The sequence below is a fragment of the Candidatus Symbiopectobacterium endolongispinus genome (genome assembly GCF_018777385.1).
Taxonomy (GTDB): Bacteria; Pseudomonadota; Gammaproteobacteria; order Enterobacterales; family Enterobacteriaceae; genus Symbiopectobacterium; species Symbiopectobacterium endolongispinus.
Genome location: NZ_JAFJYB010000002.1, coordinates 860,495 through 963,568, shown reverse-complemented (window position 1 = coordinate 963,568; position 103,074 = coordinate 860,495). Strand labels below are relative to the sequence as shown.

The 103,074-nt window shown below is 52.0% G+C and carries 80 protein-coding genes and 26 pseudogenes (1 of these 106 running past the window's edge); 38 read left to right on the top strand and 68 right to left on the bottom strand.

The features are described from left to right. Nucleotides 1–169 precede the first annotated feature (169 nt). The 5 genes and pseudogenes from JZM30_RS11430 to gap all read left to right on the top strand — a co-directional run bounded on the left by JZM30_RS11430 (nucleotide 170) and on the right by gap (nucleotide 4,965). Nucleotides 170–592, top strand: coding sequence for a DJ-1/PfpI family protein (locus JZM30_RS11430; protein WP_286673572.1), 423 nt, complete (start codon nucleotides 170–172; stop codon nucleotides 590–592). A gap of 280 nt (nucleotides 593–872) precedes the next feature. Beyond that, a pseudogene (galE, locus tag JZM30_RS11425) lies at nucleotides 873–1,893 on the top strand (UDP-glucose 4-epimerase GalE). Between the two features lie 10 nt (nucleotides 1,894–1,903). Beyond that, a pseudogene (galT, locus tag JZM30_RS11420) lies at nucleotides 1,904–2,748 on the top strand (galactose-1-phosphate uridylyltransferase). Further along, a pseudogene (locus tag JZM30_RS11415) lies at nucleotides 2,745–3,887 on the top strand (galactokinase family protein). Before galT ends, JZM30_RS11415 begins: the two co-directional pseudogenes overlap by 4 nt. A gap of 78 nt (nucleotides 3,888–3,965) precedes the next feature. Continuing rightward, nucleotides 3,966–4,965 (top strand): annotated as a pseudogene (gene gap, locus JZM30_RS11410) (type I glyceraldehyde-3-phosphate dehydrogenase). A gap of 34 nt (nucleotides 4,966–4,999) precedes the next feature. Here gap and JZM30_RS11405 read toward each other — a convergent pair. After that, nucleotides 5,000–5,302: a hypothetical protein gene (locus tag JZM30_RS11405; RefSeq protein WP_252318769.1), complete on the bottom strand. Its 303-nt coding sequence runs from the start codon at nucleotides 5,300–5,302 to the stop codon at nucleotides 5,000–5,002. Between the two features lie 131 nt (nucleotides 5,303–5,433). On the opposite strand from JZM30_RS11405, the gene JZM30_RS11400 reads away from it, so the two are divergent. The 4 genes from JZM30_RS11400 (at nucleotide 5,434) to blc (ending at nucleotide 8,072) form a co-directional block, all read left to right on the top strand. Then, the gene (locus JZM30_RS11400) at nucleotides 5,434–6,144 is read left to right on the top strand and encodes a response regulator transcription factor (protein WP_252318768.1); all 711 of its coding nucleotides are present in this window, start codon (nucleotides 5,434–5,436) and stop codon (nucleotides 6,142–6,144) included. Nucleotides 6,145–6,398: 254 nt separating this feature from the next. Beyond that, nucleotides 6,399–7,151: a histidine kinase dimerization/phospho-acceptor domain-containing protein gene (locus JZM30_RS11395; RefSeq protein WP_252318767.1), complete on the top strand. Its 753-nt coding sequence runs from the start codon at nucleotides 6,399–6,401 to the stop codon at nucleotides 7,149–7,151. Further along, nucleotides 7,069–7,371, top strand: coding sequence for an ATP-binding protein (locus JZM30_RS11390; RefSeq protein ID WP_252318766.1), 303 nt, complete (start codon nucleotides 7,069–7,071; stop codon nucleotides 7,369–7,371). The genes JZM30_RS11395 and JZM30_RS11390 overlap by 83 nt, the downstream gene beginning before the upstream one ends. 164 nt (nucleotides 7,372–7,535) lie before the next feature. After that, the gene (gene blc / locus JZM30_RS11385; RefSeq protein ID WP_252318765.1) at nucleotides 7,536–8,072 is read left to right on the top strand and encodes an outer membrane lipoprotein Blc; all 537 of its coding nucleotides are present in this window, start codon (nucleotides 7,536–7,538) and stop codon (nucleotides 8,070–8,072) included. Nucleotides 8,073–8,169: 97 nt separating this feature from the next. On the opposite strand, the pseudogene JZM30_RS11380 reads toward blc, so the two are convergent. The 3 genes and pseudogenes from JZM30_RS11380 to JZM30_RS11370 all read right to left on the bottom strand — a co-directional run bounded on the left by JZM30_RS11380 (nucleotide 8,170) and on the right by JZM30_RS11370 (nucleotide 11,622). Next, nucleotides 8,170–10,058, bottom strand: a pseudogene (locus tag JZM30_RS11380) (methyl-accepting chemotaxis protein). A 234-nt stretch (nucleotides 10,059–10,292) separates the two neighbouring features. Then, nucleotides 10,293–10,736: an acetyltransferase gene (locus JZM30_RS11375; RefSeq protein WP_252318764.1), complete on the bottom strand. Its 444-nt coding sequence runs from the start codon at nucleotides 10,734–10,736 to the stop codon at nucleotides 10,293–10,295. A gap of 95 nt (nucleotides 10,737–10,831) precedes the next feature. Then, a pseudogene (locus tag JZM30_RS11370) lies at nucleotides 10,832–11,622 on the bottom strand (MipA/OmpV family protein). Between the two features lie 109 nt (nucleotides 11,623–11,731). Between JZM30_RS11370 and JZM30_RS11365 the strand changes: the two are divergent. The 6 genes and pseudogenes from JZM30_RS11365 to JZM30_RS11340 all read left to right on the top strand — a co-directional run. Beyond that, nucleotides 11,732–12,441 (top strand): annotated as a pseudogene (locus tag JZM30_RS11365) (response regulator). A 12-nt stretch (nucleotides 12,442–12,453) separates the two neighbouring features. Beyond that, a pseudogene (locus JZM30_RS11360) lies at nucleotides 12,454–13,619 on the top strand (sensor histidine kinase). 99 nt (nucleotides 13,620–13,718) lie between these two features. Further along, nucleotides 13,719–14,387: an efflux RND transporter periplasmic adaptor subunit gene (locus tag JZM30_RS11355; protein WP_252318763.1), complete on the top strand. Its 669-nt coding sequence runs from the start codon at nucleotides 13,719–13,721 to the stop codon at nucleotides 14,385–14,387. A gap of 36 nt (nucleotides 14,388–14,423) precedes the next feature. Then, a complete protein-coding gene (locus JZM30_RS11350; protein WP_286673532.1) occupies nucleotides 14,424–14,855 on the top strand; it encodes an efflux RND transporter periplasmic adaptor subunit in 432 nt (143 codons plus the stop codon). Nucleotides 14,856–14,928: 73 nt separating this feature from the next. Next, nucleotides 14,929–17,502 (top strand): annotated as a pseudogene (locus JZM30_RS11345) (efflux RND transporter permease subunit). A 177-nt stretch (nucleotides 17,503–17,679) separates the two neighbouring features. Next, a pseudogene (locus JZM30_RS11340) lies at nucleotides 17,680–18,222 on the top strand (aminotransferase class I/II-fold pyridoxal phosphate-dependent enzyme); the annotation flags it as partial. On the opposite strand, the gene JZM30_RS11335 reads toward JZM30_RS11340, so the two are convergent. Further along, nucleotides 18,131–18,937: an MFS transporter gene (locus tag JZM30_RS11335; protein WP_252318761.1), complete on the bottom strand. Its 807-nt coding sequence runs from the start codon at nucleotides 18,935–18,937 to the stop codon at nucleotides 18,131–18,133. The pseudogene JZM30_RS11340 and the gene JZM30_RS11335 sit on opposite strands and share 92 nt — an antisense overlap. 24 nt (nucleotides 18,938–18,961) lie before the next feature. After that, the gene (locus JZM30_RS11330) at nucleotides 18,962–19,528 is read right to left on the bottom strand and encodes an MFS transporter (RefSeq protein WP_252318760.1); all 567 of its coding nucleotides are present in this window, start codon (nucleotides 19,526–19,528) and stop codon (nucleotides 18,962–18,964) included. Between the two features lie 208 nt (nucleotides 19,529–19,736). Here JZM30_RS11330 and JZM30_RS11325 point away from each other — a divergent pair, with 208 nt between their 5' ends. The 6 genes and pseudogenes from JZM30_RS11325 (at nucleotide 19,737) to JZM30_RS11305 (ending at nucleotide 22,627) form a co-directional block, all read left to right on the top strand. After that, nucleotides 19,737–20,426: a hypothetical protein gene (locus JZM30_RS11325; RefSeq protein WP_252318759.1), complete on the top strand. Its 690-nt coding sequence runs from the start codon at nucleotides 19,737–19,739 to the stop codon at nucleotides 20,424–20,426. Nucleotides 20,427–20,434: 8 nt separating this feature from the next. Beyond that, nucleotides 20,435–20,641 (top strand): hypothetical protein, encoded by a 207-nt coding sequence (locus tag JZM30_RS11320; RefSeq protein ID WP_252318758.1) that lies wholly within the window; start codon nucleotides 20,435–20,437, stop codon nucleotides 20,639–20,641. Between the two features lie 12 nt (nucleotides 20,642–20,653). Further along, nucleotides 20,654–20,812 (top strand): annotated as a pseudogene (locus JZM30_RS24330) (helix-turn-helix domain-containing protein); the annotation flags it as partial. 28 nt (nucleotides 20,813–20,840) lie between these two features. Next, on the top strand, nucleotides 20,841–21,239 hold the full coding sequence (locus tag JZM30_RS11315) for a glutathione S-transferase family protein (protein ID WP_252318757.1): 399 nt from the start codon (nucleotides 20,841–20,843) through the stop codon (nucleotides 21,237–21,239). Next, a complete protein-coding gene (locus tag JZM30_RS11310) occupies nucleotides 21,214–21,753 on the top strand; it encodes a glutathione S-transferase family protein (RefSeq protein WP_252318756.1) in 540 nt (179 codons plus the stop codon). The genes JZM30_RS11315 and JZM30_RS11310 overlap by 26 nt, the downstream gene beginning before the upstream one ends. 109 nt (nucleotides 21,754–21,862) lie before the next feature. Beyond that, on the top strand, nucleotides 21,863–22,627 hold the full coding sequence (locus JZM30_RS11305) for an HNH endonuclease (RefSeq protein WP_252318755.1): 765 nt from the start codon (nucleotides 21,863–21,865) through the stop codon (nucleotides 22,625–22,627). Nucleotides 22,628–22,680: 53 nt separating this feature from the next. Here JZM30_RS11305 and JZM30_RS11300 read toward each other — a convergent pair. The 13 genes and pseudogenes from JZM30_RS11300 to JZM30_RS11240 all read right to left on the bottom strand — a co-directional run bounded on the left by JZM30_RS11300 (nucleotide 22,681) and on the right by JZM30_RS11240 (nucleotide 33,770). Then, nucleotides 22,681–23,429 (bottom strand): annotated as a pseudogene (locus tag JZM30_RS11300) (amino acid ABC transporter ATP-binding protein). A gap of 94 nt (nucleotides 23,430–23,523) precedes the next feature. Next, nucleotides 23,524–24,159, bottom strand: coding sequence for an amino acid ABC transporter permease (locus JZM30_RS11295; RefSeq protein ID WP_252318754.1), 636 nt, complete (start codon nucleotides 24,157–24,159; stop codon nucleotides 23,524–23,526). Nucleotides 24,160–24,176: 17 nt separating this feature from the next. After that, on the bottom strand, nucleotides 24,177–24,875 hold the full coding sequence (locus JZM30_RS11290) for a transporter substrate-binding domain-containing protein (RefSeq protein WP_252318753.1): 699 nt from the start codon (nucleotides 24,873–24,875) through the stop codon (nucleotides 24,177–24,179). A gap of 122 nt (nucleotides 24,876–24,997) precedes the next feature. Further along, nucleotides 24,998–25,963, bottom strand: coding sequence for a glutathione S-transferase family protein (locus JZM30_RS11285; protein ID WP_252318752.1), 966 nt, complete (start codon nucleotides 25,961–25,963; stop codon nucleotides 24,998–25,000). A gap of 186 nt (nucleotides 25,964–26,149) precedes the next feature. Continuing rightward, complete coding sequence (locus tag JZM30_RS11280) at nucleotides 26,150–27,238, bottom strand: autotransporter outer membrane beta-barrel domain-containing protein (protein ID WP_252318751.1); 1,089 nt, start codon at nucleotides 27,236–27,238, stop codon at nucleotides 26,150–26,152. 81 nt (nucleotides 27,239–27,319) lie between these two features. Next, nucleotides 27,320–27,754: pseudogene (locus JZM30_RS11275) on the bottom strand (M28 family peptidase); the annotation flags it as partial. An 81-nt stretch (nucleotides 27,755–27,835) separates the two neighbouring features. Continuing rightward, complete coding sequence (locus JZM30_RS11270) at nucleotides 27,836–28,105, bottom strand: hypothetical protein (protein ID WP_252318750.1); 270 nt, start codon at nucleotides 28,103–28,105, stop codon at nucleotides 27,836–27,838. Nucleotides 28,106–28,225: 120 nt separating this feature from the next. Continuing rightward, a complete protein-coding gene (locus JZM30_RS11265; RefSeq protein ID WP_252318749.1) occupies nucleotides 28,226–30,058 on the bottom strand; it encodes a bifunctional diguanylate cyclase/phosphodiesterase in 1,833 nt (610 codons plus the stop codon). 115 nt (nucleotides 30,059–30,173) lie between these two features. After that, a complete protein-coding gene (locus JZM30_RS11260) occupies nucleotides 30,174–30,869 on the bottom strand; it encodes a PAS domain-containing protein (protein WP_252318748.1) in 696 nt (231 codons plus the stop codon). A 186-nt stretch (nucleotides 30,870–31,055) separates the two neighbouring features. After that, complete coding sequence (locus JZM30_RS11255; RefSeq protein WP_252318747.1) at nucleotides 31,056–31,193, bottom strand: hypothetical protein; 138 nt, start codon at nucleotides 31,191–31,193, stop codon at nucleotides 31,056–31,058. Nucleotides 31,194–31,264: 71 nt separating this feature from the next. After that, the gene (locus JZM30_RS11250; protein WP_252318746.1) at nucleotides 31,265–31,798 is read right to left on the bottom strand and encodes a ClbS/DfsB family four-helix bundle protein; all 534 of its coding nucleotides are present in this window, start codon (nucleotides 31,796–31,798) and stop codon (nucleotides 31,265–31,267) included. A gap of 84 nt (nucleotides 31,799–31,882) precedes the next feature. Next, on the bottom strand, nucleotides 31,883–32,569 hold the full coding sequence (locus JZM30_RS11245) for an HAD hydrolase-like protein (RefSeq protein ID WP_252318745.1): 687 nt from the start codon (nucleotides 32,567–32,569) through the stop codon (nucleotides 31,883–31,885). Beyond that, nucleotides 32,562–33,770: a multidrug effflux MFS transporter gene (locus JZM30_RS11240; protein WP_252318744.1), complete on the bottom strand. Its 1,209-nt coding sequence runs from the start codon at nucleotides 33,768–33,770 to the stop codon at nucleotides 32,562–32,564. The genes JZM30_RS11245 and JZM30_RS11240 overlap by 8 nt, the downstream gene beginning before the upstream one ends. 289 nt (nucleotides 33,771–34,059) lie before the next feature. Between JZM30_RS11240 and JZM30_RS11235 the strand changes: the two are divergent. Continuing rightward, nucleotides 34,060–42,373: pseudogene (locus JZM30_RS11235) on the top strand (GH36-type glycosyl hydrolase domain-containing protein). A 53-nt stretch (nucleotides 42,374–42,426) separates the two neighbouring features. Here JZM30_RS11235 and JZM30_RS11230 read toward each other — a convergent pair. From JZM30_RS11230 to JZM30_RS11080, 31 genes and pseudogenes are all read right to left on the bottom strand, one after another. Further along, a pseudogene (locus tag JZM30_RS11230) lies at nucleotides 42,427–43,286 on the bottom strand (ABC transporter permease). Further along, nucleotides 43,283–44,257 carry an ABC transporter permease gene (locus JZM30_RS11225; protein ID WP_252318743.1) on the bottom strand — a complete coding sequence of 325 codons (975 nt, stop codon included), beginning with the start codon at nucleotides 44,255–44,257 and terminating at the stop codon, nucleotides 43,283–43,285. Before JZM30_RS11225 ends, JZM30_RS11230 begins: the two are co-directional and overlap by 4 nt. Next, nucleotides 44,250–45,743: a sugar ABC transporter ATP-binding protein gene (locus JZM30_RS11220; RefSeq protein WP_252318742.1), complete on the bottom strand. Its 1,494-nt coding sequence runs from the start codon at nucleotides 45,741–45,743 to the stop codon at nucleotides 44,250–44,252. The genes JZM30_RS11225 and JZM30_RS11220 overlap by 8 nt, the downstream gene beginning before the upstream one ends. A 54-nt stretch (nucleotides 45,744–45,797) precedes the next feature. Then, nucleotides 45,798–46,781 (bottom strand): annotated as a pseudogene (locus JZM30_RS11215) (autoinducer 2 ABC transporter substrate-binding protein). 347 nt (nucleotides 46,782–47,128) lie between these two features. Further along, complete coding sequence (locus JZM30_RS11210; protein ID WP_252318741.1) at nucleotides 47,129–48,148, bottom strand: hypothetical protein; 1,020 nt, start codon at nucleotides 48,146–48,148, stop codon at nucleotides 47,129–47,131. A 225-nt stretch (nucleotides 48,149–48,373) separates the two neighbouring features. Next, on the bottom strand, nucleotides 48,374–48,763 hold the full coding sequence (locus JZM30_RS11205) for a cytochrome P450 (RefSeq protein WP_252318740.1): 390 nt from the start codon (nucleotides 48,761–48,763) through the stop codon (nucleotides 48,374–48,376). A 9-nt stretch (nucleotides 48,764–48,772) separates the two neighbouring features. After that, nucleotides 48,773–49,009: a hypothetical protein gene (locus JZM30_RS11200; protein WP_252318739.1), complete on the bottom strand. Its 237-nt coding sequence runs from the start codon at nucleotides 49,007–49,009 to the stop codon at nucleotides 48,773–48,775. Next, on the bottom strand, nucleotides 48,960–49,703 hold the full coding sequence (locus JZM30_RS11195; protein ID WP_252318738.1) for a cytochrome P450 family protein: 744 nt from the start codon (nucleotides 49,701–49,703) through the stop codon (nucleotides 48,960–48,962). Before JZM30_RS11195 ends, JZM30_RS11200 begins: the two co-directional genes overlap by 50 nt. Nucleotides 49,704–49,710: 7 nt before the next feature. Then, a complete protein-coding gene (locus JZM30_RS11190) occupies nucleotides 49,711–50,052 on the bottom strand; it encodes an ATP-binding cassette domain-containing protein (RefSeq protein WP_252318737.1) in 342 nt (113 codons plus the stop codon). Continuing rightward, nucleotides 50,039–50,872, bottom strand: coding sequence for an ATP-binding cassette domain-containing protein (locus tag JZM30_RS11185; RefSeq protein WP_252318736.1), 834 nt, complete (start codon nucleotides 50,870–50,872; stop codon nucleotides 50,039–50,041). The genes JZM30_RS11190 and JZM30_RS11185 overlap by 14 nt, the downstream gene beginning before the upstream one ends. Before the next feature lie 46 nt (nucleotides 50,873–50,918). Then, the gene (locus JZM30_RS11180) at nucleotides 50,919–51,449 is read right to left on the bottom strand and encodes a hypothetical protein (RefSeq protein ID WP_252318735.1); all 531 of its coding nucleotides are present in this window, start codon (nucleotides 51,447–51,449) and stop codon (nucleotides 50,919–50,921) included. Continuing rightward, nucleotides 51,440–51,991 (bottom strand): ATP-binding cassette domain-containing protein, encoded by a 552-nt coding sequence (locus JZM30_RS11175; protein ID WP_252318734.1) that lies wholly within the window; start codon nucleotides 51,989–51,991, stop codon nucleotides 51,440–51,442. The genes JZM30_RS11180 and JZM30_RS11175 overlap by 10 nt, the downstream gene beginning before the upstream one ends. Before the next feature lies 1 nt (nucleotide 51,992). Continuing rightward, on the bottom strand, nucleotides 51,993–53,108 hold the full coding sequence (locus JZM30_RS11170; protein WP_252318733.1) for an ABC transporter transmembrane domain-containing protein: 1,116 nt from the start codon (nucleotides 53,106–53,108) through the stop codon (nucleotides 51,993–51,995). Next, nucleotides 53,108–54,283: an ATP-binding cassette domain-containing protein gene (locus JZM30_RS11165; RefSeq protein ID WP_252318732.1), complete on the bottom strand. Its 1,176-nt coding sequence runs from the start codon at nucleotides 54,281–54,283 to the stop codon at nucleotides 53,108–53,110. The genes JZM30_RS11170 and JZM30_RS11165 overlap by 1 nt, the downstream gene beginning before the upstream one ends. After that, a complete protein-coding gene (locus tag JZM30_RS11160; protein WP_252318731.1) occupies nucleotides 54,226–54,450 on the bottom strand; it encodes a hypothetical protein in 225 nt (74 codons plus the stop codon). The genes JZM30_RS11165 and JZM30_RS11160 overlap by 58 nt, the downstream gene beginning before the upstream one ends. A 125-nt stretch (nucleotides 54,451–54,575) precedes the next feature. Beyond that, entirely contained in the window at nucleotides 54,576–55,199 is a 624-nt protein-coding gene (locus JZM30_RS11155) for an ABC transporter permease (RefSeq protein WP_252318730.1), read from the bottom strand. Then, the gene (locus tag JZM30_RS11150; RefSeq protein ID WP_252318729.1) at nucleotides 55,196–56,140 is read right to left on the bottom strand and encodes an ABC transporter permease; all 945 of its coding nucleotides are present in this window, start codon (nucleotides 56,138–56,140) and stop codon (nucleotides 55,196–55,198) included. Before JZM30_RS11150 ends, JZM30_RS11155 begins: the two co-directional genes overlap by 4 nt. Beyond that, nucleotides 56,130–56,360 carry a hypothetical protein gene (locus JZM30_RS11145; RefSeq protein WP_252318728.1) on the bottom strand — a complete coding sequence of 77 codons (231 nt, stop codon included), beginning with the start codon at nucleotides 56,358–56,360 and terminating at the stop codon, nucleotides 56,130–56,132. Before JZM30_RS11145 ends, JZM30_RS11150 begins: the two co-directional genes overlap by 11 nt. Before the next feature lie 218 nt (nucleotides 56,361–56,578). Beyond that, the gene (locus tag JZM30_RS11140) at nucleotides 56,579–57,667 is read right to left on the bottom strand and encodes an ABC transporter substrate-binding protein (protein ID WP_252318727.1); all 1,089 of its coding nucleotides are present in this window, start codon (nucleotides 57,665–57,667) and stop codon (nucleotides 56,579–56,581) included. A 54-nt stretch (nucleotides 57,668–57,721) separates the two neighbouring features. Then, entirely contained in the window at nucleotides 57,722–59,944 is a 2,223-nt protein-coding gene (locus JZM30_RS11135) for a TonB-dependent receptor (RefSeq protein WP_252318726.1), read from the bottom strand. 132 nt (nucleotides 59,945–60,076) lie between these two features. Then, the gene (locus tag JZM30_RS11130; protein WP_252318725.1) at nucleotides 60,077–61,030 is read right to left on the bottom strand and encodes a helix-turn-helix transcriptional regulator; all 954 of its coding nucleotides are present in this window, start codon (nucleotides 61,028–61,030) and stop codon (nucleotides 60,077–60,079) included. Then, nucleotides 61,000–62,409: a salicylate synthase gene (locus JZM30_RS11125; RefSeq protein WP_286673569.1), complete on the bottom strand. Its 1,410-nt coding sequence runs from the start codon at nucleotides 62,407–62,409 to the stop codon at nucleotides 61,000–61,002. Before JZM30_RS11125 ends, JZM30_RS11130 begins: the two co-directional genes overlap by 31 nt. Further along, nucleotides 62,409–62,702, bottom strand: a complete 294-nt coding sequence (locus JZM30_RS23930; RefSeq protein WP_291830835.1) for an AMP-binding enzyme — start codon at nucleotides 62,700–62,702, stop codon at nucleotides 62,409–62,411. Before JZM30_RS23930 ends, JZM30_RS11125 begins: the two co-directional genes overlap by 1 nt. A 150-nt stretch (nucleotides 62,703–62,852) precedes the next feature. Beyond that, nucleotides 62,853–64,073, bottom strand: a pseudogene (locus tag JZM30_RS11115) (AMP-binding protein); the annotation flags it as partial. Next, a complete protein-coding gene (locus JZM30_RS11110; protein WP_252318724.1) occupies nucleotides 64,066–64,770 on the bottom strand; it encodes a class I SAM-dependent methyltransferase in 705 nt (234 codons plus the stop codon). The pseudogene JZM30_RS11115 and the gene JZM30_RS11110, both read right to left, overlap by 8 nt. A 120-nt stretch (nucleotides 64,771–64,890) precedes the next feature. Further along, nucleotides 64,891–65,535, bottom strand: coding sequence for a thioesterase II family protein (locus JZM30_RS11105; RefSeq protein WP_252318723.1), 645 nt, complete (start codon nucleotides 65,533–65,535; stop codon nucleotides 64,891–64,893). After that, nucleotides 65,532–66,029: a hypothetical protein gene (locus JZM30_RS11100; protein ID WP_368858838.1), complete on the bottom strand. Its 498-nt coding sequence runs from the start codon at nucleotides 66,027–66,029 to the stop codon at nucleotides 65,532–65,534. The genes JZM30_RS11105 and JZM30_RS11100 overlap by 4 nt, the downstream gene beginning before the upstream one ends. A gap of 33 nt (nucleotides 66,030–66,062) precedes the next feature. Further along, entirely contained in the window at nucleotides 66,063–66,587 is a 525-nt protein-coding gene (locus JZM30_RS11095; protein WP_252318721.1) for a Gfo/Idh/MocA family oxidoreductase, read from the bottom strand. After that, nucleotides 66,584–67,180, bottom strand: a complete 597-nt coding sequence (locus JZM30_RS11090; protein ID WP_252318720.1) for a hypothetical protein — start codon at nucleotides 67,178–67,180, stop codon at nucleotides 66,584–66,586. The genes JZM30_RS11095 and JZM30_RS11090 overlap by 4 nt, the downstream gene beginning before the upstream one ends. Before the next feature lie 21 nt (nucleotides 67,181–67,201). Next, nucleotides 67,202–67,708 (bottom strand): saccharopine dehydrogenase NADP-binding domain-containing protein, encoded by a 507-nt coding sequence (locus JZM30_RS11085; RefSeq protein ID WP_252318719.1) that lies wholly within the window; start codon nucleotides 67,706–67,708, stop codon nucleotides 67,202–67,204. A gap of 239 nt (nucleotides 67,709–67,947) precedes the next feature. Further along, a pseudogene (locus JZM30_RS11080) lies at nucleotides 67,948–68,979 on the bottom strand (Gfo/Idh/MocA family protein); the annotation flags it as partial. Nucleotides 68,980–69,152: 173 nt separating this feature from the next. Between JZM30_RS11080 and JZM30_RS11075 the strand changes: the two are divergent. After that, nucleotides 69,153–69,314, top strand: a complete 162-nt coding sequence (locus JZM30_RS11075; RefSeq protein ID WP_252318718.1) for a hypothetical protein — start codon at nucleotides 69,153–69,155, stop codon at nucleotides 69,312–69,314. Nucleotides 69,315–69,351: 37 nt separating this feature from the next. Here the strand turns inward: JZM30_RS11075 and JZM30_RS11070 are convergent, their stop codons facing one another. From JZM30_RS11070 to JZM30_RS11025, 11 genes and pseudogenes are all read right to left on the bottom strand, one after another. Further along, nucleotides 69,352–70,137: a hypothetical protein gene (locus tag JZM30_RS11070; RefSeq protein WP_252318717.1), complete on the bottom strand. Its 786-nt coding sequence runs from the start codon at nucleotides 70,135–70,137 to the stop codon at nucleotides 69,352–69,354. Between the two features lie 198 nt (nucleotides 70,138–70,335). Next, nucleotides 70,336–70,687 (bottom strand): annotated as a pseudogene (locus JZM30_RS11065) (IS3 family transposase); the annotation flags it as partial. 3 nt (nucleotides 70,688–70,690) lie between these two features. After that, a complete protein-coding gene (locus JZM30_RS23605) occupies nucleotides 70,691–70,819 on the bottom strand; it encodes a hypothetical protein (protein ID WP_286673530.1) in 129 nt (42 codons plus the stop codon). Between the two features lie 520 nt (nucleotides 70,820–71,339). Next, nucleotides 71,340–71,663, bottom strand: a complete 324-nt coding sequence (locus tag JZM30_RS11060; RefSeq protein ID WP_252318837.1) for a polymorphic toxin type 25 domain-containing protein — start codon at nucleotides 71,661–71,663, stop codon at nucleotides 71,340–71,342. Between the two features lie 53 nt (nucleotides 71,664–71,716). Beyond that, nucleotides 71,717–72,364, bottom strand: a complete 648-nt coding sequence (locus tag JZM30_RS11055; RefSeq protein WP_252318716.1) for a hypothetical protein — start codon at nucleotides 72,362–72,364, stop codon at nucleotides 71,717–71,719. Nucleotides 72,365–72,406: 42 nt separating this feature from the next. Next, nucleotides 72,407–72,598: a hypothetical protein gene (locus tag JZM30_RS11050; protein ID WP_252318715.1), complete on the bottom strand. Its 192-nt coding sequence runs from the start codon at nucleotides 72,596–72,598 to the stop codon at nucleotides 72,407–72,409. Between the two features lie 71 nt (nucleotides 72,599–72,669). After that, nucleotides 72,670–72,852, bottom strand: coding sequence for a hemagglutinin repeat-containing protein (locus tag JZM30_RS11045; RefSeq protein WP_252318836.1), 183 nt, complete (start codon nucleotides 72,850–72,852; stop codon nucleotides 72,670–72,672). Between the two features lie 19 nt (nucleotides 72,853–72,871). Next, nucleotides 72,872–75,889, bottom strand: coding sequence for a hemagglutinin repeat-containing protein (locus tag JZM30_RS11040; protein ID WP_252318714.1), 3,018 nt, complete (start codon nucleotides 75,887–75,889; stop codon nucleotides 72,872–72,874). A 166-nt stretch (nucleotides 75,890–76,055) separates the two neighbouring features. Next, nucleotides 76,056–77,069, bottom strand: coding sequence for a hypothetical protein (locus JZM30_RS11035; RefSeq protein WP_252318713.1), 1,014 nt, complete (start codon nucleotides 77,067–77,069; stop codon nucleotides 76,056–76,058). Between the two features lie 842 nt (nucleotides 77,070–77,911). Further along, nucleotides 77,912–79,327: pseudogene (locus JZM30_RS11030) on the bottom strand (molybdopterin-dependent oxidoreductase); the annotation flags it as partial. Between the two features lie 517 nt (nucleotides 79,328–79,844). Beyond that, nucleotides 79,845–81,233: pseudogene (locus JZM30_RS11025) on the bottom strand (NarK family nitrate/nitrite MFS transporter). A 415-nt stretch (nucleotides 81,234–81,648) separates the two neighbouring features. Here JZM30_RS11025 and narX point away from each other — a divergent pair. Continuing rightward, nucleotides 81,649–83,307: pseudogene (gene narX / locus JZM30_RS11020) on the top strand (nitrate/nitrite two-component system sensor histidine kinase NarX). Further along, nucleotides 83,297–83,689, top strand: a pseudogene (locus tag JZM30_RS11015) (response regulator); the annotation flags it as partial. The pseudogenes narX and JZM30_RS11015, both read left to right, overlap by 11 nt. A 508-nt stretch (nucleotides 83,690–84,197) precedes the next feature. Here JZM30_RS11015 and JZM30_RS11010 read toward each other — a convergent pair. Further along, nucleotides 84,198–84,404 (bottom strand): DNA polymerase III subunit theta, encoded by a 207-nt coding sequence (locus JZM30_RS11010; RefSeq protein WP_252318712.1) that lies wholly within the window; start codon nucleotides 84,402–84,404, stop codon nucleotides 84,198–84,200. Nucleotides 84,405–84,619: 215 nt separating this feature from the next. Between JZM30_RS11010 and JZM30_RS11005 the strand changes: the two genes are divergently transcribed. After that, entirely contained in the window at nucleotides 84,620–84,838 is a 219-nt protein-coding gene (locus JZM30_RS11005; RefSeq protein WP_252318835.1) for a KTSC domain-containing protein, read from the top strand. A gap of 121 nt (nucleotides 84,839–84,959) precedes the next feature. Here the strand turns inward: JZM30_RS11005 and JZM30_RS11000 are convergent, their stop codons facing one another. Then, nucleotides 84,960–85,763 (bottom strand): gluconate 5-dehydrogenase, encoded by an 804-nt coding sequence (locus tag JZM30_RS11000; RefSeq protein ID WP_252318711.1) that lies wholly within the window; start codon nucleotides 85,761–85,763, stop codon nucleotides 84,960–84,962. A 602-nt stretch (nucleotides 85,764–86,365) separates the two neighbouring features. On the opposite strand from JZM30_RS11000, the pseudogene lpxP reads away from it, so the two are divergent. Beyond that, a pseudogene (gene lpxP, locus JZM30_RS10995) lies at nucleotides 86,366–87,281 on the top strand (kdo(2)-lipid IV(A) palmitoleoyltransferase). A 265-nt stretch (nucleotides 87,282–87,546) separates the two neighbouring features. On the opposite strand, the gene JZM30_RS10990 reads toward lpxP, so the two are convergent. Next, complete coding sequence (locus JZM30_RS10990; RefSeq protein ID WP_252318710.1) at nucleotides 87,547–88,656, bottom strand: SDR family oxidoreductase; 1,110 nt, start codon at nucleotides 88,654–88,656, stop codon at nucleotides 87,547–87,549. A 454-nt stretch (nucleotides 88,657–89,110) separates the two neighbouring features. Between JZM30_RS10990 and JZM30_RS10985 the strand changes: the two genes are divergently transcribed. Next, complete coding sequence (locus JZM30_RS10985) at nucleotides 89,111–89,449, top strand: hypothetical protein (protein WP_252318709.1); 339 nt, start codon at nucleotides 89,111–89,113, stop codon at nucleotides 89,447–89,449. A 1,023-nt stretch (nucleotides 89,450–90,472) separates the two neighbouring features. Here JZM30_RS10985 and JZM30_RS10980 read toward each other — a convergent pair. Further along, nucleotides 90,473–90,841: a hypothetical protein gene (locus JZM30_RS10980; protein ID WP_252318708.1), complete on the bottom strand. Its 369-nt coding sequence runs from the start codon at nucleotides 90,839–90,841 to the stop codon at nucleotides 90,473–90,475. Nucleotides 90,842–92,037: 1,196 nt separating this feature from the next. On the opposite strand from JZM30_RS10980, the gene JZM30_RS10975 reads away from it, so the two are divergent. The 3 genes from JZM30_RS10975 (at nucleotide 92,038) to JZM30_RS10965 (ending at nucleotide 93,874) form a co-directional block, all read left to right on the top strand. Then, entirely contained in the window at nucleotides 92,038–92,511 is a 474-nt protein-coding gene (locus tag JZM30_RS10975) for a DUF3472 domain-containing protein (protein ID WP_252318707.1), read from the top strand. Beyond that, entirely contained in the window at nucleotides 92,474–93,064 is a 591-nt protein-coding gene (locus JZM30_RS10970; protein WP_252318706.1) for a hypothetical protein, read from the top strand. The genes JZM30_RS10975 and JZM30_RS10970 overlap by 38 nt, the downstream gene beginning before the upstream one ends. A gap of 321 nt (nucleotides 93,065–93,385) precedes the next feature. Next, nucleotides 93,386–93,874, top strand: coding sequence for a hypothetical protein (locus JZM30_RS10965; RefSeq protein WP_252318705.1), 489 nt, complete (start codon nucleotides 93,386–93,388; stop codon nucleotides 93,872–93,874). 297 nt (nucleotides 93,875–94,171) lie between these two features. On the opposite strand, the gene JZM30_RS10960 is transcribed toward JZM30_RS10965, so the two are convergent. From JZM30_RS10960 to icd, 3 genes are all read right to left on the bottom strand, one after another. Further along, nucleotides 94,172–94,516, bottom strand: a complete 345-nt coding sequence (locus JZM30_RS10960) for a hypothetical protein (protein WP_252318703.1) — start codon at nucleotides 94,514–94,516, stop codon at nucleotides 94,172–94,174. Between the two features lie 151 nt (nucleotides 94,517–94,667). Continuing rightward, nucleotides 94,668–95,054, bottom strand: a complete 387-nt coding sequence (locus JZM30_RS10955) for a hypothetical protein (protein ID WP_252318702.1) — start codon at nucleotides 95,052–95,054, stop codon at nucleotides 94,668–94,670. Nucleotides 95,055–95,794: 740 nt separating this feature from the next. After that, on the bottom strand, nucleotides 95,795–97,048 hold the full coding sequence (gene icd / locus JZM30_RS10950) for an NADP-dependent isocitrate dehydrogenase (RefSeq protein WP_252318701.1): 1,254 nt from the start codon (nucleotides 97,046–97,048) through the stop codon (nucleotides 95,795–95,797). Nucleotides 97,049–97,179: 131 nt separating this feature from the next. On the opposite strand from icd, the pseudogene rluE reads away from it, so the two are divergent. From rluE to phoQ, 7 genes and pseudogenes are all read left to right on the top strand, one after another. Beyond that, a pseudogene (gene rluE, locus JZM30_RS10945) lies at nucleotides 97,180–97,800 on the top strand (23S rRNA pseudouridine(2457) synthase RluE). Next, nucleotides 97,793–98,260 (top strand): annotated as a pseudogene (locus tag JZM30_RS10940) (NUDIX hydrolase). The pseudogenes rluE and JZM30_RS10940 overlap by 8 nt, the downstream one beginning before the upstream one ends. Before the next feature lie 106 nt (nucleotides 98,261–98,366). After that, on the top strand, nucleotides 98,367–99,473 hold the full coding sequence (mnmA, locus tag JZM30_RS10935; RefSeq protein ID WP_252318834.1) for a tRNA 2-thiouridine(34) synthase MnmA: 1,107 nt from the start codon (nucleotides 98,367–98,369) through the stop codon (nucleotides 99,471–99,473). Nucleotides 99,474–99,476: 3 nt separating this feature from the next. Further along, nucleotides 99,477–100,103: a high frequency lysogenization protein HflD gene (gene hflD / locus JZM30_RS10930; protein ID WP_252318700.1), complete on the top strand. Its 627-nt coding sequence runs from the start codon at nucleotides 99,477–99,479 to the stop codon at nucleotides 100,101–100,103. A gap of 148 nt (nucleotides 100,104–100,251) precedes the next feature. Further along, entirely contained in the window at nucleotides 100,252–101,622 is a 1,371-nt protein-coding gene (gene purB, locus JZM30_RS10925) for an adenylosuccinate lyase (RefSeq protein WP_252318699.1), read from the top strand. 219 nt (nucleotides 101,623–101,841) lie between these two features. Next, nucleotides 101,842–102,522: a two-component system response regulator PhoP gene (gene phoP / locus JZM30_RS10920; protein WP_252318698.1), complete on the top strand. Its 681-nt coding sequence runs from the start codon at nucleotides 101,842–101,844 to the stop codon at nucleotides 102,520–102,522. A 2-nt stretch (nucleotides 102,523–102,524) separates the two neighbouring features. Then, nucleotides 102,525–103,074, top strand: partial view of a two-component system sensor histidine kinase PhoQ gene (phoQ, locus tag JZM30_RS10915; protein ID WP_252318697.1) — the start only. Its footprint extends 908 nt past the window's final position; 550 of the gene's 1,458 nt are visible here — the first part of the coding sequence; the start codon lies at nucleotides 102,525–102,527; its stop codon lies beyond the right edge, outside the window.

The window sequence follows — 103,074 nt, the reverse complement described above, 5'->3', positions numbered from 1 at the left end:
TTCTTAACGTACAATAATTTTCGATATCCAAACTGACCCCTTGATTGCCGATGGATTTGAAGACGCAGAAGCCGTGATTATATATGACATTTTACGCAGACTGCATATCGATGTGACGCTCGTTTCCTGAGCGGCCTCAGGGCGATTAACCACCAAAAGCTATTTTTTACTGTCAGTACACGCAGATGATTATATTGACAATCTCGCTCTTGCACACTATGACGCGGTAATTATTCCTGGAGGTCCGGATTCTACGATGCGTATGGCAATAGACCCCCAGTTTATCGATTTTATTCGACGACATGATGAGTGGGGTGAATGGGTCTGTGCGCTCTGCTCTGCCCCGGCACGTGTGTTGGGCAATAATCATCTGCTGCGTAATCGCCGCTATACGTGCTCTGGAGAGTTGTGGATGCAGTGTCCAGAGGGAACATATACCGGCGCGAATGTGGTTATTGATGGCAATCTGATTACTGGAAAAGGATTGGGTGTAGCGTTTGAATTCGCCTTCGCCGTCGCCGAAAAGCTCTTGAAGACTCCCGAACCCGGCCGGAATCAAGCAAATCATATTTATTTCAGCCATCCCGTGTAAGTCGCCATGTCTGCCAAGCAGGCTTAGGGTGTTAATCCCGGTAACCGCATTATGCTCCGTTGGGAAAGGTCAGTGGTACCGTCGATCTTTACCATTCTGTTCGCGCGCGACATTCCGCTGACAACACCTATTAATTAACTCTATTTACAATAAGTTATATTGATATCGAAATGCTAAAAACTAAAAATGTAAACGATTACATAAATTAACATCAGATCATGGTTTCTGTACAGCGCGAGTGATAACCTCACTCCGATATAACTGGCATTAGGGGGAGTATATGCGTGTACTGGTGACGGGTGGTACCGGTTATATTGGCAGCCATACCTGTGTACAACTGCTGCAACAGGGGCATGATGTCGTCATTCTCGACAACTTGTGTAACGGTAAGCCCGGCGTCGTGCCGGTTATTGAACGTTTGGCGGGAAAATCCGTGCAGTTCATTCATGGCGATCTCCGTGATGAAGCGCTGCTGGTCAGTACCCTGCGTTCACACGCTATTGAAAGGTGATCCATTTCGCTGGGCTAAAAGCAGTCGGCGAATCAGTCGCCAAACCATTGGACTATTACGATAACAATGTGCATGGCACGCTGTGCTTGGCTAGCGCCATGCAGACTACCAACATCAATAATCTTATCTTCAGTTCTTCTGCCACGGTGTACGGCGACCAGCCAAACATTCCCTATGAGGAAAGTTTCCCCACCGGTACGCCACAAAGCCCGTATGGCAAAAGCAAGCTAATGGTTGAACATATTCTCACTGACCTGCAAAAGGCGCAGCCCGCGTGGAGCATCTCATTGTTGCGTTATTCAACCCCGTAGGCGCACACCCCTCTGGTGATATGGGTGAAGATCCTCAGGGCATTCCGAATAACCTGATGCCCTACATTGCACAGGTGGCCGTAGGTCGTCGTCCTTCACTGGCCATTTTTGGCCATGACTACCACACGCCTGACGGCACCGGTGTACGCGATTACATTCATGTGATGGATCTCGCTGATGGTCACATTGCAGCGATGGAACAGCTGGCGGGAAAAGCGGGTATTCACCTCTATAACCTTGGCGCAGGCATCGGCAGCAGCGTTCTTGACGTCGTCAATGCGTTCAGCAAGGCTTGCGGTAAATCGGTTAACTATCATTTTGCCCCACGCCGCGATGGTGACTTGTCCGCCTACTGGGCCGACGCCAGTAAAGCCGATCGCGAACTGAACTGGCGCGCCACGCGTTCGCTCGAAGACATGGCGCAAGACACATGGCGCTGGCAGTCCCGCCATCCGCAGGCTTCACCCACTAAGGAGTGACCATGATGCAATTTATCCGGTCGATCATCCCCATCGCCGTTACAACCCGCTAACGGGGTAGTGGGTTCTGGTTTCTCCGCACCGGGCAAAACGCCCTTGGCAAGGCGCACAGAAAGCTCCAGCAAAACATGTTTTTCGCCGGATCACAGTAAAACGCTGCCGGAACTGAGCGTGTCCGCTTTAGAAAGGGTGGTAAAAACCTGGCAGGCGCAAACCGCAGAGCTGGGCCAAACCTACCCCTGGGTGCAGGTTTTTGAAAACAAAGGGGCGGCGATGGGTTGTTCAAATCCGCATCCGCATGGACAAGTGTGGGCCAACAGTTCCCTGCCGAATGAAGCCGAAAACGAAGACCGCCGGCAACAAGCCTATTTCAGCGAGTACGGTTCGCCCTTGCTGGTGGACTATGCCGCACGCGAACGCGAAGACGGTAGTCGGACGGTGGTGGAAACGGCGCACTGGTTGGCGGTCGTCCCTTATTGGGCGGCGTGGCCGTTTGAAACGCTGTTGTTGCCGAAAACACACGTACAGCGCATTACCACATTGACCGACGCACAATGCGTGGATTTAGTACTGGCGTTAAAACGGCTAACCAGCCGCTACGACAATCTTTTCCAGTGCTCATTCCCCTATTCCATGGGCTGGCACGGTGCGCCGTTCAACCAACTGGATAGTCCCCACTGGCAGTTACACGCCCATTTTTACCCGCCGCTGCTGCGTTCCGCCTCCATGCATAAGTTTATGGTTGGCTACGAAATGCTCGCTGAAACACAACGTGACCTCACGCCAGAGCAAGTGGCCGAACGTCTTCGTGCGGTAAGCGACATCCATTTTCGCGAATCCGGAGTATCAACATGAGTCTGAAAGAAAAAACGCTGTCCCTGTTTGCTAAAACCTTTGGCTACCATACCACACTGACCATACAGGCACCCGGGCGCGTCAACCTTATTGGTGAACATACCGATTACAACGATGGGTTTGTGCTACCCTGCGCCATTGATTATCAGACAGCGATCAGTGGTGCTCCGCGCTCGGATCGCATCGTGCGCGTCATTGCTGCGGATTATGATAATCAGCAGGATTCTTTCTCGCTGGACGCACCTATCGTGCCACATGCTACTTGGCAATGGTCAAACTATGTGCGAGGTGTGATAAAGCATCTGCAAACGCGCAACGCGCATTTTAACGGCGCCGATCTCGTTATCAGTGGCAACGTTCCTCAAGGCGCGGGGTTGAGTTCATCGGCATCGTTGGAAGTGGCCGTCGGCACCGTCTTCCAGCAGGAAGGCATTGCCGTGGTGGATTGGCTGCGCCTTGCCGCCCCGCATGCGCGCCGTGTTGCATCGATTTGTGGCGGTGCGATGTTGCTTGCTCAGAGCGGCTTGTTGAATGGAAGGCGGGCGACCACACACTGGAAACTGCTGGAAACCATGCAGGCAACCTTCCCTGAGGTAAAGGTCGAAGCCGGTCCGCTGTATATACAGGATGGCCCTATCTGGACCTCTGGCGGTGTTAGCTCTGGTTTTGATCTGACGCTGGCGCTGGTTGAGGAAGATTACGGCTTCAGTCTTGCCCGCGATATCGCGCAGGATTTGGTGATGTATCTGCATCGCCCTGGCAGTCAATTACAGTTTAGCCGTTACAACTTGCGCCAAACCGGCAATGCAGGCCCGATCGGCGATTTGCAGATGTGGATACTCGATAATATTACTGCCGATATCTACGTCGAAGCATTGGCAGAAAAAGTCGCTATGAGCCCTCGTAATTTTACCCGCGTATTTACCCGTGAAACCGGCGTTTCCACGGCGCGCTATGTGTCATAAGCGCGCCTTGCCGCCGCACGACAACATCTGGAACAAACCACCGATACGCTGGATCGCATTGCCACCAATACGGGGTTTGGTAGCAGCATTAACCTACGCCGTATTTTTGAAAAACAGCTGCAATTAACCCCCAGGGAATATCGCCAGCGCTTCCATTGTCGCAAAATGGCGTAATGTGATCCTTTTTTGTCATTTACGCCAAAATCCCTATGACCTACAGTCACTCCAGAGACAACCACTAAGGAGTTCATCATGGTCAAGGTCGGTATCAATGGTTTCGGCAGAATCGGGCGCAACGTACTGCGTGCTGCGTTGGGCAACCCAGACATCCAAATCGTGGCAATCAACGATTTGACGGACAGTAAAACGCTGGCCCACCTTCTAAAATATGACTCTCTGCTGGGCACACTCTCGGCCCTCGTTGAATCATCCCATGGGCGACTTAGCGTTAATGGTAACCCAATCACCGTATTCAGCGAGCGCGATCCTGCGCGCATTCCTTGGCGTGATGCTGAGGTAAATATCGTGATCGAAGCGACGGGGTTTTTCACCGAACGCGAAAAAGCTGCTGTGCATATTAATAGCGGCGGAGCCAAGCGCGTCATCATCTCTGCGCCGGGCAAGAATGACGATTTGACGGTGGTCATGGGCGTGAACCATGGTTTATACGATCCGCAAAAGCACTATGTCGTCAGCTAATGGGAGTTGCACCACCAACGGTCTGGCACCAGCTGCACAGGTTCTGCACCAACATTTTGGTATTAAACATGGCTTGATGAATACCACTCACGCCTACACCAACAGCCAGGCGGAAAAGGATCTGCGTGGCGCGCGCGCCGCCGCGTTATCGATTGTGCCCTACTCCAGTGGGGCGGCTAAAGCGCTAGGGAAAGTGATCCCTGAACTGGATGGACGGCTGACCGGCTATTCCCTGCGCGTACCGGTTCCTGTGGTATCAATCGTCGATCTCACGGTAACTCTTGAGCGCGAGGTAACCGTAGAGGAAGTCAACGATGCGTTTCGTGAAGCAGCCGCTTCCGGCCCGTTACAGGGTATTCTCGGCTATAGCGACGAACCGTTGGTCTCGAGCGATTACCATGGCGATCCGCGTTCGTCCATTATTGACGGGCTCTCGACGCTGGTTATCGGTGGCAATATGGTCAAAATCCTCGCCTGGTACGACAATGAATGGAGGTTTTCAAACCGCCTTGTCGATTTAGCGCTGATGATAAGTCAACGCGAACCCGCATAAATGCAGTTACTGAACACCCGGTTAAACTGGGTGTTCAGCGCCTCGTAAACATCACCACGCCCAGTGGTACAAATCGGCAATACTGCTCTCGTCTGGGCACCTGCGATTGCATTTGAGGACGTTTGGTATCCTCATTCACTGCGCTCAATAGTCGTGATGTGGTGCGTTTCAAACCGTGTTTCACATAGCCGATAATATTGCGCATAATGGTAAAAGGTCGTATTGGCTCCTTGGCTTGCAGGCTGTTGACCCCCACGTTGGACTCTGGCGTTTGCCACTGCGCAACAAATCCAATAGAGGTGAAGAGCAGCCCGACTACCCAGGTCAACGATAGCAAATTGAATCGCTTGGATATCGGACAGTTATACACGCGCAATTCCCCATCAATGAAAGGTCTGTGCAGTATCAAAAAGCGTGTGTCAGGAAGTTGTTAAGATGCCGTTTATCTTTTAAGGATGCCGATGACCCATGACGCGCCTGCTTATCATTGAATACAACCATGAGTTGGTGGCCAATCTGTACGACTTTTTCGAGCCACTGGGTTATGTGCTGGACGATGCACGTGACGGTGTCACAGGTCTGCATATGGCTACGCAGCATGATTATGACGCCATTTTGTTAGATCTAATGCTGCCGCGATTGGATGGTATGACACTATGCAGCAAACTCCGGGGAGAATTTCAGAATCCCGTGCCGGTGCTGATGCTGACAGCACGCGATCCCGTAGAAGACCGCGTGCAGGGCTTGGCGCTGGGTGCCGACGATTACCTGGTCAAGCCCTTTTCGCTCAAGGAACTCGACGCTCGTATCAAGGCATTAGTGCGCCGCGCCCAAGGCCGACAGGTGCAAGGGATGCTGGCATGGGAAGACCTGCTGGTAGACACCCGCTCACCGCAGGCATGGCGGCAAGGTCATACTATCAACCTGACACCCACCACACACAAATTGCTACTGTGTCTGGTCCGCGCTGCGCCTGGCGTGGTTAAAAAACAGCAGATGGGATACCTGCTGTGGGGCGACGAACCGCCTGAAAGTGGTGCGTTGCGCACACACATTCATGACCTGCGCCAGAGAATTGACAAAAACTTCACATCTGCTCTGATAGAAACGGTGCATGGCGTCGGCTTACGTCTCCATACGCCCGGGGAGGTCGCGCCGGAATTATCACACAACGAGTAGACCCAGCATCATGAAATCCCTTTACCAGCAAATGACGCTCAGGACACGCATTACGATTTCATTTGTATTGCTGATGGTAGCCGTCATGGGGTTTGTGGTTATCGCGGAGCAACTTGATTACGATGAAGTGAGATCGTATGTCATCGCAAAAAGCCTGCATGACGAGGTGCCTCAGTTGGAAAGAGCTATTGTCAAAGGCATTTCTCCAACACTGCCTGAAGGCAGCCAGTTTTACGATCCACAGACCGTACCCGATGCTCTGCGACATTACGCCCCCAGGTTACCATCGCCTGGAAAAATCCGATCATTGGTATATGCTGGTATTTACGCTCAACGATCAAGACTACTACCTGTTACAGGATGGCAAGTACTACAGGTTTCTGGAATACCTGATTGACGGCTTTGCACCGTTGGTGATTCTGTTGTGTATTCTGTGCGCGTTCTGGATTGGAAGATTAACATCGGCGCGCGTTACCGCGCCCATTACTCGCCTGGCCGACGTGGTACAACGCAAACAGAAGCCTTTGCCATTTCAGGATGCGAGTGACGAAATTGGCGTGCTGGCGCGCGCGTTTGCACAGCACAGTGAGGAACTGGGGCAGTTTCTGCACCGTGAGCGATGCTTTGTCAGCGATACCAGCCATGAATTGCGCACTCCACTGGCTATCATAGGTGGTGCGGCGGAAACCATCGTGCACCAATTGCCTGCCGACAGCCACTTGATACCCAGCGCCGAACGCATCGTACGCACCACACAGGAAATGCAACGCCAACTGACCTGCCTGCTGCTCTCACGCGATCCGCACACGTTGGCTCGCGCCGACGTACAGCTGCGTCCGTTGATCGAGGAATGTATTACACGCTGCCAACCCTGGCTGGTAAAAAAACCGGTGACGCTGATTCTGGAGGCACCGCAAACGCCCCATGTACATACCCAACGCAGAACTGGCGCGCAGTATTATCTGGAACCTGCTGCGCAATGCCTGCCAGTATACGGAGCAAGGTGAAGTGCGGATTACGCTGCATGACACAACGCTGATCGTTTCCGACACCGGCCCAGGCCTGCCGCTCAGCATCGATCCGCAGCAATTTCAGCGTTTTTTGCACAGTGCTCAGCAACGTGGCGAAGGACTTGGTTTATCCATGGAGCATCTGGGCTGGCACATGCAGGTCGATAGCACAGAAAAAGGCTGTCGCTTTACGCTGGAAATGCCTCGTCCAGAATGATGCATTTCCCCACGGCAAAAAATTATTTTCAGATCAGTGATTTTAATGTCGAAATACCACTGCATTCTCCTCTTTTTTCCTGCATGGATAAGCGGCGTACACAGTAAAAACAGCATATCCGCTCTATACTTGCTCACTCCCTCAAAAATACGCAAGGAGTACGCATGAAAATTTGGCCAATCCTTACTGGTATCGCACTGTCACTGGCGCTGGTCGCCTGCCAGTCGCCCTCGCCCCCCAAAGGCGTAAATCCTGTTGCCGATTTTGACGCTGAACGTTATCTGGGGAAATGGTATGAAATAGCGCGTTTGGAAAACCGTTTTGAGCGAGGTCTGGAACAGGTGACGGCAACCTATGGAAAGCGCAGTGACGGGGGACTGATCGTGCTGAATCAAGGCTATGATCCGCTAAAGAAACAGTGGAAATCGAGTGAAGGTAAAGCCTATTTCACCGGTAAAACCACAACAGCGGCGCTCAAGGTTTCCTTCTTTGGTCCTTTCTATGGGGGTTATAACGTGATCGCGCTGGATGACGATTACCAGTACGCCTTGGTCAGTGGACCAAACCGCGATTATTTATGGCTACTGTCGCGCACACCAGAGCTCCCGGCTGAGGTAAAACAGCGCTATTTGTCTATAGCGAAAACCCTCGGCTTTGCGGTGGATAATCTGGTTTGGGTCAACCAGCAGCCACGCGGGTAGCACGATCGGTAGTGCATCAGCGAGGAGCAAGGGAACCACTCTTGTGACGTTGTCACCAGTATCAATGTGGTTCCCTCTCGTCCTGATTGGTTAGCAGTTACAAGGTAAAGCGCGACACCACCTGTTCCAATTGAACGGATTGATCTTCCATGGACTGCTCCGCTGCCGCAACCTGCTCGACCAATGCTGCATTTTGCTGCGTGGTGTTGTCCAACTGGTTGATTGCAACGTTGATTTGATCGATACCTTTACTTTGCTCTTCGTTAGCTGAACTGATCTCAGCGATAACACCGGTCACGCTGTTCACGCCGCTCATCAACTCTTCCATGGTTGAACCGGCCTGTCGCACCAAATTACTGCCCTGTTCAATATTGGTGACCGACTCTTCGATCAGCGCTTTAATTTCCTGCGCAGAGGTTGCACTCCGTTGCGCCAGTGAACGCACTTCTCCCGCTACCACGGCGAAACCACGTCCGTGCTCACCCGCACGCGCCGCCTCGACTGCGGCATTCAGCGCCAAAATATTGGTCTGGAAGGCGATGCCATCGAATGCGCTAATGATCTCGACAATCTTGTTGGATGACGCGTTTATCTTGGTCATGGTGGAGACCACGTCATTCACCACTGATGCGCCTTTGTGCGCGATACCGGACGCATATTCCGCGAGTTTACTGGCGTGACGCGCGTTGTCGGCCGTACCGTCCCCGCCAACTCTTCCACGGACGCTGCGGTTTCGATAATCGATGAAGATTGTTCCTCGGTACGCGAAGAGAGATCGGCGTTACCACTGGCAATCTGACGCGACGCCGAGGACATAGCCAGCGCGCTTTGCCCCACCAGTTGCATCAGCTCTTGCAGATAGGCTATGAAATCATTAAAGCTCTGCACTACCGCATTAAATTCAGGATTTTTACTGGTTGGCAGCCGTTGCGTTAAATCCGCACCTCCGCTAGAGAGCGCCTGAATATTATGCTGTAACAGTCTTAAATTTTTCATAAAAATACGGAAGAAACTGACCAGAACAATCAGCAACAGAAAGCACAGTGCCCCCTGTACTACGGTGAGTTTTGTCAGCATGTTGCTGGTGTGGCGTGACAAATGGCTGGAGGGGATATCCACAACCAAATACCACGGGCTGCCGGCAATCGGCTGAACCAGCAGTGTATGCTCTCCATCAGCCCCATCGTATGTTCCATCGATAGCCGAGTTACCGGCACGCGATAACAACGCCTGCAACGGTGACGCCGCCGGGGTCTTCAGATCCTTAAGATTGGGCAACGCCGCGCTGCCATACTCCGGTTGACCGTTGCCAACCACTTTCCCATCCGCTTCCACAATCAGTACGTTACCTTCAACGGCAGTACTCATTTCATTTGCGAGCTTGTTGAAGAAGCCTAAAGTGACATCGATGGTAGCAAAGCCCCAGGGTTTGCCGTCGCGGGTTATCGCCATGGCACAGTTGGTACGCGGTTGGGGGCTGGCGGCATCTTGATAGGCTTTGGCCCATGCGCACTGACCCTGGGCCATACTCATCTCCTCTTTATACCAGGGTTGCTCCCAATATTTTTCTGAATCAGGCTGGTTCCATACAGTATTGACGTGAAGTTGACCTGCCGTATCGCGCGCAAAAAAAGTGCTGAAGCGATCGCGCGCCGCATCACGCACGCCCGGTAATGGCCAAATCCCGCCGCCAAACACGTTCAAATCATTGTACTGGTTAACCAGATTGGGGAGCAGCGTATCTATCTGCCCGCTGCTTAATACACTGACCAGTTCAGTGATGGTTTTCTGTTGCGCTTGCACCCGATTCATCTGTTCCGTGATCGCTCGCGCCTGGCGATCAACAGTAAGGCGGATTAGATTGCTTTCATTTTCAATCAACTGGGGAGAAACAAATTGGCGAATAACAACAAACGTGAGAATGAGTAATAGTCCAAAAAAGCCGATAAGAAATAGGCTGAAGCGCGCCTGCGTGGTTTTTAAAATGCCATTTTTGTACATGCTAGACGTCCATATATTTATAAGGGATACGTTATTTTTAACGACGTCAGCAGGGATTTCTTTAGCAGGACAGCAGCGATTTTCAACGCTGGTCACAGAAAAGGAATGGTCAATGTAAGATACTGATATTGTTAATTATTGCTTTTCCAGGCAATTCCTGAACCGTCATCTCTATCGACACCCCATAGCTCTCTCGTGGTAGCAAAACGAGAGACTGAATCAGGACGGCGGCAGATACCGCAAATGCAACAACGGATAAGCTCGCCCTTGCCCATCGAGGGCAGAGAGCCCGGTACGCACAAAACCCAGGCGTTGATAAAACGCCAGCGCCTGGACATTTTGTTCATTCACATCGGTGGTCAGTTGCGGATAGCGCGCCAACGCAGCGCCGATCAGCGTACGGCCAATGCCTTTGCCATGGTGATCGGCATCTACAAAAAGCGCTTCCAAATGGCCCTGATGTAAATACATAAAACCGACGATGTTACCACTCGGCTCCACAGCCAGGGTAAGCGTCACCTGAGGAAAAAAGGTGCGCAACTCAGTCTCAATCGCCGCGCGATCTTCTGGCGCAACAAAAAGGTGAGTCGCCTCTACCGCGCTACGCCAGATAGCCATAATGCGTGAAAAATCATCTGCGGTTGACGGGCGGAGCTGAAGCATACATAACCTTATAATGACTGGCTGAAATTCTTATCTTACAACAAGATTATCCTTGCCGGGTGTGAGTTCTGCCCACCGCAAATAGATTGGCGCTGTCAAAAGGTATAATTCACTGCCATGATACCGCTGGTCTGATTACGGCGATAAACCAGTGGGCTTTCTGCCGCCCGGTCACCGAGCCAAGTGTAACCCACGCTCAGTGACGTTCCCCAGTGCGGCGTAAACTGATGTCACCATGTCAGACTGCTCTCCACACCGTAAAATCCTCCTTGCGCATAGAAGCGGGAATAGCCAGCGCGCGCTTTGCTCACGGTTAACCCCGTAAAAACGGTTCATATAACGTGCATCACCAAACAGTGCAGCACTTTGCACCACAAGCGTGTCACGGCTGCTTTGAAAAGGGATCACCGTCAGCGCGGTGCGATATTGTCCGCCTTGTGAATCGCTGAGTGGCAGCGTCGCGGCACCTTCCAACTGCAACCACGGCGTTAACGCCCATCCTACCGTCAGCGTGGTGTTAACGCTGGGATCAATTTTCCCCATGCCTTTCAGTTTGTCAGAACCTTCACGCCAGCCGCTGTTTCGATCGCTACGACCGGGATTGACACCCAGACTATGCTCAACATAAAGCCCTGCATCGTTTTGCAAGTGATACCCAATCCCTCTAAACGTGTCAAAAAAACAGCGCGTCATACTGCGCCTGAATCACCGGTCTTAATTGCAGGCTTCCCTGGTCGGCTCCGCTGTAGCGCGGCGAGCATTGCCCACCAACGCCAAGCGTGAGGCTTTTGGCACTGCTGTTCTCGCTTCCATCAGCCCTGACGCTTTGTGCTATGCCGCCTATCAGGATGCAAAGCGTGGGTACGACTATTTTTCTGGTTTTCATCTTGCCACCTCACGAGTAAATTGTTTTTGCGCTACCGCGCTCACGGTTCTGGTCGGTGACTGGATTATGGATAGGCAATATCAACAAACCGTCAGGGATTTATGAAGAAATGGTCAAGGTGACACATGCAGACAAACATATTCTGATCATCGAGGATGACGCAGATGCGGCCAACGTGCTGGAAGCCTATCTACGGCGGGAAAACTATGAGGTCACGCTGGCCAGCGATGGTCCTTCCGGGCTGGCGCTTGCGCTACGCCTAAAACCCGATTTGATTTTGCTTGATGTGATGCTTCCGGGCATGACGGGCACGGAGATCCTCGCGGCAGTTCGGCACAAGAACGATACGCCCATTATCATGGTCACTGCCATTGGCGATATGCCCGACAAAATTGGCGCACTGCGTTACGGAGCCGATGATTATGTGGTCAAGCCCTACATTCCAGGGGAAGTTGTCGCCCGCGTGCAGGCCGTGTTGCGCCGCAGTCAGTCTCAGATTGTGCCCCATGAGTTGTTGCGTTGGGATAAACTTGAAGTCGATACGCTTTCGCGCACGGCTAGTGTAATTCGGGTTGATGCGCCCCCTTATTATCTTGAGTTGACCCCAACCGAATTTTCATTGCTCGCGACAGTAATGCGCGCCCTCATTAGACCGTTTTCCCGACAATATTTGCTCGAAAGTGTCTGCCTGAAAGTGATGCCTTGGAACGCGTGGTAGACACGCATATGTATAACCTGCGCAAGAAGTTGGAAAATGCAGGCATCAGCGAGGTGTTAATCAATGTCCGTGGTGTCGGTTACCGCTTTCGTCAACCATGAATGTTGTCAACTATGAATAACACAAACCGCTACTCTCTCTGGCGTTGGATTTGCCTGCGCATTCTTACTCTGGCTATCGGCACAGTGGTGATCATCGTGCTCTGCATGTGGTTACGCTTTGAAATCCATAATTACTGGGTCATGCACCATATGCCTACGGCATTGCGCGAAGAGTTCGAAGCGCTGCGCCAGCACCCACACACCAACCCTGCACGTTTTCACGAGATCATCGATGCCTGGTGGGGCATTGAATGCGCCGATCCCTCGGTAGCCTCCCCCGACTGGATTATGGTCGGCGTGCTGGTGGTAGTGATGATCCCGTTCATCGTGCTCACGGGCCTGCGCAGCGCTCGCCCCCTTTACCCTTCAGTTCGATCATTTGAGGGCCTCAGCACAGGCAATCACTCAGGGCACATTCACTACGCAGGCGACGCTTGTCAGCCAAGCCTGCGCTTTGCGCAGGATTTTAATAGCATGACGCAGCAGTTGGCCCGCTATGAACGTGAACTACACACGTCTCACGTTGCCATGACCCATGAATTACGTTCGCCACTCACCGCCGCCATTGGACGGCTTCAGGGCATGCTTGATGGCGTATTCACGCCCGAACCACAACAGCTAGCGATGGTGATGAAACAGTTGCAACATCTCAACCGACTGATTGACGATCTCCACCTGATTTCTCTTGCAGACGCCGACAGGCTGGTACTGGATCGCCGTGAGCACAATCTGGCTGACTTGATGCGCGAACGCGCTGCTTGGCTCAAGCCGCAGTCGGAAGCAGCGGGCATGCTGATCACCGTGCAGGCTGATACGCCTTGTCCTTATGTTGGTGATGCCTTTCGGCTTGGACAGACATTCACCGTACTGATGGAGAATGCGTTGCGCTATGCCAGTGAAGGTAAACGTTGAATATCTCTCTTACCGCCACAGAATGTGGATATCAGATAGCGTTTCGTGATTTTGGACCGGGCGTAACACCCGATTTTATCACTGACATGTTCGAGCGATTCACCCGTGCTGACTCGTCACGCGCTCGCCATTCTGGTGGAAGCGGCCTGGGTCTTTCTATTGCGCGCGCCATCTGCAAGGCCCACGGTGGCACTATTACCGCCAATCTGCCTGCGGGAAAGGGATTACTGTTTCAGATTCAGCTACCGTTTTCCCCACATAAATAGCCAAAAAACGGCGACCCTTGATAAATCCTTGACAGAACATTCAATAAATCTCGACAGGCACAGGGTGTAATGGCTTTCTCTTGAACAGGGAATAACGCCATGTGTGACACCTTTTCAACCTGTGCCCGCCACGGGTTACATCATTTTTTACCCCATCTGCCAGACATCAAGGGTGTGCTGATCCTGGCCGTATTACTGCCCGCATTTCTTATCAGGTGTGATGACCATGGAGAGGCAAAAGACAGCGTACCGCGCGCGGTACGCTATACCACCGTTCCATCACCCACCGCGACCGTTGCGCGCGTGTGGATTGGTGAAATACGCGCTCACGATGAAACCACGCTCGGGTTCCAACTTGAAGGGCGGATCCTCAGTCGACAGGCAGAAATAGGTGACAGCGTCACTAAAGGTCAGATTCCGGCGACTCTGGACAGCAACATCAATCTCAATCAACGCAACAGCGCCCAGGCTGAGGTTGAGAGCGGCCGAGCCGCCGAGCAAGTCGCTGCCGCCAACCTGCGGCGCATGCAGACATTAATGCCTTCTGGGGCCATTGCCAGGGTTGAATTGGAGAATGCCACGGCAAATTGGCAAGCGGCGCAATCCCACAGAAAAAGCGCTGAGGCTACGCTCAAAAACGCGCGAGAAAACCTGGCATGGACCCAACTCACTGCACCGTGCGCTGGCGTTATCACCGTCGTCAGCGCTTCCGCGGGGCAGATAGTGAGCGCAGGGCAAGCGGTATTTACCCTCGCTGCAGGCCATTAGCGCGATGCGGTATTCGATGTCACCGATCCTCAGGCAATGGCCGGGTACGGTGAATCCCTATTCACTGTCTCACAGCTGAGCACACCCGCGCTCACCACACCGGGGATATTGCGTGATATCAGCCCTCAGGCCGATCCGCAAACGCGTACCTGGCGCGTACGCATCCTGCTGGAAAAACAGCCGGTTGCTATGACACTGGGGGCAACGGTACGAGCAGAGATGCCTCAGGTGGCACAGGCGATGATGTCCCTTCCCGCTTCCGCACTGACCCGCTCTAATGACAAGGCTGCCATTTTTATTGTTACCCCACAAAACCAACTACAACTGCGCCCCATTACCCTGGGGGGTTACACCACTACGTCTATTTTTGTCACACAGGGCATTGAGCCGGGTGAAAACGTGGTGACGGCTGGCGTGAGTAAGTTACGGGCTGGTGAAACCGTGGTCCTTGGGGAGAAGCAGCAATGAATCCGGCACGAAAAAAACGAGGTTCAATCTCTCTGATTGGGCACTTAACCATCAGCAAACGGCGACGTTTTTTATGCTGATAATTATTGCCGCCGGTGTCTTTAGCTATGAAAAACTACCGCGCAATGAAGATCCCGCCTTCACCATCAAAACCACCGTTATCACAGCGCAGTGGCCCGGTGCGACACTGACGGATACCGTCAATCTGGTTACCGATACGCTGGAGAAAAAGCTGCAAGAAATCCCAGGTCTGGATTATATCAAGAGTGAAACGCGTGCCGGACAGTCATTTATCTACGTCAACCTGCGCGATGATACACCGCCAGCAAAAGTGCCTGATATCTGGTATCAGGTGCGCAAAAAAATGCAGGATATCGCCCCCACACTGCCACAAGGCGTTTCGGGCCCCAGCGTTAATGATTAATTTGATAACACCTTTGGCACAATCTACGGTTTTTACCGCGGAAGGCTTTACTCCCCGTGAATTGCGCGATCGGGTTGAGGACGTGTAACGTTCACTGATGAATCTGCCCGATGTCGGCAAAATCACCCTGATAGGCGAACAGGAAGAACAGATCGTTATTGCCTTTTCACCACAAAAACTGGCCGGTATGGGGCTGGATGTGCAACAGGTGATGGCAGCCCTAAGCGAGCAGAACAAGGTTGTCCCTGCAGGAACACTGCGCACAGATCGGGATAATATCGCACTGCGCGTCAGTGGCGCATTTCGTTCAGAAGAGAGTCTGCGGGATATTACGCTTAACATCGGCGGACGTTACCTTCCCCTTACCTATATCGCCACCCTCAGCCGCCAGCCTGTTGAACCTCCGGCACTGGCATTTCGGGTTAATGGACAACCAGCGATCGGTCTGGCGATTGCGATGGCCCCCACGGGCAACATGCTGCGCTTTGGCCAGGCTATTGCACAGCGGATGACGGCCATTCAGTCGCAGTTGCCCTATGGTATCGAATTAACCCAGGTTGCTAATCAATCCGCAGTGGTCGAACAAGCGGTTCACGGCTTCATCAAGGTGCTGATCGAGGCAATAGCGATCGTGCTGGCCGTTTCGTTTGTTTCCTTGGGATTACGCGCGGGTCTGGTCGTAGCGGCTGCCATACCGCTGGTGCTGGCGATGACCTTTACCGGTATGATGCTGACGGATATTGGCCTGCAACGCATCTCGCTGGGCGCACTGATCATTGCGCTCTGGTTACTGGTCGATGACGCGATGATCACCGTGGAAGCGATGGTGTCGCGCCTGGAAGCCGGTGACAATCTGCGACGTGCGGCGACCTATGCCTTTGAGACAACCGCATTTCCAATGTTGACCGGCACGCTGGTGATGATCGCCGGTTTTATTCCGGTAGGTTTTGCCGCGTCGAGTGCCGGAGAGTACTGTTTTTCCCTGTTTGCGGTCGTGCTGATGGCATTACTTAGTTCATGAATTGTTGCCATTCTGTTCTTGCCATTGACAGGCATCTGGCTTTTACCGCGCCGTCTGCCAGCCCATTCCCACGCTCAGGGCACATTTATGCGCGCTTATCACCGCTTGCTGCTGCGCGTATTGCGTCATCGCTGGAAAACCGTTGCTTTAGCGATAGCATTCTTGGCACTCTCCATGCTGGGTGCCACCTTTTTGCAAGGCGAGTTTTTCCCTACCTCAGATCGCCCAGAATTGCTCGTAAGCCTGACACTACCGGCCAATGCATCGCAAACCGAAACTGCACGTCAAACCCAGCGGCTTGAACAGGCACTGGTCAGGAACCCCAATGTCGTTCGTCCGTCAAGCTACGTTGGCGGTGGTGCCATCCGTTTCTATTTACCGATGTACGTATTGCAGGATAACGAAAACACCGCCCAGTTGGTGGTCGTGGCGAAAGATTTGGCCGCACGCGATCGGCTAAAGCAACAGTTACACGAGATACTGACGCAGCAATTCAGCGACATTGTCACGCGTATTTCGCCACTGGGATTAGGCCCGCCCGTGGGCTGGCCGATAAAATATCGGGTCACCGGGCCAGACTATGCCAACGTACGCCATATCGCATAGCAATTGGCGGCTATCGTTGGACAACAACCTGCGACGCGTGAAGTGAACCTGACCGCAGGAGAACCACAGCGCGTCATGACCTTCCAGGTCAATCAGATCGAAGCCCGTGCGCTGGGTTAGCTATGCTGTTTTTGCTGATGGTTCAGCTGCAACGGTTTTCGCGGATGCTACTCGCCTTGATGATGGCACCGTTTGGCTTGCCAGGTATCGTGGCAGCCATGTTGCCCACAGGCACGCCGATGGGGTTCGTAGCGCTGCTCGGGGTTATTGCCTTAGCCGGAATGATTATCCGCAACGCGGTTATCCTGATCAGTGAAGTCGACAATCATTCTCGCCGAGGGGTGGCGCGCAAGGATGCCATTGTGGCCGCCGCTTTGCATCGCGCTCGCCCTATCCTGCTTACGGCATGTGCTGCTGTCCTAGGCATGATCCCGATTGTGCATCAGGTTTTTTGGGGGCCAATGGCTTATGCCATCATAGGTGGATTGGTCTTCGCTAGGCTGGTGACATTGACGCTGCTGCCCGCTGCACTCAGCTTGATTATGCAAAGGGAGAAAAACACGCCGCGAACGATGCCAGACACATCCACAACCTAACGGCAGAGCCAATAAGACGCTTTCTGATACATTCAGGAAGCGTTCTAGCGTAATGACACACCACCAGAAACGCTTCATACGGGATACCGCTTTACTTATGCTTTTTTTGTTCATGGTCTGACACCAAATGTCCTGTTTATTGCCCCGGTTCCTCTGCCAACATGAAAGACACCCTCAATGGTCATAAGTAAACATCTGGCAGGAACCTCTCATCATGCACTATCGGCACTTCGCCGTTTTGACCCGCCGCAAGCGTTGCAAGAAGCGAAAGGCCCGTTAATCAATCTGGTTCTTAATGAAAACAGCCTTGGCTATTCCCCATTGGTCGCGCAAGCACTTGGCTCAGCGCTGGCATCCGCCTCGCGCTATCCTTCCACCTTCTGCGATGCACTGCGAGGAAAGCTGGCTCGGCACCACTATATTGACCCGCAGCATCTGGTATTTGGTAGCGGCATATTTGAGATACTGTCGCTGATAAGCGCAATATTCGTCAGCGATGGGTATGAGGTGGTGATCCCCACGTCCTCTTTCGGCTGGTATAACCTGACTACGCGGTTGAACGGCGGCAGTGTGGTGGCCGTGCCTTTATCCGAACACGCCATTGACCTTAATGCCGTGTTGGAGGCTATCACGCCGCAAACGCGGTTGATCGGACTGTGCAACCCGCACAACCCGATGGGAACGATGGTTGCCACGGGAGCATTACAGGCGTTTCTCGCCAAAGTCCCTGCCGACATTCCCGTCGTACTCGACGAAGCGTACCGTGAATATGCCGTGACACCGGATGTACCTGATTGCGATCGCGCCAGCCACAGGGCAAGCACCAACCATACCGCCCCGTACTGGCATACGCCACGGGCGCAACATACATTGCTACGCCCAGGGTATAGCGATCGGACAACTGACCAACCAGCTCCGGGCCAATTACACCAGCAAGACCGGACGTCAGAACGATGGAATAGGCCATCGCGCTGTTACGCAGTTGCGGCGGCACCGTCTCGACAATCAGCGTGGTCAAGGTTCCAGCGCTAAAACCAAAGGCAGCAATCTCCGCCGCAATCCCCACCTGCGCATGTGACAACGTCTGGCTGCTATAGGCTAACGTAAATGCCCGCGCCGCGAGCAGTGAGGTGCTGGCTAAAAACAGCGGGAACCCCCAGCGATACTGACGCAATAACAGGCTGGAAAAATACCCGCCAATCAGCCCCATTGACAACGTATACAGCAACACCTGCGCCAAAAAGCCTGAAGCCTGCGGATTGGTGAGCGCAAAAACGCGATGCAAATAAGCGGGTATCCAGATTTGCACTGACATGGCGATAAAAAACAGCAGCAAAGCAACCGTATGCAACACGTAGGCAGGATACCGAAACACCGCCAGGCTGTCCCGTACCCAGGTTTTCTCGGCTGTCCTGTTCCCCCGGCTGTGCGCCATCCATTGCGCCAATGGTCGGTTCTTTCACGCGCAGCAACAGCAGCACCAGCACAATACCTGGCAAACCCGCGACAAAAAACGCCGCGCGGCAGCAGTGCCAATTTTATTTCTCAACATGTATAACGAAAACACCACGTTGCGCCAGCGTGGACGGTAAAGATCGGCCAACCAGCCCGGCGCAACCGTGCTATAGGCTGCATCACTAAAACCGGTAAGTACGCGCAAAAACAGCAAGCCGATAAACCCGGTGGCGAGCCCCGTCGACAACGAGGCCACGCTCCACACCGTTGCACCAATCAACAACACCGTTTTACGGCTAAACCGGTTTGCCAGCGTGCCCATGATAGGTGCCCCAATGATACCGGCCAGAGTGAACATGGAAGAGAAACGCCCCATTTGCTCATCGCTGAAACCAAACTCCGCTTTGATGGGCGTCAGCAGGGAGGAAATAATGGCTGAATCCAGTACGCACACCACGCCCAACATCCAGATGAACGCCAGCGACAGATGGCTGTTTTGCTGCCAGCCGGCCGCCGCAGGCAACGCCTGATAATACGAGTCACTCAGTAATTCCTTTTGCGATACCGCCATGACAATGCCCCTCACCAATAATATTTCCAATAACCAATCGGTCGTTATCGCTATTGTTTAATAACAGGCGCTGACGGCAAAAGGACAATCCGTGCCACAGATAGATAAAAACAGACTTTCGTTAGTTGTTTTATTGCATTGCTATTGAGAGGATATCCTGATTACATTTTTAGTCATGATGACATCACCACAAAGCACCAAGTGAAAAATGGAATCGCAACGCGCGGATACGCTGTCCTTGAACAGCAGAAACCTCGTCCCGGCACACCAACATTTAGGGACGAACGATCGGTTTTTTTACTTTATTTCAGGATTACTACTCTCTTCAGCCAACAAATATATTTTAACTGATACATTACAACAGCAACGCAATATTGATCCAACCCAACGAAACTGGTCATCAACCACTATTTATTATCAGGAACTTCGTTATATTTTTGAGCATCTGGGGTTGGGGAAAAATAAAGATCTAAGCGCATGTTTGTTTAATCATGCAGCGCAGATTAATTACACCGGTTTTGGTGCGATCAGTCTGGCAGCAATGACACTGAACAACGGTGAGGAGAGTATTCGTTTTTGCGCCAAACATTTCCAAACGCCGTGGAGTGCAATGCCAGAATCCAATCGTTCTGGGGGCCTCAGTCTGCTGCACATTCCCAGATTTTACGATCCAGAGCTGCGCGCGACACTTGAACATTTTCACTTTGTGAACTGCTTTGCAGTGTCCCGTTCCCACACGCCGAGCATTCCCATTGCTGACAGCGTGCGCTTTACGCGCTCCTGTGGCATTGCCAAATCCACGCTTGAGCATTATTCGGCTGTCCGGTGTTCTTTGATGAAGGCATCGCACAGATCGATTTCTCGCGCCAGTGGCTTAACCGCCCCATTCCTGCACTGAACAGTACCTTGCGTACACAGGCTGAACGGCTGGCGGCCACAGTGGTGAATCGCCTCAGGGACAAACACAGCCTGCTTGAGTTTTTGCAGGCGCATCTGGACACCATTCATTCTGCCGACGCCATGGCGCGACTGCGAAGCATCAGCCGCCGCACGCTGGCCCGCGTCCTCGATCAGCAAGGTGCCAGCTACTCCATTTTGTCGCGTGAAGTATGACTCACCGAGGCTCGTCGCCTGCTGCGCAGCGGTGTGACCACTCCGGATATCGCCGAGCGCTTAGGGTTCTCGGACGAACGCAGCTTCCGGCGCGCGTTTAAATCCTGGTGCGGCAGCAGCCCATCCGTCTACCGCAGTGGTCAGGAGCAGTTTTTACATGCATTGAAATGATCGCCAGTTACCCTGATTAGGAGTTGTTATGTCTACCGTGCTATACCCAGAAAAAACCGTCGAACAAACCGATGATGGCGGGTTTCGCCGCCAAAGTAACGCTTTCACCACACGTTTCGGCCCAGGAAGTCATCAACTGCCGGTCGAAGCGGGCCGCTATCGTCTGATCGTCAGCGTAGGCTGCGGCTGGTCACGACGCGTTCTTATTTTACGTCGCCTGTTGGGACTGGAAGCGGCGATTTCCGTGGGATACGTATCCCATCGCGACAGTGACGGCTGGCTGTTTGCCGGACAGCCCGGTGGCGTTGATGCAGTGCTCGGCGTGAAAAGACTCAACGATCTCTACCGCCGCACCATCCCTGATTACACCGGACGCGGCACCGGATCTTTACCCCACCGCGTTGCGTCCCGCCATCGATCTGCTTAACCAGCAGATTTTTGACGATGTCAACAATGGCCCGTACAAGATCCTGTTTGCCAACTCCCTGCTGGCCGCGCGGATAGCCAAAAATATCTTTGAAGCGCGACTCGCCGATTACAACCACCGTTTGACGACCCGGCGCTACCTGTTTGGGGCACAGATTACCGATTCCGACGTGCGTTTATTCCAAACCTTACTGTCGTATGACCGGGGATACCGCCCCAGTCGGCCTCCAGAGTTAGGCACCGCGTTCGCCATCAGCGATTTCCCGCACCTGTGGGCCTACGCGCTCGATTTGTTTGCCACGCCGGGCTTTACCGATGATGCCGATAAGGTAGCCACCGGTTTATTACCACAGGCCGACGGCACATACCGCTACGGCTTCGGCACCGAACGCATCGCAAGCGTTACCGACGATGCAGCGCTGGCAAGCGCCTCACCAGAGCGATACTTTGGCCGGCTCACCGTTGGCCTCGGGACCCGGCGGTGCGGGCACGGAGCGCTATTGGTCTTGGCTTGAGAAAACGGCCGCGGTGAATTCAACAAACGTATAGGTATGCAATGGCCGCCAAGCCTGGCATAGTAAACGTTCATGATAACATGTTGAATTACTTGCCTGGAAATCGCTTATGGCGGCCATAAATCGCTGGACGCGGGAACAGTTGCTGGTGGCTTTTACGCTTTACAGTCAGATCCCTTTTGGAAAATTGCATGCGCTCAATCCTGATATTATTCATTATGCCGGTTTGATTGGCCGCACACCGTCGGCACTGGCCATGAAGCTGGTGAACATTGCCAGTCTGGACCCTTTTATTATCGAATCTGGACGTCGCGGTCTGACGGGCGCATCGAAAGCAGATCGCGAATTATGGCAGGAGATGGATCTGGATAGTGACGCTTTCGAGCAACAATGCCAATCCGCAATGGCCATGCTGGAAAAACCGCTGACGGTGTTGCGAGAGACTCCCGCAGCGGATTTCAGCGGCAAGGAAAGAACCACCATAATCAAAGCGCGTATCGGGCAGCAACTGTTTCGCAAACGGGTGTTGGACGCCTACGAAAACCGTTGTTGTTTAACCGGTCTGAAAGAACCGATGCTACTGGTCGCCAGTCACATCCATCCCTGGAATAATGTCGTTGAACATCGCCTTAATCCGAGTAACGGCCTGTGCATTTCCAGCTTGCATGATAAAGCCTTCGATCGCGGATTGATCACCTTTAACGAGCATCTTGAACTAGTGCTTTCTCCCCGAATCAAGCAGCTAAAAAGCACAGTAAGTGATGACAGTTTCACAAAATACGAAGGACACGCGCTCAGGCTGCCCATCGCTTTCCCACCCGATGTCAGCCAGCTCGCGTACCATCGCCAGCATATTTTTATCGCTAGGCACTAAGTCCGTAAGACGCGCGCCCAACGTAGGTTGTCAGGGGGCGTGATGCGTGTTGCTTAAATCCGGTATTCAGGCTCTAACCGCCGATAGGAGCGGGCCAGAAAGGCTTTGGTGTGCTCATGTTTCGGGTTATCAAATACCTGCTGTGCGCTACCATCCTCAATGATTTTGCCCTTTTCCAAAAAAAGCACTCGATTGGCAACCTGACGCACAAAATCCATCTCATGGGAAACAATGATCATGGTATTCCCCTCCAGCGCCGCCTGTTTGATCACATCCAGCACCTCTGTCACCAATTCGTGGTCCAGTGCCGATGTCGGCTCATCCAGCAACAGAATTTGCGGCTCCATCGCCAACGCGCGCGCTATCCCCACCTGCTGCTGCCCACCGGATAGGTGGCGAGGGTAATAATCAGAGCCAGCCCAACCTTTTTTAATTGGGCCATCGCCACCTTCTTTGCTTTGTCTTTCGGGTATTTTTTGACGATGGTTAAGCCTTCCATCACATTCTCCAGCGCCGTTTTTTGCTGAAACAGGCTGAATTGCTGGAACACCATCGCCGTACTCTGCCGCAGATGCACCAGTTCACGACGCGGTAACGTTGCAAGATTGAAAACCTCGCCAGCAATGGTCACTTCACCATGTTCTGGCTGTTTAAGGCGGTTGATACAGCGCAGCAATGTTGATTTCCCTGCGCCTGAAGAACCAATAATCGCCATCACGTCCCCTTTCGCCAGGTGGAACGAGATATCATTCAGGATGGTGTCGTTCTGAAAGGTTTTCGATAAATGTTTAATGTCTATCATTTGCTATCACACCCTTATTTACCCGTGGCCGATCAGGTATCCGAATTCGGGCTTCAATCACTTTAATCAGCGCTTCAATAATAATGGTTAGTGCTCAGTAAATCAGCGCCAGAGAAACATACACTTCGAAATAGCGATAGTTGCTACTCGCCAGGATCTTGCCGCGAGCGGTTAACTCAATTACCGAACAGACAAACGCCAATGAGGTGCCCTTCAATAAACCGATCAAGGCATTGTCTAACGTGGGCAGTGCCACCACAAAGGCTTCGGGGATCGTCACGCGCCTTAATACCTGAAAAGGCGTCATGCCCAACGATTGGGCAGCTTCGATCTGCTTTTTATCCACCGATAACAGCGCCGCCCGAATGCTTTCTGAGTTATACGCTGCTTCATTAAGGGAAAAGGCCAATAACACAAACAGCAGCGAGGGAATATCATTAACGTTGTAATCAGTCTGGTTGTAATAATTATAATATTTTAACAGAATAGGTATGCCATAATAGGTCAGGTAGAGCTGGACGATCAGCGGCGTTCCACGAATAAAAGAGACAAACACGCCTGCACCGGAATTAAGCAACCAGATGCGTTTGATTCTTATTAATGCAATCATAAACCCCAGAATAACACTGGCGATCATCGAAAACGCGGTGATCAACAGCGTTACCGGTAAATATTCCAGCAACGCCGGGATCTGCGTAAAAACCAATTTTATGTCAAAAATAGTAGGCATTCAGCGCAGACCTTATTTTATTTTGGTGCGTAGTCGCCGTGGAAATATTTCTGACTGATCGCCGTTATCGTGCCATCCGCAATCAACTTTTGTAACTGTGCATTGATGTCGTTCGCCAGGATCTCCCCCTTCGCGCCTTTGGCGACCAGGAAATAGCTGTAAGGTGCACCGATAAGCCCACTTTCTTCTTTGCCACTCGCCACGTTTTGCAATACGGGTAACAGTTCCGCTTCAGTGTATTTCAGATTGACCGGATTCTCTTTGTGTTGCTGGTTATACTTTTCCAACGCGGTGGTGAAGTTGATTCCCGGATTGACTTCCGTTGATTTCCCCAACAGATCCTTCAGGGAGTGAATGCTGTCATTTTTTTCGCTGACAGCAATCACAAACTGGTTTTCAAATATCGGCTGGGTAAAAATATATTTTTCTTTGCGCTGTTTGTTTTCGGCAAAGTTATTTGCGCCGACCTGAAAGCGATCTGAATCAAGCCCTGCCAGTATTGAGGGTAATTCGATGGTAGTAAAAGAGACCTTATATTGCGACAGATGGCTGAACACCGCTCTGGCAAGATCAATATCATAGCCCGCCAACTGATTATCCTTATCAAAATAGGTAAAGGGCCGCGGGCCAGCCGAGGTGGCGATCACGATATTAACCGGTTTATCCGCCGTAGCCGCGTTGGCAGGGTCAATGCCATAAAAACCGCCGATAGCCACGCCGGCACCCAATAAAAAAACGATGCAACCGCGTGCTTGGTCATCTGTAAATTCATAGTGATTATCCTGATGGTAAGAAATGTGTTGTTATTTCGGCCCCAATCTCATGCGCGATGTTGGTATTACAGCGCGGCCCGCTGATGTGGGAAGTGCCAGAGCGAGACATCGGGCCCTTTTGCCAGAATTTGATAAGGGTTGGCGTTAAAATCACCTAATTGGTAACCCTGTTTGATGGCATGAAAATCGGTGGTGTCGCCAAAAGCCGGCGTCTGATAGAGATCGAGTGCATAACCCCATAAATGAGGAAAATCGATCACGCGATTACGGTTAGTGCGAAAGACGCTGTAGTACGCCACATCAAACCGCGCCAACGTGACGTATAACCTGACGTCTGAATCCGTAATACGATCACCAAACAAATAGCGTTGAGTAGCAAGGCGCTGCTCTAAAATATCCAGTCGATTAAATAACGTATCCCATGCATATTCATAAGCAGATTGCGTATGTGCAAACCAGGCTTTATAAACGCCATTATTGACGTCATGGAAAATAACCGCATTCAGCGCGTCAATCTCTGTGCGTAAATCCTCAGGATAGAGATCGGGGGCATCCTGTTTATGAAATTTTTTAAATGCCACTTCGAAATAATTCGTCAGTTTAAAATAGTCGTTATTTACCACAATGCCCTTTTTTACATCGACCACGGCAGGCACCGTGACACGCCCGGTATAATTTGCATCACTTTTGGCATAAATTTCTGGCAAATAATGAATGCCCAAAACCGGGTCCACGCCCCCCTCATCCAGAGAAAATGCCCATCCGCGCGTCGTTCTCACCGGGTGTGCCGTTCCCAAGCCGATAACATCCTCTAATCCCAGCAGTTTTCTCACAATTACCGCACGGTGCGCCCAGGGGCAAATAGGCGTCCACAGCAGGCGATAACGATCCTTTTCTACAGGAAGTTCGCCCGGCTTATCACCGAAAGGGGTGGTTAATCTATTCTGTTGTCTGACAAATGCGCCATTTTTCGCAATTTCAGGTGTATTTTCTGACGTAGCAATATTGCTCACTGTCGCGGTAGTCATCATTTTGTCCTTTAGCCAATACCATGCAGATACTTATTCTAAAAAAAGAATAAAATCTTAATTGAAATATTTTTTTGAATTATGCGCGTTACGATAGGCAAAGTTAAATGCGGAAAACGGATATGTTTAGCAAAAAACCTGCGACAACCGTTGTTATCGCAGAGGAAGGTAAAGGTTAATGAGGGGTTATTAGAACATCCACTGTAGGCCTAAAGTATATTGCGTTTGATCGCCGTCATCATGGGCAAAACGACTACCCACTTCGGTGTAGACATTCAGGTGTTTTGCCGTCACCCACTGCAAACCCAGCGCGGCACGACCAAAATGCTTATCCGATGATGCCACTTGCACGCTGCGCTCCCCGCCACCATCGCGCGTATGAGCGGTAAAGCGGTCATTTAATCCATCGGCTAGCTCATTAACCCAACTGACTGACGCATAATGGTGCAGAGAGAATGTGGCGTTGAGATCGATATTACCGCGCACACGCCAGCCAAGACGAGCTTCCAACGAGTTAAGATTCTGTTTTTCATAGCGAACGGCAGTACGTAACGATTCCCGGTCATCAAAGCCGTTGATACGATAATGGGTATAATCCATTTCGACCAACGGGCCAGTGCGCCATGCGCCCAATGAGAAATCATAACCGCTCATTAGACGCGTGCTGACAAACTGGGCTTCTGTTTCACCGCTCAGTGTATTATCCAGCAACACCGGCCCACCCGCAGACTGAATATGCACATCGCGGCGGGTATCTATTGAAGCGCGCCCGCCTGAAATATCTCCCGCAGCCCACAGCGGCCCACCGTCATGCCACAGGGAGTAGATCCCAGCATGCCAGGTGTCACTTTTCAGATGTCCATCTCGCTCCAGTTCATCAGTATTGCGCATGATGCTCAGGCTGCCACCCACAGTGACACTGTCACTCAGCGTATAATCCAGCAACGCATAGGCCATTACCGCACGCGCATTTTTTTGTGGAGCCAGATCGAACCCGTAAGATGGCAGCTGCTGCCCTTCAATCCCTACAGCACCGTCCAGCGATCCTGTGCGACGGGGTAAATCCTGGAGCATTGTCCAGCGCTGACGATGAAGATCGGCCAACGATTGATGTTGACGTTTCACGCTGTCCTCCATGGCGCGCTGCATATTGGCCGCCGAAATCGCAGAATGCAGCCGATCGGTATCAGATATTTCCAGCAGCAAGCGCGAGATCAGACGAGAAACGTCGCTTAGGCGCTGTGCCACGCGATCGGGACCTAACGCATCAGTCAGCACCGTTTCGTTGTCAAGGTTGGGGTTATGCCAGGTTGCTCCCCCGGAATGGCCGGGTTAGTGGTCTGCTCATAACCATCTAAATCACCGATCTCCCAGTTGGTCGCCTCCATATACAGCACCGGGAATGTTGAAGGCATTATTAAAGCTGTCACCATCGCTGCAACAGCCGGTACCAGCAGGATAGTCAGAATTAAGGCCAGGGTTGGTAAACAGTTCGATGCCTAGCTCTTTGGCAATTCTAAAGGTATGTTCGCGCAGACTGGTTAGCGCGGGATTTGCCACGCTGTTTTCACCCGCATGGGCATAAAGCATATCGCCGGTGATCATGCTGTCCATGTTGATCATCGCTTTGAGATTGCCGTCATAGCCTTCGGCCCGCAATGCATTGACCAACGCCTGCGAGCCACGCAACCCCTCTTCTTCCGCACCAAAAGCGGCAAACACCAGGGTTTTTTCTGTTTGAACACCGCTGAAATTACGCGCGATTTCGGTCAGGATAGCGGCACCAGATGCATTATCGTCGAGCCCTTATAGCGTCGGACGATTGAAGTAGGTGTCAAAATGCGCGCCAGTGATGATGTAATCGTTGCTTAACCCTTAGTTGTAAACCAGCACATTCTGCGATGCGCGCGAACTGCCTCCTGTCATCCAGGTAAAATCCTGTCTGACTGCGGTATACCCGGATGACAGCATGCGCTGCCCCATCCAGTCCGCAGCGCCGGCAAAATTTTCCGTACCACGATAGCGTCCAGGATAATCATGGATCAGACGATCCACGGTCACCTGGGCATAATCGCCATAGTCCACCGCCCATACGGAAGAAGAAAGACACGCCAATCCCACAGCCACTGCTATTTTTTTTATCATTTACTGCCATCCCTTATTATTTTTGCTGGTGTAACTGTTTCCAGCGTAAGGGTTTATGCAGTTTTTCGTTAATACATTAATAATATGAAACATTAGGAAACAATCAGCCCGAACGCGGGTTTAGTGACGCTCTGTATCCTCAATTGAGACTGAGCCATCGGCACCACACTGTTTGCGCTCCGTTAACCAACACCTCATCTGTTCGGGAGCCATTGGCTTGGCAAACAGGTAGCCTTGTGCCACCGGATAACCCTGCTCGCGCAGAAAGCGATTTTGCGCCGGTGTTTCAATGCCCTCCGCAACCACAGTCAGGGACAGGCTACTGCCGATCCCCAAAATAGCGCTGCTCAACGCCCGCGCGGCTTCATCCGCCTCTAAATCGGCGACAAAACTGCGATCCAGCTTTAGCTCGGTTACTGGCAAGCGCCGCAGATAGCTGAGACTGGAATAGCCTGTACCGAAATTATCCATCGACAGGCGCACCCCCTGCTCACGCACTTCAGCGATGGTTTTCATGGTGTTTGGATTGGTATCGAGCAGAACGTTTTCGGTGAGTTCGAGGGTTAAATGCTCCGGCGACAACGCATGACTGGCGAGCGTAGAAGCAATCATGTGCGGCAGATCGAGGTTGTGGAAACTGGTGGGCGACAGGTTGACCGAAACCGAGGGCATCGGCAGCCTTTCGTCACGCCAGGCGGCCAGTTGGCAGCAGGCTTCGCGCAGCGCCCAGCGGCCCAGATCGGCGATCAATCCGCAATCCTCTGCCAGCGGAATAAAACGCGTTGGCGGAATACTGCCAAGCTCCGGGTGCGTCCAGCGCGCCAGCGCTCCCACACCGTACAATTTCCCGGTTGCCAGCTCAATTTGTGGCTGGTAGTGCAAGGAGAGCTGATTGAGTTTTAATGCCTGGCGCAGTGCGCTTTCTTCCAACACAAGACGTTCTTGTGCCAATTGATTCATTTCATTGCTGTAGAAACGAGATTGCCCACGTCCACCACTTTTGGCCTTATACATCGCCATATCGGCGCGATGCAGCAACGTATCCAAATCTCGGCCGTCAGCCGGAAACATGGCGATCCCGACGCTGGCGGATATCGACACATTGGTACCCAGCAGCACCATGGGTTCAGCCAGTATCAACTGAATCTGCTCGACTCTGTCACCCACCTGGCCCATACCGCATCCTGGCAAAATCACCACAAACTCATCACCAGAAAGTCGCCCGGCAATGTCCACCGCCCGCAATTCATGGCGCAAACGGGCGGCTACCTGTCGCAACAGTTCGTCCCCCGCCGGATGTCCCAGAGAATCGTTAATTTGTTTGAAGCGATCGAGATCGATAAACAAAAATGCCATCTCGTCGTCGTCGCGGGTGGCGGCGGCAATAGCCTGATCGGTGGTGGCTTCGAGCAGGCTGCGGTTGGGCATTCCCGTCAAACTATCATAGAACGCCAATTGCCGCATGCGCTGGCGTTCATGCTCACGCACCAGCGCCAGGGTGCACAAATGGGTACAGGCGTCGATCAGGCCCTGATGAAACGTTCTCGCCCTTGTGTTGCGCGGCGTGCGGAAATAGAGTGCGAAGGTGGCAATAACCTGCCCATGGTTGTTGCGTACCGGCGTAGACCAACAGCCTATGTAACCGAGCGGCAGGATCAACTGACGATAATCGTCCCAGAGCGGATCTGTGGCGATGTCATCCACAATCACCACATCGTTGCGAAACGCTGCTGTGCCACAGGCCCCGGCTTTTGGCCCTATGGAGCTGCCATCCAGCGCCTGAGAATAGGCATCCGGCATACTGGGCCCTGCCAGCGGATGCAGTTTGCCGTAATTATCCACCTCCAGGCCGTAATTATCCACCTCCAGAATGGTGGCTGCGATATCTGGCGCGATGCGCTCCACTTCGCGGCATATCAGATTAAGCACTTCCGTCAGCGGACGCTCTGCCACAAGCGCTTCCAGCGCCTGTGCTGTAGCACCTCATGCATCTTGGTGCTGGTAATATCGGTCAGCGTCGATACGGTGTACAACAGGCTTCCCTCAGCGTTCATCACTGGATTCGAGATCACTTTTGCCAAATAACGCTGACCGTGTTTTCCGGCAGAACCTCTTCCCGCTCGAATGACTTGCCAGAACGCAAAATGGCGTGCAACTCCTCCACCATCACACTATCTTGTTGGGGCAAAATCAACGCTATCGGCATTCGCCCTACGGCTTCGTCTGCCGTCCAGCCAAACATATGCACGAAACCAACGTTGACATAGATAATCTGCCATTGCGCGTCGCTGATCAGCACGGCAGTATCCGTTGCATCAGCCACCAGCGATAAACGCCGCAGCCGTTCATTTTGGTCATGCTCGTGCTGGACTCTGGCGCTGACATCCATGGCAATTTTCAGAATATGCTGCACCTCACCGCTCTCGCCCCGCACCGGAATATAGGTCGCTTCAAGCCAAAGTGTTGCTCCATCGCGGCGCTGACGCTCAACCAGATCGGAATGGGACGCACCTTGACGCAAACTGTCCCAAAACGCTGCATATACAGGGCTATTGGCAAATGAGGGAAAGCAAAATTGGCGGTGATCCCAACCCAAAATCTCATCGCCACAGTAACCAAACAGCGAAAGATAGTTTTGATTGGCGTGACATAATCCACCATCGAGATCAAACTCAGCAATCGCCATAACCTGATCCAACGCGTTGAATTGCTGTGCAATAGCCTCGGCAGAGAGTGATTCGGCTCTGTTAAGTGCTTCAAACATAGTTTTAGCTCCTCATTATATGAACCGCGATCGTCCATTATCCGAGGCTCCACGCCAAAAAAGTTAATTCCGGAGGCAATTTCAAAATGCGTAGTGATTTGGATATACCGGTACGTGCAACACCGAGTCGCTCGCCCAGTGTAGAGGGCGTCATTGCGCCTTGCAGCCGCAGCATTTCCAGAATGTCTACTGCCCCCAGGTCACCGCCTCTGGCGTATAACGCGCCCGCCGTGCCACTAGCACACACTGCAAACCGGACAACGCATTTTCCAACGCGCTTGGCTCAGGCAACGCCCCCTGTTCAGAAATGGATAATGCCGCCATATGCATTCCTTACAGAAATTAATTTAGCTATTAAATAGGATATTTATAGCAAATTAGTTTCCATTTGGAAATCAAATGATCATTGCATCTGTTTTGAATGTACTAATAGCCTTACGCCATTTACGCAAACGCCCCCGCGCATTGCTATAAGGGGAAGCGGTATTGAACTGGATCATGCGGCCTTGGGTCCATTTTCCGTACCATGCCTGGCCATAAAGTTGCTCATTGCTGCTGGCGTTGATGTGAGCAACAATGTGTGTCTGAGCGGCGATCAGACGCTCAATCACCTGAGTGAAAGGGAGTGCGTCATAATCGTGATAGAATTTTTGCGCCAACCGTTCCAACGCATTCCATTTGAAGCCGGTTTCTGGAAAATCAATAGGCTGACCGGCAGCATCCCGCGCCAACCATTTCAGCACCAATTCGTTCCAACCCAACAGATAGGCCGCCAGGTTGTTCACGCTCATCAACGTGTCCTTCGCGTGTCCCGGCAGGCTTTGTTCATCCACTAATGCAGCTGGCACCTGCGAAAATTCACTGCACAGCTTACTGAATTCGCTGTTGATTGCCGCTAACAACGCGGTTTTATCTTGTGGAACCGCCATTCCCTTTCCTCGCATTCACCCGATTAAACCCGAATGCCAAGGCTAAAACGCGTTGATAATCCAGACCGTGATCTTGCTACGATACTAACGCGTGGACGCCAGGGCTAGCGCATAAATAGCAGGAAGCAAATCCGCAGGCCATTGGCACAGCCGATGTGCGCCGCTGCTGGTCAACTCTTGCAGCGATCCATATCCCCACTGTGTACCAATCGACAACAGATGGTTATGCTGTGCACTAACAATATCTTCTTTACGATCGCCTACCATGACCGATGAGGAAGGCAACAACCCCTGCTTGCCTAGCAGGTGCGCGACCAGCAATCGCTTATCGTCCATACTGCCATCCAACGGTGTACCGAGAATATCGTCAAACAGCGCGCTGATGCCGATACGTGCCAGTATTCGTTCCGCAAAGGGTTGTCGTTTGGAGGTGGCGACAAACAGGTGATGCCCATCGGCGTGCAGCGTCTGAATCACCTGCTGAATGCCGGGATACATCAATCCTTGAAGTAGTCCGACGCGACCATAATGTTCACGATAGAGCGTCACCGTCTGCGCCACACGATCGTCCCCAAACGGCGCCAGCAGCGTCGCGACAACCTGATCCATCGGGGGCCCAATCAAGGCGGTGATGTCTGTTTCTTCGGCCAACCGATGCCCTTGCTGATCCAGCGCGTAGGCAAGACTGGCGCGTATGCCAGGCACAGAATCAATCAGCGTGCCATCCATATCGAAAATAACATTCATCCCTTGTCCCTTAACGTTAGTCATCTGATACCGGTTTAGCGCCGACGCCGGCCACCATCGCGGCACTGGCGGCGGTAAACAACGCCATAATCCATGCCATGGTCCACGGCGTACCATCACTTAACCACGCCAGCAACAGCGAGGAGATAATACCGCTTCCGTATTGTAATGCGCCGATCAACGCCGAGGCCGAACCGGTCATGGTCGGCACGGCGTCCAGCGCTGCTGCGGTGAAGGTTGCAGCCACGATGCCGTTCATGGAGAAGAAAATAAACACCAACACCACGATAGCCAGGCTACCGCCCCACTGCATCTTGACGGCCACCGCCATAACCAGCATGGACAACGCCGCGATCCGCGCGGCGTATTTTACTAATATTTCCAGCGTAAAGTGCTGTACCAATTTGCGGTTGACCAGACTTAGAGCCATCACCCCGATGATATTCACCGCAAAAAGCCAGCCATAGTGCTGCGGATCAATGCCGTAATAACGGATGTAGACCAATGGCGATCCCGCAATAAACGCATAGGCTGAGACATAATAAAAGGTCACGCACAGGGTAAATCGGCGATAGGTTGGGTTTTTCAACAAAGAAAAATAGTTGCGAAACGCATCGGCAAATGAAGCACTGACGCGCTTTTCTACCGGCAACGTTTCCGGCAGCCACAACAGAGAAATAAACATCGCGATGCCTATCACTGCCAGCAGCCAGAAAATCATCGGCCAGGTACTGACACGAATAATCTGTCCGCCCAGTAGCGGGCCAACAATCGGCGCAATCGCCATCACCAACGTGGAGAGCATCTGGGCAGCGCGCGTACGGGCAAACAGATCGCGGATCATCGCGCACGCCAGCATCGGTCCGGTACAGGCCCCCAGCGCCTGAAACACACGCCAAAACACAATCTGTTCAATAGAGGTGGAGCGAGCGCAACCGATAGAGCCAATAACAAACAGCACCATGCCGATAAACAGCGGCCGACGCCGCCCAATGCGATCGCTGATCGGGCCCCAAATTAGCTGCGCAATGGCAAAACCGACCAGAAATCCGGTAATGATTAATTCAGCGTTACCGTGCAGATCGCTGCCCATCACTGGCATCGCAGGCAGATAGATATCGGTAGAAAGTGAAGTAAAAGCCATCAAGGCGCTGAGGATGACAATAAATCCCCATCCGCCCTGTTGTAATCGTTTGTGGGTAATGGGTTGTTGCAGTTGATCCATGTTTATTCACTAAGCCGTTAGCGCCAAGGCCATCAGAAGGGCCAGCGTACTTTCGCATCCTACCTGATAGGTAGCGCCTGATTAATCCCTGAAAAGGGCAATAGCGTTATGAATTGAATTCATGGCCACTTTCGCTATTACTTTGCATCAAACCAATAATCAGTCAATAAAATCAACCAAGGTTACTATAACAGAGTTTAATATCGCACAAAGACCAATAATTCGATATTTAATCTATACTCAAATCAATTTGGCCGCAGTGTAGACTTAAATGGTGATGAGTTATCTGATGAAAATACGTTTAACGCAATGGTTTTCCTCCCTAACAAAGCAACGGCAACCGTCCCCGGCGTGGTCTGCGACGCCAGACGCAGATGATGACCCTCTGAAGACAGCACTTTTCTCAAGCGCACAGATGGCACAGTACGGTAAAACGCTGGCGAAATACCATAAACTATCTTCCACATAAATGCCTTACCATTTAACCCGGCGTCTGGCGGAGAATGAAGCGGTCATCACGCGGCATTGCTCGATGCTTAGTGCCGCCGATAAAGCCAGTATTACGCCCGCAGGGGAATGGTTACTGGGTAATTACTATCTGATTGAGGAACAAATCCGTCTGGTGAGGTACCACTTACCCAAGGATTTTGGCAAAGGGCTACCTGTTTTACTCCCTCCCCACCGTCGCCCGCGTATTTATGACATTGCCACCGAAATTATCGCCCACGGCGATGGGCGATGGGACAAAGAGAGCCTCAGTCATTTTATCGTTGCATATCAAGAGGTGGCTCCGCTCACCTTGGGAGAACTCTGGGCATTGCCCGGTATGTTGCGCCTGGCATTGATTGAAAATTTACGCCGCGTCAGCGTTGAGGTGGCAAACACCCAGCAGGCACGCCAGTTAGCGGAGCGCTGGGTGAGCAAACTTGTCGCCTGTGCTGAACAACGCCCATCAGAATTGGTGATGTTGATTGCTGATTTGGCCCGTTCCAAACCACCATTAAACAGCGCGTTTGTGGCCGAGTTAGTACGCCGCTTGCAAGGGCGAGGCCATCTGCTGATGCTGCCGCTGACGTGGTTAGAACAACAACTGGCGGATAACGGCACTACCGCTGACGCACTAACGCAGCGCTTTAGTCAGCAACTCGCCGCCCAGCAGCTTTCCGTCAGTAACAGCATTAACGGGTTGCGGTTACTGAGTGAAGCCCACTGGGCAGATTTCACCGAGGCAATGAGCCTGGTTGACCGGACGCTGCAACAGGACCCTGCGGATGTCTATCCCGAGATGCATTTTGACACCCGGGATCACTATCGCCATGTGATTGAGATGCTTGCCCGCCATAGCCACCACAGCTAGGGTGAGATTGCACAGCAGGTGCTTGCTCTGGCACGCGAGGGGGATGCCAGTACCACCGCTAACCATGTGGGCTACTATTTGATTGGTGATGGAAGAGCGCGTCTGGAGCAACAACTGGCAACCGACATCTCATGGCTGGCGCGATTACGAGACGGTTTTAATCAGATCCCGCTGCTTTCCTGGCTGGGCAGTCTTAGCCTACCCACCACGGCGTTCACCGCTCATTTACTGCTCAAAACCCATGAACATGGCATGGGCTGGACTCTGTGGTTGTTAGCCCTGCCGTTGATGTTGGTCGCCAGTCAGTTAGCCACTTTCCTGTTAAGTGAGGCAACCACGCGTTGCCGCGCGCCTACGCCGTTACCTCGCATGGATTTTTCTCGCGAGATACCCGCCGTATTCAGTAGCATGGTGGTGATCCCCTGCCTGCTGACCAGCCGCGAGAGTATCCGTAAACTGCTCAAGCGACTTGAAGTGTGCTATCTGGCGAACACCAGTACACACCTCTATTTTGCGCTGCTCACTGATTTTGTTGACAGTACCACCCCTGACACACAGGAGCACAACGATCTCTTGGCATGGGCAGACGAACAAACCCGCGCGCTCAACCGCCGCTATGCCCGTGACAGCGATCCGGCCTTTTATCTGCTGCACCGCGCACCCGCCTGGAACCCAAAACAAGGGGTATGGATGGGGTATGAGCGAAAGCGCGGTAAGCTGGCCCTGTTAAACCACTGGCTGCGCCATCCAGAAGGGCAATTTTCCCACATTGTCGGTAACGCAACGGGCCCGGTAAACACGATCAAATATGTCATCACACTTGATTGCGATACCGTGCTGCCGCGTGACACCGCACACAAACTGATTGCCACGCTGACACATCCCCTCAACCATCCGCAGTACGATCCGGCTTGCCAGCGCGTGGTTGCAGACTATGGTATTTTGCAGCCGGGAATGGCAGAGGAGATCCCCCGTTAAGGGCAAGGTCGTTATGCCTCATTGTTCAGCGGTGCGGCAGGCAACGATCCCTACACCATGATGTTATCTGACATATATCAGGATCTGTTTGGCGAAGGCTCTTTTATTGGCAAAGGTATCTACGATGTGGATACCTTTATTGCCGCAACGCAGCAGGTATGTCCGGAAATTTGGTGCTAAGCTACGATCTGCTCGAAGGCTGTTATGCCCGTTCAGGACTGGTCAGCAACGTGCTGCTGTACGAACAGTACCAGAACCATTATCTGACTGATGTGGCCCGCCGCACACGCTGGATTCGGGGCGACTGGCAACTGCTTAACTGGCTGAAGCCCCAGGTGATGCGTGCCTAAAAACCCATTGAGCCTGCTTTCACGTTGGAAACTGTTCGATAATTTGCGCCGTAGCCTGGTACAGCCTGCATTTTTAACAGTGTTGCTCTGCGCCTTGTTAGTCGTGCCCAACAAGGCCTATTGGCTGTCAGCATTAACGCTGACAATGCTGCTGCCCACGCTGCTGTCCACGTTTCAGGGCATCATCAGCAAGCCTCGGAGACGTCCATTCGAGCAGCATGTGCGGTTAGTGATTCGCGGCGCACGCCAACGCTTACTGCGTATGGGCATCGAGATTCTCACTCTGCCGCACCGCGCAGGGTATTCGCTACACGCCATCACCCTGTGGCGACTAGGTTTCAGCCGACGTAACCTCAATCAATGGACCCCATTTGCACAGTGCAACGCGCAACGCGACACGACGCCAAGGCGTTTTTACCGCGCCATGTGGCTCAACGTAGCGACAGGACTGGCACTTCCGCTGCTTAGCGCACAGTTTGCGCCTATGTCGTTGACGGTGGCACTGCCTCTTGGGGCGCTCTGGTGTCTCACGCCGCTACTGATGGGCTGGATGAGCCGCGAACCACAACCCCAGCGAACGGTGCTGACAAGCAAGCAGCAGAGACGACTGCGACAAAACAGCCGGGAAATTTGGGCATTTTTCGATACCTTTGTCACCGCAGGCGACAACTGGCTGCCGCCGGACAATTATCAGGAAACGCCGCACGCAGTTATAGCTCATCGCACTTCACCCACCAACATTGGTCTTTCGTTGATGGCAACGCTGACTGCCCGTGATTTCGGCTATCTACCGCTGGAAGGTGCTCTGACGCGCATCGCATCCACCCTGGATACGCTGGACAAACTGGAGCATTATCGCGGCCATTTGTATAACTGGTACGACACTCGCACGCTGACCCCGCCGTCCCCGCGCTACATATCCAGCGTTGACAGTGGCAATATGACCGGTCACCTGCTCACGCTGCACGCGGCCATGCGCTTACTGCGTCATCAGCCGGTTTTTGATGCCGCACAGGTTGTGGCTGGTCTTGATGATACGCTGCGGATTCTGGTCAGGCTCTGGGGCCGGAATGCGCCAACCACACTGCGCCAAATGCAGCGCCACTGTACTCGCGCCGCCTCACTCTCACCTACGGCCTTATTTGGTGAACTGGTGCACATGTGCGACCTCGCCAGTCGATTACTCAACCTGTGCCATACGAATGAGCAGCAGGTTCAGCGCTGGGTTGAACGCCTTCATCAACAGTTGAGTGCGCTGTGCGACGCCTGGTCGACGCTGCTTGGCTGGCTGCCAGAGGATTGGGGCGACGCCCCGCTACCGTCGCTCTCCTAGTTGGCTCAGGCCAGCCCTGCCGGTTCGGGAACGCCTGACGCAGCAACGGTGCACGAAGCACACGCACAGCTTAGCCTGATGGCAAACATCGAACAGCGTCTGCACCAACATGCCCAGATGGACTTTGCGTTTCTCTACAATGTCACTACCAACCGGCTCAGCGTGGGATTCAACGTTGAAAATAACGCGCTGTATAGCAGCCATTACGATCTGCTGCCTTCAGAAATCCGTCTGACCAGTTTCATGGCCATCGCCACCAACCAGTTGCCGGTGAAAAGCTGGTCGGCGCTGGGTCGGTTGTTTACCAAAATCGACAATGAAACTGCGCTGATGTCCTGGAGCGGTTCGATGTTCGAATACTTGATGCCCAATCTGGTGGTGCCGACCTATCCCGGCAGTTTGCTGGAGAAGATGAGCCAGTCTGCCGTCGAGCGCCAGATACGCTGGGGATGAGAGCGTGGCGTGCCGTGGGGCATTTCCGAATCGGGTTATTACGCTTTCGATGCCGCGCAAAATTACCAGTATCACGCGTTCGGTGTGCCGGACCTCGGCCTGCGTCGTGGGTTGGCCGATGATACGGTGATCGCCCCTTACGCCACGTTAATGGCACTGATGAACATCCCGGATAAGTCCTGCGACAATCTGGCGCAGTTGAAAAAGCTCGGCGCTCACGGTGAATATGGCTTCTATGAAACGCTGGATTACACCCGTCGCGTTTAGCCAGCGGGCAGACCTATGCCATAGTGCGTTCGTGGATGGCACACCACCAAGGCATGGCCTTTCAGGCGCTCTCTCATGTACTCTTGGGTGCACCGATGGTTGAACGTTTTATGTCGAGTGCGGCGTTTCAATCTGCGCGCCTGCTGCAAGAATGTGTTCCTGAAGCCATTGAGCCCTACAGCCCACGTCGGCACTTCGATACCTACGATGGTCGACTCAAACCGGCACAATACCAACCGCGTCGCTTTCATGACGCCGATGCGCCGCTTCCTGAAGTGCAGTTGCTTTCCAACCATGACTACCACCTGGCAAGCCGACGGTGATGTGGCCAGCCACTACGAGGTGATTTTCACTGATGCCGGCGCCGAGTTCACCCGCAAAGCGGACAGCCTGCGCGTAAAAACCCATATTGTAGTGTCACCGGAAGATGATATCGAACTGCGCCGGATAACCCTGCTGCATCGCGGGCGTCACCCACGCACCATTGCACTGACCACCTATGCCGAGGTGGTGCTGGCCCCCATGGCAAGCGATCTGGCCCATCCGGCATTCAGCAACCTGTTTGTGCAAACCAAACTGGTCCCTGACCGGGATGCCATTTTGTGCCACCGTCGTCCACGCGCCCCGGAAGAACGCGGGCCCTGGCTGTTCCACATGGCGGTGGTGCGTGGACAGGTGGAAAGTACGGTGTCCTTTGATACTGACCGAGCCGCTTTCCTGGGGCGCGGACATGTGCCCGCCACGGCCACCGCACTGCGCCAATCCGGTCCACTAAGCAATAGTGCTGGTGCCGTACTCGATCCTATTCTGGCGATACGTCAGAGCGTGGTATTGCCACCCGGCGTTCCGGTCACGATAGACGTGTTCTATGGCGTGACGGAAAGCCGCACCCACAGTCAGGCGCTGATGGAGAAATACCGCGATGGGCCGATTGCCAACCGGGTATTTGAATTGGCGAGTTCCCACAGCCATATTTTGCTGCGGCAAATCAATGCCAATGAGGACGACGCGGCCCTGTTCAACCGTCTTGCCAGCGCCGTGCTGTTCCCTGTGGCGGAATTACGCGCTGAAGGGCACGTCATCACGCGTAACCGTCGAGGGCAATCTGGTCTGTGGGGATGGGGAATTTCTGGCGACTTGCCGATTGTGCTGTTGACCGTCACCAGCGATGAAAGCATGACGCTGATCACTGCACTTATTCAGGCGCACCACTACTGGCGGCTAAAAGGCCTGAAGTTGGATATGGTTATCCTCAACACCCGTCAAGGTGGCTACCAGCAGGAACTGCATCACCGCATCATCAACCTGATCACCGCCTGCGCAGAAGGCAATCAAATCGACAAACCGGGCGGCATCTTCGTGCGCAACGGTGAACAGCTCTCCGCCGAGGATCGCCTGCTATTGATGAGCGTGGCGCATGTTTTGCTCGACGATCGTGCCGGTGACCTCTCAACACCGTTGACCCAAAAACTGTCCGGCACTGTTGCTCCTCAAACCACGCGAATAGCCCGAACGTCAGGAGATAGCGCACACTGTCATCTCTGGCATCCCGACACATACAACCTGCAATTTTTCAATGGTATCGGGGGGTTCTCTGCGGATGGCCGGGAATACCACATCGTGTTGAACGAAGGTAAAACGACCCCTACCCCCTGGTCGAATGTGCTGGCTAACGCCCAGTTCGGCAGCGTCGTTTCAGAAGCGGGACAAGCCTACACCTGGTATGAAAATGCCCATGAATACCGGTTAACGCCCTGGGGAAACGATCCGATCAGCGACCGCTCTGGGGAATCTTTTTACTTACGTGATTAAGAGAGTGGTGCTGTATGGTCGCCAACCACGCTCCCCCTACGCGGTCAGGGGGCTTACCTATCGCGTCACGGCTTTGGCTATAGTGTATTTGCCCATCGCGAAACCGGTATTGACAGCGAATTAACCGTACTGGTCGCGCTGGATGCCCCGGTGAAACTCGCTATGCTCACCCTTCACAACCGTTCAGGCCGTACACGCAAGCTTTCCGCAACCTGCTACGTTGAATGGGTGCTCGGCGTTTCTCGTCTTTCCAGCGTGCTGCACGTTGCAACGCGTCCGGCCAACGTACACAAAGGCTGCGGAATTCTGGTCACTAACCATTACGTCAGTAACGGCTCGGAGCAAACGGCGTTTTTCGCCGTCAGCGGCGCGCAGTGTTCATTTACCGCCGATCGGCGTGAGTTTCTCGGACGCAACGGTTCGCGCTATCGTCCGGCAGCCATGGCGCATAGCACGCTGTCGGAGAAAACCGGAGCAGGGATCGAACCCTGTGCCACCGTATAGTCCGTTATCACGTTGATCGATGGCGATCGGCAAACGCTGGTGTTCGCACTCGGCATGGGTAACAACCAGCAGGAGGCTGAAGCGCTGATTGCGCGTTACCTGAATGAAACCGCCGCCCAGCGCGAGTTGGCCGACGTACACCGTTATTGGCACCAGATGCTTGATAAGGTCATCGTCAATACGCCCGATGCCGCCGTTAATCTGCTAGCCAACGGCTGGCTGCTGTACCAGACTCTGGCGTGTTGCATCATGGCGCGCAGCGGTTATTACCAATCCGGCGGCGCATTTGGTTTTCGCGATCAGCTTCAGGACACGCTGGCACTCAGCCATGCCGCCCCCGAGCGGCTGCACGATCAACTTTTACTCTGCGCCTCACGCCAGTTTATTGAAGGGGATGTACAACACTGGTGGCATCCACCTTTGGGCAATGGGGTGCGCACCCGCTGCTCGGATGATTAGAAGAGTCGGCCTACGAGCAGCCAGTGGTCAGTGCGCAGTCTGAAACGTTGTGGCAACACAGCGTGCGCGCTATCGAGCACGGGCTTGCCACTGGTCGCCACGGTTTGCCACTGATGGGGGCCGGGGACTGGAACGATGGCATGAACCTGGTAGGACTGGAAGGTAAAGGCGAAAGCGTCTGGTTGGCCTTCTTCCTGTACGATATTTTGCAGCGCTTTGCCGCACTGGCCGAGCGCCGTCAGGAACATACCATTGCCACCCGCTGCCGCGAACATGCGAAGCAATTGCACAAAAGATTGAAGCCCATGCCTGGGACGTAGCCTGGTATCGCCGTGGCTATTTTGACAACGGAGAGCCGCTGGGCTCGCACCTGTCAACGGAATGCCAAATCGATGCCATTGCCCAAAGCTGGTCGGTGCTGTCAGGCGCGGGTAACCCGCAACGCAGTGCACAGGCCATGAGGGCGTTGGATACCTACCTGGTCAATCAGGACGCCGGCTTCATCCAACTGCTGACACCCCCGTTTAATGGCAACGGGCCAAACCCGGGATACATTCAAGGCTACGTGCCCGGCGTGCGGGAAAACGGTGGACAGTACACCCACGGTGCGATTTGGGCGATCATGGCGTTTGCGCATAGCGGCAATCGGGCGCGTGCCTGGGAGCTTTGGTCGATGATCAATCCGATCAACCACAACCTGACCTCGCAGGCTGCGGCGCGCTATAAAGTCGAACCCTATGTAATGACGGCGGATATCTACAGCGTCGAACCTCATACCGGGGGCGGTGGCTGGAGTTGGTATACCGGTCCGGCGGGCTGGGCCTATCGCCTGATTATCGAAGCGCTGCTGGGGGTGACACGCCACGGAGATGTACTCACCATTGCTACCGAACTGCCCCACGACTGGCCGTCGGCCAGCCTCAGTTATCAGTTCGGCAGCAGCCACTATGACATCACCCTGCGTAACAGCAGCGGCGAATACCGTCTGACACTGGATGGTAACGAACTGCCGCAAGGCAAAATACCGCTCATCGACGACGGGCAATCCCATCAGGTGGAGATTGCATTAGGTAATAACGCGGCCAGATAACCGCCGCTGACACGCCGGTAGCGGACGGCAGTGAGTCCGCTACCGGGCCATGATTACGCCTTGTTAAGCCCCAATTGCCCTTTCGCGCCAATGAAACACAGCAGCAGAGCCCCCACAGCGCCAGAGTGAGGTACGGGCTGACGCCCATAATATTGAAGCCGCTTTCAATAGTTTGCAGCAGGATCAATGCCAGCACCATGCCGACAATCTTTCCGCTACCGCCATCGGGATTCACACCGCCAAGCACCACCGCCAGAATGTAGGTCAACAGGTAAGACTCCCCGTAAGAGGCTTTGGCAGAATTGAGTTTCGACATCATTAAAAATGCCGCCACGGCGCACAACAGTGCGGAAATCACATACACCCACACCAGCACCCGACGCGTATTGATGCCGGAATATCCGGTGGCGCGCTCATTGGAGCCGATAAGATAAATAGCCCTGCCCAACGTACTGCGCTCCAGCACCAGCCAGAGCCCGATGGCAACTACCACAAACAGCCACATCGGTAGCGGCACACCAAACTACTGTGCGCGATTTAACCACAGTACCCATTCGGGATAATTGGCAATGGCACTGCCACACGTAATCAAAATATTGATCCCCTTGAGCAACGTCATCATGCCAAGCGTCGCCAGGATCGGCGATACCCTGAGGCCCGCAATCAACACGCCGTTACACAGCCCAATCAGCGCAGCCGCCCCAACGCCCGCCGTCAGCGTGGCAATCACGGTCAACAGCGACGACGGGTAACTGACTGCCACTCAGGCCATCACCGACGAGCAGGCATTCGCCGTCGAAATGATCGACAGGTTGATGCCATCGCACAGCATGGTGATGCTAAACCCAATCACTGTCAGCACCAGCAAGCCCATCAGGTAGGTTTCTACGTTCTCGCGCAGCGATATCTTCATAGCAGACTCCGGTTTTGGTGCTGGCTCCACGCTGTGGCACTGATGCTAACCACAATGATGATGCCGGTGATCAAGGTCTGCCAATAGGAAGAGACTCCCAGCAAATTGAGCCCATTCTGCAACACTGCCAGCAGGATCACCCCGAGCGCGGTACCGATAAGCGTGCCACGCCCACCCACCAGGCTAGTGCCGCCTAGCACCACCGCAGCCAGCACCGTCAATTCGTAGCCCAGCAGCGAGTCCTGGGCGACGGTGCGCACCGTCCAGTATTGCACTACGCCAGCCACGCCGGACATCAGTCCCATATAGCCATAAACAAACCATTGCAGAAGCAATACGCTAAATCCAAGACGGCTGGCCGATTCACGATTTCCACCTAGGGCATAAATCTTGCGTCCAACGGTGGTGAAATTCATGATAAAAGCGGTCAATGCCAACACCGCGAACATGGTGAGCATGGGCAACCCCAACCCATAGTCGTAACCATCAGCATCAGTGTACTTGAACAGCATAAAGCCTGACTCAAACCATGTGGGGAAGTCGTACAGCCACACCCATTTGCTAAACCACAGCAGCAGACCGTAAAAGATGTTCAGCGTAGAGATGGTAATGATGATGGAAGGCACCCGCAGCCGATTAACCAGAATGGCATTCACACTGCCAAGCAGGATGCCCACACCGCCGGCAATCAGGTAAGCCACGACAAAATTGCCACCGATATCGCGCAGTATCAGCACCATCACGTACTGCGCGATGATTGCCATGGCAGGAAACGAGATATCAATCCCGCCGGAAATCAGCACCATGAACAGTCCGCAGGCCAGAATAGTCAACATGGCGTAGTTGTTGACCAAATCGTACAAATTCCCCAGCGTCAGAAATTCATCGCTACGCCAGGCCAACCCGATAAACAGCACCAGAATCAGCAACGCCAGCCATATTTCATGCCGGTAATTTTTTAAATCAGCCATTTACAACTCCGGCAATCTCCGTGGGGTTACTGGTGCCAGGGGTGAACGTATGATGGATTTCCCCCTGTTTCATCACCAGGATACGGTGACTTTGATACCAGGCTTCATCCAGTTCATCACAGATCATCAGGATGGCGATCCCTTGTGCAGCCAGTTCGCTGATGATGTGATAAATCCCGGCTTTATTGGCGATATCGACGCCGACCGTGGGACTGTCCATAATCAGTACCCGTGGATCGATTGCCAGCCATTTGGCAATGGAAATGCGCTGCGTGTTGCCTCCCGACAGCGTGCTCACCGACAAGCGTGGATCGGGGGCTTTGATACTCAGCGCGGCGATCGGTCGGTTCACTACCGCCTGCACCTGTTTTTTGCGGATCAGCCCGCAAGCATTGCGCACCTTGTCGAAAACTGTGCTGATAATGTTGTCCTCAATGGACTGCGCCATCACCAACCCGCGTGACATACGGTCTTCCGACACATAGCCAATGCCATAGCGCAGTGCGTCACGGTTGCTGCGCAACTGCACCGTTTGACCGTCGATTCGTACCTCTCCGCTGTCAGGGCGCGTCATACCAAACAGACTCAGGCAGAGCTCGGTGCGCCCCGCTCCCAGCAGTCCTATGATGGAAACAATTTCCCCCGCGCCGAGCGAAAATGAGATATCACGGTACTCGTCCGCGCGGCTAAGCTGCCGCACCTCCAGCAACTCCAGCACCTTGCGAGCCGCATCACCCTGCCAAGGTTCGCGGATGTGGTAGTCAAAAACTTGCCCGGTCATCAACATGCCGAGCTGGCGCGTACTCATTTCGTTGGCGGGATAGGTTCCCACCAGGTTGCCGTCTTTTAGCACAGTGATACGATCGGATACCGCCATGACTTCTTCCAACCGGTGGCCAACAAACACCACGCAGATACCGCGCTCACGCAGTTGGCGCACCACGTGCAGCAACCCTTCCATTTCCTGATGCGTCAAGGGGGCAGTGGGTTCATCCATAATGAGCAGCCTGGCATCCTGCGCTAACGCCCGGCAGATAGCCACCAGTTGGCAGCGCGCAATCGAGAGCGACTCCACCTGCGCATCGAGCGGTAAGTTGACGTTGATGCTCGCCAGCGCGCGCTCTGCGATCTGGCGCAGCGCCTTGCGTTTCACCAGCAGGCCGTGATGATAGTGGTTGATAACGATGTTTTCCCAAACGCTCAAATTGGGAAACAGTGATAAGTCCTGATAAATCACCTGGATGCCCTGTGCTACTGATGCACCCGGCGTCAATTTAGGCCAGATTTTACCGCCCAGCGCAATGCGCGCCTTGGCATCCGGCTGGTATACCCCGGAGATTATCTTGATGAGCGTCGACTTGCCGCAGCCGTTTTGTCCGGCGAGGCAGTGCACTTCGCCCGGCATAAAGGTGAGCGAAATATCATTGAGCGCACGCGTGCCATGAAACGTTTTACTGACGTGGCTCAGGGACAGGAATGGTTCCATAACACCCCCTGGCAAACAGGAAAGCGGGGCGCTGGGCGCCCCGAATAAGCAGAATCAATAGAGCGTATCGATATTTTCTTTGGTCACCAGCAACACTTTGTGGAAACGAATAATACGTTTTTCGTTATCCACATCCGCTTTGCCCAGATTTCTAACCGAGAAACCCTCGGCGATCGCCTCACCGTTGAGCAACGTGCTTGCAACCGCTGCTAACGCATAGCCTGCGCTAGCAGGATCGTAGGTAATACCCGCAGTGATATCACCGCTCTTGATCAACGAAGCCGCTTGCGACGGGATCATCATGCCGTAAACCGCCACTTTATTTTTTGCGCGTTTCTCCTGCACTGCCCACCCGACACCGATGGGACCGTTTGAACCTAAGGACACCACTGCTTTCATATCCGGATAGGCGCGCATCAAATCCAGCGTAGTGCGACGCGAATCATCTACGCTTTCCGCCACCGGCATACGCTTGGTGACTTCAAACATGTCGGGATAATGCTCTTTCTGGTATTTCACCAGCAAATCAGCTCACAGGTTATGCTGCGGCACCGTCAGGCTGCCCACATAGATGACGTAGCCCCCTTTTCCTCCCATACGTTTCGCCATCTGCTCCACGTATTCCGCAGCGAATTTTTGGTTATCAATGATTTCCACATCCCAGTTGGCACTGGGCTGCCCCGGTGATTCGTTGGTTAACACCACGATACCGCCATCACGCGCTTTCTTGAACACGGGTTCCAGCACGTTAGCATCATTCGGCACGATGGTAATGGCATTGACTTTGCGGGCGATCAGATCCTCGATGATTTTGACCTGTTGCGGTGCATCGGTACTGGCAGGCCCCACCTGGGTCGCGTTGACGTTGAAATCTTTACCGGCCTGAACGACACCTTCGCCCATGCGGTTGAACCAGGGCATGCCATCCACTTTTGCGATATTGACGACCGTTTTTTGTTCTGCATAGACTGGTGTTGCGATAAGCGACATGCCCAACAGCATGGAGGACACTACGCCACAGAGAAGACGTTTCTTCATCATTTTCAGCCTCGTTACTCACCATTTGCCAGGGAACTGCGCCACGGTGACTTACCCGTGATGCGGTATTCCACATAACGCCGCCGCGTCATCTGCCGATGGAAGTTATTTTCTCAGCTTACGTTTATTGTCTAAGTAGAGTGATTTTTCAGTAAAAAATCCAAGAAATGGTAATCTTGGGGCGGACAACGAAAAATGCAGTTTCCTGCTATATTATATGGATAAACACCCCATCTCGTCAGAATGTGATGCAACTCGCATTGTTAGCATCAATATAATAAGCAACAGAATGATGTCATGACATCATTCATAAAAAATCGCTTTTTACCCTTCAAGCATAGTTGAAACTAGGCGCGGGGAAAGTTGTCATCTGCGGCAACGATCACATTGTAATGCGCCTGTTCGACATTGTACTCAGCATAGGGCAATGTGCTGTCACGCACGTTGATGCTCAATTGTTGAGTCAGATTTTCAGAAATAAGATGGGTAAAGTTTTCCCATTGTTCAAAAGACATATCATATAAATAGTCATTGCCATTTTCCTGATATTTTATTTTTCTTAATGCATCTGGTAATGCCTCTCTCACCCTCTGTGGCGAATAGAGTGTAAAATCACCGTTAGCAATGGTATTGTTGTAAATCATCGCATCAACACATTCCCCATCAGCGACAGGAAAATAACCGTAAATCTCACCCATGCTAGCGATGGCGTTTTTTATCGCCCGCTGTATTTTAGATTCCCAATCAGTCGTTTTTATTTCCTGCAAAATAATCGATTTATCGACCTCCAACCAATTTTCATCTCTATCTCGTAGCATCAAGGCCGCTCGAAACTGGCAGGCACCGTCTTGAGGCAATGCATAGCGCAATTGGCGGTTGTTATCGTTGAACGTGGCGTAATCTACCGCATCAAATGTTCCTTGTTGTGGTGTATACCATTTCGGTTTGACGGGCAGATGATCGAGCTGCGTGATCTTTTCTTTCACCATGGCCGGTATACTATCCGCACCGGGCCCTTCGTCCTTGAGGTGAGTGCCGGCAATGAACAGCAGCGTAAACCGGTCTTGTAGAAACGTATTGTTTATCCACTGGGGGAAATCCGTGATCAACGATTGACACTGGGCGCGCGCCTTTTTGGCGACGTTGGCAGTACCATCTTCATCTTGGCACACGATACGACAGAGATAATCCTGGACGAGTGTTGCAATCTCACCTTTTCCAAGGGCGATATTTTGTAGTAACTCAAGGCTTTCACAACAATTATTTTTTGCCCGGAGGTATACGCTATCAAGATGTTCTTTGACCGAGACACCATCACCACTGTCACAATGTAAAGGCGTCCCCTCGATAGCCGCTGAAATAAGCACACCGAGCCGATGACTATGCGCTTCTGAATCATACAGTGGAGATGATGGAATAATTGTTGAGTACGATCGATGCGGTATCAATATAGACATGAGAATAACTTAGCGTGTTGAACAGATACTGATTTTTACACCGTTAACACTAGATATTCATTCAAAAAATAAGCCGTTATTTTTTAACGGCTATTATTTCTCTTCCTGACAAGAAAGCATTGACGCAATCTATCATTATAACCCTTTGTAACGCAGAGGCATACGCCGAATACCGGTATGTTTGTTGCTGCGGACCCACTCCACGGGGCCGTTTAATGCGAAGGCATCAATGTGGTTTAGCAATTCCCGAAAGACAACCCACATCTCCAGCGTCGCCAACGGCGCCCCCAGACAGCCATGTCCCCCGCTGCCGAACGCCAAATGGGCATTTTTCTCCCGGCAGATATCAAAGGCGAAGGGGTTGTCAAACTGCTGTTCATCGCGATTGGCCGAGGCCCACCACAGCGTCACTTTCTCGCCAGCTTTGATGCGTTTACCCGCGATGTCAACATCGCGCGTGGCGGTGCGGCGGTTGTACGGCGTGGGCGAGGTCCAGCGTAAAATTTCCTCCAGTGCCCGGTTCATTCGCGCAGGTTATTGTTGTAACAGTCGCCACTGTTTCGGATGCTGAATAAACGCCAGTATTCCGCCCGCAATAGCATTGCGCGTGGTTTCCAAACCGGCCACCATCACCACGCTAAACACCATCACCTGCTCCATCGGAGTCAAGCAGCCCAGTTCAGCGGAAAGTTCTCCCGCGATCGCCAGCGAAACAATATCATCACCGGGTACCTGACGACGTTGTTCCACAAAGTGCTGTGCGTAAGCCATAAACTGCTGTATTCCTTGCTGACTGCTGACTGCTGACTGCTGACTGCTGACTGCTGACTGCTGACTGCTGACTGCTGACACTGCTCTGCCCCAATTGACGATCGGAATAATCAAGCACCGCGTTAATCCAACCTGAGATCGGTTGCCGATCTTCAGGAGGAATCCCGACCAAATGTGCGATGGCAAACAGCGGAAGTTCGGCGGCAATATCCGACACAAAATCTCCTTCCCCTTTGGCTAACGCACTCATGACAGCCTGACGCGCCGCCACAGTAAGAATGGGTTCCAATGCAGCAATGCGCCCTCGGGTGATCCCCGGAGCCATCAGACGTCGCAACGCTTTATGGCGCGGATCGTCCATCATATTGATGACGGTCCCCGGCCCTGCGGCGCAGGGAAGATCCTCAATCATGGTTCCACCTCCGGCACGATCGCCGCCTCGATGCGAGGAGAAGGTGTCGATATCTCTGGCGAGCGGCACAATATCCTGATAGCACGTGAACACCCAAAAACCCTCGTTATCAGGCGTCAACGGGGTGGCCGGATGATACAGCGCGCCCCCACTCTGTCGTAATTGCGTGAAAACGGAATGGGGAAAGCCTTGAGAGAACAGCGTCAAATCCGTCAAATCAACGTCTGGCAGCGGCCAACGCGTAGCGCAATGCTGACTATCACACAGAGGCTCAGACATCATCGTCTCCTTATCCTTCTCGGGGATGTACAATGCGCCATCCTTCAGCGCGCACTTTTGCCTGCCAAAAGGCCGCGTAGCGTCCATTCATGGCCAACAACTGTTGATGGTTGCCCTGTTCCACAATCTGCCCGTGATCAAGCACTAATATGTGATCCGCATTACGGATGGTGTGCAACTGATGCGCGATGACCAGCATGGTGCAGCGGCCACGCAATGCGTTAAGCCCCTGAGCGATCGCTTCCTGATTTTCCTGGTCCAACGCACCGGTTGCTTCATCCAACAGCAGGATTGGCGCATTTTTCAGCAATGCGCGCGCCAGTGCGGCACGCTGACGTTCACCACCCGACAACAATTCCTCCTTCGCCGACCCGGCTATCCAGCCCCAGCGGTAAGCGCTGCACCACTTCGTTCAAACGCTCCAGTTTCAGGACGTTTCGCAACGTGTCATCATCAGCCGCTGGATTCCCCATCAGCAGGTTTTCCCGCAGGGTCCCGCTAAACAGATAATTGTCCTGAAACACTTGCGAAATCATGCTCATGTGTTGCACGACCGGGAAGTCTTTTACATTAACGCCCCCAATAGCAATTCCTCCGCTATCCGGATCGAAAAAACGGGCAATCAATTTGGTCAAGGTGGTTTTCCACGAGCCGGATGCCCCCACCACGGCGGTCATGCTATTGGCTGGCAGCGTCGCAGAGACATTTTGCAGCACCCGAACGCCGCGCTGGTAACCGAATGTCACGTCGCACAACTCGATGCCGTAGTGTTGCGGTAGAGGCACAGGATCTGTCGGTGCCGGTAACGACATCTGTGACAACACGTTTTCTGCCGCCTCCATTTGGGCTGACGCCATACGGATGCCCGAGCTATAGGAGGCCACCTCACTGAGGTGGTCGATAACCCGACTCACCAGCACCAGTAAGGCAAACAGCGTGGTTTGCTGCGCTGCATCTCCTTCCATCACAACCAGCCAGGTAATTCCCGCCATCAGCGCCATCAAAGCCAATTGCCCTAACCAGGTGTTCAGCAGTAGTGGCGGCAACACCAGCCACAGTTGACGTCGTGCGGCACGGCTTTGCGCCACAAGTGCCTGATCAAATTGCCGATACCCCTGCGCGGTTTTGCCATAGGTGCGTAACACCGGCTGGCTTTGCGCGAACTCCACCATGCGATCGCACGCCTGTGCATTGGCAGTCTGAACGGCCCGGTCGGCGTTACGCCCCAGTCGTCTGGCCCACTAATACACCAGCTCCAGCATGGGAAATAGAAACGCCGCGCACAGCGCTACGCGCCAGTCGAAAAAAATGGTTGCCACCACCACGGGCGTGATCACCGCCCGTAACAAGGGGGGTTAACTGGTGGGCAGGCAATCCCAGGATCTCCATCACACCCTGACTGAGCAACAGGCCCAAGCGGCTGGTATTGGCGCGCACGAACCAGTCGAGCGGAAGTGTGACCACATGATCGCCAATGCGAAGACGCAGTTGATTCATCAGCGTTGCTGCCACCTGAAATCCACTGTGTGCAGCGCGATAATGCAAATAGCCGGTCAGCACTACGCCTAACGGTAGCAGCCACAGCAACGCATCATCCACACGGAGATCCAGCATGGCGCGAATGATGGGCACCACCAGCACAAATGTCAGCCCCTGCATCAGACAATAGCTGCACACCCACAGCAAATAGTGACGCAGCAGCAACGCGTGAGATTTACCCATCAGTCTGGTCAGGCGCATCAACAGCATATTGCCCCCTGTTGCCCTTGTTGTGCCGCCCACAGCCACGCATATTCACCGCCACCGGCCAGCAAATCAGCATGGCCCCCTTGCGCGTCAATGCGGCCATGCGACAGCACGACAATGTTGTCTGCGTGCGTGATGGTCTCCAGGCGGTGGGCAATCACCAGCACCACCTGACAACGTTGATGCGCGATCAACGCATTGAACGCAGCCTGTATCGCTGCTTCTGATTCGGCATTTGCCTGCGCGGTGGGCTCATCCAGCACCAGCACGGCTGGTTGTAGCAAGAGTGCTCGGGCAATGCTGACCCGCTGTGCCTCACCGCCAGACAGTGTGGCATCATCGCCGTATACCGATTGATAACCGCGCGGCAAACACAGGATGCGTTCGTGAATATACGCCGCCTTGGCAGCCGCAGTAACCTGCTCTTCACTGGCCTGCGGATCGCCCAGCGCGATGTTGTCATACACGCTCATGCGTAACAGTTGGGTATCCTGAAACACAGTACCGATCTGGCGGTACAAATGTCGGCTGTCAATCTGGCTCAACTCAATACCCCCCTAACGTGATTTGGCCACGATCGGGGACATCAAAGCGCAACAATAAGCGTGCCAGGGTTGATTTATCCGCGCCAGAGGCACCGACCAGCGCGGTTACCGTACCTGTAGAGAGCGTCAGCAACGTGGCAAGTCGTCTTAACGCGGCTTTCGCCATGCGCAAAGATTGTGCACTGTGGCTCAGCGTGGTGACGGGCACAGAGATCCCAAGCGCAATCACCAGAAATGGTAACAGTTCTGTCATCCCGAGCATCCCTTGGTGCATAAACCCAATGCCGCCGACCAACATCAATAAGGTAATCGGCGCGATGATCACGGCAGACAAGCACTCGGGTTTGATCAATGGCAGTGCCCAATCCAGGAAAAAACGCTGAAAATCCGATGTCGCCTGACAGTAAGCCTGATGGGCTTTACCACTGAGGCCAAAGGTCTTTACCACGGTGATGCCCTGCACGTACTCCACCACCGATTGGTTCACCTGTGCCAGCGCCGTACCGTATTCCGACATTTTGCGTTGACACCATTTCTGCACCTGCCGGTAGAACACCATAAACAGCAACAACGGCACCAGGGCAACCAGCGTCATGCGCCAGTCGACCCACAGCAGATAGCCGTAGACAAACAGCAACGTAGCGCTCGCATTGGTGATATTAAGCCAGGCGTGCGCCACCAGATGATGAATCGCCGTGACATCATCCTGAAGCCCTTGTTTGATCCGCCCGCTGCTCTGGGCAGTAAACCAACCGAGCGGTGCCTGAGACAGACGTTGCGCTAATTGGCGGCGTAGCGACAAGGCCAAATGATTATCGGCCAGATGGGTAATCAGTTCCGCCAGACCGCGCAGGGCCAAACCGGAAGCCAGACAGACGCAGGCCAGCATAATTACGCGCCAGGCCTCCTGATGCCGCGTCAACGACGCACTCATCAGCACCTTAATCAATTCACATAATTCAACCAGCGGGACCAATACCAACCCCGCCGAGAACATTTGCAGCAGAGCGGCAAGCGCAATCCACCCCCCCACCCGAATAGGCGCTAACAGTGACGTCGGTTTGATACTCTCGAGCGAATCAGTAGGTGACGATAGAGGGATTATCGGCTCCGTCATTAACTGGCTCTCCTTGTTGCTGGGGTAATGAAGGGGGTGATGCCCGACGCTGGGCTAAGCAGTAACACCCGATGGCACAGCGCACGTACACTTTCCACCTGATGCGTGATCAGCAACAGTGCCATATGATGTTCATGGCAAAGTCGTTGTAAAAGCACAAGAATTTTTCTGGTGGTGAGCGCATCCAACGCCGAAGTGACTTCGTCACAAATCAAGACGGCGGGTTTAGCTGCCAGCGCGCGTGCCAGTGCAACCCGCTGCAATTCCCCGCCTGAGAGTTGTGCCGGAAAGCGTCGCGCATAAGCGGCGGGCAAGGCCACCACAGCCAGCAAGTGTTCGACACTGTGCTCCTGATAAGTGCCATAACGCCGCAATGCCTGTTGTAACTGTGCACCTACGCGCCGAAAGAGATTGAGAGTCCGAGCCGGGTCCTGCGGTACCAGCGCCACCGCCTGCTGTTGACAACGTTGACGCTGTCTAACTGCCGTCGCCAACGGTTCCCCTGCCAAACTCAGCGCTCCTTGTCGCTGTGCCAGAAGGCCTATCACGGTTTTAGCCAGAGTGCTTTTCCCTACACCGGACACCCCGTGTAATACCACCATTTCTCTGGCATAAAGCTGCAAAGACAACGGCGGCAGCGGGTTTCCAGAGCACGGGAAAGCCAGCAGCAGACGATCGAGCTCAAGCACCGGGGCCGCGCGCGTAGCGACCGGCATCGCGATCGGTGCAATATCCGGTGCCTGCCACTGCTTCAACAAGGGAACATCATTCTGCGCAAGTAGGCTGGTCATGGGGCCATATGCCTGCTGCTGCCCTTGCTGTAACACCAGGATATGGGTTGCCAGATCGCGCACACTGGTCGCGTCATGGCTGATAAGCAGCAACGCACCTCGATACTGTCGCTGCCAGCGCCTGAGCAACGCCATCATGTTATAGCGCTGTGCGTCATCGATACCGGCGAAAGGTTCATCCAACAGGAGTAATCGTGGCCGCTTGAGCAGTACGCGAATTAACGCCACGCGCCGCCGTTGACCACCAGACAGTTGATTCGGATAACGATGCAGAAAGGTGTTATACGCAGGTAATCCCATTGCACGCAACAAAGTGACAGCGTCACTTAATGCTTCAGGCGTTTTTGGCACAAACCAAAGTAACAGTTGCTCAACCCGCTGCATTGGCACCAGTTCCTGTGCCGGATCCTGCCCCAGCCAGGCGCCCCGCTGCACCCGACAACGGCAAAGACTTCATCGGCATCAAGACAGAAAGAGATACCAGCCAGCACCGGGTTACCTGCGGCGTCATCAATGCCTAATTTCGCTACCTGCAACACCGGCGACATCATCTGTGCCCCCGGCAGTCAACGGCCCGATTGATCAACATCATCACGCAGGCGATGCTAACGGCTGGCAAGAACAAGGCACAGGGATTGAGCGCCATCCCTTCCAGGCTCTCGCGGACCATACTGGCTCAGTCATTCCTCTGCCCGACTGCATTGATCCCAAGAAAGCTGGCCGCGGAAAACAGATAAAACGCTCCCGTAAGCAGCGTTGCCCCATCTCCCAACAGCGCTGGGTATACCCCCGGCAGGATTTCACGTCGAAGCAACAGGCCAGTAGAATCGCCGGCAGCACGGGCCACCATAAAGTAATCACTGTCCAGCATTGGCTCAGCCAACGCGCGGATAAAACGTGCGGTAAAAGGCGCGTTCAGCAGTATGATGGCGAATAGCAGTGTTAGTGGTGAGGGTCCGAGTGCGTAATAGGTCATCATCACGATCAATAACGGCGGCAACATCAGGATACTGTCTAACAGTGCCGTCAATGGATATCCTCGATCGGGCAACATCAACAGCATCAACCCCATGACAAGCCCGACAATGGACGCAGCCACTGTTGCCATCAACGAAAACAGCAGCATAGCAACATCGCCGTGCAAAGCACGGCTTAGCACATCGCGCCCCAGCGCATCGGTTCCACACCAAAACAGCGCATCCGGCGCTTGCCACGGCAATCCTACGCTACGCGTCGGATCATAAGGTGCTAAAAATGGCGCGAACAAAACGCACAACATTACCAACAACACCGTTTTCATGCCGTTCTACGCCGCGCTATCAAGGTGGAAAGGATATCCGCCATCAGCCAGTACACAGCAGTATTCAGCGCCAGCAGCATCACAATCGCCTGAAGTAATGCGCCGTCTCGGGCATTAAACGCATCAACCCACATACTGCCAAGTCCGGGGTAGTCAAACAGACGCTCAACCAAGATCGCCCTGCTCAACAGATAAGGGAGGATGACAGCCACAATCGGGATAAGCGAAGACGCCGAGTTCGGCAATAAATAGTCGCGCAACAGTGCACCCGTCGTCACACCGTTTAATCGGGCATTGATGAACCACAGCGCCTGAACCTGCTGCAACAGCGTAACGCGCACCATCCGCAGCAGGTAACACCCGGCAACCAGCCCTAATGTCAATGCGGGCAGCACCAGATTACGCACCTGCTCGGCGATACTGGCGGTATATCTGCCAGCAGATATACCGCAGGCAATACCCCCAAAGATCAGAATGAGCAGTGTGGCAATCACAAATTCAGGGATACTCAGCCCAGCCAAGGCCAGCGTAGATAACCATCGATCGGGCCATGCCTTGTGACAGAGTGCCGCGACAATCCCCCCGGTGAAGCCCAGCAACAACATGACAACGGCTGCACAGGCTGCCAGCGTCGCGCTGCGTTTCATGGCGGGCAGCATCACGTCGGTAACGGGCCTCTGGCTCATCAACGAACGGCCCCATTCACCGCTTAACGAGCCCTTGAACCAGCTCAGATAGCGCTCCATTATCGGTTTATCCAGCCCATATTGATGACGCCAGTAGGCCAGCGATGATGGGGTTGCACGCTCGCCCAGTGCCCTGTTCACCGCGTCACCGGGTGCGGTTGCCACCGCGTAAAACGTCAGTATGCTCACCAGCCACAGCGAAAACAGCGTGGTCAACACACGCAGCAGGCAGAATCGCTTCAGATTAACGACCATTTGCCAGCGAGCCTTTTATCCAGTCAGCATCGGCAAACAGCGGTACACCATGACTTAATTCCACACCCTGCAAGTCAGCAACCGCCGCCGACAATTGATCCCGGTACCCCCACACCAGATAGGGCCCGTCATGCATGACTTGCCTTTGCAATTGTTGCAACAGCGGTTGCTGCAACGACGGTTCGGGCGTAGCGCGCAGGCGGGCTACTCGCTCTGCCATAGTGGAGGGATACCACCCCCCCGTAGTTATACGGATTATTGTCGCCGAACAGCACGGGTAGCGCGGCGACAAAGGGGCAATTGAGCGCAAACATCGCCATTAACGGTGTTTGATGGAGTCGCCGAATATCACTGAGATAGTCTGCCGGATTAAGCCGCACCAGCGTCAACGTAACGCCAATCTCCGCCAACTGCTGGCGCAGCAGCTCGGCGGCGTTGTTAAGCCCTGGGGGTCAAATCGGCCGTCACCAGAGTCAATGTGGTAATGCCTTTTTGCGCAAATACCTGACGAGCCGCCTCGACATCGTGTTTAATCGGCCAGGCTAACGTATTCCCACCGGGCAAACCCTGACCAAACAGATCGTTACCCGGATAACCATACCATTCCAGCACCACATCCACTAACTGTTGGCGATTAACCAGTGCCTTCAGTGCCTGACGCACTTCGACATCGTTAAAGGGCGGAATACGCGTGTTCATGGAAAAATAGAAGGCGCTGGCACCGGCGATACCGCTGCGTAGCACACGATATTTGGGCTGTCCGTTCAACATGCGCGCACTGCTCACGGGGATATCAAACGCATAATCGGCGGCACCGCTCAACAAAGCATTGACACGCGCCGCCGCATCGGCCAAGGGGCGAATGACGATGCGCTCAAAGTACACGGCTGGCTGCCAAGCATACGGATTACGCGTGAGCTCGGCACCGTTGATACTGTCAAAAAGACTCACCTGCCAGGGACCGCTGCACACCGGGAAATCGCCGGCCTGCGGACTGGCTTTCCACACCATGCTGGCTGCAGCCAGCACCGCGGGTACCAGATCGGCGCGCAGATGTCGCAGTTGTAATTTCAGCGTCAATGTCCCCGTTGCGGCACTCTGCGTAAAATCAACGTCCTGAAAAAAACTGCCAAAATCGATGGACTGCGACAACTGCTGTAGGCTGGTTAACACGTCGGTTGCCGATAAGCGACTGCCGTCAGAGAAATAAACATCGGAGCGCAAGCGTATCGTCCAGCGCGTGGCATCCTCATTCGGTTCGATGGCCGTAGCCAACTGGTACTCCAGCCGCCCATTGCGCCACCGAACCAGCACATCACACACGTTTCCCATCACCGCCCACGGAAAGTAGGTTTGTGCCTGACCATACTCCAGCGTCTCATTTTGACTGCCGAGCATGGCCATACGTAGCGTTTTGTCATCACGCGTGGTATCAGCGACGTCACTATGTCTCCAAAAGAACCCAACGGCTGCAACCAGCAGAGCAAGAAGTACAACAACCCGCAGTATTATTCTCTGTTTTCTCATCCTAATCCTGAATCCTGATAATGCCAGCGTACGCCGCACCGTGCGGCACAACAGCTACATGTGTACTTTCATTCCGGCACCGATCACTCGCCCGTGTCCCACAGTGACCACGTTCACGCCGGGCATATAACTTATACCGGTATACTGGGGCCGCTCATTCGTCAGATTTTGCGCAAACAGGTACACATCCAATGACGGAAACTCTAACCCCGCCCTGAGATTGATCTGGCGATAAGCGAGCAGCGTAAAGTTGTTATTAACATTCGCCTCACGCTGATCGATAAACTGGTGCTGTGCCAGTGCAAACACATTGGCGTCAAGGATCCCCAACTCAGCTGCTGAGTCGTAATAGGCCAAGGTCATCGAGGCGATAAAACGGGGAACGGCAGGAACACGATAACCATCACGCGCTCCGGTTTTATCAGCCATGCTGGTAGACACATTACGCAGTTCTGCATGGGTGAATCCGACGCCACCGCCAAACCGCCAGTGCTCTGCCACTTGCCATCCTCCGTCCAACTCCGCGCCATAGCTTGCGGTATCGATAGATTGTGGTGTAAAGACCATCGAATTCTTTTCTTTGGCAAACAGGTGCTCGTTTCGCACCTGGTTGTAAAACAGCGCCAGATTCCATTCACCACTCCCACCAGCGACACTATTCTTGCTTCCGACCTCATAACTCCACGACGAAGACGCCTGATAGGGGTCATCCCGCATGCCATTGGGGGCATTATTGGTGAAGTTGGGGAACCATCCACTTTTGGCACCGCGCGCCACGCTGGTATACAGCATGGCATCGCGTGTCAGTTGATAGTGTAGTGCGGCACGTCCGGTCACCATGTCATATTGCAATCTTCCTTGCTGATCGAAAGCGGCAAAGTTACCCCGGTGACCATTATTTTGAAAATGCGCGTGATACCCTTCACTGTCGTGGGTGTAACGTAATCCCAGTGCGCCTTTTAATTTTTCGTTTTCCGTCAGCGCGGTGGTCAGTTCGCCAAACAGCGTGTAGCTGTCCGTTTGATAATGGTTGTTGCGTATTCCATTGATCATTGAACTGGCGTTGCTCGGTGCCAACATCGAGGTCGTGGTGTAGTCGTTCATCAGGCGATAGTCGTCGTGCAGGTAATTCATGCCGCCGACCCACCCCACTCGGGCCTTACCCAGGCTGCTCATCCGCAGCTCCTGATAGAAGCTGCGCTGTTTTTCGTCATAGGTACTCCAGTCAAGTGCCGGTAAAAATGCTGCGCTGGGCTGGTTAAACCAGGTTCCATAGGTAAGGGCTTCGGAATTGTTAGTCAGGTTGTCGAAATCATAGCGATTGAAGGCGGTAACCGACGTCACTTGCAGGGTACGAAGCGTGCGATTGGCGGTTAGCGACAGTGCCCCTGTTTCTCGATGTGCCCAGCCTTTGGGGTCCAGCGCAACGATGGGAAAGTTCGGCGTACCTTGCAACACGAAATTGGACGGTGTCAGACGATCACGCCCATAGCTTAGCGCGAGCACTAGTTGGGTGATGTCATCGGGGGTTGCCAGCAACGTAGTGCGCATTGCACCATTCTGCTCCCGCCCCATCCATCCTCCGACCTGATTGCGCACATCACCACCCTGATCGGCATAGGCAGCAGAAAAACTGCCTTTCAGCGTGCCGTCACGCAGCGGGCCAGAAAGCGTCAACTGCCCGATATTCTGGGAACGCCGCTCCAGCGCGCCTTCCGCACGCAGCGTGTGCTGGGTATCATCGCTCGGTTGACGCGTAATGATATTGATGGCTCCAGCCTTGGCATTGCGCCCAAACACGGTGCCCTGCGGCCCGCGCAGTACTTCGATACGTTCAACGTCGAGAAAACGTAAATCAGAACCAAACAGCGGCTGCGGTACGCCATCAATATAGGTGACTACCGAGGTGTCATCGTGCCCAAGGGGCTGCGCCAACGTTCCCACACCCCGCATGGAGAGATGCGTGGAGCGCCCATCGCCCAGCGCGCTCATGCCTATGTTCGGCACTTCACGGATCAGCCGGGCAATATCATCGACACGGAGGTCTTCGAGCGTTTGTTTGTCAAACACGCTCAAACTGAGCGGCACACGCCGGGGATCTTCTTTGATTTTGCGGGCATTCACCCACACAACGCTGCCATCTTCCGACGCCGTAGCGGGTTGCACAGTATCGGCTGGCATTGCTGCCACTGCCACATACATCATCACCATATACCCGGCGCACGCGCACAGCGGGTACATGACTCGCTTGTGACAGGAGTACTTGTTGTTCAGCATGTCCATCCCTCAACGCAGCAAAAAAACGAAATGATAATTATTTTCGGTGCGAAGAGTGTAGGGGGAGGTCCGATGCCACCCCAGCGAACTTAACTATGATAAAAGCCAAAATAGCTGTGACGGGAGCCAGAATCAGGCGTTGAGCGCATCACGGGGGCAACGACCAAACTTGCGACGGTAAGCGGTAGAGAAATTGCTGGGATGTTGATAGCCAACATAATAAGCAGCCTGTTTCACTGTCCACCCTTCTGATTCCAACCCTTTTCGCGCACGCATCAGCCGCTGCTCCCGCAAGAAAGAAAACACGGATTGCCCCATCACCGCAGTAAATTTGCTTTTGAGCGCACTGATGCTGATTCCGGCTTCACGCGCCAAATCGCACAGGCAGTGATTGTTATCCAACTGGGCGAGCAGTTTGTCGCGGACTTTTAGAATGCGCACCGTATCCCGACAGGGTACGGTGTATGGCATCAAGGACGGCGTCTGTTCTACGGCGCGTAGACCCTGCGCCAACAGATCCAACACGCAGCTATGAATATGCAAACGTCCAGGCACGCAACTACCGCACAGAGTAAACAGGCTGTCAGCCAACGTCAGGGTGTGATGCGGAACCATAAAACTGTAAATACCTTCATGCTGTAGCAAGCGTTCAATCTGCTGTGCCAATTCACCATCAACAATACACCGTGGTGCCGCCTGAATAACCATACTACGGCTATGATGGCCGCGCGGATTGCGGCACCAGATGCGGAGCGGGCTGCGAGTGGCAATCACTTTGGCCACGCCAAGTTCCATCACCAGCATACGGCCATCATCCAGATAATAATTTGGCGTGTCCCCGTACAGAGTCAACAGAATGGTCAGGCACTGTTTAAGCGTGGCACTGCGATAATCTTCTTCGCGGGTAGTGATGTCGTTAAGGCAAAGATCGATCCCATACGGCAACGTCACGGCCCGCAGCGTACCTTCTAACGCGACCTCATGGGTCGGGCTTTTTTCTGCCGCGACCATTTCACATTCATAGTCCCAATGACGTGCCAAATCGCTTAATTGTTTTAGCGATGAGAGGTGTTGTACTGATGACATGTAACCCTTCCTCCAGTCCATTGATGTTGCATCCTTACCGCGTTTTTTGCTGGATAGACCAGATAAGGCGCAATACTGTCCAACTTTTCCTGAGTTTCAGTGAATTCACGTATAGGTGATGACTGGGCAATCACCCCGGCCCCAGCCTGTAACCAACGCTGATGGCTATCCTGAAACGCAGAGCGCAGCACCAGTGCCGCTTCAAAATGCGCTTTGCCGTCTAACCAGAGTATGGCACCGGAGTAGAGTTCACGTGGGGATGATTCAAGTCGGGCAATTGCCGACAGCGCGGCACGTTTCGGCACGCCCGTGGCGGTTATCGCGGGAAACAGGGCATCAAAAGCGTCCCATGCATCCTTCCCGAAGCCCAATTCACCGCTAACGCGCGATCCGAGGTGTTGCACGTTGCCGCGCTGACGTACCGACATTAAATCATTGATAACTACACTCTCCTGCTGGCACAGCCCTCGCATTTCCTCTACCGCCGCTCTGACTGACATGACGTGCTCAACAATCTCTTTGTCGTCGCTTAAGGAATGGTTCAGCAATGCGTTTGGCGGCGCGGCATCCTGATGCTTTACGCAGGTGCCCGCCAGCGTGTCGGTACTCACCTTGTCCTGCTCGACGGACATCACCAACTCAGGACAAAAACCGACGGCTTCCCGCTCTCCCTGCCGCAATAAAAACGTGCGTACCGGCGTATTGGCCTGGCGTCCACGCAGCAGCGTTGCTGCCATATCCACCGATTGTTTCAGAGGCATGGCTCGCGCCAGGATCACCTTGCTGTAGTGAGCATCGTTAATTTCTTCAATCGCCTGGCATACACGCTGGCAGTAATCGCCCTGATCGCAGGCGAGTTCGGCAACGTGCGCCAGCCGGGCATCCCCTCCTCGACGTTTCGCCACGGCAACGGCGCTCAATATCCAATCAGACAACTGCCGACAACGCAGTGCATACTCCGCTAACACGGTGACGCCGTTATCGCAAAAAATCAGCTCCTCACGCGGGACAATCAGGTTCAACACCGGCCAGCGCCCCGGTTTGTATGCGTGTTCCTGAACACAAAGCGCATAGTGAAACCCCGCTTCGCCATAGATGCGCAGATTTTCACCGCCATGTGCCGCTTGAAAGCGACGGGCATACTCCGCAGGCGATCCCTTGACGCGTGTGGTATTGATGCCGTTATCGGTAATGGTGGTCGCCTGCTCGCCAGCGGCATCAACGGTTAACGATGCTCGTTGCCCTAACGCGAGATACCAGCAGGATTGACGCTCGTAGACATAATGGTCTTCCCCTTTCAGTTGGTTGAGCAGTTCTGCGATGACTGGCAGTGTTTGAGCCTCAGGCAAAATCAGATGCCGTCTACTGTGATATCCCATCATGGTTGTTCCTTTACCTGTTCCCTTACACGACCGAGAATGCGCGCCGTTAGTGCCTGTTTATTGATTTTTCCCATTGGGGTAAGCGGCAATGCTTTTACCACGCTCAACGCGTCGGGCCATCGAGATGTGGGCACGCCCTGTTGTTCCAAAAAAGCACACAAATCCGCCAACAGCAGTGAACGTTTGGCGACTACCACCGCATGCACCGTTTCATCCAAGCCGGCCACAACGGCCACGTCACGCACATCAGGGTGCATGCGCAACGCATCCTCTATGTCCCCCGCCCCCACGGACTCAACGTGGCGGTTGATAGTTTCCTTGATGCGCCCTTCGACGCAAAGATTGCCATCCGGTAAACGTCGGACCCGATCGCCGCTACGGTAAAACCCCTCAGACGTGAACGACTGCCCACCTGAGGGACCAGCGCGGAAATACCCTCGAATCGTATAGGGTACGCGCACCCATAGCTCACCCGCGTTACCGGGGGAAACGGCAACCCCAGCGGGGTCCACAATACGAATATCGTCATTCTCACACAACGGCCGTCCCTGCGTGGTAAGGATGGTGTGTGGCGTATCGCCCAGCCTGGTCGCGGTGATCAGCCCCTCCGCCATACCAAACACTTGTTGTAATTGGCATCCGAAACGATTCAGCATCGCGCCAGCCCGAATGGAATCCAGTTTGGCACCGCCCACCTGAATCAGACGCAGCGACCGTAAATCAGGAAGCTCACTGTCCAGTGCTTCCAGCCAGCATTGGCTTAACGACGGCACCAATGCGGTGAGTGTGATACCAAAACTGGCAATTGCTGCGAAAGCATCTTCCGGTGCTGGCGTGGCAGGAACCACCGCGCAACCGCCGCGCGACCACACCCCTAACGCGCCGGGACACGCCAACGAAAAATTGTGCGCCATCGGCAAAGCCGCCAAATAGCGATCCCGCTAGCTCAACGCGCACAGTTCGGCACAGCGCTGAAAGTTATAACCATAATCGGCGTGGGTGCGCGGGATCAGTTTCGGTATGCCGGTCGTTCCGCCTGACAGCAACAGCAGCGCAATGTTGCCCGCCTCATCCCCGGGCGGTGGTACAGCGATCATCGTCTCCTGGCAAAAACAAAAGCGATCCGTTTTGCCACTGAAAAGTGTACGACACCCGTATTGAGCCAGTTGTGTAGTCAACGCATCGTTTTCGCTCTGGCAAAGACGAGCGCTCCCCAGGTAACGTCGGGCGCCAGCCTGCGCCGCCACCTGAAGTACCGTTTTGGTACACAGTGTCGGCACGACCAGTACCGGCACAGCACCAATCAGCAATAAAGCAAACAGGGCAACGGCGAAATCAGCGCCATTCGGCAACTGCACCAACACCGTGTCACCGGGAGAGACCCCATGTTGACTGAGCATGGTGGCAAAACGCCTGCCCTGACCAATCAGTTTCCAATAGGGCCAGGCGTGCCCTTCGGCAATCAAGGCAATGTGTTCACTGTAGGCTTGTTGCCAACGGATAATATGGGTGGATAGCGTATCCGCTTGCCAGTAGCCCACATCCTGATAGTGCTGGGCGACATCCGGCGGCCAGGCAAGCGTTGGCGGCAATCGCCGAGCATCGGTATCGTGCAAACGGGTATCGGTCAGATAAGCATCCTGCGTATCATTATTATGCATAAAGCACCCCGACCTGAGCGGTGAGACGTTCTGCGCGCAACCCCGCTTCCTGCGCAAGTTCCGCCAGACTAAATGTGTGCCAGACGCTCTGATTACGAATCACCTGCGCCGGGCATGGCACGCCGCGTACCGTCCAGCAGGACGTCAGCAGCATAGTATCGTCTGGCCCCGGTTCGCCTTGCAATGATGCGGTGTAATGCCGTTTACCTACCGTTTCACAAGCTAGCGGAAAGGCGGGCAGCACGATCGGTTTTTCCAGAGGCAGTAATTCAACAAAAATCGGTGCGCCAGCCGACAGGCGCGGTAACAGTAGCTGCCACAGCTGCTGACGCTTTTCCCGGCACAGATGCCCCAATACGCCATAGGCCACCACTGCGCCCAGTTTTTCCGGCAGGTGCAGTTGATCCACGGGTTCAGCGACCACGGTCACGCGCTGACGCAACTGCGGATCGTTGATAACACGGTGCATCAACACGGCGCGCATGGCTGGTGCCGGCTCCACTGCCAAAATGTCACACTGTGGCACGCTATCGGCAATGGCTGCGACCGTGCGCCAGGTTCCCGCCCCGAGATCCAGGATCGGTTCACCATTTAAGGTGGTGGCCGCAAGGCGTTCCCGCAACACGGTATCGCCTTCTGAATGTGTTCTGGCCACCAGGTCATAATATTCCGCTACGGGTGAGTAGAAATCGTCCATCGTTTATCCTTTTGTACAAGGGGTGAGCGAGGAGAGAAACACCTGCTGCACGGTGTCAACCACCACATCGTGTTGCTGATTGATAAAGAAATGGTCACCGGGGAAAATATGCACCTGACACTATGCTGAGGTGTAATCGGCCCAGGCACAGGCTTGATCGGTGGGAAGATCGGGATCGTCCCGTCCGGCAAGTACATCAATCGGGCAGCCAATCACAGGCGTGTTATGAGGTCGATAATTTTCGATCAAGCGATAGTCACTCCGGATAATAGGCACCAGCAGCGCCGCCAATTCCGGCGACTCCGCCAGCGCGTTGTTGCGCGGATTCAAACGATGCAGTTCAGCCAGAATATCGCTGTCACTGCTGCGATGAACCACGCTGGCGCGCGGGTGATAACGGGGCGGTTGCCGACCAGAGATAAACAGATGCCGCGGCGGCATGCCCTGCGCTTCCAACTGGACCGCCAGCTCATGCGCAATCGCACCGCCCATGCTGTGCCTCAGCAATGCATGGGGTCGCGTCGCAATATCGCGTTGCAACTCAGTCATCAGCGTGGCCAGCAAGCGTGACATGTCATCGATAGTCGCTTCAGTAAAACGATCTTCTCGTCCTGGATATTGCACGGCAGCCACGGCGATCTGCGTATCAAACAGCGTTGCCCAGGCGCGAAATGCGCTGGCCCCACCCCCGGCATATGGCAGGCAAACCAGCAGCGGTTGCGACGCCAAGGGGGGAGAAAAAAAACGCAAGAAATGACGTGTCATTCGGCCTCCTGTTGGCACGGTTGCTGGCACAGCGCCACCTCAGGTGGCGTAGCGGGTTCAATCAGCGCGGGGGGGCCAAGCAGGGTTGAAATATGGTGCCAACTGCGCGTGACGCTCAATGTCCAGGCGGATTGGCTCTGAGCCAACGCTGGATTTCCGATACTGGCGATGAAGGCATCCAGCGCCCGATTGATCGCCTGTGGCCATTGGGTATCGAACACCACGCGAAAGGTGTCAGGCTCACTGCCAGGAAAGGTGCTCCTGCTCAGCGCCGCCAAGCGTTCTGTGCCCGGTCCGTCCAACACCAGACGGTGCGTGGCATCGCGGTGAGTGTGCAAGCGCGGCTGCCACAGGGCTGGACCGTGCGTATCCGCCAACGTCAGAACGCCGCTCTCTGTAGCTAGCGTCATCCGATGCATCAAAAACGCATGGTTATCGGCATCCCCTGGATGGATCTGGTTTTGCACGCGCAGCGTGACCGGGACACCGCCGATATCTGGGGCCGCTCTGAGCAGGCTGCGCCAGCGTCAGTCGACAAGGTTGCAGACGCCCCAGCGCCGCCATATCCAGCCAGGGATACAGTACTTGTGCGCCACATCCCCCTCCAGATAAGCGATCGGTTGTTGCTTGCGCAGCAACGCCGCGGCCTGCAAGAAAAGCGCAACTGCACGCACATGGGGATAAAACGCATTGACGTCATAGCGCACACCATACTGATGCGCAGTACGAAAGCAGTGTGCCAGTTCATCAGGATGCAGTGGATGTTCCTGCAAAACGTGGATTCCACGGCGCAGAAGCGCACACGCGATCTCCGCACCGCTACCGCCGGACACCTCTGCGCGTACCACCACGCAGGCCAGCGTCACCTTATCCGGAAGCGCATCCACCGCGTGATAATGCGCGATACCCAGCTCACACGCACAGCGTGCCGAAGCTTCAGAGCCGCGCGACAGAATCCCGACCAGTTCTATGTCCGAGTGTATCACCAATGCGCGAAGATAAAAACGGCCAAATGCGGTGCCGCACACGACGGCCTTCATTTTGCTGGTCATAGCTTTCCCTCTTCGAGGCGTTCATCAGGCAGGTATTGGCGAATCTGCGTGCCCGGATGCAGACGGACAACGTCGTTAAAAGTTTGTGTCGCCATCAGGACGTCATCCGCGAAATGCAAGCCTTGGGCAATATCACCGCGCAATAACGCATTCACCGTGCTCACCATAACGGCGGCTGTCAACGCACCGCTGCTGTCGGTGGAGATCACCGCGCAGCGGCGCGGTGTGTGGTGGGGGATAAGATCGAACACCAGTCGGTAATACGGTGAGTGCCCCAGCAGATCGAACTCGCTGGCCTGTTCAACCTGTGCCACTGCCTGTGCCAAGCGTTCAGCACTGTTGACCCAACCGCGTAAACCGGTCAGCGTCTCACGCAAGAAGCTGCCGCTAAACACGTTATACCAGCGCAACTCGCGCAATTGATGACGTAAAGCCAGACGCTCGGCATCGCTACTGAGAAACGGAAGCAGCGTTACTTCACCGGGGAAATGCGCCAAATCATGGCGCAATTCTGTCGGTAGCTGGCGTAAATGCGGCTCCCCCTTGACCCAGAAGGCGCTCGCTTCGCCATACCAGTAGCTACTGGCCGCCATCGTACCGTACTGATTGTTGACCTACAGCACCAGATCCCAGGCTGCCGCACCGCGTACGCTTTCACGCCCGCCGCTGTAAACAGTAATGGCATCATCAGGCTGCACTCCCAGCCAGTCAGGCATCAAATTGGCCAATCCCGGCAACATGCCAGCCGAGAGCACTGCGGTCCAGTCCCGCGCGCTGGTCGGAGTTTGTTGCAGCAAATGCCATACCGGTGCATCACCGGATACATCGATATAATGTGCACCAGCCTGTGCGGCACTGCGCGCAACCCGATCGAGCACCAGGTAGGGCGGTCCCGCACAGTTCACCACCAGTGCACACCCCTTACAAAAGGCATCCAGTTCCTCTTGCTGATAGAGATCGACCACCTGAGCCTGCGCGTTGACCCGCTGTGCTAGCGTTTGCAGTGCCTCGGACTGTATGGCTCCGAGACGTAATGAGTATCCTGCCGCGCCTAGCCAGTGGGTAACTTCTCGTCCGATACTGCCTGTCGCCCCCAGAATCGCGATGCAAAACCGCTTCACAGTGCCTCCTCCGGGCGTGCATGCCGTGCGATACAGTCAGCCAGAGACGCGGCGTGTTGCTGCGTGATGCAACTAAAATGATCGCCTGTCGTGTCCACCACGGTCAGATCGCCAAGGCTAAGACGTTGCCAATAGTCGGTGACATCCTGCGGCGTACCCGACAACAGTGGATCGCTCGCACTGTTACGTATCAGCACGGTTTTTCCCGTCCAGGGTGCAGGCTGATGTTCCCCCACGGCGGCCATGCGCTGAGCGCGTAGAGCCAATTCGGTCACGGTGAACACCCAGTGCTGTGTCATGGCGTTTTCGGTGCGGTTTAGGTAATCCAGCACAAATTCGTGGAAAAAACGCCGCTCGACGTTGCCCGCCGTCGCAATGCGCTGTTCGCCATCCTTATTCACCAGATAGAGAATGTTACTTTCACCGCATTCACCAGATAGAGAATGTTACTTTCACCGCGGGTGATATCCACATATTTACGCAGTTCAATATACCCTTCGGTGCCCAAAATGGTAAGACGCCCATCCCCCCCAAGCGCTGAGTCCGTCCGGCGTAAACCAGTCGCAGCGAAAATAACCTGTGGCACCATTTTCACCGCGCAGCATGGCATCGCCAAAATCCTAGAACTCAGGCGCGTGCGGGTGCTGGTAGTTGGCCACCTGACTGGCAATCACGCTCGCTGCCGTATTGCCAGTAAAATAAAGAAACTGCTCAATTTGATGAATACAAATATCGCATAAAATGCCGCCGTAGCGTTGGCGCTGGTAAAACCAATCAGGACGTGCACCGCGTTCGCGATGCGGCCCAACGCCGATGGTCTGGAGAGCCCGCCCTATCGCCCCCTGTCGCACCAGTTCACCTGCGTACAACACACTGTCCACCACCACATGCTCATTAAAATAAACGGCATATTTGCGTCCGGTCTGTGCCACAGCGGTTTTTACCACATCCAACTGTGCCAGCGTGGTCAGCGGCGGTTTGTCGGTAAAATAGTCTTTACCTGCTGCCATGACACGCAGACCCAGATCGGCGCGTTCATCAGGCACCGCCGCGCTAGCGACCAGATGAATAGCTGGGTTTGTCAGAATCGCGTCAACACTGCTAGCCAGCGCTACATCAGGAAAACGCGCGGCAAAACGTTCACACTTAATCGGATCAGGATTGTACACCGCAACCAGCTCCGCGCCTGCGCCAATCAGATGGCTGCACATATCATAGATATGGTTGTGCTCTAACTGTAGTGCGGCAAAACGCAGTTTCTCGACAGTCATATTACCTCCGGTATGGTGCGGGAACTTCGGGAAGACAGCGTGAATAAAAGCCTTTACACTGTGCGTTCCTCATCGGCTGTGATCTGACCCGTATTTCCGTCAGGCACAGTGTAACCCCTGCCCGTTTCAGGCACGGTAATACGTGTTGCATTATTTAATGAAATAGCCTGCTTATGACTAAAAAATGCCTGCTGATCGCCATCGTGTTGTTACTGCTTTATCTCAACCGTGATGCCCTGAACCCGTTTAAACCTGATTGCACAGCGATACCCACTGGCACGCCAAAGCCCGACGCCTGCCAGGTAAAAGAAGTCGCGCCTGGATTTGAGATTTGACGCGTCTTGCACCGGGGTTTTCCTCGGGTAAACAGGTTTAGTTGGTAAGCACACTACGGATTACCTCCGCAGCGTGTTGTGGCGGCAGTGCGAGAATGTGGCGATACAGCTGTAATGTAATATCACAGGCCTTTTTGCGATCAACCTGTTTTGCCGCGGGATCAGCAATCATTTGCAAATCAGCACCATATTGTCCATACAGTCGCTGTATTACCGGTTGTAACGCTTGTGCGGCGGCGCGGGGGGAGGTATACGACGCCGCCACTAATTCACTGTCGGCATGCATTCGACGCTGAATAAGCTCAGTCGAATTCAGCGCCAACGGGTTCACCCCACCGCTGACAAAAGGAAAGAAAAATTTGAAACAGGCCTCATCGCTCTGTTGTTGAATATTCTCACCTTGTTCGAGCATCACTTTCAGCGTGGTGATAACCTTATCATCAGGCACAGAATAAAGACGGGACAGCAAAAAGGCCGATGAGTCAGCCTGCACCAGATCGATCGCCTGCTGAAGATCTTTACCCTCGGCTTTAGCATCAACCACTTTTTCCTTGAGGGTCTGATAGGTATCCGGCGCATATTGCTTAATGATTTGAAAAATTGGCAGTTTCGCCATTGATGCTTCCGCATATTGCAATTCCAGCGAACGTGATTTATCCGGCATCAGGTACGCCGAATCAATCACATTCCACCCGATGATCACAGCAACGAAGATAACAACCCCCATAGCCTTACCAATCCATTGTTTTTTCCTCATCCACGTGAGAATGCTTGCCACGACCAGCGCAACCGCCGCCGAAAAGAACACATGCTGCCAATTCATTGAAACTCCTTGTACGTTTTTTCACACTTTGGATAAGCTGAAAAGTAACGCTCATTATGCTCCAGGTAGCTTAGTATACCGCCGTTTTGCGGCGTGCCGTCTTTTATGCAGTGTAGGGCTTAGGTTGGCTTCAAAACAGCGATGGGCGGGTGTTCTGGGAATTGGCCTTGTATACTCATATTGACATCGTCAGTATGGGGAAAGTGCTCCTACCCATTTTTGATTCGGCCGCTGGCGATAAAATCTTGCTTTAGCAGATTTTCAGACACAGGCAGCCCCTACTCCCGGTAGCTGACCGGACTGAACTTCCGGGCGGCTTTTGCCCGCAGCCTTGGCGGCGCAGACTGGTAGCAATGGTTTTCACGTTATATCCCGGTAGTTCATCAGCCAGTCGCAGGACATCGTACCGCTGTTTGGCATTATTGAATGCCTCGATGACGGCATCATCGCAGACAAGCCGGAACCGCTGACGCGATTTGACCTGATGGCGGCGACAACGCCAGGCATACCAACCTCTGCGGTCGACCCTCAGTACCCGGCACTTACAGCGCTTTCAGGTTGGCAAGCTCTGCTTTCTGTTCATTAACTGAGATACCTGTTGAGCCTTCGCCTGCTGCGCTGCATCCAGCTTTTTAGGGTCGGTGAGAAGCTGTTCTTTCTCCGCATCTGTCTTCACGTTCATGTACTTTTCAGTTAAGCTAGTGATATGTCCTTATCCCTAAGATAATTATTCCCAACAATAAACCTCTCAAAAATAATAATATTATCTATATAAGAAAACATATATTACTGATGCAATGTATAAAATACGGAGCAACCATAATAAAGTACCAGCTATCCCATAAGTTTTTCCCGTTAGGAGTATACTAAAAAACCCTTTCTGCTCATCAACTACCTCATTGAAACGGTTAGCATATTTATAACAATATAAAGCGATAAACCACGTTATCACTATCAATGAGAAGTAAACCGCCCCCTCTCCATCCCTAATAAACTTAAGGGTATATGACAGTGGAAATCCAATAAGTAATGCTATTCGCCCCAAAAATAAGCTGGGGGCCCCTTTCTGAGAAAAAATATAACACTAAAATACTCGTTCATACCTACTGGGGGGTTAAGGGGAAGTTTGGTACTTCTAGCATAGTGATAGAATGACATAAAAAATATTACCATTGATATTATAATCGTGATGATGTCATGGCTCATTTTGCTTTATCCTGGTTAAAGTCATAATTATAGAATTCAGTTCCAGAAGAACCATTAACATCTACTTTTCCACAGGAAATATTGGTTGATATACCGCTCCATCCCCATGCTGGTCCTACTCCAAGACTAAAGACAACCCCATCTTTTCCATAAGGTATTTCGCTAGAAATGATTCCAATCCCTAAGCCTACGGAACTATTCCTTTGGGAGTCAATCGTCCCTGGGAAATATGGTCCAAACTGAATACCCACTTGCCCGGAGATACGTCCATCGACAGCTAATGTTTCTCCACGATTAGCTGAAATCTGGTATGGGTCTATACTCGTATCAAAGTAATAACCGGCCCCTGCGCCTCCGGCCGCTTCACCTTTTATTATGGTTTAACTTTATACTCTGCCCCCCAAGAAGGCCCTTCTCCAATAGCAATTCGATTCAATCCTTCTTGAGTTTGTTCCGGTGTCAGATTGTGATCCAACGCATACTGGTTCCAGGATGCAACAGTCTGGCCGTAATTCATAAGGCCAGACCGAAGGCTGAGCGCATTATTCTCAACTGCATTCCGTCCCGCCTGCGCACCGCTCGCCGCACCCAGTGCACCCGCCCCCGCATCCTTGCCGGAAAGCTGTGCCACTACGGCACCGACGACGGCGTGGCCCATCAGGTTGGCGGCTTTTTGCTCAGGAGTGGGTTCGCCTTTGGCCGGCAGCGTGGCTTCTTTCACCAACTGCGCCAGATACGGCGCGGCACCACCGGCTATCGCCTGCTTGATATCGCCACCCGCCAGTGCCTGTATTGCCGCCGTCGCGGCCTGCGCCGCCTGTTGGAAACTGCTGCCAACGCCGTATTGCTTCATCACGTCTTTGTAGCTTTGTGTATCCGCCAGTTTGACCTTGTACGCGGCCCATTCCTTATCTTTATCCGTATCGTTGGCACCCTCTGCCGGGCGCGGCCTCGCTTTTCCTGAATCCTCTGCCGCTTTCAGTGCGCGCTGCTCACTGTCCGTGCGCACAATATCCATCACCTGACCGCCAATTTCCCCAATAAGTTGGGCCTGGCGCAGGCGTTATTGCTCTTTCTCTTTGTTAAAGATCGGACTAAGGGCATTGTTGGCGTGTTCCACGTCATGACTCAGCGTGGTCACATCCTGCTGCTGGTTCGCCTTATCGCGGATCAGCAGGCTGCCCTCGCTGACGGCAGCATAGGTGGTGCTCGAGGCACTGCCGTTGCTGCCAAGCGACATCAGAGCCGAAGGCATCGTCATCGCCAGCTAAGAGAGCATATTGCCCTGCATAGACGGGCTCATACTGATACCCGCTCCCGAATGTTCTACCTTGAAGTCCGCCTTGTTGTCCAGCCCAGCGTGCCGGTTTCCCGTCCTTTCGAGACGTTGGCATTGGCGAAAATACTGATACCGAAACCGCTGTTGCCGACACCTATGCTGGCCCCGATGGCCCCGCCGCTGCTCTTGTTGCTGCCCTCCATCGATTCCGTGTTGCGCGCAGAGAGCAGTGTGACGTCTTGCGCCGCATTAAGGGCAATATCTCCCCCGTGCTTTGACCTGACTACCCGCGACCGTCACATCGCCGCTGCGCGCCGTGATCGCCACATCCTGGCCAGCATTGAGCGTAGTGCCAAAGCTTTGCTGCTGTTCGCTGCTTTGGCTGGATTTCGAGGTTTGCGCACCAAGGGAGATGCTGACGCCAACAAATGCGCTTTCTCCTTTGTTGTTAAGATCCGACTGGGTGCCCTGATAGCCCGATAACCCTGCCTTCATGCTTTGCAGCAGCGTCAGACGGCTATCGCTTTCCTGTGTGGCGGCCTGAATACTTTGCACTGCACTGTTGAGCGCTGAGCCGACCACACCCGAAAGTGCGATAGTAATGCCACTGCTCTTCTGCACCGTTTCCTGCTGCTGTTTGCGCAGGTCATAGCCTGGTTGCAGACTGACGTCGCTGCCTTCCAGCCGGATATCTTTTTTCGCCATAATATCCGTGCCTTCAATACGCACCTGCTGCCCGGCTTTGATATCGACCGATTCGGAGGTACTGCCGATGGTGCTGACGCTTTGACTTTGCGTCGCCGCCTGATCGCGCATTTTTTGGCTCAGCGAGGTAGATCCAATGGTGAAACCAATGCCGCCGCTGCTGATAAGGTCGCTCTTTTTCTTCTGGTATTCTTGATAATTCAGGTAGTTTTCTACGCTGGCGGCAGTGTTGACGTCATTCCCTGCCACAATCGCGACGTTTTTATCCCCAGCAATAGCCGAGCCTTGCAGGTTGACATCCTGACCGGAGGCAAGGGTTACGCTGTCTCCGGACAGCAAGCTGCCTTTCTCATTGGTTTGCTCGGTTTCTCGCAACGTGCGGGTGACCGTTTTCGAAAACGTTTTCTTTTTGACCTTGGTTTCTTCAAAGAAGGTGTGTTCAGTTTCCGTTGCAGAGACCAGATTGAGGTTTTTGCCTGCCTGCGCCGTCAATGCGCCGCTGGCCGTGCCTTGTGCGGCTTGCAGATTGATATCATTGCCCGCACTAAGCGCCAGATTGCCTGCCGCTGTAATCGTGGCGCTCTCTTGTTTTTCGGAACGCTTCCAGTCGGCATGGCGTTTCCAATTATTGGCGCTGTAGGTTTCCGTTTCCTCAGAAAGCAGGTTCAGATCCCGCCCTGCCGCCAGCGCCGCATTGCCTTTCGCGTTGAGGCTGGCGGCTTCTGCTGTGATGTCTTGTCCTGCTTTCAGCGAGAGGTCACCACCGCTCAACAACTGGGCGGCACTTATGCCCTGATTGGTGCGCTGCATCGCATTAACACCGCTGCGGCTGGCCGCTGCGCTAATGGCGGCGGTGTTTCCCAATCCGGTGTAAGTTAACGCACCGCTTCCGGCGGCGGTTTGCCATTGGCGCGTCACTGTCTCGTTGACGATATCGCCATTTACGCTCACCAACTGCACCTGGTTGCCTTTTATCTGACTGCCGGTGTTGGTGATATTGTTGAGCGCCACCAGATTCAGCCCACCATCGGAAGAGATGATGCCACCCTGTTGGTTATCGATTTTATCGCCACTGGCGATGGCCAATAGCTCCACCGCGTTGAGAGTGCCGCTGTTGGTAACGCTGCCGCCCGCTTTAAGATCGAGAGTGTTGGCGACGATGGTGCTGCCCTGAACATTGGTTTTATCCGCCTGCGCCAGATATAGCTTGAGTGCCAGCACCGTTTGACCATTGATCTCGACGTTTTCCCACCACACGATACTGCGCGTCAGTTGCGCTACCTGCGCGTCGCTCAGGCTCACGCCCAGCGTCAGGTTCAGCGCCTGTTGGGCGCTGGCGGCATTATCCAGCAGATATTGCATCTGTTGCAGATCGGAGCCCATACCGTTGAGATAGCGAGTGCCGCTTTGGCTCAACACCGCATTGCTGATATAGCGGGTATCAAAGGCAACATCGCCCAAAAAGCGGTAATCCCGTTCCGCATCCAGATTCAGTTTGCCGAGCAGATACTCCGAGCCCAGCACCTTGTCGGCTTGTGTCCATTGGCTGGAGGTTTCAATCTGCGGTACGGTCGTCGGTTTTTGTCCAAGTAGCGCATTGAGATCGTTAAACAACTGATTATCCACCTGCCCCAGTTGGTCCAGTTTGGGATTGGTGTGGATCAGATAGCGGCTGTCGCTGGCCGGATCGAGCACCATCAGGCCATTGCCGCCAGTCGGTAGTGGGTAGTCAACTGGCGCGCTGTTATTCAGGTTTTGCAGCCCGTTCTGGATTTCGGCAAGCAGTGCGTTTGGCGACAACGGGACGGTGCCTGAAACGTTTTCCACCTGCGGCTTGAGCGGATCGAAGGTGACGCTGCCCGGTTGCGCCACCGCAATCGGCGTCCGCGTTGCACTGGTTTGCGATGACACTGCCACGACGTTAGGTTGCGCAAGATTAATGTCGGTATGAGTCACCGCTGGTCCGTTACTCAGCGTATCGGTTGCGCTAAGTACGTCACCCGCCATCGGCTGAATCGTGCCGTCGATTTGCGCCGTTTGTGCCTGTCCCGGCCCTTGCAGCGTCAGCGTTTGCGAGGTGATACCCTGCTGCGGGGCACTGAGCTGGCTATTGCCGGTTGTGAGTGTGTCAGTATTCAGCGTGATGTGGCTGACCGGTGTCAGTGACAATGTTTTTCCGGCTGCCATCACCGCGGCGTTTGAATCCGACAGCGTGGCGGAACTGCCCGGTGCGCTGCGCAGATCGATCAATGTGGTGGTTGAGGTGGTTTTTCCTGACAGCGCTTTGGCATTTTGCTGCTGCACGCCGGAAAGCGCTTGAGTGGATGCCAGCGTAGGGGCAACTACGGTTGGCGTATAATTGCCGTTGCCCGCTTGCACCGTGGTATTGCTGATATCATTCGTCACATTGGCGGAAATGGTGCTGCCAGCCTGGATTAGGGCGTTGTAGGATTGGCCGTTGGTGACTTCAAGGGTTGGGGTGCCTTGAAGTGTGAAGGTTACAAAATCCTCGCGTGTATAGGGACCCCATACATCGCTCCAATAATCAGCGTTATAATCCATTTGCCATCTAAACTCATTGTATGAATAAACTGGTTCTGGACCGGTATATTTATACACAGCGAACTCTTTGGAATGACCTGCGTGATAGGATGCATTGTTTACAGTATCACTGTTTATTTTTATATTCCCCTTTGCACTAAGAACAGATGCAAAGTTGTTTGTCACTTTAGCATTTATATATATTCGAAGCTGAGCTAATTGAGTCTGACACATTTGGAGATTCAATGGCAGTAATTTTTTCAGATATTAAGTACTCCTTTTTATTATAAATTGAAGATACAGCAGGGCGCCAATAGCGATAATATACCGGTCCAGGCGTATCGTTTGACCCTGGTTCACTATTATAAACATCCTCAATATAGTAACCAAAACCATAGTCTCTAAGCTCGTCAGTACGAATAGATATTGATGTCCCTGTTGGCGCAACATTTTGCCCTTCGGTGTTAGTCACACTTTCCGTCACCACAAACCCTTCCCGCTGATTGGTCAGGTCGCCAGTGACAATGGTGATATCGCCGTTTTGCGTTTCTATGGTGCTGGATCTGTTGAGGACTGAGGTGTTAGCGCTGCCCTGCGCGTCGCGCTGAATCCACAAGTCTTTGCCCGCCAGAATGGTGCCGAGGCGGTTGGTGAGGCTGTCCGTCAGCAGCCGCATCGTGCCGCGCTGATCGAAATCACCGTTAACCGTGACCAACAGACGTTTGCCCGCCGCCATCTGCTGGGTAAACAGCAGCGGCGCAGTAAAGGTGGCATCCAGATTACCCAGCGCCAGCAGTTGGCCCTGTTGGTTCAGCTCGGCGGTTTCAAGTAGCAGATCCTGCGCGCTGAAGATTTTACCGCCTTGCAGGTTGGTCAAACGCTGTGTATGCAGCGCCAACTGGGTTAAGCCGAGCAACGTGCCCTGATTCGTAACGTCTTGTGCAGTGAGCAGCAGTTGCTGCCCCTGAACCGTGCCCGCATTGTCTACCGCGTTGGCCGCGAACGTCAGCGCGCCACCGCTCGCCACTTCACCGGTACCGGTGTTAACAAAATCCCCGCTCAGGGTGATATCGACCTTATTAACCCCAAGCAGTTGCGCCCGGTTTTCCGCCTGTTGTGCGGTTAGATGCAGCTTGTCCGACTGCCAGAGTCCCAGATTGCTAAAGCGCCCGGTGTTCAGTACACCGTCACCACCGCTCAATAAACGGGCATTGCTCAGGTTATTGATTTGATCGCTGTAGCGAATTCGAAACCGCTCAGCCCGGTCAACAGGCCTGCGTTATCAAAGCGCGTGCCGGTGCCGTTGATGCTGCCTTGTGAGAATACCTCTCCCTGATTACGCAACTGATCAACCTGGAGCGTCATACCGTTGAGCCCGGCCAGTAGCCCGTTGTTTTCCAGAGCGTCGCCATCAATCTGTAGCGTACCCGCTTGCCACAAACCCGCATTATCAATCTGCTGCGCGGCAACGGTGGCTCGACCCAGACTCAGCAGTTGCCCGTTTTGTAGCCCACGATAGTGGCTTAACCCAGTCAGCGTGAGGGATTGTGTTCCCTGAATGCGCGCGACGTTATCCAGCGTCGCTGCCTGTAATTGCAGCGTATTGCCCTGCATCAGTCCAAGGTTATTGATGCTGCCACTGCGTAATACCTCATCGCCATGGCTGAGTCGTTCACCGCCCGCGCGGTTGGTCAACGTGCTCGCGTTGGTCACGTCTAATCGTTCCACGCCTAACAGACGCCCACCGTTATCCAGCGTGTCACTGCTGACCGTCAGGTGCTTAGCCGCAATTTCCCCATCCTGTTGGAGTTGTTTGGTATTGATATCGCCTTGCCCGTCACTCAGCAACGCCGAGAGCGCACTGCCAGAGTAACCGATGGCCGCATCAAGCTGAAACTGTTTTTTACCCAACAGCGTTCCCTGATTGCGCACCTCCTCCGTAGCGATCAGCAATGTATTGCCCTGCAAGAAATCCCGGTTATCGATGTGCTGCGCGTTCGCATTCAGCGTCGAGCCAGCGAGCATCTGGCCGTTAGTACCGATGGTGAGCGTATCGGCCAGCGTCAGGCGTTTTACCGGCAGTTTATGACGTAATACCTCGTCAAGGGCAACGCTGCTGAAGTGCTCACTCGGTAGTCCACCAAAGTACGGGAAGCCAACATCCGCCACTTCATCATGCGCACACAGCAGACTCAGGCGCAGTTGTACTTCTTCGCCACTGACGCCGCCACGCTGCTCCAGATTCCATTTGCCCTGATCGCCCCAACGGTAGCCAATGGAGCCTTGCGGCGCAGTCAGATTGCCAGTCTGTTCATCTCATCAATTGCCACCGTTTTCCACTGCGGGTGATTCTTCTGACCGAGATTGTCCAGCAAATCGGACGCGCGCAGCATGCGACCTGCCGCGTAGTAGCCCGCTTCACGCGGTTCCAGCAACACCAGCATCGGCATGTCGGTATAGCGGCGCACGTAGTCGGTGAAATAGCGGCTCGGGTTATCCAGATGAAACTCTTTGAGGATCACATGACCCATCGCCAGCGCCATGGCGCTGGCGGTACCCTGTTTCGGATCCAGTCATTGGTCACACAGTTTGGCGATTTCCGCATAATCCGGTGTGACGGCCACGGTTTTGGTGCCCTTGTAACGCACTTCGGCAAAAAAGTGCGCATCCTAGGTACGCGTTTGCGGCACGTTGGAACCCCAGGCGATGATGTACGACGAGTTGTACCAGTCGGCTGATTCCGGCACGTCGGTCTGCTCGCCCCAGGTTTGTGGCGACGCCGGCGGCAAATCACAATACCAGTCGTAGAAGCTCAGGCAGACACCGCCGAGCAGCGAGAGGTAGCGCCCCCGCCGCCGCATAAGACACCATCGACATCGTCGGGATTGGCGAGAAGACGATCATGCGGTCGGGTCCAAAGGTTTTGGCGGTGTATACGTTGGAAGCCGCGCTCAGTTCGTTGACCTCGTTCCAGTCAGAACGCACAAAGCCACCGCGACCACGGATTTTCTTGTAATAAGCGGTTTTTTCCGGGCCGGTCACGATAGAAGTCCAGGCATCGACCGGATCGGAGTACGCCAGTTTTGCTTCCCGCCATAGTTTGAGAAGACGCTTACGCATAATCGGGTATTTCAGGCGATTGGCGCTGTAGAGATACCAGGAGTAACTGGCACCACGCGGGCAGCCGCGCGGTTCATGATTTGGCAGGTCCGGGCGGGTGCGAGGATAGTCGGTCTGCTGCGTTTCCCTGGTGGCCATACCATTTCTCACATAGATTTTCCAACTGCACGATCCAGTGCAGTTAACGCCGTGCGTTGAGCGTACCACTCTATAGTGCTGCCAACGGCTGCGGTAACCGTCTTCCCAATCCCGGTTGGTATTGAGCGTCTGACCGTGCCCATCTGCAAAGGGCTCGGCCAATTGTTTAAAGTAACGTAACCGGTCAAGAAATTTGCTCATCCGGACTCTCCTGCTGCGAAGCCTGCTGGCTTCTGTCGTTATGAATGCGCGTAGCCGATACGGTGTGTTGCCTACGGCATATTGCTCCAATTGGCGCTAGGGTAACGACCTGAGACGGGTTCAAAATTGATACCGATCAAGTTCCTCCGGGGTGTCAAACGGTGAGAACGAACGAAATACCACCAGGGGGATTATGAAAATTAAAACTAATATATATATGAAAAATATAGATATTAATGACCTTTATACCCAAAGGGATAACAATGATTTCAGCTCGTGACTATTTGGAGGTAGGTAGCGTGGCGAGAGGCCGATAGAAAGCAAAACGCGGCGCAATGATACGCCGCGCGAGGTTGCTGAACCCGTATCTTTACCCTTCGTCATCCTCAGTGAAAGCCGGGGATCTCTATGAGAATGAACGTGTTTCTTCTGTAAGACATTCCCGCTTTCGCGGGAATGACGGAAGTGGGTGGGAATGACGGCGGTGACGGGGAACTCACCATCAGGTTAGCGGCTATCACGGTGTTTTACGCCCATAGAACAGCCAGGTGACCAACATGCACACCCCATAACACAGGATAAACACTTTTATTGCCCCCGCCGGTGAACCGGTCAACTCGAGTGACGTACCGAACGCTTTGGGGATAAAGAACCCGCCAATAGCGCCAATCGCAGAGATAAAGCCAAGCGCTGCAGCAGAGTCCGGCGGCTTCACGCAGCGCATCGTCATCGCTGCCACCACGCGCTTTAACGCGTTCTGCGGTCAAACGACGGAAAATCACGGCAATCATCTGGAAGGTCGATCCACTGCCCAACCCGGAGGTGAGGAACAGCAGCATAAACAACCCAAAGAACACGGCGAAGATGCCCGCATGACCATCCGTAGCCAGCGACAGATAGAGCAATACCGAGAATAGCGCCATCAGGATAAAGTTGATCAGCGTGACACGTACGCCACCAAAACGGTCGGACAGCATACCGCCCACCGGTCGCGCCAATGCGCCAAGTAGAGGACCAAAAAACGCGTAGTGCAGGATAACGATATCGGGAAATTGGGTTTTAGCGAGCATGGCAAATCCCGCGGAAAAACCGATAAACGAACCAAACGTGGAGAGGTAAAGAAAGCTGAGCACCCACAAGTGCAAGCGTTTGAGCACCAGCAGTCGCTGACTGATGGAGGCTTTGGTGGTGCTCAGATCGTTCATGCCAAACCAGGCTGCCAGCGATGCCACCAGCAGGAAAGGCACCCAAATCCAGGCAGCGCGATACAGCCACACCGTGCTGTCATCCGCCTGTGCTACACCGCCAGTCGAGCCAAGCAATGGCAAGAAAATGACCAGCGGAACCAGAATCTGCATCACACTGACACCCAGATTGCCCAATCCGCCATTCAGTCCTAACGCTCCCCCTGTCTGGCTTTAGGGAAAAAGAAACTGATGCTCACCATGCTGGACGCGAAATTCGCCCCGGCAAAACCGCACAACAATGAGATGATGACAAAGGTGTGATATGGCGTTTGCGTATCCTGCACCACAAACCCCAGCCACAGGCACGGGATCACCAAAATCATGGTACTCAGGGTGGTCCAGCGTCGCCCACCAAAGAGAGGGATGACAAAGGAGTACGGGACGCGCAGCAGCGCGCCGGACACCGAGGGCAGCGCGGTTAGTAAAAACAGCTGGTCCGTCGAGAAGTGAAACCCCACTTTATTCAGGTTAACGGCCACGGTACTAAATAGCATCCAGACACAGAAAGAGAGCAATAAGCACGGGATGGAAATCCACAGGTTGCGAGTGGCGATGCGCTGACCGTGTTGCTGCCAGAAATTGGCATCTTCCGGATACCACTCGCCAATGGTCGCGTTAAGCGGCTTGCTCGTAGGATCATTTGTTGTAGGCCGCGTCATAAAAAACCTCAGTGAGTAAAACTCGGTATATAACCCTGAGGAAATAACAGGGTATTCATGGCGCAACATGAGGGATGCCAGTGTAAATAAAATTGATATGAATCAAAGCACTGTCAGGTAAAAAATGCCGCTTCCACGCTATCCACCACCTTGTGAGTAACCCTACGTTAAAAAATAAAAACCGCGAATTCAGCCCGTTAACGCGACTTCACCCTCAACTACTCCCAGCCATGACTCGAGACGGATATTTGTGGGTACTTATTAAGGGGTATAGGGTTATAGCGAAGGGTGGTGAAGAATGCATACCTATCAGATACCTTTCGCGTTGTCGCCTGATTCAGCGGCAAAGCACTCGCACAAAACAGGACATTCGTTGAACAACGCTATGAGCGGAGGATGGCGACATGGAGTTCCCATGGTTAAACGTCTTTTACTGCCGCTGTCGCTGACACACCAGGTAGCGATGCTGATGTTGTTACTCGGACTGCTCGGCATTGCGGGTATGCGCATTTCCTTGGATGTCGCAGAACATCCAAGGAAATGCGCACGCCATAAATAAAGCGGGCTCCTTGCGAATGCAAAGCTATCGCCTGCTCTCCATGGTGCCGTTGTCCAATAGCAGCCACATTTACCTGGATGACCTCGAACGTGATGAAGCCGCCAGCGATGTTGCCGCCTTTGTGGCGCAGTTGGATGCCCTGGCGTCCGCCATCGACCACAGTACCGAAGAACGCATTGCGCTGGTCACCAAAATCCAGAGCCTGTTTATCGCGCTGATGGGCATGGTGCTGCTGGCAACTATTCTCTATCTACGTCACCGTTTGCTGACACCGCTGCGTAAGCTGGTCACCATGGCGCAAGCCATCGGCCACGGTGATTTCAGCGAACGAGTCAGTCTCTCAGGCAAAGATGAAATGAGCACGCCGGCGCAAGCGTTGAACAGCATGTCGGATGAACTTTCCACCATCTAACACCAGTTGGAACAACGCGTCGCGGAACAGACCACCAGACTGCGTCAGAAAAACGATACCCTTTCCTTTCTGTATCGCGCCAGCCGTCGTTTGCATACCAACGCGCCACTTTGCAGTCGGGTGATGCCTATTCTCAACGAATTGCCTGCGCTCACTCCGCTGAACAATATCCAATTGCGGCTGTATGAGAGTAATAACCAGGAGCAGTTTCATCAGTTTAGTCACGAAACGCCTTACGACGCGGCGAGCTATCCTGACGCCAGTTGCCAGAGCTGTGGTTTATACAGCAACGCGACTACTGCCAGTGGTGAACCAACACCATCAATACGGTATGGTGCTGGCTACACGAGCCAGTGAATGCGAACTGAGCCCAGATCAACAGCAGTTACTGAATACCCTGCTGGGACAGCTCACCAGTACATTGGCGCTGGAACGACAATCTGAACACCATCAGCAACTGATACTGATGGAAGAACGTGCGGCAATTGCGCGTGAATTGCATGATTCACTGGCCCAATCGCTCTCTTGTCTGAAAATTCATGTCAGTTGTATCCAGATGCAAGGCGGAAATCTGTCGGATGAGGTACGCAGTCAGTTGACCGAAATGCGTGAAGAACTGAACACCGCCTACCGTCAACTGCGTGAGCTGTTGACCACATTTCGACTTCAACTCAACGAATCCGGCCTGTTGGCCGCACTGCGCGCTACCGTCGAAGAATATGAAAAACGGTTGGGATTTCCCTTGCGGTTGCATTATCAGTTGCCACCACAAGCGGTATCGGCCCATCATGGAATTCATGTCCTGCAAATAGTGCGTGAGGCACTCAGCAATATCTACAAACATGCGCAGGCGAGCGAGGTGGACATTACGCTGGTGCGGCGCGAAAAACGTATCGAATTGACCGTACGTGATAACGGCATCGGCATCGTTCAGGATAGCCAACGCGCCAATCATTACGGTTTGATTATCATGCGAGACCGCGCACAGCCTGCACGGAGAGTGCACCATTGCGCGCCATCAGGGGGGAACGCAGGTGAAAGTGACTTTTGACGCAGAAAACCGCTACCGCCCGGAATTAACAGGAGAAGACCATGACGAATGAAGTGCCAAACGACGATAGCGCGACCCTTTTATTGATTGACGACCATCCGATGTTGCGCAATGGCGTAAAACAGTTGCTCAGCATGGTCCCCGGTTTGCGCGTGGTGGGTGAAGCCAGCGACGGGGAACAGGGCGTGATATTGGCGGCAGAGTTAGATCCAGACCTGATTTCGCTGGACCTGAACATGCCCGGCATGAACGGATTGGAGACGCTGGTGCGTTTGCGAGAAAAGGCGCTGTCTGGCCGCGTTGTGGTCTTTAGCGTTTCCGATCATGAAGATGACGTGGTGAGCGCCTTGAAAAACGGGGCGGATGGCTACCTGCTTAAAGACATGGAACCCGAAGATTTGTTGGCGTCGTTGCATCAGGCGGCATCGGGTAAAACGACTTCACGTTGGCGTTCAATATTCGAGCTCTTTGGTGCGAGCAAATGTTTAACACGCTGCGCCACTGTACCTATAAAGGTTTTTTTCCTATCAGCCGCAGTATGTAATGTTGGCCTGTCATTGATTTGCACTGCGGACTTTAGGTGATTCACCCACAATTTTGTGTTGTCAGAGGTGACATTCCACCCCGTTTTTGCACTACTATTCAGATGATTATTAACGTGATATTTCTGTCGTCGGATGCCCAAAAAACCATTTACGCTCATAGAATAACTCCTCCACTTATTGAGCGATAACGTTACTGACCCCGAATGCGATCAACTACTATTAAACGCCCAATTCAACGGTTATAGCGAAGACTCGCTGATGAAGATGATAATGTCTACGTTGCGGGAGGATAGCCTACAGGCAAACCACGAACCGCTTCATCCCTGAATGATATTTCCTGAGCAAATAGAGCGATATAAGGCATAAAGGAAAGCAGAGTGCCGCTGCAATCCTTACATCACTCAACCAGCGTTTGCGCTTTATAGATGCTCCGATAATGCGCTAACCGAGCTTCAAAATAGGCTCTTTTTTCCGGTGGGATTTTCTGGGCGATTGTTTCTGCGCATATTTTGCGCTTCTGGCTTTCCATAAAGGCGACTGTCGATGCAGCAAAATCTGCATACTTGTCACTGCATTCGAGAATCATCTTTTCAAAATTAATCATACCAACAGATCCTCCCTTGTGGTCAGCACCATGCTGTATTAAAAATACACAACAACCTGTGCAAAGCACGTTGTAAGCGACACAGAAAAACATTGCAGCAGATCACAAAGTGAGCAGTCAATTTTCCTATCACGCGATATGCAGGTAACGCTGGATGCCACGTTCCCAAATGCCGTATAGTTTGTTTTTGCTGACAGGTATAGAGGACATACGTGGTGTTGCGGCATTCAGTCACATCCTCCAGAATTCGCGCGATCGGTTACGATCCCGATAAACGCATATTGGAAATCACCTTTCATAACGGTGAGATTTATAAATACCAAGATGTTCCGGAAAGAATTTATAAAAAATACATTTCCGATGCAGTGGTTTCGAAAGTCCGGTTTTTCGATGGGGCGATAAAAGGGAAATTTTTATGCCGCCGATTGGCCTAGTCAGGCCGTAAGCGTTTTTTCAGTGACAAACATTCTGGGTAACAACAAGACAAACGGGAGCTAGGCTCCCGTTTGTTAGTTAACGCCGTTGCCCACCAGGCAGAGGCCTGGTAAACGACAATTACGGCTGCTTACAGATGTAAGCCAGGATACCGCCGTCAACGTACAGAATGTGACCATTCACGAAATCAGACGCGTTGGACGCCAGGAATACAGCAGGCCCTTTCAGATCGTCGGTCGTGCCCCAGCGTGCAGCGGGTGTTTTTGCGATGATGAACTGGTCGAACGGATGACAAGAACCATCAGCCTGAATTTCACGCAGCGGTGCAGTTTGCGGCGTAGCGATGTAGCCAGGGCCAATACTGTTACATTGAATGTTGGCTTCACCAAATTCAGAACAGATATTTTTGGTCAGCATTTTCAGGCCGCCTTTTGCTGCAGCATATCTAGCGACAGTTTCGCGACCCAGTTCGCTCATCATGGAACAGATGTTGATGATTTTGCCGTGACCTTTTTTGATCATCGACGGTAAAACAGCCTTGGAAACGATGAAAGGCTCGTTCAAGTCAACATCGATCACTTTACGGAAATCAGACACTTCCATTTCAAGCATCGGAGTGCGTTGAATGATACCGGCGTTGTTGACCAGAATATCAATCACACCCACTTCTTCTTCGATTTTTTTAACTGTTGCGTTTACCGCAGCTTCATCAGTTACGTCAAAGACATAACCGTGCGCTTTCAGACCAGCGTCTTTATAAGCGGCCAGGCCTTTTTCGATCGCATCTTGTTTGATATCGTTAAAAACGATTGTCGCCCCAGCTTCGCCCAATGCACTGGCAATGGCAAAACCGATACCGTAAGAAGCCCCTGTGACCAGAGCCACTTTACCTTCAAGAGAAAACTGCTGCTGATAATTACTCATTTAACCACTCCCATATCGATTTAGCGAAGAGATTAAGAGCGATATGATTCACATCATCGCATCTCTGTAATCGCCCCTTCATACTTCCGTCATCTGATACCGATCAACCAGAAGCGCGGCGCTTACTGTGAGGCTACTGCGTTAGAATAACGTGATCATATCCAGTCCTAGAGTCATAAAATACCACACGCCCCACAAAAAAGAAACATTGTTTCATTTTATAAGCAACGATATTTTGTGAAAAAGCTATGGAGATCAAATTTTATAGCGCGTTGTTCCACATGGCTGCCTCCCCTCACCCGATTACGCTACCTGACCTCGCCGGGCAGAACATAAATAAAATCAGAGCGCCTTCGTAAAGAACATGCAAATTGGCAAAATGACGAATGAAATCGCTGGATAACCTGAATGCCTTACCTCTATCATATAGCAAGTATGAATGAGGAGTGCGCCGTTTCCTGAAACCTTCAGGTCAGGCAGCTTGCTGGAGTGAGGACATCCCTCCAGGTATCAGGGTTTTCGTCCCAGTGTGCCGCTTACAGAAAGTCTGTTTCTTTATGCGATACATCCCTTTCTTTCTGTATAGTGCGTATAGGAATATCATGAGTTCGAGCGTTCGTTTTTGTCCTGCCTTTTTCCATCCTCGCTACTGGCTAACCTGGTTTGGTGTTACGGTACTTTTCCTCTTGGTCCAACTGCCCTACCCGCGCTGATTCGCCTGGGTGCACTATGTGGTCGGTTGTCGCGGCCTTTTCTTAAACGAAGAGAAACCATCGCGCGTAGGAATCTTAAACTCTGCTTCCCTACGTTAAACGACGAAGAACAAGAACGGCTTATTGCCAGTAACTTTGCGTCGCTGGGAATGGCGCTGGTCGAAACCGGGATTGCCTGGTTTTGGCCCAACGAGCGCATTCGTAAACTGTTCGACGTGCAAGGTTTACAAAATCTCCAACGCGCTCAAGAGAACAAACGCGGCGTGATGGTGGTTGGCGTGCATTTTATGTCGCTGGAGCTGGGTGGTCGTGCCATGGGCCAGTGCCAACCAATGATGGCGATGTATCGTCCACACAACAACCACTTGCTGGAGTGGGTGCAGACCAAAGGCAGAATGCGTTCCAATAAAGCGATGATTGATCGTCGAAATCTGAAGGCCATGGTCGCCGCTTTGCGTCAGGGAGAAGCCGTCTGGTTTGCTCCCGATCAAGATTACGGCCCGAAAGGCAGCGCCTTTGCGCCCTTCTTCGCGGTCAGCGATGTGGCAATGGAACTTACGTCCTTTCCCGTCTGTCCGGTGCAGCTATGCTGACTATCACGCTCATCAGGAAACCAGACCTTAGTGGGTATACGCTAATTATCGAGCCTGAACTGTTGGATTACCCGAAAAACGATGAATCTGCGGCAGCGACCTACATCAACAAGGTCATAGAACGCGAGATATTGCGCGCACCTGAGCAGTATCTCTGGGTTCACCGGCGCTTTAAAACGCGGCCGCAAGGCGAAAAATCACTGTATATCTAAATGATACTGCCAAGGAAATAAGGAGAAATACCAATGAGTAAAATCACAATGATAATGATTGTTGTGGCTATCGTTGTGGGCGCAGGCAGCTATCTGGGATGGTGGTAGCAGAAGAATCCGTAGACGGTACGAGCAAGCAGCTCTCGTTACCCTACGACACAATTCTCTGTCTTTAAACCAAAATCAGCCCAGAGGTAATCGCTGGGCTGATTTGAGTAACACTGATTAACAATGTATTTTTACATCTGAATGACTTGTCGTTATTTTATTTGAAATCGACCATCATCTGTTGCGGTATAGATAAATGACGAGTGCTACTTACACACAAATCAATATAATCAGTAAACTTAGGTGGTTTTGGCATACCTAAACTTAATAATTTATGATTATCAAACCGAACATTCAACTCGGCAAATTGACCATATAAATACATTGCTTTGAGCATAATCCGCTCATTGCAAGAACCAAAGATTTTTTTCAAGTCACGACGCATTGTTAATAAAACATCATAACTGACCTTAGCATATTTATCACCAACTGGTTTCCGCTGCATAGCATCAGCTATTGCATTATCAATTTCTTTGAACTGTACACAATGTTCGTCCCCTGCCGAGATATGAACAATCTCTCCATTAGGCAGATTTCTGTTAAGGAGCATGATGATGGCTCCAGCACAATAATCTACCGGAATCACATCAATGCGATCTTTCATGGAACACATGAATTTCTGTAACATCAATCCCATATTGAAAACCCAGAAAATGCTGCTGGGCGGTTTGCAACCGTGTTTGGTGTGACCAACAACGATGGAGGGACGCGCAAATAAAAGTGGCATTTCTGGGCAATGCTTACGCATTAGTTTTTCAACAATCAGTTTCGAGTGCGTATATTCAACAAAATGGTTCTTACTTTCAATAAAATGAGTGTCTTCAGAAACAAGTGTACTGGGCTCTGGCGTGCAAGACATTGCCGTACCCACATGCAGAAATCGCTGTAACCCCTTCACCTTAGCCATTCTTTTGGCTAGCGCGAGAGTACCATCAACGTTAACTTTCCAAATAATTGGGTTCTTACCAAATGACGCAATGGCAGCACACTTAATCACATGCGTTATGCTATCTAACCGAGGGTCCTCTAAATATAAATCTGGTTTACCAAGATCTCCCAATAATATATTATCCTCTGTTATTTTTGATAATTCACTCTCACTGATATTGAACTTTCGCATATTTTCACGAACATGCCTGACCGCATCACTATAAGAATCAGCGCGAACAAGAAGAAGTAAATCACAGCTAAGATTATTATTAATAATATTTTCCAGCGTAGCCCCACCAACAAACCCTGTAACCCCAGTGATCAATATTTTATTCATTTTTCTCGCAAACTCACTTTTTCTAAAAACACAAACAATGTACATGTACTACGTTAATTTAAAGGACAACACTATCCGCTTACAAAGTAGTAATACCATCATATGACTCTGGCTATCCCAGACTTCTTTACGTTTCTGTGAATACCAAGTAATGTATATAAACTCCATATATTGCTAAGGACCACACCTAAATCGACGTATCCTGCATACAAAGAATCTATTTAATCGTGTTCTTTAACACATTAATTAGCCCATGCTGGACCTAAGAATTGTTAGGCACCATAATTGCCCCTCTCTATATTGTCACCATAATCGATGATGGATGGAGATATTACAAGGCGTTATTAAACGAAGTTTCAATAAATACATCTTTGTTTAATCCTTGTGGATATCCAAAAAATGAACGGGTTGTGTTGTCAACTTGCTCAAGTGAAATTTAAAGCAAAAAATCGTTATGGATAGCTTACTTGGATTCGATGACGCTTATACTGGCATCCACGCAGAATGCACGACCAATGTCGTTCCCGACCTCATCGTGAAGGTGATTATCGGCAACAAAAAGCCTGTTTTCTGTACAGTGATGAGAATGGTTTTGGGGGAGTGTTTACGCGGAATTGGATTGCCGGGCTGGGATGGGTTGACCAGGTTAGGATTAGGGATCGCCTTCGGTAAAACGTTCTTTTTCGTCGTTGCTTTATCAGCTTTTGTGCAGATTGCCCAGCGCGAGGTTCGATGCAACGACGCGCGGACTGGTCATTCAATCCATGCTTTTCACACCATTACTGCGCCATGATGCCTGTTTCGGAGTTTCCGCCAAGAAGGCAGCCTGCAATGTTTTCGAATTGTGCTTTGTCATAACGTCCTACTGAGTCCACTTCGGGGAAGTGACTGGGAATCTCACTGCACTTCGGTTGAGGTGTAACACGCTGTGTGGTTAAGCTTATGGCCTTAACCTCTTTTTCAATGTGCTGATCGGTGATTTATGTCATGGGATTACCTTTTGTTGAGATGAAAGAAAGCCCCAGTAGGCGCTGAGACTACACTGGTAACAATCTGATGATGGGATAACTATTTACTTGCGGGAAGATTAAGAAGTAGCTCATCGGCTACCGATACCCAACCCATATCACACCCTTCTGTCAGCTAATTTGCATATGTATTATCACAGACACTTCTCCTTCCGACCCAGCATTACCGTTCCATAAGTTTTATGGCGTGAAGCATCGCCGGTATAAAGGCGATTAGAAATGACAGTGAGAAAATAAAAAAATTAGAAAGCTCAACATATGCAACAGTCAAATAATTCGTCAATAGAGTGCTAACAAGGAGATGCTGAATTCCTGAAAATAAAGCGAACAAAATGACAAAAACAGAAACACTGAATAAAAGAAATATGGAAAACTGTGTGTATGTCATCTTGTTATAACGAGAAAAAGCATTTTTAAAATTTCTGAAATAAGCAAACATATCCATACCCACATGTTTCCAATAGATTAAATTATCATCAATATCATTACCTTGCTACAACTCCTTGTACCCGACCTGATTGAATCTCACGTATGTCAGCCAATTGCCTGAGCGCTTTATCTAGCATCGTTAATAACGGATCAATCCAATAAACTGCCTGTCCATACGTCAATCGGCAGTTGGTGGCAGTGTCACCAGCACGGGTTGCGTCAGCTCCGCTGGCAGTGGGATGCATTGCGTTGGTACGTAAACGGTGCGCGAACTCTAGCAACCAGCCAGCCACATCATCAGGCACGCACTGGCGGCCAGCCTGAACACGTTTGATGATGGTACGGTAAACAATATGCTTTTAATCTGATTGAGCCTTAATGTTAATGGCGTATTCGTTGGCCTGTTTGGCGATTTCGTTGTAGCGATGAAATTGCAGTGCCTGGCCTGCAATAATCGCTTGCTGCCCTGTGCTGATATCTTCCGACTGCTTCTTATCCCGCTGTGCGACATCCGTATCCCATCGCAATCCCTGTACGTACCACCCAGCACTAAACGCAGCAGCCAACGCACCTCCTAGTAGCAGTACTTTCATTTTCGCAATTAACATAGTTCCTCTATTAAAAAGTAAAGGCATTGATAAGGTTGAGTAACCCAGATTTTCACGTGGTGCGATCGAAACAGGCCATTGATAAATATTCATTTGGATATCAATTTGATACGCAGGCAAAGGGCTCCCTCTTTTTCACGTCACACAATCCCCTCTTCAAGAAGTTTATTGTCTGCCTAAATCCAACAAGGTAACTGATTACAAGCAGCAATATATGATTCCCTAACCAGCAAACTATACATCGTAGATTACAGGAACTTAGAGCAACCAACGTTAAACACAAAGCTTCCTATGCCATCGCCCCTTGCGGTATCTGCTTCCCCAATTTGTATTCAACGTTCAGCTCAATACAGTTCTGCGTATCTAATAGGTCTTCCGCAAACCACTGCGCCTACACTCCCACCCAATGCGGTGTAGGAAACACCCTTTGTAATAGTTGACATACATATGCAGCCCCTCCAGCACTGCCGTGGCGCTATATGAGATTTGCGGGAATTAGAAAAAGCCGCAGAGCGTACCATGCGGCTTAAGGACTGACCGATAAAAAACCGGAGCAGGTTTTAAGACATACTCCGGTATAAGCGCTTATTTCCATTTTAATTTGAGTTATTAATGAAATAACTGTTATATTTTCCCTTGATAAGTTGTTCTATGGCTATGGTCATTTGGTTAGCTCTTTAGTTTATAAATTGTAGATCGATAGTATTGCGGTAATCATCCAATCCAAAATTATAAAACCCTCTAACAAAATTTAAAAGAACATGACTTGCATTGTACCAATTCTTTATAAAGACAATTCACTCTATCCTAAATGTGTTTTTCACATATGGATTAATTATTTTTCGGTGAGTCACATAAAAAACAAATATCTTAATAAGAACCGTAGTTTCGGCTGGCAATATTTCATGATAGTATAAAATATATTTTCTCTTTCAAAAATCAATTAATGAGATTTTACGTAAAGTTCAAGAGAGCAATAATTTTTTGAGAAAAATGATCGCAAAAACAAATCAATACCAGCGTTTAAGAAATTAGCACATCACCAAAATCAATAGAAAGGCAGTGGTACAATGTAAATCATTACAATGCAAGATGGATAATTCTTATTTATCAGAAAATCGATCATTTATTGATTTTAATATTATCATACATAACATACAGAAACCTTTGTAGTTATATATGAATGAACACCCCATCAATCATAATTCACAATAAGATGATTTAATTAACAAAGCCGAAAAATGAAAGTATTAGAATCATTGTTTTTTATAAATTCAACCCCGCAATAAACCAACGTTAATTAAGGAGTAATACACATGAAGTATAGCATTAGAAAAATGTCATTAGCGCCCATCCTTTTTTTGATAAGTCAGTCAAGTTATGCTGTTCTCGCCGGTGGGATTGTTGCAGTAGAACATACATGGCCCACAAATGCAGAATTTAATAAATTATCTTTCTTCCAAAAGATAAGCACAGATGGAGGAAGAGATTCCAATTACTACTGGGCAAATCAGTTTTATTTTAAGCGAGGAGATTCCGGATATATTGGTTTACAAAATAGAGGAAAAGGAATTCATGCTTTTAATTACTCCATTTGGAATGCAAAAGGGTGGAAAACCGGTAATTGTGGTTACTTCAACCATGAAGGTTCAGGAGTACAATGCCAGATAATCGTGCCATGGAAAACTGGGCATCAATACAAATTAGATGTTTCAAAAAAAAGGGAGTCTGGTTACAGGAGTTATCACAGATATGATGGATGGTACAGCGATAACTGTTGGTGTTATTGAAGTTCCAGAAACATTTGGCAAGCTATACTCATCTTCAGGTTTTGTTGAAGAGTATTCGCAAGGGGATGATCAACTTTCTTCCTGTTATGTGATGGGAACCCAGAGCTCAACTTTTTTAAATCCAATAGGAGACGATACAACGACAGCACGACAGAGTACTAATACCTATGGAAACTGTAATGATCTTTATGTCGTTCAAGCAGCATGCAATGACCAAGCTTGCATTAATAACGTAAGCGATCTTGGAGCTATTGCCTCTCCTTATGCACCAACAGTAGCGATTGTTAATAACAACGATTTAACTGCCAAGTCTATTTCTAATGAATTAAGCAAGGCCAATCTGGTTGTTATTCACTCCATGGATGGTGCTTGGGCACCTAATGTTTATTTCCCATCCCCTAGAACGTTCAAATGGAAATCAATATTTGTGAATCACAACGCTACTAATGGTTCATATTTTCAAATAAATGGCGCTGCTAAAAAAATAGACAAAGGAGGGCTAGATATGTATATTTCAGATGGTAACCGTTGGAATATTATCAACCCAAGATAAAAATTAAAATAACAATCCAGGTAATATTTTACATGAGCATTCAAAAAAATAACATTAACTAAACAACATCGAAATAAACCAAAGGTTTTTCATGATTATTATTACTATTAGACACATTTACATTTATAAAGGCCAGAGTTGTTTAACAAGCCTATTTAATTTAATCCACTTTTAACCCAAAGTATTGCTTTGGTCTTGATTTTCATAAAAGATATTATGTTTATATGCATATGAAAAACAAACAATGTATATATAAAAATTTTTCACAACATCACCAAGGTTAAAAACCTTCCATAATTAAAAAAGGCAAAGGAGTTATATATGAGTACATTAAAAAATTTTAAAATACCAGGAACCTTACCAAAAGATTCACCGCATGAACTTTGGAATCTTCAGCGTCAACTTGACAAGTACGCACAGAGTATTTTTGGCCCTAGAAATTCAAAGAAGAAACTATTGGCACCAGAATTTAACACTGATCCAGCAGAAGGCCCCCATGTTTCTAATACGATTGATTTGGATGGTGGGTATGCTAGCTTAAGCACCGTTGCATCGACTTCTTGGTATGCAACGGTATATGAATTAGCTCATGAAACTATCCATCTCTTAGATCCGCGCCCTGCTCCACCTTTTGTCAAGGGTTCTAACTGGTTTGAAGAGGGTATCGCCGTTGAGTTTGCTTTGCATTGTACAGAAATCGTTTTCGGCGAACGCCCTGCTATTAACTCACCGACCTACGAGACAGCGTGGAATCTCACAAAAAAATTGTTGAAGCAAAATTTTTCAATGACTGTAAGAATATCCGTCTAGAATGTGGTCACTTTGCTGACGCAAGTTTTCATGTGATAAAGAAACATGCCCCAAAATGCGATAGTCGCGTCATTATCGAGTTAATCAAGCGCTTCGACAACACTCCTATACAAAACGTATAAATCTACCTAACGTTAAATATAAACACATGCTTCATAATAATCGTTGCTTATGCAACGCTTTATTTCCCTTGCCACCTAAAGATATTTTTTCTCCTAAAACTTTTGGACTCCAAAAATCTTTTGTATACGGATATCCAACCTTTTCAGCCAAACCTCTTTCTGTTTTTTCAGTTTACTATACATCGCTTTCATCTCGATCTGTAAGCACTCCAAGCTGACCTATTGGCAAGACAAGTAACGAATCAGCTACCCCCACAATCGAGTCAGGCACCGAAATATCGCCACCCAGCCCCATTGTGTATGCAATGGCCCTGTCCGCATCATTGGTGTGCAAACTCCATTTACCACGGCGTATCGCCTCCGTCTGGCGAATACAACCAATCACCGTCACTTCGGCCTGCTTGATTCCGTAACGTTTAACCAACTTGTTATCATTGACGGCTTCAATAACATCCTGATAACCGTTTGCAGGATCGGATAATTGTGGAAATACAGTTCCGGGCCACCGAATGCGGTGCAATCTACTTCATACAGGCGCACGCGATCGCCCGGCTCCAGTTTTTGGGAGTCGGTATCTAATGACATATTTTTATCTCTGAAATAAAAAAGCCCAGCATTGAAGCTGAGCTCTTTTTAAAAAAGGACTACGGATTTAATTTATCGAGCGTATCTTACATAGCATTTTTTGCATTATTATTTTTGAGCTGTGCTTTATTAACCTGCCCCATTGCCATTTGGGTCTCTATCCACATATCAGCCCAAACTCTCACATCATTATCTTGCTTACCTATCGTAAAAAGAATTTTCTGCACTGGTGTTGTTGAATGAGAATTACCTATCATTGCCTGAACAAGAATACCTGCAGCATCCGTTCTCTCTTCACCACAAGTCACAGACGAGTCCTTAGAATCATAGACCATCATTCCATTTCGATTGCAGAACCCAACCAATGCATCTTTTACTGATTCTTTTGTTTTATTTTTATAAATCCCTTCTGGCTTTCCTGATTGTGTTACTTTTTTAGGGGTGGTTGTGTAGCACAACCATTTAAAAAACAAATTGCCAATAGCAAAAAAATATCTTTTTCATGTTGTTATCCCTAAGTAGTCACTTAGAAAACATCCTAGCACCAGCAACTGAAAGGGTCTACGGTGAATGCTTAAATATAACAAGACATAAAATTCGAATGTTACTTATAAAAGAGTGTTGTTGTATTAAGGTGAAAAATCCTGTTCAAACGTTGCAGAAACTCTTCCTTGTGTTTTGCTAATTGACGCAAACCTTATCGAGTCTGCGACAGATAAATACAGTCCCATTTCACCGTGCGGTGGCATCGGAGAAAATCGCAGATTGCTATCGCTACTTAAACCTTTCCACAATAAGAATACGGAAAACTGATATTCACACTGTTTAGCCCTTCTCCTGACACCTTATCCATCACCAAACTGCACTTTTCGTACGGTTTCGGTATACTCGATTTCAGGCCGGTAACCTATTGGCGTTGCCCATGAAAATTTCTCTATCATCTTCTGCGCCCCGTTATGGCTCGTGTCCATCCGCCACCATGGCCTGTTTCTTTGGCAAGGAGCACCTTGAAACGCTAATCAACAAATTGCCCAATATCCTTTCCAACCTGCTCATATCCTGCTGGATTTTTAGTTGAACCACCTGCAGGGTTTCACGAACCTCAATTTTCAAATGCTCGACAATAGCGCGTGCCGTTTTGGGGAAAGGTTTTTAGCGCAAAAAATAAGGGGCCGGAACTGGCCCCCATTATTAACCCACGCTTAATAGCGGATTACATGTTATCTATAATGTCCTGAGCAAACTCGCTACATTTCCGCAGCTTAGCACCTTCCAGCTGACGTTCGAAATCGTAGGTCACGGTCTTGTTCTTGATCGCCCCTTCCATACCCTTAACAATCAGGTCGGCCGCTTCGAACCAGTGCATGTGACGCAGCATCATTTCCGCGGAAAGAATCACTGAACCGGGATTCACTTTATCCTGACCGGCATATTTCGGCGCTGTACCGTGCGTCGCTTCGAAAAGCGCGCATTCATCACCAATGTTGGCACCGGGCGCGATACCGATACCGCCGACCTGAGCAGCCAACGCATCAGAAATGTAGTCACCGTTAAGGTTCATACAAGCGATAACGTCGTACTCCGCTGGACGCAGCAGAATCTGTTGCAGGAACGCATCGGTAATCACATCTTTGATGATAATGTCTTTGCCGCTGTTCGGGTTCTTGATTTTAACCCACGGTCCACCGTCGATCAGCTCACCGCCGAATTCGTCGCGTGCCAGTTGGTAGCCCCAGTCCTTAAACGCGCCTTCGGTGAATTTCATGATGTTGCCCTTGTGAACCAACGTCACAGATTCACGATCGTTGACGATGGCGTACTCAATGGCGGCACGCACCAGACGCTTTGTACCCTCTTCAGAGCATGGCTTGATACCAATACCGCACTGTTGCGGGAAGCGGATCTTGCTCACACCAATCTCGTCACGCAGGAATTTGATTACTTTGTCTGCTTCAGCGGTACCGGCTTTCCACTCGATACCCGCATAAATGTCTTCGGAGTTTTCACGGAAGATCACCATGTCAGTCAGCTCAGGCTGTTTAACCGGGCTTGGTGTACCTTCATAATAACGAACCGGGCGCAGGCAAATATAGAGATCCAGTTGTTGACGCAAAGCAACGTTCAGAGAACGGATACCGCCGCCGACAGGCGTAGTCAATGGACCTTTGATAGCGACACGGTAATCACGAATCAAATCCAGCGTCTCTTCCGGCAACCAGACGTCGCTGCCATACACTTGGGTGGATTTTTCACCGGTGTAGATCTCCATCCATGAGATAGCGCGTTTGCCGTCATAAGCTTTTTTCACTGCGGCATTAACAACATTGATCATCGCAGGAGTCACATCCACGCCGATACCGTCGCCTTCGATAAAGGGGGTGATCGGATTATTAGGAACGTTCAGCTTACCTTGGGCATCAACAGTGATTTTTTGCCCGTCTGTTGGTACAACTACTTTGCTTTCCATTAACCTCTCCTTCGAGCGCAGTTTTGTTAATGATTTGTAAGATGCGCGTCAATACTACTTGAATATTTTGCCCGCGCCAATCGCAAACCATTTCGAGTATAATGCCTTTGTAGCTCTCGGCTATAAAGATGATGAATAAATTCTCGGTTAAAAATCACAACCTTAAGCGATTCAGCTCGCAAACTTCGCGTAAACGCGCGGTTTCCACTGCGCCGCGCCGTTCTGTTCAACAAACCTTTTGACGTGCTTCCGCAGTTTACCGATGAAGCAGGCCGCACCACCCTGAAAGACTATATCCCTTTCCCAGATATTTATGCCGCAGGACGGTTGGATCGTGATAGCGAGGGTCTAATGATTCTCACTAATGACGGAAAACTGCAAGCCCGACTCACTCAACCGGAAAAAAAACCGCGAAAATCTATTATGTTCAGGTAGAAGGCACCCCGACAGAGACAGATTTGCAGCAATTTCGTAGTGGCTTGCAGTTTAAAGATGGCAAGACATTGCCTGCAGGCGCAGAAATTGTTGCTCCCCCGGAGTGGCTATGGGCACGCGTGCCACCAATTCGCGAAAGAAAAACCGTTTCAGACAGTTGACTAAAAATCTCGCTGTATGAGGGGCGAAACCGTCAGGTTCGTCGCATGACAGCGCACATAGGCTACCCAACCCTACGCTTAATACGCTACGGTATGGCCAATCAGACACTGGATCATTTATCGCCTGGCACCTGTAGAGAGATTCTCGATGTTTAAACCGCATGTTACCGTGGCCTGTGTGGTACAGGCTGAAAGCCATTTTTTAATCGTTGAAGAAGAGATTCGCGGTAAAGCAACCTGGAACCAGCCCGCAGGGCACCTTGAGGCTAACGAAACATTGATACAGGCGGCTCGACGTGAACTGTGGGAAGAAACCGGCATCAATGCAGCACCGCAGGCTTTTTTACGTCTTCACCAATGAATTGCCCCCGACCAAACCACGTTTCTGCGTTTTTGCTTCGCCATTGATCTCCCTGCAAGACTTCCAACCACCCCACATGACAGCGATATCAGTTGCTGTCACTGGCTCAGCGCCGAGGAAATTCTGCATTCCACACAGCTGCGATCGCCGCTGGTGGCAGAAAGTATTCGCTGCTATCAGACGACAGAACGCTACCCCCTCAGCTTGCTGGGAGCCTTTAACTGGCCTTTTGAAATGCCCAATGCGCAGGATTAGCCATGCAGCCCGGGCAACATCATGATAAAATATGTCGCTTGTTTTTCATGCTGACGCGTTGAAGTCCTTTGAGCTGCGCGTCAACACTTCAGTTCGTGAGACGCCGATGTCAGATAACAGCCAGAAAAAAATCATTGTCGGGATGTCCGGCGGTGTCGATTCTTCCGTTTCCGCCTACCTGTTACAGCAACAGGGCTATCAGGTTGAAGGCCTGTTCATGAAGAACTGGGAGGAAGACGATGACACAGAGTATTGCTCTACCGCCACCGATCTGGCCGATGCACAAGCCGTATGCGACAAATTGGGCATTGTGCTGCACACCGTCAATTTTGCTGCGGAATATTGGGATAATGTTTTTGAACATTTTCTGGCGGAATACCGAGCAGGCCGCACACCCAACCCTGATATCCTGTGTAACAAAGAGATAAAATTCAAAGCGTTTTTGGAGTTTGCCGCTGAAGATCTCGGGGCCGACCATATCGCTACCGGCCACTATGTTCGCCGCCATGACAGCGGCTGTGCCACGCGTTTGTTGCGCGGAAAAGACCGCAACAAAGATCAAAGTTATTTCCTTTACACACTTAGCCACCAGCAAATTTCACAAAGCCTGTTCCCGGTGGGAGAACTGGAAAAACCTGAAGTGCGTTGTATCGCAGAACACCTTGGTCTGGCAACCGCGCAAAAGAAAGATTCCACCGGTATCTGTTTTATCGGTGAACGCAAATTCCGAGATTTTCTGGCGCGCTACTTGCCTGCACAGCCGGGACCTATCCTGTCTGTCGATGACGGCAAACCCATGGGGCAGCATCAGGGCTTGATGTACCACACTCTGGGACAGCGCAAAGGACTAGGCATCGGCGGTGTCAAAGAGGGCAGCGAAGATCCCTGGTATGTGGTTGATAAAGACGTCGCGAATAATATTCTGTATGTTGCGCAAGGACACAATCATCCACGCCTGATGTCACAGGGACTTATCGCGCAACAGCTGCATTGGGTCGATCGCCAACCGCGCCTTGAACCTTTCCGCTGTGTCGTGAAAACGCGATATCGCCAGGAAGATATTCCCTGTACGGTAACCCCGCTGGATAGCGAACGCATCAGCGTTCGTTTTGATGCACCGGTTGCTGCCGTCACACCGGGTCAATCTGCGGCGTTTTATCAGGGAGAGGTTTGTCTTGGCGGTGGCATTATCGAAGAACGAGTACAGGAGTAGCCTGTGGCTAAAAATTATCAGGACATCACGCTGGCTCTGGCGGGCGTTTGCCAATCTTCCCATCTGGTTCAACAACTGGCGCACCATGGTCACTGCGATAATGACGTACTGCAAACCTCACTCAACAGCCTGTTGGATATGAATCCCGGCTCTACCGTGGCAGTATTCGGTGGCGATGAGCGTAACGTAAAGGTCGGATTGGAAACCTTGCTGGGAATTTTAAACAGCAGCGCCAAGGGCGTAGGCGCAGAATTATCCCGCTATGCCTTTAGTTTGATTGCCCTTGAGCGCAAGTTAAGCGGTAATAGCGCAGCGCTCGACGAATTGGGTAACCGTATCAGCCAACTATCACGCCAACTCGAACATTTTGAGCTGATGTCAGAGACGATTATCAGTGCTCTGGCTGGCATTTATGTCGATGTCATCAGCGCACTGGGCCCACGAATTCAGGTAACCGGTTCCCCGGAAGTGCTGAAAAATGCACAAGTGCAGGCCAAAGTGCGCGCCGCGCTGCTGGCGGGTATCCGTGCGGCTGTGCTGTGGCAACAGGTCGGCGGTGGACGTTTGCAGCTGATGTTTTCTCGTGCTCGTTTGGTAAAAAAAGCCAAACAGATTCTGGCCCGTTGCTAATCCATGGGCGGCCGCTTGCGACATAAATAAACGGCGCTGAGGCCACCCATGCATCATCACAACGCCTAAACGTTGCTGATGCTATCGTTTTTAATTTATGTGTTGTTAAACCTATACTTTGATAAATACACCCCAGGAGTTGCTTGCGATGGAATTATCCTCACTGACCGCCGTGTCCCCGATTGATGGTCGCTACGGTGATAAAGTCAGCACGTTACGCGCTATTTTCAGTGAATTTGGTTTACTGAAATTTCGTGTGCAGGTTGAAGTCCGCTGGCTGCAAAAATTGGCAGCCTGTGCAGAAATCAAGGAAGTTCCTGCATTTGACGCCGACGCAAACGCTTTCCTTGATAAAATTGTCGCAGAATTCAATGAAACTGACGCCGCGCGTATCAAAACCATCGAACGCACGACCAATCATGATGTTAAAGCGGTCGAGTATTTTCTGAAGGAAAAAGTCGCTGCGGTCCCAAGCCTGCATGCGGTCAATGAATTTATCCATTTCGCCTGTACGTCAGAAGATATTAACAACCTATCTCACGCCTTGATGCTGGATTGCGCACGCCGTGATGTCATTCTGCCGTTCTGGCGTCAAATTATTGATGTCCTTAAAACGTTGGCACAGCAGTATCGCGACATTCCCCTGCTCTGCCGCACTCACGGCCAGCCCGCAACACCATCGACCATCGGCAAAGAGTTTGCTAATGTGGTTTACCGCATGGAACGCCAATATCGCCAACTGCAACAGGTCGAAATTCTTGGCAAAATCAATGGCGCAGTGGGTAACTACAACGCCCATTTGGCCGCTTATCCTACGATGGACTGGCACACATTCAGCGAAAGCTTCGTCACCTCGCTGGGTATTCAGTGGAATCCCTACACCACACAGATTGAACCGCACGACTACATCGCGGAACTGTTTGACTGCGTAGCCCGCTTCAATACCATTCTGATCGATTTCGATCGGGATATCTGGGGTTATATCGCACTGAATCACTTCAAGCAGAAAACCATCGCTGGTGAAATTGGTTCTTCCACAATGCCGCACAAGGTGAACCCTATCGACTTCGAAAACTCCGAAGGCAATCTGGGACTGGCCAATGCCGTACTGAGCCATTTGGCAACCAAATTGCCGGTGTCGCGCTGGCAGCGTGATTTGACCGATTCCACCGTACTTCGTAATTTAGGTGTGGGTATCGGTTATGCGTTAATCGCTTATCAAGCGACACTGAAGGGCATCAGCAAACTGGAAGTGAACCGCGACCGTCTGCTGGATGAACTGGACAACAACTGGGAAGTTCTGGCAGAACCTATCCAAACGGTCATGCGCCGTTATGGTATTGAGAAGCCTTACGAGAAACTGAAAGAACTGACACGTGGAAAACGCGTTGACGGTGCAGGCATCCAGGCATTTATTGACGACCTAGAACTGCCTGAAGAAGAAAAAACACGCCTAAAATCTATGACGCCGTCAACCTACATTGGTCACGCGGTGACGCTGGTAGACACGTTAAAATAACGTGTAAGTACGGGTGGGGGGGAACCGCCCCCCGTACCTACTTTGCGATTGATTATTGATTCGCGTTAGGTTTTTTCTCCATTACCTCGACGTTTGTTTACATTTAGTTTACTGCGATTGTGGATAATTCACATCGCCACCGCCAATGCTCAATTCTGCTTTTTTTGTTAGAATTAGGAGGCATAGCCCGGATCGTCTAGTTCAATGAAGGATAAAGTCATGCGCGTACTGGTTGTTGAAGATAATGTGTTGCTGCGCCATCACCTCACCGTTCAGATGAAAGAAATGGGCCATCAGGTTGATGCGGCTGCCGATGCTAAAGAAGCAGATTATTTCCTGCATGAACATGCCCCTGATATCGCTATTCTGGACTTGGGATTGCCCGTTGAAGATGGTATGACGCTGATTCGCCGTTGGCGCAATCAGCAAGTGAAGCTGCCCATTCTGGTGCTGACAGCACTAGAAAGTTGGCAGGATAAAGTCGCCGTACTTGAAGCCGGTGCTGATGACTATGTAACGAAACCCTTTCATCTTGAGGAAGTCGTTGCCAGAATGCAGGCGCTGATGCGACGTAACAGCGGCCTGGCTTCACAGTTAATCAGTTTACCGCCGTTCGAAATTGATCTGTCGCGTCGTGAATTAATGGTGGCGGGTACGCCGATTAAGCTCACGGCATTTGAATACACGATTATTGAAACGCTGATTCGTAACAACGGTAAGGTGGTCAGCAAGGAGTCACTAATGCTGCAACTTTATCCTGATGTAGAATTGCGTGAAAGCCACACTATTGATGTATTGATGGGACGTCTGCGCAAAAAATTGCAACTGGTGTATTATGCCGACATCATCACTACCGTACGAGGCCAAGGCTATCGTTTTGATTTGGTCGCCTCTTCATAGCTATGCGTGTAATTGTAAAAAGACTGCCATTCTCCTTACGTGTCCGTTTTCTGCTTGCTGCTGTCGCTATAGTGCTGGCCCTGTCGTTGTCTTATGGGGCCGTCGCTATTATTGGCTATAGCGTAAGTTTCGATAAAACGTCATTCCGTTCGCTGCGCGGTGAAAGCAACCTGTTTTACCGTCTGGCGCAGTGGAAGGACCATCAGCTTAGCGTCACCATGCCGTCTGACATGGATATAAGCTATCCCACGCTGGTGCTGATTTACGATCAGGACGGCAAAATTCTCTGGCGCGAACGTGAAGTACCGGAACTTGAAGCGCTGATCAAACCCGAGTGGCTGACAAAAACTGATTACCACGAACTTGATACCAACACCCAGACCAGCAGCGCGGTACTCAAAGGCGATGCTCAGGTCCTCAGTAAGCTGACCCGCTTTAGCTGCAAGGTTGAAGAAACACCGTTTACCCACTCCATCGCCGTCAATACCTACCCGGCCACAGAAAGTCTGCCTGCGCTGACCATTGTCGTGATTGATAAAATCCCCCAGGAAC

What these genes read in the sequence shown, in the direction of transcription:
- JZM30_RS11010 (WP_252318712.1), bottom strand. Translation starts at nt 84,404, where the DNA reads ATGATTAATTTTGAAAAGATGATTCTCGAATGCAGTGACAAGTATGCA.
- JZM30_RS11220 (WP_252318742.1), bottom strand. Translation starts at nt 45,743, where the DNA reads ATGGAACCATTCCTGTCCCTGAGCCACGTCAGTAAAACGTTTCATGGC.
- JZM30_RS11180 (WP_252318735.1), bottom strand. Translation starts at nt 51,449, where the DNA reads ATGCTGTTGATGCGCCTGACCAGACTGATGGGTAAATCTCACGCGTTG.
- JZM30_RS11240 (WP_252318744.1), bottom strand. Translation starts at nt 33,770, where the DNA reads ATGGATCAACTGCAACAACCCATTACCCACAAACGATTACAACAGGGC.
- JZM30_RS11170 (WP_252318733.1), bottom strand. Translation starts at nt 53,108, where the DNA reads ATGACGGAGCCGATAATCCCTCTATCGTCACCTACTGATTCGCTCGAG.
- JZM30_RS11355 (WP_252318763.1), top strand. Translation starts at nt 13,719, where the DNA reads ATGTGTGACACCTTTTCAACCTGTGCCCGCCACGGGTTACATCATTTT.
- JZM30_RS11225 (WP_252318743.1), bottom strand. Translation starts at nt 44,257, where the DNA reads ATGGCTGATTTAAAAAATTACCGGCATGAAATATGGCTGGCGTTGCTG.
- JZM30_RS11400 (WP_252318768.1), top strand. Translation starts at nt 5,434, where the DNA reads ATGACGCGCCTGCTTATCATTGAATACAACCATGAGTTGGTGGCCAAT.
- JZM30_RS11245 (WP_252318745.1), bottom strand. Translation starts at nt 32,569, where the DNA reads ATGACTAACGTTAAGGGACAAGGGATGAATGTTATTTTCGATATGGAT.
- JZM30_RS11270 (WP_252318750.1), bottom strand. Translation starts at nt 28,105, where the DNA reads ATGATAAAAAAAATAGCAGTGGCTGTGGGATTGGCGTGTCTTTCTTCT.
- JZM30_RS11255 (WP_252318747.1), bottom strand. Translation starts at nt 31,193, where the DNA reads ATGGCGGCATTATCCATTTCTGAACAGGGGGCGTTGCCTGAGCCAAGC.
- icd (WP_252318701.1), bottom strand. Translation starts at nt 97,048, where the DNA reads ATGGAAAGCAAAGTAGTTGTACCAACAGACGGGCAAAAAATCACTGTT.
- JZM30_RS11185 (WP_252318736.1), bottom strand. Translation starts at nt 50,872, where the DNA reads ATGGTGGAGTTCGCGCAAAGCCAGCCGGTGTTACGCACCTATGGCAAA.
- JZM30_RS11165 (WP_252318732.1), bottom strand. Translation starts at nt 54,283, where the DNA reads ATGCAGCGGGTTGAGCAACTGTTACTTTGGTTTGTGCCAAAAACGCCT.
- JZM30_RS11075 (WP_252318718.1), top strand. Translation starts at nt 69,153, where the DNA reads ATGACTAAAAAATGCCTGCTGATCGCCATCGTGTTGTTACTGCTTTAT.
- JZM30_RS11160 (WP_252318731.1), bottom strand. Translation starts at nt 54,450, where the DNA reads ATGATGTCGCCGGTGTTGCAGGTAGCGAAATTAGGCATTGATGACGCC.
- JZM30_RS11330 (WP_252318760.1), bottom strand. Translation starts at nt 19,528, where the DNA reads ATGGCGGTATCGCAAAAGGAATTACTGAGTGACTCGTATTATCAGGCG.
- JZM30_RS10970 (WP_252318706.1), top strand. Translation starts at nt 92,474, where the DNA reads ATGATGGATGGTACAGCGATAACTGTTGGTGTTATTGAAGTTCCAGAA.
- JZM30_RS23605 (WP_286673530.1), bottom strand. Translation starts at nt 70,819, where the DNA reads ATGAACGTGAAGACAGATGCGGAGAAAGAACAGCTTCTCACCGACCCT.
- JZM30_RS11395 (WP_252318767.1), top strand. Translation starts at nt 6,399, where the DNA reads ATGCTCTGCGACATTACGCCCCCAGGTTACCATCGCCTGGAAAAATCC.
- JZM30_RS11315 (WP_252318757.1), top strand. Translation starts at nt 20,841, where the DNA reads ATGTCTACCGTGCTATACCCAGAAAAAACCGTCGAACAAACCGATGAT.
- JZM30_RS11105 (WP_252318723.1), bottom strand. Translation starts at nt 65,535, where the DNA reads ATGACACGTCATTTCTTGCGTTTTTTTTCTCCCCCCTTGGCGTCGCAA.
- JZM30_RS11145 (WP_252318728.1), bottom strand. Translation starts at nt 56,360, where the DNA reads ATGGCAGAGCGAGTAGCCCGCCTGCGCGCTACGCCCGAACCGTCGTTG.
- JZM30_RS11135 (WP_252318726.1), bottom strand. Translation starts at nt 59,944, where the DNA reads ATGCTGAACAACAAGTACTCCTGTCACAAGCGAGTCATGTACCCGCTG.
- JZM30_RS11155 (WP_252318730.1), bottom strand. Translation starts at nt 55,199, where the DNA reads ATGAAAACGGTGTTGTTGGTAATGTTGTGCGTTTTGTTCGCGCCATTT.
- JZM30_RS10965 (WP_252318705.1), top strand. Translation starts at nt 93,386, where the DNA reads ATGAGTACATTAAAAAATTTTAAAATACCAGGAACCTTACCAAAAGAT.
- JZM30_RS11195 (WP_252318738.1), bottom strand. Translation starts at nt 49,703, where the DNA reads ATGATGTCTGAGCCTCTGTGTGATAGTCAGCATTGCGCTACGCGTTGG.
- JZM30_RS11150 (WP_252318729.1), bottom strand. Translation starts at nt 56,140, where the DNA reads ATGGTCGTTAATCTGAAGCGATTCTGCCTGCTGCGTGTGTTGACCACG.
- JZM30_RS11260 (WP_252318748.1), bottom strand. Translation starts at nt 30,869, where the DNA reads ATGTTTGAAGCACTTAACAGAGCCGAATCACTCTCTGCCGAGGCTATT.
- JZM30_RS11325 (WP_252318759.1), top strand. Translation starts at nt 19,737, where the DNA reads ATGGAATCGCAACGCGCGGATACGCTGTCCTTGAACAGCAGAAACCTC.
- JZM30_RS10985 (WP_252318709.1), top strand. Translation starts at nt 89,111, where the DNA reads ATGGATAGCTTACTTGGATTCGATGACGCTTATACTGGCATCCACGCA.
- mnmA (WP_252318834.1), top strand. Translation starts at nt 98,367, where the DNA reads ATGTCAGATAACAGCCAGAAAAAAATCATTGTCGGGATGTCCGGCGGT.
- JZM30_RS11305 (WP_252318755.1), top strand. Translation starts at nt 21,863, where the DNA reads ATGGCGGCCATAAATCGCTGGACGCGGGAACAGTTGCTGGTGGCTTTT.
- JZM30_RS11335 (WP_252318761.1), bottom strand. Translation starts at nt 18,937, where the DNA reads ATGGCGCACAGCCGGGGGAACAGGACAGCCGAGAAAACCTGGGTACGG.
- JZM30_RS11375 (WP_252318764.1), bottom strand. Translation starts at nt 10,736, where the DNA reads ATGCTTCAGCTCCGCCCGTCAACCGCAGATGATTTTTCACGCATTATG.
- JZM30_RS11125 (WP_286673569.1), bottom strand. Translation starts at nt 62,409, where the DNA reads ATGGGATATCACAGTAGACGGCATCTGATTTTGCCTGAGGCTCAAACA.
- JZM30_RS11200 (WP_252318739.1), bottom strand. Translation starts at nt 49,009, where the DNA reads ATGGCTTACGCACAGCACTTTGTGGAACAACGTCGTCAGGTACCCGGT.
- JZM30_RS11000 (WP_252318711.1), bottom strand. Translation starts at nt 85,763, where the DNA reads ATGAGTAATTATCAGCAGCAGTTTTCTCTTGAAGGTAAAGTGGCTCTG.
- JZM30_RS11095 (WP_252318721.1), bottom strand. Translation starts at nt 66,587, where the DNA reads ATGACCAGCAAAATGAAGGCCGTCGTGTGCGGCACCGCATTTGGCCGT.
- blc (WP_252318765.1), top strand. Translation starts at nt 7,536, where the DNA reads ATGAAAATTTGGCCAATCCTTACTGGTATCGCACTGTCACTGGCGCTG.
- JZM30_RS11140 (WP_252318727.1), bottom strand. Translation starts at nt 57,667, where the DNA reads ATGAGAAAACAGAGAATAATACTGCGGGTTGTTGTACTTCTTGCTCTG.
- JZM30_RS11350 (WP_286673532.1), top strand. Translation starts at nt 14,424, where the DNA reads ATGGCCGGGTACGGTGAATCCCTATTCACTGTCTCACAGCTGAGCACA.
- JZM30_RS11295 (WP_252318754.1), bottom strand. Translation starts at nt 24,159, where the DNA reads ATGCCTACTATTTTTGACATAAAATTGGTTTTTACGCAGATCCCGGCG.
- JZM30_RS11285 (WP_252318752.1), bottom strand. Translation starts at nt 25,963, where the DNA reads ATGATGACTACCGCGACAGTGAGCAATATTGCTACGTCAGAAAATACA.
- phoP (WP_252318698.1), top strand. Translation starts at nt 101,842, where the DNA reads ATGCGCGTACTGGTTGTTGAAGATAATGTGTTGCTGCGCCATCACCTC.
- JZM30_RS11130 (WP_252318725.1), bottom strand. Translation starts at nt 61,030, where the DNA reads ATGTCATCAGTACAACACCTCTCATCGCTAAAACAATTAAGCGATTTG.
- JZM30_RS11205 (WP_252318740.1), bottom strand. Translation starts at nt 48,763, where the DNA reads ATGAACCGGGCACTGGAGGAAATTTTACGCTGGACCTCGCCCACGCCG.
- JZM30_RS11090 (WP_252318720.1), bottom strand. Translation starts at nt 67,180, where the DNA reads ATGGCGGCCAGTAGCTACTGGTATGGCGAAGCGAGCGCCTTCTGGGTC.
- JZM30_RS11050 (WP_252318715.1), bottom strand. Translation starts at nt 72,598, where the DNA reads ATGCCTTCGGCTCTGATGTCGCTTGGCAGCAACGGCAGTGCCTCGAGC.
- JZM30_RS11070 (WP_252318717.1), bottom strand. Translation starts at nt 70,137, where the DNA reads ATGAATTGGCAGCATGTGTTCTTTTCGGCGGCGGTTGCGCTGGTCGTG.
- JZM30_RS10990 (WP_252318710.1), bottom strand. Translation starts at nt 88,656, where the DNA reads ATGAATAAAATATTGATCACTGGGGTTACAGGGTTTGTTGGTGGGGCT.
- JZM30_RS11250 (WP_252318746.1), bottom strand. Translation starts at nt 31,798, where the DNA reads ATGGCGGTTCCACAAGATAAAACCGCGTTGTTAGCGGCAATCAACAGC.
- JZM30_RS10975 (WP_252318707.1), top strand. Translation starts at nt 92,038, where the DNA reads ATGAAGTATAGCATTAGAAAAATGTCATTAGCGCCCATCCTTTTTTTG.
- JZM30_RS11040 (WP_252318714.1), bottom strand. Translation starts at nt 75,889, where the DNA reads ATGGATTATAACGCTGATTATTGGAGCGATGTATGGGGTCCCTATACA.
- JZM30_RS11390 (WP_252318766.1), top strand. Translation starts at nt 7,069, where the DNA reads ATGTACATACCCAACGCAGAACTGGCGCGCAGTATTATCTGGAACCTG.
- purB (WP_252318699.1), top strand. Translation starts at nt 100,252, where the DNA reads ATGGAATTATCCTCACTGACCGCCGTGTCCCCGATTGATGGTCGCTAC.
- JZM30_RS11110 (WP_252318724.1), bottom strand. Translation starts at nt 64,770, where the DNA reads ATGGACGATTTCTACTCACCCGTAGCGGAATATTATGACCTGGTGGCC.